Genomic DNA, 115,343 nt, shown 5'->3' on the forward strand with positions numbered 1-115,343 from the left:
GATACGATCGGCCCGGTTATAGACACTGAAGCTTGCACCATCGTCGGTGCTGCGCAGGACGCTACCGCCATTACCGACCAGCACCAGGCTGCCATCGTCCAGAAGCGTCGCGCTGGACAAGCCGAACTCCAACTGCCCGCGTTCGGCATGCAAGGGGATGGTTTGCCAGGTGTCACCAAAGTCGGTGGAGCGGAACAGGTTGCCGCGCAAGCCATAGGCCAGCAGCGTGCGTGCTTGCGCCGTACCGACCACACCGAACAACGAGCCTTGGTAGGGGCCTTCCACCCGGTTCCAGGTTTGCCCGGCGTCGGCTGAACGGAACATCACGCCCTGCTCTCCAACGATGAACAGCCCTGCATCCTTCACCGCCGCGATGCCATTGAGGTGCAGTTGATCTTCGTTATCCAGACGGTCGCTGACCTCTTGCCAGGCTGCGCCGCCATCAACGGTTTCAAGCAGAGCCCCATAAGCCCCCACGGCAAGGCCGTGCTGCGCGTCCTGGAACCACACATCCAGCAAGGGCGCTTCACGCTTGAGGTCTTCGAATTGCTTGCTCCAGGTCGCGCCGCCGTCACTGCTGGCGAGGATCTGCGCATCATGGCCTACCGCCCAGCCATGGCGGGCATCGGCAAAGTAAACCGCAGTGAGCATCTGCCGGGTGGGCACCCGTGCCTGGGTCCAGGTCTGCCCCTGGTCATCGGAGAAAAGGATGTGGCCACGGTCACCAACCGCTACCAGCCGGGAGCCGGCCTTGGTGACGTCAAGCAACAGGCTGTGAGCCGCCTTATCGGACTCAATGGCGTAGACCGTTGCCGAGGCTGCAGGCGCCTGCGCCTGCCCCGCCTCGATAGCATTGGCAAACATGCCCAGGGCCAACGCCAGAAGGCTGCTGCCAACCAACACGGTCGGCCCCCTGCGCCCTTGTCCTGCACCATACCCGGTGCGCGCCATGACGGGCTCACCCATAGATCTCTCCCCCGATTTAATTGTTATTTGGGTCAAATCCAGTTGCGGGCACAGCCAAAAACCCTGTTCCAGAGCCCCGCAATAGCTGAGAACCATCCTATCGGGGTTTAGAAAGGGCTGACAACGAACAAGACGTTATCTTTTGTTAAGCGCGGGAAAGGAGGCTGCGGGCGCGTGGCGCCTGCATCGTTGGCAAGCCAACGCCCACAGGGCCTTGTGTAGCCCTGTGGGCGCCAACTTGCCGGCGACGGCATCAGCGAAAGCAGACGCCGACAAGCGTGTGAAAAACCCGATCAAACCAGGCTTTTGCTGACCACTTCATAGACATCACTGGACAGCGCGCCGGAGGCAAGAATGCGCTCCAGCTCACTCTTCATCAGCGCCTGACGCGCAGCGTCGTACTTGCGCCAGCGAGTCAGCGGTGCCAGTTGCCGCGAGGCAATCTGCGGGTTGAGCGCATTGAGCTCAATCACCAGGTCCGCCAGGAAGCGGTAGCCGGAACCGTCTGCCGCATGGAAGTTGACCAGGTTCTGCCCGGCAAACGCACCAATAAGGGCGCGCACCTTGTTCGGATTCTTCATCGTGAAGGCCGGATGCTGCATCAGTGCTTTGACTCGCGCCAAACCGCCCGGCAAGGTGCTGGCCGCCTGGACGCTGAACCACTGGTCCATCACCAACGGATTGTCCTTGAAGTGGTCGGCGAATGTCTCCAGCGCCTTGGCCCGCTCGGCCTCGAACGACGAGTTGACCAACACGGCCAGCGCGGTCAAACGCTCCGTCATGTTGTCACACGCGTCGAACTGCTCCAGGGTCGCTTCCAGCACCTGTGGCTTGCCACTGAGCATCAGGTAGGACAACACGATGTTCTGCAGGCTGCGACGGGCAAAATGCTCGGCTTCGGCCACATACGCGGTCGTGCGCGACACCGCGCGATTGGCTTGGTAACGGGCCCACAGTGCGTCGAACAACTGCTCGGACAGTTGTTTGCGGGCGAATTCGCGGGCCGCATGGATAGCATCGACATCCGCCACTTCACTGATTTCAGTGAGGTAGGCCTCGCTGGGCAGCGAAAGCATTTCAGCGACCATCGCCTGATCCAGTTGATCATTGCTCAGGACGCTGCACAGTGCAGTTACCAGGCGCGGGTCGAGTACCAGCTTGGCGCCCTGTTTGTACTGTTCGATCAGCTCTTGCAGGACCTGCACCGACAACTGCTGGCCGGCTTCCCAACGGTTGAAGCCGTCGCTGTCATGCTGCATCAGGAACATCAATTGGTCGCGGTCATAGGGGAAGCTCAGCTTGACCGGTGCGCTGAAGCCACGCAGCAATGACGGCAGTGGCTTAGCCGCCACATCGACAAAGGTGAAGGTTTGTTCAGCCTCGGTCACTGACAGTACGCGGGTGGTGCCCTCGGCCGCCGCCTCACCGAGCAGACGCAGTGGCAAGTCATTGCCCTGGGCATCGAGCAGGCCCAGCTCTACAGGAATGACGAAGGGCTGCTTTTCCTGTTTGTCCGGGGTTTGTGGATAACTCTGCCGGAAGGTCAGGCTGTAGGTCTGCGCGGCGCTGTCATAGGCATCGCTGACCGCCAGGCGTGGCGTGCCAGCCTGGCTGTACCAGCGTTTGAACTGGCTCAGGTCGACGCCATTGGCGTCTTCCATGGCCTTGATGAAGTCGTCACAGGTGACCGCCTGGCCGTCATGACGCTCAAAGTAAAGGTCACTGCCCTTGCGGAAGCCTTCAGCACCCAACAGAGTACGCACCATGCGCACCACTTCCGAGCCCTTCTCATACACGGTCAGGGTGTAGAAGTTGGAAATTTCGATGAAGCTGTCCGGGCGCACGGCGTGGGCCATGGGGCCGGCATCTTCGGCAAACTGGTGGGTACGCAGGTAGGCCACGTCTTCGATACGTTTGACCGTACGCGAGTTCATGTCAGCCGAGAACTCGGCATCGCGGAACACCGTGAAGCCTTCCTTGAGCGACAACTGGAACCAGTCACGGCAGGTCACGCGGTTGCCCGACCAGTTGTGGAAGTATTCGTGGGCGACCACCGCCTCGACACGCTGGTGCGCAGCGTCGGTGGCGGTTTCGGCGCGGGCCAGTACGCAACTGGAGTTGAAGATGTTCAGGCCCTTGTTTTCCATGGCGCCCATGTTGAAGTCGTTGACCGCAACGATCATGAAGATGTCCAGGTCGTACTCACGCCCATAGACCTCTTCATCCCAGCGCATGGACTTCTTCAGGCTGGTCATGGCGTGCTGGCACTTGTCGATGTTTTCCGGCTCGACATAGATACGCAGGGTAACGTCACGCCCCGACTGGCGGGTGAACGTGTCTTCGACACACCACAGGTCGCCCGCCACCAGCGCAAACAGGTAGGCCGGTTTCATGAACGGGTCTTCCCAGGTCGCCCAATGCCGGCCGTCTTCGCCAGGCCCGGTGGCGATCGGGTTACCGTTGGACAGCAGCACCGGGTAGCGATGCTGCTCGGCACTCACCGTAGTGGTGAATTTGCTCATGACGTCCGGACGGTCGAGGTAATAGGTGATCTTGCGAAAGCCCTCGGCTTCGCACTGGGTGCAGAACATGCCGCTCGACTTGTACAGGCCTTCCAGCGCGGTGTTGCTTTCCGGATGGATCTTGACCGTGGTGTCGAGGGTGAAGCTGGCCGCCGTTGGCTGCAGGGTCAGGTGACTGTCGCTCAGCTCATACTCGGTAGCGCTCAGTTCGCGGTCGTCGAGCTGTACCGACAGCAGTTCCAGCTGCTGGCCATCCAGCACCAACGGTGGCAAGCCAGCGCCCCGCGCCGGGTTGCGGCGCATGACCAACTGCGCGTGGACCAATGTGTGGTCCTCGAACAACTCGAAGGTCAGGTGGGTCTCGTCGATCAGGTATTCGGGAGCCTGATAGTCCTTGAGGTAAATCACTTGCGGCTGTTCGGTACGCATGTGGCGATCCTTTTACTGATGCACGGCGAGTTGATAGGCCGTGTATTTGCGAATATTGATCACGCCGGTGTCGAAGATCAGGTACTGGCCCTTGATGCCCAGCAGCGTGCCTTCAGCCACGGGATTCTTGTCCAGGTTGAAGCTGACGATCTTGCTCGGATAGGCCTCGACCGGATAGCGAATGTCGACGGTTTGAGCATCTGACAACGGCTGAATGGCCTGCAGGCCAAAGCGTGCGTGCAGTGCCTGGAGGCCCTCGGCACACTGCTCGAACAGTTGATCGCGCACGGCGACCAGGTCCACCGCCTCGGCATCGCCCTTGAGCAACGCACGCCAGTTGGTGCGGTCCGGTACATGGGCGCGGAACAGGTCCTCGACCAACCCTGACTGTTGCCGCGTGGCCACACGCATGATCGGCAGCGCCTGGCTGGCCCCCTGATCGAGCCAGCGGGTGGGCAACTGGCTGGCTCGGGTGATGCCGACCTTGAGCCCGGACGAGTTGGCCAGGTAGACGATATGATCCGTCATGCAGAACTGTTCGCCCCAGGCCGGCTCGCGGCAGGTGCCCTGGTCATAGTGACACTTCTCCGGGGCCATGATGCAGACGTCGCACTGGGCCAGCTTGCTCATACAGGGGTAACAGTAACCCTGGCTGAAACTGGTCTTGGTCTTGCGCCCGCAATGGATGCAGTGAATTGCCCCCAGGTACTCGAGGCGCACGGTGGTTCCCAACAAGGGATTGACCGGTACTTCGCTGTCGCCAAGACGAAACGCGTACTGAACCAGGGGCGTCTCAAGACGCGCCGACATTTTGCTGATGGATCCGCGACCGAGCTCGATCAATGGAGCGCATCCGACTTGAACAGAATGTTCGGCACCGGTGCCGACTTCGACGCGCATTCCTGCGGGCCCATGTAGCCGGTGCGCTGCTCTTCCGGCAGGTTCTGCATTTCCCAGGCAATGACGGCCTGCAACGACAGTTCTTTCTGCTCGGCGGTGAGCTTGCGCCCGTCGGACCATTTACCGATTTCCACGGCGAGCTTCAGGCTCTCGTAGATTTCCGGGGTAATGTTTTCGATCATTTGCGAAAAAGTGGACATAGCGTCTCCCAAAATCAAGTCGTCAGTTTACGCCGGGCCAGCGCCCCGCCCAAGAGCCCGCTCAGACAACCGACCAATAACCCACCGACATGGGCGGCGTTGGCGATCTGGCCGAAGCCGAGCAAACTGACAAGGCCGGACAGGCACAGCAACAGCCAGATCAACATCATGACCAACACCCCCCGCGGCATGCGATAGAGCGGGTTGGGCGCGAGCCACTGGTACAACCAGATATACCCCAGCAGGCCGTAAAGCACCCCGGACAAACCGCCAAACAGGCTCGGCCCGCCGAACAGGTACTGCGCAGCGTTGGACACCACGCCAAACAACAGCGTCAGGCCGAGCATGACCCAAGCGCCCTGGCGCCACTCGATACGGCGGCCCAGCTCCCAAAACCACATACCGTTCATGGCCAGGTGCAATAGGCCGAAATGCACCAGCATCGGTGTTGCCAGGCGCCACCATTGGCCAGCGGCCAGGCTCTCGGCCAGCGGCGTGAAGTACAGGTAGTCACCGTGTACGGTGAAATCGAGAAACGTCAGCCAGCTCAAGGTCGAGAGGTTGTCACCCAGGCCGGTCAAGCCCGCCACCATCAGGCACAGCAGCAAGATCGCCGTTGTCGCCTTGCTCGCGCGAAGCTGATCGACAAAGCCGGGCCGTGCCGGTTCACTGTTCGGTAGCGGCTCGGCGGCCAACTCAGCATTGCCTTCAGGGAAGCGCTGATACAACGCCAGCACCTCGCCCGCCAGCGGCTCGCTGACCCATAACACCTGCTCGCCGCCCTCCTCACTGACTCGGTGAGGCACCTGCAGGCGCCTCAGCAGGCCGATGAACCCGCTCAGGTCGATGCTCAACGGCAAGCGCAGCACCTCGACCACATTCACCACGCTCATGCATTGGCCTCCGGCCGCTCGACATCGACCCAGACGAACTTGTGCGGATCGAGCCGGGTTTCATTGTCCAGCCGATAGGCCACCAGTTTGCCGTACAGTACGGCGCTGTAGTCCAGGCAAGCCAGGTTGGGGCGAATCGGCGCGGGTTTGCCGCTGCGCCAGTAATGGCCGACGAACAGCATAGGCTCGTCCTCACCGTAACGCAGCAGGTTACTTTTCTGCGTATGGGTCAGTGGCGTGCTGGCAACCTGCTCGGGCAAGGCGTCGGGTTGGAAAACGATGTCGCCGTAGGTCTGCGGGTCTTCTTCCCAGAACTTGGTCCGGAAAAATGCTCGGGTCAGGCCGTCACCACCGGTCAGGGTCAAGCCGCCCGGCAAGCGCATGTCGGTACCCCGCAACAGGCGATTGCATACGACAGAAGCAAAGCTGTCGGACACCGCCGACGCCTGGACAAAACGCTCGTCGATACAACCGTTCGGACGCTCCTGGCGCAGCGGCTCGATCAGGTTGGCGTCCCAACAGGCGTGAACCAGGCGGAAACGCCCGGCATCGAGGAACAACGGCAGCTCATAGAACCAACCGAGGAAATCGTGCCAGTCACCAGGATGCTGGGCGAACTGGGTGAGTGTTGCGTCAATCAGGTGGGCATGACGTGGGGTGTGTTCACGCACATAGGTCTTGCCACTGCCCGGCAAGGCCGGCGTGCTCCAGCCCAGCGCGCTGAATTCGTGGTTGCCCATGATGCAACGGGCCTGACCGGCCTCGACCATGTCATGAACAAGGTGCAGCGCCTCGCGGATCCGTGGCCCACGGTCAATGATGTCGCCCAGAAACAGTGCCTGACGCTGCGAATGCCGCCAGACACCTCCCAGGCGTCTGTAGCCAAGGGTTTCCAGCAGGTGTTCAAGGGTTTGGGCGCACCCATGTACATCACCGATCAGATCGTAACTGCGCGCGGGATCGAGCATCAGTCGCCTCCACCGCCCAAACGGCTGCCCCAGCCGAGCTTGGTTCTGCACACCTCGTAGTAATTGTGGTCCAGCGGGTGAATCAAGCGCAGCTTTTGCGGCTTTTTGTTCACCGTGATGGTGTCGCCCGGGGCGCAGGTAAAGTGGTTCTGGCCGTCACAGGAAACCTGCGGGTAAATCTGCAGGTCCTTGGACACGACGATCTTCAGCTCGCTGTTGCCGTCGACCACGATCGGTCGCCCGGACAGCGTGTGCGGGTACATCGGCACAATGACGATAGCGTCGAGTTTGGGGTGCATGATCGGCCCGCCCGCCGACAGCGCATAGGCGGTCGAGCCGGTCGGGGTGGCCACGATCAGGCCGTCGGCCTTCTGGCTGCAGACAAACTGGCCATCGATGTAGATCTCGAACTCGATCATGCGTGTCGACTTACCCGGATGCAGCACCACGTCGTTCAGCGCATCGCCCTGGCCAATGGCCTCGCCATGCCGACGGACTTCGGCCTGAAGCAGGAAGCGGTTTTCCACCAGGTAATGGCCATCAAGCACTTCAGCGACCTTCACCTCCAGCTCATCGGGCCGGATATCGGTGAGAAAACCCAGGCTGCCGCGGTTGATCCCCAATACCGGAATGTTGTGACGGGCCAAGGCCCGGGCAGCACCCAGCAGACTGCCATCGCCACCGACCACGATGACCATGTCGCAGACTTCGCCAAGCAGCTTGCGCGACGAAGTTTGCAGGCCATGCCCTGGCAGCACTTCGGCGATGGTGTCCTCAAGGATGACGTGCAGATGCCGCGCCAACAGGAATTTTTTCAGTCGGCGAATGGTATCGAGTACCTGGGAACTGCCAAGGCGACCGATGATACCGATATTGCGAAATTGCTCCATGGGGCTCCTGCAAGGCTCTGCGGCGGGTGAAATGGCCAGTGGGCGAAAGACACCGATTATGGGCGAAAGCGCTGTGCAGCGGCAAACGCTGGCGTTTTTTCGCACTGCAGCGGGCATCAGGGCTATGCTCGCAGAATGAACCCATTTCCTGACCTGACCGACCTGCCCCGCCAACTGCGCCAAGCGCAAGTGCGTGATCTGGCCTGGGTCATCCTGGCCCCGCCCATGCTCAGCGCCACGCCTTGGCCTCAACGCCATCCGCTGCAGGGCAGTGACTGGGTACAACAACCGACGCACCTGAGCCAATGGCTGCAGCGCCTGGACCAGGACAGCAGCGCGCTGCTGCTCTGGCTGGCACAGGCCGCCAACCGCCGACTGGGCCTGTACTACGAACGCCTTTGGCAGTTTGCCCTGCATCACGCACCCGGGATCGAACTACTGGCTGCCAATCTGCCGATCCGTGACGGTGGGCACACGCTGGGCGAACTGGATATCCTCCTGCGTGACCGCGACGGGGTACATCACCTGGAGTTGGCGATCAAACTCTACCTGGGACCACAGGCAGGCGACGGCAGCGATCCGGCGCAGTGGCTTGGCCCCGGCTGTCATGACCGCCTTGATCTTAAACTGGCCCATCTGGCCCAGCACCAGCTTCCCATCTCGGCCCGTGCCGAAAGCCGCGAGGCCTTGGCGGCGCTGGACATCGCGCAGCTCAGCGCACACTTATGGCTGGGCGGTTACCTGCTCTACCCGTGGCCGGGTCATGCCGTATCGCCACGCGGGGCCCACCCCGAGCACCTCAAGGGGCGCTGGCTGCACCAACGCGACTGGCCGGCTTTCTTTGCGCAGAGCCCGACCGGCCGCTGGCAACACCTGCCGCGCCATGCCTGGCTGGCACCGGCGCGCTACCCGACTGAACAGACCTGGACGGCTGAGCACCTGCAGGCCTGGCTAAGCGCCCTCGATCCACTGGCCCCTGCGCAACTCATGGTAAGGCTGGTGGAAACCGGGCCCGGCGCTTGGGAGGAAGCCGAGCGCGTGTTTCTGGTGGCGGATACCTGGCCGAATCTGCCCGGCTGAGACACACCCTTGGCGCCGTCTAGACAACCGTCAAACGTAGTGCCAGCGCCATCAGGGTGAGTAGCAGCACCGGCACGGTGAGCACGATGCCGACCTTGAAGTAGTACCCCCAGCCAATGTGCACCCCTTTACGCTCCAGCACATGCAGCCAGAGCAGGGTCGCCAGGCTGCCGATCGGGGTAATTTTCGGCCCCAGGTCACTGCCAATCACGTTGGCATAGACCATCGCTTCCTTGACGACCCCAGTGGCCTGGCTGGCGTCGATGGACAAGGCGCCAATCAGTACGGTCGGCAAGTTGTTCATGATCGACGACAGGACGGCGCTGAGCAGCCCGGTGCCAAGTGCCGCCCCCCAGACACCGGAGCGGGCGAACGTGTCGAGCCACGTGGCCAGTTGCCCGGTCAACCCGGCATTACGCAAGCCATACACCACCAGGTACATGCCCAGCGAGAAGATCACGATATGCCAAGGGGCTTCCTTGAGGACCTTGCGTGTGGAAATGGTGTGGCCGCGGGCGGCGACCAGCAGCAAGACAGCCGCACACACCGCCGAGATCGCGCTGATGGGAATGCCGAGCGGCTCCAGGGCAAAACACCCCAGCAGCAAGATCAACAACACCAGCCAGCCGGCCACAAAGGTGGCCGGGTCTTGAATCGCATTGCGTGGCCGATCCAGTTGCAACGGATCGTAATCGCGCGGAATGTCACGTCGAAAGAACCACATCAGGATACCCAGGGTGGCCGCCACGCTGACCAGGTTCACCGGCAACATGACGGCGGCATAACGGTTGAAGCCGATGCCGAAGAAATCCGCAGAAACGATGTTCACCAGGTTAGACACGACCAATGGCAAGCTGGCGGTGTCGGCCACGAAGCCCGCAGCCATGACGAATGCCAGAGTTGCCGCTGGCGAGAAACGCAAGGCCAGTAACATGGCAACGACGATAGGTGTAAGGATCAGCGCTGCGCCGTCGTTGGCAAACAGTGCCGACACCAGCGCCCCCAGCAACACGATGTAAGCGAACAGCCGCCGCCCGCTGCCACGCCCCCAACGCGCCACATGCAGGGCCGCCCAGGCGAAGAACCCCGCTGCATCAAGGAGCAGGCTGATGATGATCAGCGCAATGAAGGTACCGGTAGCGTTCCAGATGATCTGCCAGACCACCGGAATATCGCTCCAGTGCACCACACCGCTGATCAGCGCCAACAACGCCCCGAACGTCGCGCTCCAGCCGACACCGAGGCCCTTGGGTTGCCAGATCACCAGGGTGATGGTCAGCAGGAAGATCAATGACGCCATCAGCATGAGACAACAGCCTTGCAGAAAGTAGAGGGGAAAAGACGGCGGATTTTAACGAGTGTTCGTTTGGTCACTAACGAAATTTTGCTGCTATTTCTCCTATGATCTCTGAAACAAACAATTACAGTTAATGCCCAGCGCCAAGCAAGAGCGCGAAATACGACCTGATAACGAGGAGCTCATATGACGCTAACCAACACCCGGGACCGCTACGGCAGTCTATCGATTGCCCTTCACTGGCTGATGCTGATACTGCTGGCAGCGGTGTACGCCTGTATCGAGCTACGGGGTATGTTCCCCAAGGACAGCGCCGAGCGCGCCCTGATGAAAGACCTGCACTTCATGCTCGGCCTGAGTGTCTTTGTGCTGGTCTGGCTGCGCCTGTTGCTGCGCGTCATCAGCCCGACACCCCGTATCGAACCTAACCCACCGGCCTGGCAGCGCGGCCTGGCCACACTGATGCATTGGGCGCTGTACGCGATAATGATCGGCTTGCCTGTGGCCGGCTGGCTGATTCTCAGCGCCAGCGACAAACCGATCCCCTTTTATGGCTTCAACCTGCCCGCCTTGATTGCGCCAGATCCAGACCTGGGCAAGCAGATCAAGGGCTGGCATGAGCTGATTGCCTCGCTGGGCTACTGGCTGATCGGCCTGCACGCCCTGGCTGGGCTGTATCACCACTATGTCAGCCGCGACAACACGCTGCGGCGCATGCTGCCAAAAGGCGACTAAACCAGCCCCCGACGGCCTTGCAGGCCACCGGTGTGCAGGAATATCAGCCGCGTGCCGGGCGCGAAGGCGCCCTGCTCCACCTGCTTGCGCAAGGCGAGCAGGGCTTTCCCCGTGTACAGCGGCTCCAGGGGAAGGCCCGACTGCACTTCGCTCGTCTCAATGAACGCCATCAGCTCTGCATCGACCTTGGCGAAACCTGCGCGGCTGGCGTCGTGCAGCACGTAACCTGCCCGGCCTGCCCCCAGCAGCCCATCGACCTGTGCGGCAACACCGTGGTCCCCGGGCACCGCCAAAGCACCCTGCACCCAGTGCGCGCCTGCTTCAGCCGCCACCAGACCGGCCAATGTGGTACCGGTCCCGACCGCTAACCACCAGCCATCGTAGTCAGGCCAACCCAGTGCCGAAAGCTGACATCGCGCCTGCTCTACAATCTGCGCGCACCCTTTGACCCCCAACGCACCACCGCCACCTTCCGGTACACAATGCCAGCCAGGATAGCGGGCGTGCCAAGGCGCCCAGAAGCCCGGTTCATGCCGCGCCCGATAGCCGCCATAACCCAGCCAGTGCAGCTCCATGCCGAAGGCGCGCAGGTCACGGACCGTCGGTGTGTCCTGCGGATGACCGCGCAGCAACCCGACAGTAGCGAAACCAAAGCGCAGGCCTGCCGCCGCGAGTGCATGAAGGTGATTGGAATGCGCGCCACCGAGGCTGATGACGCCAGGAGCCCCTGCCGCACGGGCCTCACGCAGGTGCTCCAGCAGTTTGAACCACTTGTTGCCGCTGATCAGCGGGTCGATGAGGTCAAGGCGCAGCACAGCCGCTTCAACACCGGCACGGCTCAACCAGGGCAGTGACAGCGGCTGGAGTGGGGCCAAGGGAAGTGAATCGAACATTCCGACAACAAACTCGGTACAGGGCGGGAAGCGCAGTCTAGCGCACCCCGCCGTACCTGCCGCATCAGAGTTCGGCAGCCAGCCGTGAGCCCTGATTGATTGCGCGCTTGGCATCCAGCTCGGCCGCAACATCGGCACCACCGATCAGGTGCACCGACTGACCGGCGGCGTGCAAGCCATCGTACAGCTCACGCAGCGGATCCTGGCCGGCACAGATAACCACGTTATCGACTGGCAGAACCTGCGGCTCGCCCTCGCCAATACGGATATGCAGCCCTTCATCGTCGATGCTCAGGTATTCGACACTGTTGAGCATCTGCACCTGCTTGTTTTTCAAACCCGTGCGATGAATCCAGCCGGTGGTCTTGCCCAGACCATCACCCACCTTGGATTTCTTGCGCTGCAACAGAAACACCTGACGGGCCGGCGCATGCGGTTGCGGATGTATCCCGGCAACGCCACCACGGGCCTGCAAGGTGGTATCAATGCCCCACTCTTTCCAGAAAGCCTCACGGTCCTGACTGGTCGCTACCCCCTGGTGAACCAGGTACTCGGACACATCAAAGCCGATCCCACCGGCACCGATGACCGCCACGCGCTGGCCTACCGGCTTGCGCGCCAGCAAGACGTCCAGATAGCTCAACACCTTAGGGTGCCCGATACCGGGAATAGCCGGCAGACGCGGTGCGATACCGGTAGCGAGAATGACCTCATCGTAGCCGCCCTTGAGCAGTTGCTCGACACTCATGCGCTGCTCAAGGCAAACCTCGACACCGGTGGTCTGCAGCTTGCGCTTGAAGTAGCGCAGGGTCTCATAGAACTCTTCCTTGCCCGGCACACGCTTGGCCACATTGAACTGGCCGCCAATTTCACTGGCCGAGTCGAACAGGGTGACCTGATGCCCCCGCTCTGCAGCCACCGTGGCAGCCGCCAGGCCCGCCGGACCTGCACCGACCACCGCAATTTTCTTCAACAGGCGGGTCGGCAGGTAGTTGAGCTCTGTTTCATGGCAGGCACGCGGGTTGACCAGGCAACTGGTCAGCTTGCCGCCAAAGGTGTGATCCAGGCAGGCCTGGTTGCAGCCAATGCAGGTGTTGATTTCGTCAGCACGACCGGCCGCGGCCTTGTTGACGAACTCCGGGTCCGCCAGGAACGGACGCGCCATGGAGACCATGTCGGCATCGCCCTCAGCGAGGATCTGCTCAGCGATTTCCGGGGTATTGATACGGTTGGTGGTGATCAGCGGAATCTTCACCGAACCGCGCAACTTGGCGGTGACCTTGCTGAAGGCGGCACGCGGCACCTTGGTGGCAATGGTCGGAATACGCGCTTCGTGCCAACCGATACCGGTGTTGATCAGCGTGGCGCCGGCCTGCTCGATGGCTTTGGCCAACTGCACGATTTCGTCCCAATCGCTGCCCCCCTCGATCAGGTCGAGCATCGACAGGCGGAAGATGATGATGAAGTTCGGCCCAACCGCCTCACGCACCCGACGAACGATCTCCACCGCCAGGCGCATGCGGTTCTCGTAACTGCCACCCCAGCGGTCAGTACGATGGTTGGTATGGGCGGCGAGGAACTGGTTAATGAAATAACCTTCCGAGCCCATGATCTCGACGCCATCGTAGTCGGCGCTCTGTGCCAGCGTCGCACAGGTTACGAAGTCCCGGATCTGTTTCTCGATCCCCTCCTCGTCCAGCTCCTTGGGCTTGAACGGGTTGATCGGTGCCTGAATGGCACTGGGTGCGACCTGCTTGGGGCTGTAGGCATAACGCCCGGCATGAAGGATCTGCAGGCAGATCTTGCCACCGGCTTCATGCACCGCCTGAGTCACGATACGGTGCTTCTGGGCTTCCTCCGGCGTGCTCAGCTTGGCCGCACCGGCATACACGCCCCCTTCTTCGTTTGGGCCAATACCGCCGGTCACCATCAGCCCCACCCCACCCCGGGCGCGCTCGGCAAAATAGGCCGCCATGCGCTCAAAACCACCCGGTCTTTCTTCAAGGCCGGTGTGCATCGAGCCCATCAGGGTGCGGTTGCGCAACGTGGTGAACCCCAGGTCCAGCGGAGCCAACAGATGCGGGTATTGGGCAGCGGCCATAACGTACTCCACAACAAGCGTTAATCACGGAATGCAGGCCTCTCACCCGAAGGTGGAACCCGTCAGTTATCTGAGGTCGACATTAAAGAGCTGTTACCCGTCGCTCAATGACCGAAAGTGACAACTTATTGATCCAACCGCGCAGCACGACTACCCTAACGGCTTAAATCCTCAGTCGGCCTTGCCCGCCTCATGCAAAAACTCCTGCTCGGGGCTCTCGCCCTGGTTGTCATCACCATGCTTTGCGGCTACGGGCTATGGACAGAACAACGTCCCGCCGGCCATTACCTGTCCGACCTGCGTGTCGAGCTGACACTGAACCAGGGCATCCCCGCGAACCAGGGCAACCTGCTCGGTATCGAGCCTGAGCTGTTCCCCGGTGACTACCAAAGCCTGCAACGCTTGCACCTGAAGCTGGCGGCTTACTTGCAGCACGCACGTGAGCAGGGCCTGATCAGCCGTAAAACCGTTGTCATCCTGCCCGAACACATCGGCACCTGGCTTTGGGCGCTTGGCGAAAAGAGCGAGATGTACAAGGTCACCCACCTTGATCAGGCCCGGCAGTGGCTGGAGCTGAGCAACCCATTGCGCTATGGGCTGGCGATGCTTGGCGCCACAGGGGATGACCGCCGCGCTGACGCACACTTGCGCATGAAGGCGGCCCAGATGGCGAGCGACTACCAGCAACTGTTCGGCGGCCTGGCACGCGAGTTCGACATCACCCTCGTAGCAGGTTCCATTGTACTGCCCGAGCCGTATGTAGACGGCGGCACTCTGCGGGTGGGCTCAGGTGCCCTGTACAACAGCAGCCTGGTGTTCGCCAATGACGGCTCAATACTGGGCCAACCAGTACGCCAAAAACACCCGGACAACGGCGTACGCCGCTTCATTCATGCCGGCGCACAACCCTTGCAAGTACTCGAGACGCCAGCAGGACGCCTGGGCGTGCTGGTGGGCAGTGACAGCTGGTACCCGGACAACTACCGCCAGCTTGAGCAACAGGCGGTGCAGGTGATCGCCAACCCGGCCTTCATCGGCGTCAAGCATGGCTGGCGCGCGCCCTGGCGTGGCAACCGCCATCAGCCGCTGGCGACACAACTGCCACTCAAACCCGGTGAAGTGAGCGAGGGCGAAGCCTGGCAGCGCCTGATACTTGCTAACAAAGGCCGCGAACAAGCGAGCATGAGCGTGTTCCTGCAGGGGCGCTTCTGGGAAGTCAGCGCCGACGGCGAGGGTTTTGCCAGCCGTAACGGCCAAAACTTTAGTGTCAGCGCCAAACCTGGCGCGCGCCTGCTCAACCTCTGGCTGTAAGACGATGCCTCGTCCACGGGTACGCCTGGGAGATCTTTCGGTAGGGTTCGTACAGAGCCTGGAGGAAACCGTCCGCTACCTAGGCCACGACCCCGCGCCTCTGCTTGCGCACTATGGCCTGGAGCCGGCGCGCCTGGCCGAGCCAGGTGCCCGGCTGTCGATACCGCGCTACATGCACCTGGGCCATGCCGCCATCACCCTCACAGGCAACCCGGCCCTGGGCCTGCATATGGGCCGCCTGAGCCGCCTGAGCCAGACAGGCCTTGCCGGGGTGACCGCAGCCCAGGCGCCCACCGTAGGCGAAGCCGCCCGCACCCTGCTGCGCTTTGAGCCCCTGTATGCCGCCAACTACCGCGGTCAGTCGACGTTTCATGAAGACCCGCAAGGTGCCTGGCTGCGCTTCTACTCGATCAGCCCATACAACGCCTACAACCGCTTCGTGGTCGACTCACTCCTGGCGGGCTGGCTGGCGCAACTGTCGAGCGTGGCGGGCATGCCGCTACACGCCGAACGTATCGATATCGAATTCGAGGCCCCAGCTTATGCCGAGCAGTATCAGGGGTTGTGCCTGACGCCGGTTCATTTTGCTGCCGAGACCAACCAGCTACGCCTGAGCCGTAACCAGTTGGAGTTGCGCAACAGCACACACTGCCCCAGCACCTGGCAGCACCTGTTGCAGTTGTGCGAACTTGAACTGGAACAGCGCACGCGCATTCGCAGCCTCAGCGAGCGCATCGTGCAACTGCTGGGGCCGCTGCTCAGCGGTGGGCATGAGCCGGACCTGGAAGAAATCGCCAACCGTCTGCAGCTTCCGACCTGGACGCTACGACGCAAACTGGCTGAGGAAGGCACGCAGTTCCGAACGATTCTGAACGACACGCGGCGCGACCTGGCGATGGCCTACATCCGCGATACGGAGCTGGCCTTTGGCGAGATCGCCTACCTGTTGGGATTTGCTTCGGCAGAGGCCTTCCAGCGTGCATTCAAGCGTTGGAGCGGGGTTACCCCTGGCGACTTCCGTCGCAGTCAGCGGCGCACCACCTAGAGCTCTGTAGCGTCATCTGCAGGCTCTGGCAGATCGAGTTCGTAGGCGTTGTAGTCGAGAAGCTCTTCTTGATAGTCGTCCATTGTCTGCTCCGTTTTTCTCATTCATCTCATTGATTCGTCATTCACCTTAAAGTTGCGCAGTGACGAAAAAATGACAAGACCGCTGTTTGAAATAAACGTAGCAGACGCCGGACGATTTATCCGCGCCGCCTACTGAACCGGTTGCTCCGCACTCACCGTAGGGTTGACCGCAGGTGTCGGCTCACTGAGTGCAGGCGCGAGCGGAGCGGCAGGCACCTCCTGAACCGTGATTGGCGCGGCCTCAACCGGAGGGGCAACAGGCTTCGAAGCTGCACCGTCATCGACTACCGGCGTGGCAGATGGCGCGGCGGGCGGCGCAGCGGGTGCAGGCGCCAAGGGAGCAGGTTCAGGCACGCTGGCTGCAGCTGGCGGAGTCGGGGCCGGCGCCGGGTTGCTTTCCGGCACACCCAGTTCAACGGCTGGCGCAGCCGCAGGCGCCGGCTCTGGTGCGTGCTCTGGCGCCTTCTCTGGCTCAGTCGCCTTCTTCTGTGGCTTCTTCTGTTCTTTGGGCAAGAAGCTCTCAACCAGCGCGAAGTAGCGCTCATAGAACTTGGCCGAGGTTACGGTCTCGCTGGCCACCTTGACCATCGAGTCGTCGGTAGAGCCAATCGGCATCGACACCGAACCCAGCACACCGACACCAAGACTGGCCGAGGTATTGGATTTTTTCAGCGCATAGCGGTCTTGCAGGGCGTTGGCGAACATGGTTGAGCGCTTGGCGCTGCTGTTGTCAGCCGCACAGACCACGTTGAAGCTGATCTGCATATGAGTGTCGCCAGTCTGCTGGAAACTCTTGTTACCCGTGACCTGACCAGCACTGCTGGTAGTGATGATGTAGCCCTGACTGAGCAAGGCACGCCGCGCAGCTTCGCACGAACCGGCTTCGCTCACCGGAAAGCTGCGCGAGAAGGTGCCCGAATCGTCGAAATTCTCGTGTTCGTAAATGGCGGCTTTTTTCGAGGAGCAGCCGGAAACACCCGCCAGCACTAGGGCCAGCCCGAGCGCACCGAAGACGGTTGACTTTGACATTGCAAATCCTGGGGAGAACGTTCGGCGCCTATTGTGCTACACATCGGCGCATCACTGAAGTGTCGAGGCAAGATTGGGCGGTAAATTGCCCGGAAGCCCCTTTCGAGATTGAAGCAGTGACCCAAACAAAAAAAGCGACCCTAAGGTCGCTTTCTCTGTTGCTTCGAGGAGTTCAAGGGCCTCGAAGCGGATATGGCGCAGCGGACGGGACTCGAACCCGCGACCCCCGGCGTGACAGGCCGGTATTCTAACCGACTGAACTACCGCTGCGTATCGCACAGACTTTCGTCCGTTTGAAACTGGGATCTGGCCTGAAGGTTTCGGTACCTTCCGACCTCAAACCGGCTGTTAAACCGATCTGGAGAAAAGTGGCGCAGCGGACGGGACTCGAACCCGCGACCCCCGGCGTGACAGGCCGGTATTCTAACCGACTGAACTACCGCTGCGCATATGGACTTGCGTCCTGTTCCTCTCAATTAGGTGCCTTCTTTCAAAAGCGCCTGGGTCAGGAACATCTCAGGAAGTGGTGGGTGATGACGGGATCGAACCGCCGACCCTCTGCTTGTAAGGCAGATGCTCTCCCGGCTGAGCTAATCACCCGTGTGCTTCGCTGAGGTGGCGAAATTTACGCAGGTATCGAACCTAAGTCAATACCCCTGTTGAAGTTTTTTTAAAAAACCGCAAAAAAGTTGCTTCACCCTTAGGCGACAAGCTGCCCGCAAAAGCAGAAACCGCCGTGTACCTCATGAAGCGCCCAGCGTAAAACCTGTTACCGGTAAATCATCTTCTTGGTCATGCCACCGTCGACCACGAACTCCTGCCCCGTAACAAAGCCGGAATTCTTCGACAACAGCCAGGCCACCATAGCCGCCACATCCTCTACCGTCCCTACCCTGCCCGCCGGGTGCTGAGCATGGTCGGATTCAGTCAGCGGTTCGGCGCGGCGCTGGGAGGGGTCACGGGCATCGATCCAGCCCGGGCTGACGGCATTGACCCGGATCTCCGGGCCAAGGCTCACCGCCAGGGCGTGGGTCAAGGCCAGCAAACCGCCCTTGCTCGCGGCATAGGCTTCGGTATCAGGCTCGGACTGCGCCGCCCGGGTCGAAGCCAGGTTCACGATAGCGCCACAATGCGCACGCAGGTAAGGCGCACAATGCTTGGCCAGCAGCATCGGCCCACCCAGGTTGACCGCCAGCACACGGTTCCAGTGCGCAAGACTGAGGCTTTCCAGGGTCGTGTTGTGAGGGTCGGCAATGGCGGCATTGCACACCAGGGCATCAAGCCGGCCGAACTGGCCCAGCACCTCGGCCACACCGACGGCGACCTGGGCCTCATCGGCGACATCCATGGCAACGAACCAGGCATTGTCACCCAGCACTTTGGCGGCCATGGAGCCACGCGCACGGTCAAGGTCGGTCAGCACCACCTGCCAGCCTTCACAGATCAGCCAGGCAGCAATGCCAAGGCCAATCCCCCGTGCCGCACCGGTGACCAGTGCGACACGACCGTTATGGCTGCTTTCGGGGGTTGACCAGTCGATCACAGCGCCGCCAACCCGCGGGCCAGATCGGCCTTGAGGTCAGCCACATCTTCCAGGCCGACCGCAACACGGATCAGACTGTCGCGGATACCCGCCGCCTCACGCTCCTGCGGCGACAGACGGCCGTGCGAGGTGGTGCCCGGGTGCGTGATGGTGGTCTTGCTGTCGCCCAGGTTCGCGGTGATCGAAATCAAGCGGGTGGCATCGATGAAGCGCCAGGCTCCTTCCTTGCCGCCCTTGACCTCAAAGCTCACCACCGCACCGAAGCCCTTCATCTGACGCTCGGCCAGTTCATGCTGCGGATGGCTCTTGAGCCCGGCATAGTGAACCTTCTCGATGCCATCCTGCTGCTCCAGCCATTCGGCCAGTGCCTGTGCGTTGGCACAATGGGCACGCATCCGCAGGTTGAGGGTTTCCAGGCCCTTGAGGAAGATCCAGGCATTGAAGGGGCTCAGCGACGGGCCTGCCGTACGCAGAAAACCCACCACTTCCTTCATCTGCTCGGCGCGACCTGCAACCACACCGCCCATGCAACGACCCTGGCCGTCGATGAACTTGGTCGCCGAGTGCACGACAATGTCGGCGCCCAGCTTCAGCGGCTGCTGCAAGGCCGGCGTGCTGAAGCAGTTGTCGACCACCAGTTGCGCGCCCTTGGCATGGGCCACACTGGCCAACGCGGCGATATCCACCAACTCGGCCAGCGGGTTAGACGGCGACTCGACGAACAGCAGCTTGGTATTGGCCTTGATCGCCGATTCCCAGGCAGCCAGATCCGTCAACGGCACATAGTCAACCTGCACACCGAAGCGCTTGAAGTACTTCTCGAACAGGCTGATGGTCGAACCGAACACACTCTGCGACACCAGCACATGATCGCCAGCGCTGCACAGGGCCATCACCGTCGAGAGAATGGCCGACATACCCGTCGACGTCGCAACCGCCTGCTCGGCGCCTTCAAGGGCGGCGATGCGCTCCTCGAAAGCCCGAACGGTCGGGTTGGTGTAGCGCGAATAGACGTTGCCCGGCACATCACCCGCGAACCGCGCGGCGGCATCAGCCGCCGTACGGAACACATAGCTGGAGGTGAAGAACAGCGGATCGCTGTGTTCACCTTCCGGCGTGCGATGCTGACCGGCACGTACGGCCAGGGTATCGAACGCAACCCCTTCAAGGTCGCTGTCGAGGCGCCCGGCATCCCATTCCTGTGTCATGCCGCTGCTCCCACTCAGTTGTTGTAGAGGTCGATGATCGCACTGACCGCTTGATTCTTGACCTTGGAGGCGTCGTTACGCGCCTGCTCGATCTTCTCGAGGTAGGCTTCGTCGATATCGCCGGTCACGTACTGGCCATCGAACACCGCGCAGTCGAAATTCTCGATCTTGATCTTGCCGCCGCCCACTGCGTCGATCAGGTCCGACAGGTCCTGGTAGACCAGCCAGTCGGCGCCGATCAGGTCAGCGACGTCCTGAGTGGTGCGGTTGTGTGCGATCAGCTCATGAGCGCTCGGCATGTCGATGCCGTAGACGTTAGGGTAACGTACCGCTGGCGCCGCCGAGCAGAAGTAGACATTCTTCGCACCCGCTTCACGGGCCATCTGAATGATCTGCTTGCAGGTGGTGCCGCGCACGATCGAGTCATCGACCAGCATGACGTTCTTGCCACGGAACTCGAGCTCGATGGCGTTGAGCTTCTGCCGAACCGACTTCTTGCGCGCGGCCTGGCCAGGCATGATGAAGGTACGACCGATGTAGCGGTTCTTGACGAAACCTTCGCGGAACTTGACGCCCAGGTGGTTGGCCAGCTCCAGCGCAGCGGTACGGCTGGTGTCGGGAATCGGGATGACCACATCGATGTCGTGATTCGGGCGCTCGCGCTGGATCTTCTCGGCGAGCTTCTCACCCATGCGCAGGCGAGCCTTGTAGACCGAAACGCCGTCGATGATCGAGTCAGGACGCGCCAGGTAAACGTGCTCGAAAATGCACGGCGAGTATTTCGGATTGGTCGCGCACTGACGGGTGTGCAACTGGCCATCTTCGGTGATGTATACCGCTTCGCCCGGCGCCAGGTCACGAATCAGGGTGAAACCCAGTACGTCCAGCGAAACGCTTTCGGAGGCGATCATGTACTCGACGCCTTCGTCGGTATGACGCTGACCGAAGACGATCGGACGGATGGCGTTCGGGTCACGGAAGCCGACAATCCCGTAACCGGTGATCATGGCCACTACGGCGTAGCCACCACGGCAGCGATTGTGAACGTCGGTGACGGCAGCGAAGACGTCTTCTTCAGTCGGCTGCAACTTGCCACGCACCGCCAACTCATGGGCGAAGACGTTCAGCAGCACTTCCGAATCGGAACTGGTGTTGACATGACGCAGATCGGATTCGTAGATTTCCTTGGCCAACTGTTCGACGTTGGTCAGGTTACCGTTGTGCGCCAGCGTAATGCCGTAAGGCGAGTTGACATAGAACGGCTGAGCCTCGGCCGAGGTCGAGCTGCCCGCAGTCGGGTAGCGCACATGACCAATACCCATATGCCCCACCAGGCGCTGCATGTGGCGCTGCTGGAACACATCACGCACCAGGCCATTGTCCTTGCGCAGAAATAACCGGCCATCATGGCTGGTCACAATACCGGCAGCGTCCTGGCCGCGGTGCTGGAGGACGGTTAGCGCGTCATACAGCGCCTGATTGACGTTCGACTTACCGACGATACCGACGATGCCACACATGCGACGCAACCCCTACTTAATGAAACTGGACTGAACAGCACTCAAGGCGTCTTGGGCCCCAGGAGCTGCTCCTTGAACGGGAGATCAACCGGTGCGCTGATCCCGCTGGCGAGCCACTGGCTGGTAAACCCCAGAATAAGGTTTTTCGACCAGTCAGCGACCAATAGAAATTGTGGCAAAAGCCGGGACTCCTGCCACCACGGATCCTGTTGTACCGGCCCCAGGCTCAGCAGCCCGACCGCCACGACAACCAGCAAGCCACCCCGCGCGGCGCCGAAGGCCATGCCGAGGAAACGATCGGTCCCGGACAACCCGGTGACACGAATCAGCTCGCCGATAATAAAGTTGATCATTGCCCCCACCAGCAAGGTGGCGACGAAAAGAATGGCGCAGCCGGCGATGACGCGGGCCGACGGCGTCTGGATATAGCTTTCCAGGTATTGCGATACACCGCCGCCAAACATCCAGGCCACAGCCCCGGCGATGATCCAGGTAAGCAGCGACAAGGCTTCTTTGACAAAGCCGCGCTTCAAACTGATCAGCGAGGAAATGGCGATAATCGCGATGATCGCCCAGTCGACCCAGGTAAATGCCACGGTGCTGCCTGCAAACGGATAAGGCGGCGCATTTTACCAGAGCGATGCGCTATCGGTAAGCGGTGATTTGCCGTCCGGTAACGACCGGACGGCAAGGCTTAGCTGCGTTCTGGCTGAAAACGAACGACAAAGCCCTTGAGCTTGTGCTGACGCCCCAGCAGATCACGCAAGCGCTCAGCCTCGGCACGTTCGATCAACGGCCCGACAAACACCCGATTCATGCCGTCAGAGGAACGAATATAGGCGTTGTAGCCCTGGCTACGAAGGGTTTTCTGCAAGGTATCGGCACTGGCACGGTTGGACAGGCTGGCCAACTGCACCGACCAGCTGACCGGCAGGCCGTTGACATCGACCTTGCTCGGCGCAACCGGCTTGGCCGCTGCAACAGCCGCAACCGGAGCAGTCGTCGGCGCGGGCTTACTCACCGGCGCTGCCGCTGGCGCGACCGGCTTGGCCGCCGCAGGCACCGGCACAGGCGTGGTGGCCGGCGCGGGAGCGGGCGCTGGAACAGGCGTTGCTACCTGTGCGACCGGCGTACTCGGGGCCGATAACGCAGGCACTTGCTGTACCACAACCGGCTCCTCAGGCAACGGCTGCGGCTCGGGCACCTGCACCGGCTCAACCTGAACCTGCGGCAAATTCGGCATGCCAGGCGCTTCCGGCGCCTCGACCCGCACCTGACGCAACTCATCCTCACGCGAGAACAACATGGGCAGGAAGATCACCGCCAGCGCAACCAACACCAATGCGCCGACCATACGTTGCTTGACGACCTTATCCAGCGACGCCATCTACCTCGTCCTCCTTGGCCTGCCGAGCGAGCCACTCAAGGGCTTCACCGACACAGAAAAATGATCCGAACAGCAGGATTTCATCATCTGCCGTTGCGTGCGCACACTGCCCTTCAAGGGCCGCTGCGACACTTGGATAAGACTGCACGTTCGCACCAAGATTCTCTAGCGCTACCTGCAACTCGACAGCCGGTCGGCTACGGGCGCTCTGCAGCGGCGCCACCGCCCAGCCCTGAACCTGCTTGCACAACGGTTCGATAACGCCCGCCAGGTCTTTGTCACTGAGCAGGCCAAACACCGCCAGGCGCCTGCCTTCAGGCGCTCGCGCTGCCAGTCGCTGCGCCAGGTATTGCGCTGCATGAGGGTTGTGCCCCACGTCCAGCAGAATACTCAGACGCTTGCCCTGCCAGGTGAACTGCCGACGGTCCAGGCGACCCACGATCCGGGTCGCATTCAAGGCAGTGACAATCTGCCCGGCATTCCAGGGCAAATCCAGCAACAGGTATGTCTGCAAGGCCAGCGCCGCGTTTTCCATCGGCAGGTCAAGCAACGGCAAGTCCTGCAACTCGACTACATTGCCGCGTGCATCAACGCCGCGCCAATGCCAATACTGGTCAGTACTGGACAGATCGAAGTCACGACCACGCAGGAAAAACGGACAGGCCAACTCACGCGCCTTGTCGAGCAAGGGCTGTGGCGGATTGAGATCACCACACAAGGCCGGCTTGCCCTGGCGGAAGATCCCGGCCTTTTCAAAGGCGACCGATTCGCGGGTATCGCCCAGCCAGTCAGCATGGTCGACACCAATACTGGTGACAACAGCAAGGTCGGCATCGACCAGATTGACAGCATCCAGCCGACCGCCCAACCCGACTTCCAGCACAACGGCATCCAACGCCGACTGCCGGAACAGCCAGAACGCCGCCAGGGTACCCATCTCGAAGTAGGTCAGGGAAATGTCGCCACGGGCGGCCTCGACCGCCACGAACGCCTCGCACAACTGCGCATCGCTGGCCTCGACACCGTCGATCTGCACGCGCTCGTTGTAACGCAGCAGGTGCGGCGAGCTGTAGACACCCACCTTGAGCCCCTGCGCCTGCAACAGTGCCGCCACGAAGGCGCAGGTCGAACCCTTGCCGTTGGTGCCGGTCACGGTGATTACCCGTGGCGCCGGCTTGCCCAACCCGAGCCGCGCCGCAACCTGTTGCGAGCGCTCCAGGCCCATGTCGATGGCCGACGGATGCAACTGCTCCAGGTAGGCAAGCCAGTCGCCAAGGGTACGCGAGGTCATACCGTGGCAGGCGCCGGCGGAACAACCACAGGCTCGGCAACCGCAGCAACGATCTTCGGCGTCGGCAGCCCCATCATCTGGGCCAGCAGCGTGCCCAGACGTGCACGCAACTCCTGACGCGGAATGATCATGTCGATGGCGCCGTGCTCAAGGAGGAACTCGCTGCGCTGGAAGCCTTCTGGCAGCTTCTCACGTACGGTTTGCTCGATGACACGCGGGCCGGCGAAGCCGATCAGCGCCTTGGGCTCACCAACGATCACATCCCCCAGCATTGCCAGGCTGGCAGAGACGCCGCCATACACCGGGTCGGTCAGCACCGAAATGAACGGAATGCCTTCTTCACGCAGACGCGCCAGCACGGCCGAGGTCTTGGCCATCTGCATCAGCGAGATCAGCGCTTCCTGCATGCGCGCACCACCGGAAGCCGAGAAGCAGACCATTGGGCAACGGTTTTCCAGGGCATAGTTGGCTGCACGAACAAAACGCTCACCGACGATGGCACCCATCGAGCCACCCATGAAGGAGAACTCGAAAGCACTGACCACAATCGGCATGCCAAACAGGGTGCCGCTCATGGAGATCAGCGCGTCTTTTTCGCCAGTCTGCTTCTGCGCACCGCTCAGGCGGTCCTTGTACTTCTTGCCATCACGGAACTTCAGACGGTCCACCGGCTCCAGGTCGGCACCCAGCTCGGCACGGCCTTCGGCGTCGAGGAAAATGTCCAGGCGCGCCCGCGCACCGATACGCATGTGGTGATTACACTTCGGGCAGACATCCAGGGTCTTTTCCAGCTCCGGACGATAAAGTACCGCTTCGCAGGATGGGCACTTGTGCCACAGCCCTTCAGGCACGGAACTTTTCTTCACCTCGGAACGCATGATCGAAGGGATCAGTTTGTCTACCAACCAGTTGCTCATGCTTTCTTTCTCCAGTAGCGGCGACCGCAGACAGCGCACTGTCGGGTCACGCGTATGCCCTTGAGCCAATTCGTGTTTATAAGAAGGTGGCGCGGACCCGCGAGGTCTCGCGTCGATCCCGCACCCCATTCACTCTTTACAGGCGATGCCACAGGCACCACCCGGTAATTTCGACCGGCCTTGCGGCACAGCCAGGCAGCATCAGGCTGCGATAGCTATGGACGATGGCCCGCCGCCAACCGTCACATCCGCGTATCACGCCTGACGCACCGCACGTAAAAACGCTTCGATACGGGCCGGGTCCTTGATCCCCTTGGCCTGCTCGACCCCGCCACTGACATCCACCGCATAAGGCCGAACCTGGGCAATGGCCGATGCCACGTTGTCTGCCGTCAGGCCGCCGGCCAGGATCACCGGCTTGCTCAATTTCGCCGGCACCAGCGACCAGTCGAAAGACTCACCCGTGCCACCCGGTACGCCCGCCACGTAGGTATCAAGCAGAACCCCGCTGGCGTTGTGATACCGGCGGCAACTGGCTTCCAGGTCGTCCCCCGGGCGCACCCGCAGTGCCTTGATCCAGGGGCGATTGAATCCCTCGCACTGCTCAGGCGTTTCATCGCCATGAAACTGCAACAGGTCCAGCGGTACGGCGTCGAGAATTTCGTTGAGTTCACAGCGGCTGGCGTTGACGAACAAGCCCACCGTGGTAACAAACGGCGGCAACGCGGCAATGATCGCCCGCGCCTGATGCACATCAACCGCCCGCGGACTCTTCGCGTAAAAGACCAGCCCAATGGCGTCAGCGCCCGCCTCGGCCGCTGCCAGCGCATCTTCTACACGGGTAATCCCGCAGATTTTGCTGCGAACTGCTGACATACTCGGTAAAACCTCAGCTGAACCGGAAAGCACCGGATGTTAGCAAATGAGTTGCCGGTCGTCAGCCGCCAATGCTTCGAAGCCGGTCAGGAAGTGCGGACCGATAAAACGCTCAGGCAAGGCGAACTCTTCGGGGTACTCGACCTGTACCAGGTACAACCCGTAAGGATGGGCCGTAACGCCCGCACTACGGCGGTCACGACTTTCCAGCACGTCTCGCGCCCAGGCCACCGGGCGTTCGCCCGCGCCAATGGTCATCAGCACGCCTGCAATATTCCGAACCATATGGTGCAGGAAGGCACTGGCGCGAATATCCAGCACAATCATCTTGCCGTGACGGGTCACGCGCAGATGATGGATTTCCTTGATCGGCGACTTGGCTTGACACTGCCCCGCACGAAACGCGCTGAAGTCATGCGTCCCGACCAGGTACGCAGCCGCCTCGGCCATACGCTGAACATCCAGCGGACGATGGTTCCAGGTCACTTCCTGCCCCAGGTGGGCCGGACGGATCTGATCGTTGTAGATCACATAGCGATAGCGCCGGGCCGTGGCCTTGAAGCGCGCATGAAAATGCGCCGGCATCTCCTGCGACCAGGCAACACTGATGTCATGGGGCAAGTTGATGTTGGCGCCCATGACCCAGGCCTTGCTACTGCGCACGACCTGAGTGTCGAAGTGCACAACCTGGCCGCAACCATGTACGCCGGCATCGGTACGTCCTGCACAGACCAGGGAAACCGGTGAGTCCGCCACCTTCGACAGTGCTTCCTCAAGCGTCTGCTGCACGCTCAATACGCCGCTTCGCTGACGCTGCCAGCCGTGATAGCGCGAGCCTTTGTACTCGACGCCCAGGGCAATTCTGAAAAAGCCTTCGGCCGCTGCTTCGGCGGCCGCGTTATCAATGATGTCCAAGGGGATACAACCTGTCGATTTACGCAATGGCGGGGAGTATAACGACAACGGCAGCCACCAGGGCTGCCGTTGGACTTGCAGGAAAAGACTCAGGCCAGTCGCGAACGCATTTCGCTGGCTTCGCGGCGCTGCTCCTGATCACCCTCCTTGACCACTTCATCAAGAATATCGCGAGCACCTTCATTGTCGCCCATGTCGATATACGCCCGAGCCAGATCCAGCTTGGTCGCTACCTCATCGGTGCCAGCCAGGTAGTCGAACTCGGGTTCGTCATTCAGACTGGCGGCATCTTCAGCGGTAAACCGCGGCGCGACCGGCGGCAGCTCGAAACCCTGCGACAGCTTGTCGAGCTCGGCATTGACGTCCTCCAGCTCGGACGCAAAGCTGGCGGAAGCCGCATCCGAATCACCCGACACGCTCAGGTCGAAATCATCAGGGAAGTCCAGATCTCCCAGGCCTGAAAGCTCTGGCAGGTCGGCCTCAAGCCCTAGCGACTCATCAAATGCCGCAAGTTCAGCCTCGATATCCCGGGGCGCCTGGGCAACCGAAGGCGATGGTTCATCACCCACATCAAGATCGAAATCAGCCAGATCATCCAGCGGCTCGGGCTCGGGCTCGGGCTCGGGTTCAGCTTCGACAACCACTTCAGGCACTGCTGCAGGCTCAGGCTCAGGCTGCGGCGTTGGTTCAGGTACCTGCGGTGCGGCCAGCTGCTCCTGCAGCACCGAATCAAAGCTCAGATCATCTTCAGTGTGCGCAGCTACCTGCTCGGTCAACTCGGGCACAACAGCCTCTTCGACAACCGTGGCATCCGCCAGGTCCAACCCCTCCAGATCATCCAGGCTCAGATCAAAGGCGTCATCCAAGGCATCTTCAGGTACCTGTGGCGCAACCTCGGCCGGCGACTCATCCTGGAGCAGTTCCTTGACATACTGTGCGTCCAGTTCTGCAGCAAGGGCAGCCGCACCACCTGCAAGGGCGACCATCGCCGGGAAGCGGCTCTTCAGCGCTTCAACATCGGCGTGATTCTGCCCCGTGGCGATCAGTTGACGCTCATGACCGGTAAAGGCATCGCGGTCACCTTGGCGCGCGTAGACTTCCATCAACTTCAAACGCAGATCGCTGCGCTGCGGCGCTTGTTCAACCGCTGGCTCAAGCAACTCGGCAGCATGGTTCAAACGACCACGCGCGATACTCAAGTCAACCTCAGCCAACAGGGGGTCTACTGGCTCAGCCACAATTTCGGGCTCAGCGACCAACTCTGGCTCATCCTCAACCACTGGAGCAGCCTTCTCCACTGGCTTCGGCTCAACGGCTTTCGGCGCAGGCTCTACCGGCGCCTGTTCAGCGGCCGTGGCCGCCGCTGCGGATGCAGCCACCACGGCAGGAGCCAGCTTGACGCTCGGCGCCGACACTTCCAGCCCCTCGAAGCTGCTTTCCGGCAGGTCCAGGTCAGGCCCCAACTCGGACTCTTCAGCCAGTGCACGCGCCATGCGCAGGTGCTTTTCCGCCTCCTGCTGAGCCTTGCGCTTACGCGCCAACAACAGCAAAAGCAGCAGCAACACCAGCAGCGCCGAACCTGCGATCAATGCCAGCAGCAGCGGATTGCCCAACAGATCATCCAGCGAAGTCTTGGCTGCCTGCGACTCTACCGATACCGGCGCGGTATCGGTCGCAGCGGGCGCAGGCGTGACGACAGGGTTGGTCGCCGCCGGCTGCAATTGTGCAGCAATCACCGGCTGCTCCGGCGCCGCATTCGCTACAGGCTCTGGAGCAGCTGCGGCCTGAGCCTCAAGCCGGGCCAATTGATCATTTTTCAGCTGAATAAGGCGCTGAAGCTTGTCCAGTTGGCTTTGCAGGTCCGCCATGCGCTCTTTCAGCTCGGCGTTATCGCGGCGGCTGGTGTCGAGGGTTTCCTGAGTGGTTGCCAGCTTGTCAGCCAGCGCCTTGTTGCCCGAAGCACCCTTGGCGCCAGGCGTCACCAGACGCAGGTTGTCCTGCTTGACGATACGGGCGGGTGCAGCCTGAGCCTTGACGCGGTGCGTGGCGTCCAGTTGACGCGCGCGCGGGCCCAGACGGCGCCCTTCACGCCAAGCCGCATACTGCTCGGCCACTTCCTTCACGGCCTGCGGCTGGGGTGTGCTCTGAATCTGCTGGGCGTCGGGCAGGCGCAACACCTGGCCCGTCTTGAGCTGATTGATGTTGCCATTGATGAACGCATCCGGGTTCAGGGCCTGGATAGCCAGCATGGTCTGCTGCACCGAACCACCCTGACGCGCCTTGGCAGCAATTTCCCACAAGGTGTCGCGGCGAACCGTGGTGTAGCGTGCCGGCGCGGTCACCGCAGGGGTCACTGCAGCCGCCTGCGCCGACTGAGGCGAGAACTTCGCCTGATCGATCAGTACGCTGTAGTCACGCAACAAGCGCCCGTTGGGCCACATGACCTGAACAAGGAACTTGACCATCGGTGCCGGCAGCGGCTGACTGGACGTCACCCGCAGCACACTTTTGCCGGCCGGATTGATCACCGGCGTGAACGTCAGGTCATTGAGGTAGCCCAGGCGCTCCACACCGGCCTTGGCGAACTCTTCGTTCGGTGCCAGGCTCGGCGCGATTTCGGCAGCGGTCAGGTCACGCACATCGAGCAATTCGATTTCGGCATACAGCGGTTGGTTCTGCGCCGACTTGAGGGTCAGCTCGCCCAAGCTAAGGGCATGCGCCATACCGGACGACAGCGCCGACGCGGCAGCTATTGCTAACACCAGTTTGCGAATTCGAAGCATGACCTCATCCTTTGTGTGAGCCTTCCCCGGCAACCGAGAAGAAGTGAAAAACTGCCCTTGGGCATCGACCGGCATTGAGCTGCGAGCCATGTTTGCAACCTGCCCCGCAAGCGCCCAAGGGCCGCTCACTTCCAGCAATCCAGAATCTTTATGCAAAGTGTTGCCAAGTATCTTTTACGCAAGGTCTTTTATCAACAATTCCGCCAGTTGCACTGCGTTCAAGGCCGCGCCTTTGCGCACATTGTCCGTCGTCAGCCACAGGTTGAGTTGCTCGGCTTCGTCGATACCACCACGCACCCGCCCTACATAGACCACATCCTGCCCCACCGCGTCACCGACCGGCGTTGGATAGTCACCGGCATCGACCAGCTCCACGCCTTCTGCCGACTCCAATGCAGCATTGACCGCCGCCAGATCAACCGCCGTACGACTGTGCAACGACACACTGTAGCTATCGCCAAAAAACACCGGGACTTGAACGCACGTCACGGAAATCTTGAGCAAAGGCAAATCCAGCAGCTCACGCAGCTCGGCCACCAGACGACGCTCCAGCACACCGTGCCCCGCATCATCACTGGCACCGACCTGAGCCAGTAGATTGAAGGCCATCTGCCGATCGAAGAAGCGTGGCTCCAGTGGACGCGCATTGAGCAGCTCAGCCGTCTGGCGAGCCAGCTCGTTGACCGCCTCACGCCCCTGGGCCGAAACTGCCAGGCACGCGGTCAGTTGCACACGTTCCAGCTCCAGCAAGCCCTTGAGCGGTGCCAATGCCACCGCCAGCGCCACCGCGGCGGCACTCGGGCTACGCAGTTGCTTGGGCGAGGCCAGGCCGGCAATCAGGGCGGCATTGGCTTCTGGCACGACGGCAGGCGCCTGCTCGGCCGACAAGGCGCCAGACAGGTCGATCACCGCACACCCGGCGGCCTGTGCTCGCGGCGCAAAACTCAGGGTGACGGCCGGGCTGGCGGCAAAGAACGCCAACTGGACCTGACTGAAATCAAACGCATCCACCTCGCGCACGCGCAGGTTCTTGCCACGGTAGGCCACCGAGCTGCCGGCCGACTCGATGCTCGCCAACAGGTGCAACGTACCCAGCGGAAAATCGCGTTCCTCAAGAATCTGCACAAGGGTTTCGCCGACCGTTCCGGTGGCGCCGATCACGGCAATATTGATGGGTTGGCTCATGAAAAATCCTCTGCGGGTACGGCGGGAGCGGCACTTTACTTGGATTCTGCCCCAAGGGACACCTCAAGCGGGCAGGAAACAACCTCGACCAGCGCGACTGAAAACAAAAAACCCGCGCTGTCAGACAGCGCGGGTTTCGGTGCCAGCTACAGAAGCGATCAACGCTCCAGCAGGATCCGCAGCATGCGGCGCAGCGGCTCGGCAGCCCCCCACAGCAGTTGGTCACCCACAGTGAACGCGCCCAGGTACTGGGAGCCCATGTTCAGTTTGCGCAGACGACCCACCGGGATATTCAAGGTGCCGGTAACGTTGGTCGGGCTCAACTCACGCATGCTGATTTCACGCTGGTTAGGCACCAGCTTCACCCACGGGTTGTGCTGGCTGATCATGCCTTCGATATCGGCGATCGGCACATCCTTGTTCAGCTTGATGGTCAGTGCCTGGCTATGGCAGCGCATGGCGCCGATGCGCACGCAGATACCATCGACCGGGATCGGGCTCTTGAAGCGACCCAGGATCTTGTTGGTCTCGGCCTGTGCTTTCCATTCTTCACGGCTCTGGCCGTTTGGCAGTTCCTTGTCGATCCAGGGGATCAGGCTGCCAGCCAGCGGCACACCGAAGTTCTCGGTCGGGTAAGCATCGCTGCGCATGGCCTCGGCAACCTTGCGGTCGATGTCGAGAATGGCACTGGCCGGGTTGGCCAGGTCGTCGGCAACGGCAGCATGGGTAGCGCCCATCTGACGGATCAGCTCGCGCATGTTCTGTGCACCGGCACCGGACGCGGCCTGGTAGGTCATGGCGCTCATCCACTCGACCAGACCAGCCTCAAACAGCCCGCCCAGGCCCATCAGCATCAGGCTGACGGTGCAGTTGCCACCGATGTAGTTCTTGGTACCGGCATCCAGTTGCTGGTCGATCACCTTGCGGTTGACCGGATCCAGCACGATGACCGCGTCGTCCTGCATGCGCAGGCTGGAAGCGGCATCGATCCAGTAACCCTGCCAGCCGGCTTCACGCAGCTTTGGGAACACCTCGTTGGTGTAGTCGCCACCCTGACAGGTCAGGATGACGTCGAGGGTCTTGAGCTCTTCAATACTGTAAGCATCCTTGAGAGGGGCAATTTCCTTGCCCACTGCCGGACCTTGTCCACCCACATTGGAGGTGGTGAAGAACACCGGCTCGATAAGATCGAAATCCTGCTCTTCCAGCATCCGCTGCATGAGCACGGAACCGACCATACCGCGCCAACCGATCAGACCTACACGTTTCATCGCAACTACACCTTTGCTAAAAAGTGGGCCGCTGCCTTAAAGGGAAAAAATCGGCAGCGGGCCAGAGAGATTACAGATTCCGCAGCGCTGCGACTACTGCGTCGCCCATTTCCTGCGTACCCACCTTATTGCAACCTGCCGACCAGATGTCGCCCGTACGCAGGCCTTGATCCAGCACCAGGCTCACCGCCTTTTCAATGGCATCGGCCGCTGCGGTCTGATTGAAACTGTAACGCAGCATCATCGAGACCGACAGGATGGTCGCCAGAGGGTTGGCAATACCCTGCCCGGCGATGTCCGGTGCCGAGCCGTGGCAAGGCTCATACATACCCTTGTTGTTGGCATCCAGCGATGCTGAAGGCAGCATGCCGATAGAGCCGGTGAGCATGGAAGCTTCATCCGACAGGATATCGCCAAACATGTTGTCGGTGACGATCACGTCGAACTGCTTGGGCGCACGAACCAGTTGCATGGCCGCGTTGTCGACGTACATGTGGCTGAGCTCGACGTCCGGGTAATCCTTGGCCACCTGCTCGACCACTTCACGCCACAGTTGGCTGGAAGCCAGCACGTTGGCCTTGTCGACCGAGCAGAGCTTCTTGCCACGCACACGCGCCATGTCAAAGCCGACACGGGCGATACGACGCACTTCACTCTCGCTGTATGGCAGGGTGTCATAGGCCTGACGCTCGCCACCTTCCAGCTCACGGGTGCCACGCGGGGCGCCGAAATAGATACCACCGGTCAGCTCGCGAACGATGAGGATGTCCAGGCCAGCGACGATTTCAGGCTTCAGCGACGAGGCATCCGCCAGCTGCGGATAGAGGATCGCCGGGCGCAGGTTACCAAACAGACCGAGCTGCGAACGGATTTTCAGCAGGCCACGCTCAGGGCGAATGTCACGCTCGATCTTGTCCCATTTCGGCCCACCGACAGCGCCCAGCAGCACGGCGTCAGCCTTGCGCGCACGCTCCAGGGTTTCGTCGGCCAGCGGCACGCCATGCTTGTCGATGGCCGCGCCACCGATCACATCGTGCTCAAGGCTGAAGCCCAGTTGGAACTTGTCGTTGGCAAGCTCCAGCACCTTGACCGCTTCGGCCATGATTTCCGGACCAATACCGTCACCAGGGAGAATCAGAATCTGCTTGCTCATGCTTTCCTCTATTCAATTCAAGCGGTGTGCCGACACAGGCCCACCCAAAAAACTAGCGCTCGGCCCACAGTACCAGCACGTCGGTGCTGAAGGAGCCATCAGCTTCAATCTGGTAATACTGCCGCACTTCCTCGCCCATTGCCTGCTGCAATTGGCGTATGGCCGCACGCATCGGCTCAGGGGTACGCATGCGTTCCACCCACGAGGTGTACTCAAGACGTAAACGCTGACGGGTGTGGCTGCGCGTGAACAAGCCCGCTTCACTGACCTGCTGCAGCCACTCGGCGGCCGAGTAATCACGCACGTGACTGGTGTCACGCAACACTTCCACGGTTTGCAGGTAGGTGTCGAGCAACGGGCTGCCAGGCGACATGACATCAATGAACGCCACAACCCCGCCCGGTTTCAACACACGACGCACCTCACGCAACGCCAGGCCCAGATCGCTCCAGTGGTGCGCCGAATAGCGGCTGAACACGAAATCGAACGAGGCATCGGCAAACGGCAGGCGTTCGGCCGCACCGCGCTCGGTAACGATATTGCCCAGGCCACGTTCAGTGGCCGCGGCCGCCACCACATCGAGCATCTGCTGCGACAGGTCGTAGGCGACGACCTCAGCCACCAACGGCGCGACGTGAAAACTCACATGCCCGGCGCCGCAGCCCAGGTCCAGTACCCGCGCACTGCCCTGGTCGCGCAACGCGCCCTGCAACAGCGCAAATTCGGTGCCTTGGGCATGCACGGCGCTACTCAGGTAGGCGGCGGCCTGTTCGCCGAACTGGCGCTGGACGACTTCGGTGTGAACGGTGCTGCGGGTCATCGGCAGATCTCCTGGGCCCTATCGCCGGCAGCGCCAGCGATAGCCTCGACAAACTCAATACAGCAATCAGGCGTCACGAAACAGCCAGGGCTGGCTGGCGCGATGCTTGGCTTCAAACGTCGCAATGGCATCACGGTCCTGCAGGGTCAGGCCGATATCGTCCAGGCCATTGAGCAGGCAATGCTTGCGGAACGCGTCGATCTCGAAGCTCAACACCTTGCCATCGGGACGGGTGACGGTCTGCGACTGCAAGTCGACCGTCAACTGATAACCTGGCGCCGCTTCAACCTGCTTGAACAGCGCATCGACTTCCTCATCGCTGAGGATGATCGGCAGCAAGCCGTTCTTGAAGCTGTTGTTGAAGAAGATGTCGGCATAGCTCGGCGCAATAATGGTACGGAAACCATATTCCTCAAGCGCCCACGGCGCGTGCTCACGGCTGGAACCGCAACCGAAGTTTTCCCGCGCCAGCAGCACACTGGCACCCTGATAGCGCTCATGGTTGAGCACGAAATCCGGGTTTACCGGGCGCTTGCTGTTGTCCTGGTAAGGCTGACCGACATCCAGGTAACGCCACTCGTCGAACAGATTCGGGCCGAAACCGGTGCGCTTGATCGACTTCAGGAACTGCTTGGGAATGATCTGGTCGGTGTCGACGTTGGCACGGTCCAACGGGACGACAAGGCCGGTATGCTGGGTAAAGGCTTTCATGCTGCGCTCCCTTGAATCAACTCGCGTACATCGACAAAACGACCGGTAACGGCGGCGGCCGCGGCCATTGCCGGGCTGACCAGATGGGTACGTCCGCCAGCACCCTGACGGCCCTCGAAGTTACGGTTGGAGGTCGACGCACAGTGTTCGCCCGACTCCAGACGGTCCGGGTTCATCGCCAAACACATCGAGCACCCTGGCTCACGCCATTCAAAACCGGCTTCAAGGAAGATCTTGTCCAGACCTTCCTGCTCGGCCTGGGCTTTCACCAGGCCCGAGCCGGGTACCACGATCGCCTGCTTGATGGTCGAGGCAACCTTGCGGCCCTTGGCAATTTCAGCGGCGGCACGCAAGTCTTCGATCCGCGAGTTGGTGCAGGAACCGATAAATACGCGATCAAGCTGGATGTCGGTGATCGCCTGGTTGGCCTGCAAGCCCATGTACTTCAGGGCCCGCTCGATGGAACCGCGCTTGACCAGATCGGCCTCGGCAGCCGGGTCCGGTACGCGCTGATCGACAGCAAGGACCATTTCCGGCGAGGTGCCCCAGCTGACTTGCGGCTTGATCTGCGCTGCGTCCAGCTCGACGACGGTGTCGAACACGGCATCAGCATCGGAGACCAGGTCTTTCCACGCTTCGACCGCGAGCGCCCACTGCTCGCCTTTCGGCGCATACGGGCGGCCCTTCACATACTCGACCGTCTTCTCATCTGTAGCGACCAGACCGACACGGGCACCGGCTTCAATGGCCATGTTGCAGATGGTCATGCGCCCTTCGACAGACAGGTCACGAATCGCGCTACCGGCGAACTCGATGGCATGGCCGTTACCGCCAGCGGTACCGATCTTGCCGATCACGGCCAGCACGATGTCCTTGGCAGTCACACCGAACGGCAATTGGCCTTCGACGCGCACCAGCATGTTCTTCATCTTCTTGGCGACCAGGCACTGGGTAGCCAGTACGTGCTCGACCTCGGAGGTGCCAATACCATGGGCCAAGGCACCGAAAGCACCGTGGGTGGAGGTGTGCGAATCGCCGCAAACCACGGTCATGCCTGGCAGGGTCGCGCCCTGCTCCGGGCCGATCACGTGAACAATGCCCTGACGCACATCATTCATCTTGAACTCGACGATGCCATACTCGTCGCAGTTTTCATCGAGGGTCTGCACCTGCAGGCGCGACACCTGGTCGACGATGGCCTCAATGCCGCCCTTGCGCTCAGGCGTGGTCGGCACGTTATGGTCAGGCGTGGCAATGTTGGCATCGATGCGCCAGGGTTTGCGATTGGCCAGACGCAGGCCTTCGAAGGCTTGCGGCGACGTCACTTCGTGAATGATGTGACGATCGATGTAGATCAGCGCCGACCCATCGTCGCGCTGCTTGACCAAATGCGAATCCCAGAGCTTGTCGTAGAGCGTTTTGCCGGCCATCAGACTGTTCCTCATCAGCGTCTTTCTATGCCAATAACCACTTGGCTTGTACGGACGATGCTATGAGGTTAGATTGAATAACTCAAATTCATAATTTTTATACTTTGGATAACCAAAAGGAATCCGAGTAGTGGACCTGGCCAACCTCAATGCTTTTATTGCCATCGCCGAAACCGGGAGCTTTTCCGCTGCCGGCGAACGCCTGCACCTGACCCAGCCGGCCGTCAGCAAACGCATTGCCGGGCTTGAGCAACAATTGGACGTACGGCTGTTCGACCGCCTGGGTCGCGAAGTGAACCTGACCGAGGCCGGGCGTGCGCTGCTGCCGCGGGCCTACCAGATCCTCAACGTGCTGGACGACACCCGCCGTGCCTTGACCAACCTGACCGGCGAAGTCAGCGGCCGCCTGACTCTGGCCACCAGCCATCACATCGGCCTGCACCGTTTGCCGCCATTGCTGCGAGCCTTTACCCGAGCCTACCCGTCCGTCGCACTGGATATTCAGTTCCTCGACTCGGAAGTGGCCTATGAAGAAATTCTTCATGGCCGCGCCGAAATCGCCGTCATCACCCTGGCGCCCGAGCCTCACGCCCTGGTTCGCGCCGTGCCGGTCTGGGACGACCCGCTGGACTTCGTCGCCGCCCCCGAACACCCGCTGGCACGCAAGGGCGCGGTAAGCCTGGCCGATATCGCACACCACCCAGCGGTTTTCCCCGGCGGCAACACCTTCACCCACCATATCGTTCAGCGCCTGTTTGAAGCGCAGGGTCTTCCCCCCAACATCGCCATGAGCACCAACTACCTGGAAACCATCAAGATGATGGTGTCCATCGGGCTGGCGTGGAGTGTGCTGCCACGTACTATGCTCGATGATCAGGTCGCATCCATCGCGTTGCCAGGCATACAACTGTCGCGACAACTAGGCTACATTCTGCACACTGAGCGAACGTTATCGAATGCCGCCAAAGCCTTCATGGCTTTGCTCGACAGCCACGCAGTATGACCTTGAGCCCAGGCTGAACGCTTACAGAAGGCTCTGATCCAAAGGATGTGTTACTCGCCAAAGGTCTGGTATCGATGCCCAAATCAGCAAACCGGTTTCCGCGCCTGCCCCGTATACACGCCGCCGACCCTCAGGAATCCGAGCAAACCTGGGAAAGCGCCACGCAATTGCTGGCTGCTCTAAACGGCGCGCACCTGGGCGCCTGGTTCTGGGATGTGGAAAGCGGACGCCTGAGCTGGTCACGCGGAACACAGGCACTGTTCGGTTTTGACCCGCAGCAGCCACTGCCCAACGACCTCGACTATCTCGAGCTGTTGCCCGTGGAAGACCGCGCCCGCACCCTGCAGACCTTTTATGCGGTAATGGCCGGCGAGCCACAGGACCAAGCCTTGCGCCATCGCATCCGCTGGCCGGACGGTAGCGTTCACTGGCTGGAGATCAATGGCAGCCTGACCCATGACAAACAGGGCAAGCCACAGATGATCGGGGTCATACGCGAGATTACTCGCCAGCGCGAGCGGGAAGCGGCGCTGATCAACTCCGAGAAGCGCTTCGCCACCCTGTTCCACCTCAGCCCCAACGTGATCCTGCTGACCCGACGCATCGATGGTCAGATCTATGAAGCCAATCAGCATTTTGAGAAAACCCTGGACTGGCCCTGCCACCAGGTGATCGGCAAGACCACACTGGAGCTGGGCCTGTGGGTCAATCCGCAGCAACGCCATCAGGTCCTGGAAGCCACCCGCAACACCAGCGACCCCATCACCCTGGAAGTGCAGTTTCGTGCAGGCAGCGGACAAATCCATGACGGCATACTGAGCACCCAGGGCATCGAGATGGAGGGCGTCGCCTACCTGCTCAGCACCTTTGTCGACACCACTGAACGCAAACGTGCCGAACAGGCACTCAAGGACAGCCAGGAGCGCCTGGACCTGGCGCTGGATTCCGCGCAACTGGGTACCTGGGACTGGCACATTCCCAGCGGCATGCTCTATGGATCAGCCCGCGCCGCACAGCTGCATGGCCTTGAGCCCGTTCCATTCCATGAGTCTTTCGAAGCCTTCTTCGAAGGCGTGCCCGAACAAGAACGCAGCAGCATGCGCCAGGCCTATCGCAGCCTGCGCGAAGGCCCTGCCGGCAATTACCAGATCACCTACCGTATCCAGCTGGAAAACGGTACGTCGCGCTACATCGAGAGCCGCGCGCGCCTCTACCGCGACGAACAGGGTAATCCTCTGCGCATGGCCGGCACCCTGCTGGACATTACCGAACAGGTCGAACGCGAACAGCGCCTGACCAGCTCGGAAGAAAAATTCGCCAGCCTGTTCCAGGCCAGCCCAGACCCGATTTGCGTAACCCGCCAGGACAGCGGTCAATTCATCGAGATCAACCCGGCCTTTACCCAGACCTTTGGCTGGCAAGCCAAACAAGTACTCGGACGCACCGCTGAACAGATAGGCCTGTGGGCCGAGTCGAACGAACGGGCCAAGCGTATTGAACAGGTTATTCGCGATCAGGCCCTGAACAATGTCGCCGTGCTGGTCAACCACAAGGATGGCCACCCCCTGACCTGCGTAATCTCCAGCCGCCTGATCAAGGTCGACAATGAGCCGTGCAGCGTTACCACCCTGCGTGACATTACCCAGCAACAACGCGCCGAAGCCGCGCTGAAAGCCAGCGAAGAGAAATTCGCCAAAGCCTTCCACTCAAGCCCCGACGCGATCACCATCACCGAACGCGAGAGCGGCCGCTACCTGGAGGTGAACGACGGTTTCTGCCGTTTGACCGGTTACAAAACCGCCGAAGTCATTGGCCGCACATCCCTGGAGATCGGTGTCTGGGCTGACGACAAACAGCGGGCAGCACTGCTTGCCGAACTGCTGGAAAAGGGCCGGGTCCACCATCGGGAAATGCTTGGGCGCAACAAGCGCGGTGAAGTGCTCACCCTGGAAGTGTCGGTAGAACCCATCACGCTCAATGAAACCGAGTGCCTGCTGCTGACCGCACGCGATGTCAGCCAACTGAAAAACGCCCAGGCGCAGATTCGCCACCTGGCTTATCACGACCCGCTGACCAATTTGCCAAACCGTGCCTTATTGATGGACCGCCTGAGCCAACAGATCGCCTTGCTCAAACGTCACAACCTGCGCGGCGCCCTGCTGTTCCTCGACTTGGACCACTTCAAGCACATCAACGACTCGCTGGGCCATCCGGTGGGCGATACCGTGCTGAAAATCATCACCGCTCGCCTGGAGGCCAGCGTGCGCCTGGAAGACACCGTGGCGCGGCTCGGCGGGGACGAATTTGTTGTACTGATCAGCGGCCTGGAAGGTAGCCGTGAAGAGGTCGAAGACAAGGTTCGCAGCCTGGCCGACACCCTGCGAGCACTGCTGGCGGAACCGATGTCACTGGACGGACAACGCCTGCAAGTAACCCCGAGCATTGGCGTGGCACTGATTCCCGACCATGGCTCGACCCCGGCCGACCTGCTCAAGCGCGCCGACATCGCCCTCTACCGCGCCAAGGACTCGGGCCGCAACACCACTCAACTGTTCCACAACACCATGCAAAAGGCCGCAAGCGAGCGCCTGCGCATGGAGAATGACCTGCGCCTTGCACTGGCACGGGGTGAACTGGCACTGCACTTCCAACCGCAGGTCGACGCCCGCGATAACCGCATCATCGGCGCCGAGGTCTTGCTGCGCTGGCATCACCCGCAACTGGGCCAGCAACCACCCAGCCAGTTTATCCAGGTGCTGGAAGAAAGCGGCCTGATCCTTGAAGTCGGCAGCTGGATTCTCGACGAAGCCTGCGATGCCTGCGCGCGCATGCTGCAAGACGGCCTGATCGATGCCGATGAGTTCAGCCTGTGTGTCAACATCAGCCCACGGCAGTTCCGCCAGAACGACTTCGTCGAGCGGATACGCCGCAGCCTGGATGACTATGGCCTGCCCTACCGGATGCTCAAGCTGGAGATTACCGAAGGCATCGTGATCCAGAACCTGGAAGACACCATCAACAAAATGCGCGAACTCAAGACGTTTGGCGTCAGCTTCGCCATGGACGACTTCGGTACCGGCTACTCGTCACTGACCTACCTCAAGCGACTGCCGGTGGATGCACTGAAAATCGACCAATCGTTCGTTCGCGATGCCCCGGTAGACCCCAACGACGCCGAGATCGTCCGCGCCATCGTCGCCATGGCCCGCAGCCTGGACCTGGCGGTGATTGCCGAAGGGGTGGAGTTGTCCGAGCAACTGGAATTTCTTGAACAACTGGGTTGCCACCTCTACCAGGGTTACCTGCACAGCCGCCCACTGCCGCTGAACGAGTTTCGCGAACTGCTGCTGGAAGCACCCGAGGATCGCTGAAGCCTCTGGGGGATGCAGGCTTGCCTGCGATGGCGTCGGTGGGGTCTCAGCGAGTGCGCGGCGCCTGCATCGCGGGCAAGCCCGGCTCCTACAGCTTGCGCGGGGCCTGTTGGAGCTGGCTTGCCTGCGATGGCGTCGGTGGGGTCTCAGCGAGTGCGCGGCGCCTGCATCGCGGGCAAGCCCGGCTCCTACAGGTTGCGCGGGGCCTGTTGGAGCTGGCTTGCCTGCGATGACGTCGGCGGGGTCTCAGCGAGTACGCGGCGCCTGCATCGCGGGCGAGCCCGGCTCCTACAGCTGGCGCGGGCCCTGTTGGAGCTGGCTGGCCTGCGATGGCGTCGGTGGGGTCTCAGCGAGTTCGCGGCGCCTGCATCGCGGGCAAGCCCGGCTCCTACAGGCTGGCGCGGGCCCTGTTGGAGCTGGCTGGCCTGCGATGGCGTCGGTGCGGTGTCTGTGAGTTCGCGGTGTCTGTATCGCGGGCAAGCCCGGCTCCTACAGCTTGCGCGGGCTCTGTTGGAGATTCTATGTTTGGGGGGAACCCCCAAACATAGAGTTTGGTTGGTACTCACTTTGGTTTTTCATCAAGGCAAACACCACTCTGGCCAGTTTGCGAGCCAGAATCACCAAGGCCTGGGTACCCTTGAGGCCTCGGTCCAGGTAACGCTGATAGAACGGTCTCCAGGTTGGCGAGCGGCTGGCAGCCATTGCGCTGTTGTGAAATAAGCGCCGGAACTCCGAATCGCCCCGTTTGGACAAGTAGCGTTTCTGATCTTTCTTGCCTGATTGTCTCACTCGCGGATCCATGCCCAGGAAGGCAATGAAGCCATCGCTATCGGAAAACTCTCCGCGCATGAAGGCTGTTACCGCAGCTGTGGCAGTCAGGACGCCTATGCCTTCAACGGCTTGGCAGCGTTTTACCTGAGCGTCCATACCCGCTTCGCTAACGATGTTTTTCAGCGTCTTCTGAATGCCTTTTTCAATCTGCTCTACACAGCGCAGGTATTCATCCAGCGCCTCTTCGAGCAAGGGTTCGTCCCTCCAACTTTGCTTGATTGCCACCCGATGTCGAACGAGCTCAGCCCGGCGTCGCAGCAAGCTTTTGAGCTGCGTGTAAGCCTTGGGGGGCGGACTCCAGATTCTGAGTTTGTCGGACTCTTTGCCCAAATAACGCGCCAGCAAGACCGCGTCCAAAGCATCTGTTTTTGCCCGGACACCTATCCCATCGCGGTATTTATTGAGGCGGCTGCCATCAATGACATAAACGTCGTGACCCAGTTCATGAGCCATTTCCGTCGTGTCGAGGTGATAGGTGTTGGTCGCTTCAATCGCCAGTGCACAGTTGTCTGGCAATAACTTAAGCCAGTTTCTCAGTGCTGATCGTTCATTGGCGACGACCAAAATGCTCTCTTCGTCGCACCGATAGACAACGATCTCGTCCTTCGCGACATCCACACCAACGACCACCTGCGAATCAAGGATTGTCATCGCTCACCCTCCGAGCTAGGGTTTAGAAACTTGTCGGGGTTCACCGTTGCGCTGGCTTGTTGCTATCGTCGGTCCGAGCCGATGCATTCCTTATCGGCGCATTAGGTGAAGGGGTGGGACGATGTCTCCAACAGTCTGTACTGGTCAGAGTCAGAAGCGAGGCTTTAGTCCCACCCACCCCTTCAAGTCTAAACATACAAGCAGGCTGGCCTGCGATGGCGTCGGTGGGGTGTCCGTTAGTTCACGGTGTCTGTATCGCGGACAAGCCCGGCTCCTACAGGTACGCGGGCCCTGTTGGAGCTGGCTTGCCTGCGATGGCGTCGGTGGGGTCTCAGCGAGTACGCGGCGCCTGCATCGCGGGCAAGACCCGCTCCTACAGGCTTGCGCGGGCTCTGTTGGAGCTGGCTTGCCTGCGATGGCGTCGGTGGGGTCTCAGCGAGTGCGCGGCGCCTGCATCGCGGGCAAGCCCGGCTCCTACAGGCTGACGCAGGCTCTGTTGGAGCTGGCTTGCCTGCGATGGCGTCGGTGGGATGTCAGTGAGTTCGCGGTGGCTGCATCGCGGGCAAGCCCGGCTCCTACAGGTTGCGCGGGCTCTGTTGGAGCTGGCTTGCCTGCGATGGCGTCGGTGCGGTGTCCGTGAGTTCGCGGCGTCTGTATCGCGGGCAAGCCCGGCTCCTACAGGCTGGCGCGGGCCCTGTTGGAGCTGGCTGGCCTGCGATGGCGTCGGTGCGGTGTCTGTGAGTGCGCGGCGTCTGTATCGCGGGCAAGACCCGCTCCTACAGCTTGCGCGGGCTCTGTTGGAGCTGGCTTGCCTGCGATGGCGTCGGCGCGGTGTCCGTTAGTTCGCGGCGTCTGCATCGCGGGCAAGACCCGCTCCTACAGCTTGCGCGGGCTCAGTCGGTGGGGTGTCTGCGGGGGTGAGCGCCAGCATGTCTGGGGCTTAAAAAACGAACCCCCGCTAAAAGCGGGGGTTCGTGTGCAGCGTGAGGGCACCCAGAGGCGCCCCTTTCATCGCCATGCGCACTCAGTTGAGTGCAGGCTGGTTCCCATTGATCGGGATACGCTTGGCCTTGGCCTCTTCCGGAACAATGCGCAGCAGGTCGATGCTGAGCAGGCCGTTGGCCAGGGCTGCGGCCTTGACCTCAATATGGTCGGCCAGCCGGAACGACAGTTTGAAAGCCCGCTGGGCAATGCCCTGATGCAGGTAGGTCACGCTTTCGGCGTTGCTGTCGCGCTTGCCGCCAACAACGGTCAAGACGCCTTTCTCCACTTGCAGGTCCAGGTCCTGCTCTTGGAAGCCAGCAGCGGCAACGACGATTCGATAGTGGTCATCGCCATGCTTTTCCACGTTGTAAGGTGGGTAGCTGCTACCCGCTTCATTACGTGCCGCCGATTCGAACAGGTCATTAAAACGGTCGAAACCAACGGAATGGCGGAACAGTGGAGCCAAAGAAAAAGCAGTCGTCATGGTACATCTCCTGATAATCAGCGAGGGATTCAACGCGACCCGAATTCGGCATCGCGTACTCCCTAGATGTGGACCCGACAAACGATTTCAAGCGCCCTCTGAAAAATTTTTCAGGCTGCCTCAGTGAACGGCATACCGATCAATTGCCCGACGCGATCACAGTCGGTTTCCCGGCGCAGTTCGGTGAACAGCGCGGTCGCTTCGGGGTAGGTACGGGTCAGCATCGCCACCCACTGTTTCAGGCGCCCAGGTGCCGCACGTGGCGTCAGCTCGGCCCTGGCCTGGCGCCAGAAGTCCTGGAGCAACGGCATCAGCGCCTGCCAGTCCAGCGGCACAAATTCGACCCCATCGCGCTCGGCGGCGATCTGCCGCGCCAGGTCTGGCCGGGATACCAGGCCACGACCCAGCATGATGTCCTCGACACCACTGATTTCACGGCAACGTCGCCAGTCTTCCAGGGTCCAGACCTCACCATTGGCAAACACCGGCACCTTGACCACGTCCTGCACCCGCGCCACCCACTCCCAATGGGCAGGCGGCTTGTAGCCATCCACCTTGGTTCGCGCATGCACCACCAGGTGCGCCGAGCCGCCTTCGGCCAGCGCCGTGGCGCAGTCAAGCGCACCGTCCGGGCTGTCAAAACCCAGGCGCATCTTCGAGGTCACCGGAATATGCGCCGGTACTGCCCGCCGCACCTCGCGAACAATGGCGTGCAGCAGCTCAGGCTCCTTGAGCAATACCGCGCCGCCACGCGACTTGTTCACTGTCTTGGCCGGACAACCAAAGTTCAGGTCAATCACCGGCGCGCCAAGCTCACAGGCCAACGCGGCGTTCTCGGCCAGGCACACCGGATCGGAACCCAGCAATTGCACGCGCAGCGGTACGCCGGCTGCGGTTTGCGCGCCCAAGGCCAACTCAGGCGCCATCTTGTGGAAATGCGCAGCCGGCAACAAACGGTCGCAGACCCGAATGAACTCAGTGACACACCAGTCGATGCCGCCAACCCGGGTCAGGACGTCGCGCAGAATGTTGTCGACCAGCCCCTCCATGGGGGCCAGGGCAATTTGCATAGGTTGTGTCTCGAGCGAAGAAGGCGCGCAGTCTAGCAAAAAGCCAGGTCTATCGGGCCCCGGCCATCAGCGCCTGACCATACCCCTCAAGAAACTCTGCGGGCATGCGCTTAGGCTTGCCTGTGGACAACTCGATGCAGACAAAGGTGGTCTGCGCCCGTAGCAAGGTGGCGCCATCGCTGGGACGCACCAACTGAAAACGACGTGTCATTTTCAGGCGCTGATCCCAATCGACAATCCAGGTCGCCAACTGCAACTCATCGTCCTGATACGCACTGGCCAGGTAATCGATTTCATGCCGAACCACAGCCATCGCCCGGTCAAGTCGCCGATACTCGACCAGATCCAGGCCCAGGCGCTGCGAATGGCGCCAAGCGCAACGCTCCAGCCAGGTCACATAGACCGCGTTATTGGCATGACCAAGGCCATCGATGTCTTCTGCGCCAACACGCAGGTCGATGACGAATGGCGTTTCAAGATCCCAACTCATGCCCGCTCCAGGTGCTAGGTAGACCGAAAAAGTGTAACGGATGCTCAGGCCGATTGGCGCGCCGCCAAGGTAATGCGCTCAAGCAATGCCAATACCGCCTCGATGAACAGAGGTGCGGACAACACCCGTTGATGCCCACCCTCAGGCAACAGCAACAAGCGACTGTCAAACCAGGCGTCATGAATGACCTGTGCTTCACTGGGCGAAATCCGCTCGTCGTTCTGCGCATGCACGATCAACCCGGGCAGCTCGAGCTGATAACCGTTAACGTCAAGCCGTGACACCTGCACACCGACATCCCGCTCAACCTGCCGAATGAACGCGGCTCGCGCCCGCGACGGCATGCCCAGATGCTGGGCAAAACCACGCAGCACCTCAAGCAGACGCGCCGGGGCTGCCACACTCACCGCGGCGTCAGCGCGCAAGCCCAACTGCAATGCCAGCAGCACGCTGGCACCGCCCATCGAGTGCCCGATCACCGCACGCAACGGTGGCAGTTCGGCGGCAGCTTCCAACAAAGCGCGGGCGAACAGCACCACATGCGCCTGCTGCCCTGGGGAATGGCCATGGGCCGGCCCATCCAGCGCCACCACCGTATACCCGGCCGCCACCAGCGCCTGGATCAAATGCGCGAACTGAGTGGGCCTGCCTTCCCAGCCGTGCATCAACAGTACCGCTGGCCCCTGCCCCCAACGCAGCGCTGAAAGCCCGAACCGCAGGGTTATCCGCTCGGCACTGGCCAGCAACGGCAACTCCCAGGCCTTGGGCGGCAGGTTGCGCGGGCTCATGAAAGCCTGACGCATCGTGCTCGCCACACGCTCAGGCATTAGCCGGCCAAGGGTACCGTTCACACCACGAATCCAGCTCAAACGGCTCATCGCTTTGCTCCTGTTACACGATCAGATCACCGCCGACTTGGCGGCACGCAGGACACGGTCAGACAGCTCATCGGTACCAAGCGCACGCGCCAATGCCAGCCCGCCCACCATCAAGGCCAGATCAGCCAGGACCTTGTCGGCGTCCTCAGGACGATCGGCCAGTTGAACCATCATCAGCTCGATGTGCTCGGCCAGGACCTGACGGAAGCTGTCGGGCAAGCGCGTCATTTCGCTCAAGGAAGTGGGTAGAGGGCATGCATGCTCGGTCGCATCTCGGTGCTTACGCGACAGGTAGAATGCCGCCACCAGGGCCCGACGGCCCTCACCATCAAGTGCCGGATCGACCTGTGCCAGCAAGGATCGACGCTCGCCCAACAACTGGCGAAAGGCCTCGAGCATCAACGAATCCTTGCTTTCGAAATGAGCATAAAAACCACCGACGGTAAGCCCAGCCGCCCCCATCACCTGGTTGACGCTAGGCTCTACCGGACCGTGCTGAATCAACGCACTGCAAGCGGCGTCGAGAATCCGATCGCGGGTCTTGGCCTTCTTGTCGTTCATGGCACACCTCAAAATATTATGATCGAAATATTATCTACATAATATTTTTTGGCAAGCAAAAAAGCCCGCCGCTCATCGCGCCAGGCTTAAAACTTTTTTCGGAACAAAAACAAAAGGCTCATTCAATAATCGAATGAGCCTTGAAATCCCGCAAAGCGGGTAAATTGGCGTCCCCTAGGGGACTCGAACCCCTGTTACCGCCGTGAAAGGGCGGTGTCCTAGGCCACTAGACGAAGGGGACATGTAACCTTCGTGCAGATCCGTTTTCACGAATCCTGGCAAAATTGGTGGAGCTAAGCGGGATCGAACCGCTGACCTCCTGCATGCCATGCAGGCGCTCTCCCAGCTGAGCTATAGCCCCAGATTTTTCGCCTCGCGGCGCAGCGACCTCTTACGACATCGCTTGTGTAAAACTGGCGTCCCCTAGGGGACTCGAACCCCTGTTACCGCCGTGAAAGGGCGGTGTCCTAGGCCACTAGACGAAGGGGACGCAACCCTTCTACCAATCGATCAGACTTCATCCTGATCGTATTCGCAGTTAAACAACAACTGCGAACCTGGAAATTGGTGGAGCTAAGCGGGATCGAACCGCTGACCTCCTGCATGCCATGCAGGCGCTCTCCCAGCTGAGCTATAGCCCCACAAGTCGCTTTGAACTGAATCGCTTGGCTGGGTGCTTCGCGCTTCGTTTCGTTCATCGCTGTGGACGGGGCGCATATTAAGATCGGATCAAAGACCTGTCAAATAAATTTTCAACAAAATCCAAAGTTTTTTTCCGAGATAACAAACACTTACCGCCCTCACCGGGAAAACACCCGGTAATTCAGGGGTGTACGCCCCCCGTGAGGCCGGGGTTGCCGGCGCCACAGGGGCGTTATGCAAGGCAGCACGCTTACGCGATGGACGCGAACAGCTTCTCCCACTCCTTGTTTTCTTTCTTCGACACACCACCCAGCAGGTCCAGCGCCTGGCGCAAGCGGTAGCGGGTCAGGTCCGGGCCAAGGATTTCCATGGCGTCGAGCACCGAGACCGAACTGGCCTGACCGGTAATCGCGGCAAACATCAGCGGCATGGCATCGCGCAGCTTAAGCGACAACGCCTCGACCACGGACTGAATGCAGCCGGTGATGCGATCCTTTTCCCACTGACGCAGGCTTTCCAGTTTCCACAGGATCAACTGCATCAGTTGACGAACCTGATCAGCGGACAGTTTCTTGTGCTCGAACAGCGTCGCATCGAGCTTCAGGCCACCTTCAAAGAAGAACCCGCCCAGTGGCGCGATCTGGCTGAAGGTTTCCACCCTGCCCTGCACGTGCGGTGCGATCTTCATCATGTAATCGCTGTTGAAGGCCCACTGCTGAACGCGAGCAGCAAACTCCTCGACCGGCAGATCGCGCAACCACTGACCGTTGAGCCAGGACAGTTTCTCGATATCGAAGATCGGCCCACCCAGGGAAACCCGCGACAGATCGAAATGCTCGACCATCTCGGCCAGGGAGAACTTCTCACGCTCGTCCGGCATCGACCAGCCCATGCGCCCCAGATAGTTGAGCATGGCCTCGGGCATGAAGCCCATACGCTCGTAGAACGTCACCGAAGTCGGGTTCTTGCGCTTGGACAGCTTGCTCTTGTCCGGGTTACGCAGCAGCGGCATGTAGCACAGCACCGGCTGCTCCCAGCCGAAGTACTCGTAGAGCTTGATCAGCTTCGGTGCCGAGGGCAGCCATTCTTCACCGCGCAAGACGTGGGTGATGCCCATCAGGTGGTCATCGACGACGTTGGCCAGGAAGTAGGTCGGCAGGCCATCGGTCTTCATCAAGACCTGCATGTCCATACGGTCCCACGGGATTTCAACGTCGCCACGGAGCATATCCGGCACCACGCAGACACCTTCGGTCGGTACCTTCATGCGGATAACGTGAGGCTCGCCCGCGGCCAGACGGCGCTGTACTTCCTCAGGCGAGAGCAGCAAGGCGCGACCGTCATAACGCGGCGTCTCGCCACGCGCGATCTGCTCGGCACGCATCTGGTCCAGTTCTTCGGCGGTACAGAAGCACGGGAAGGCGTGCCCCATGTCGACCAGCTGTTGAGCGTACTGCTTGTAGATATCGCCACGCTCACTCTGCCGGTAAGGGCCGTGCGGGCCACCGACGTCCGGCCCCTCGCTCCACTCGATACCGAGCCAGCGCAGGGCGTCGAAGATCTGCTGCTCGGACTCACGGGTCGATCGCAGTTGGTCGGTATCTTCGATACGCAGGATGAACTCACCGCCGTGCTGCTTGGCAAAGCAGTAGTTGAACAGGGCGATGTAAGCGGTGCCGACATGGGGATCGCCAGTCGGCGATGGCGCGATTCGCGTGCGAACGGTGGTCATTGAGAGTCTCGAACAAGAGATGAAACAAAGGCTGGATGTTAACAGGGAGCAGGCACTCGGCTCCAGCAATGGGCGCGATCGTCACTTGTGCCAGCGGATCCAAACGCTGTTAAATCTGCTTACATTTTTAGAACGATCGTACCCATGCCTGCCCAACTCAAACGTCGCCTGCTGATTTTCTTCACGCTGGCCCTGCTTGTCGCCCTCGCCTTCCTGGCGCATTGGTACTTCAAGGGACGCTTCTACGAAACCACCGACAACGCCTATGTTCAAGGTGAAATCACGCGTATTTCCAGCCAACTTGGCGCACGTATCGACGAGGTACTGGTCGAGGACAACCAACGCGTGGAGAAAGGCCAGGTACTGGTTCGCCTGGAACGTGACGACTTCGACCTGGCGGTGGAACACGCTCGCGCCAACCTCGCGACACGAGAGGCCGAGCGCTTGCAAGCCGAAAGCCGCCTGACCCAACAAGCCAGCCTGATCGCCGCAGGGCAAGCACAGGTTGCCGCCAACGAAGCCACGCTCGGGCGCACCCAATTGGACCTCAATCGGGCAGAAGCACTGCGTAAACCCGGTTTTGTCTCGGAGGAGCGCGTGACTACGCTGTCAGCGGAAAGCCATGTCGCACGTTCCCAGGTGAGCAAGGCCCAGGCTGACCTGCAGGGCCAGCGCCAACAGGTCAACGCCCTCAGTGCCGAGATCAAACGCCTCGACGCACAGATCGCCAGTGCCCGCGCCGAGCTGGCCCAGGCCGAACTGAACCTGACGCGCAGCGAAATCCATGCGCCGATCAGCGGCTTTATCGGGCAACGTGCCGCGCGCAATGGCCAATATGTGCAGGCCGGCGCCTACCTGCTGTCGATCGTTCCAGACCAGGACATCTGGGTTCAGGCCAACTTCAAGGAAACCCAGATCGGCAAGATGCAACCCGGCCAGCGCGCCGAACTGCGCTTCGACAGCTACCCGGATACGCCGATCGAGGCCCGGATCGACAGTCTGTTCGCAGCCTCTGGCGCCCAGTTCAGCCTGCTGCCACCGGACAACGCCACCGGCAACTTCACCAAGGTGGTTCAGCGCATTCCAGTGAAACTGACCTTCGCCCCAGACAACGCACTGCACGGCAAGATTCGGCCGGGCATGTCTGTCACTGCCACAGTCGACCTGCGCAGCACCGGCAACCCTGACAATGGCCGGTGACGCCTTGATCCGCCCCATCGGCGAACCCAGCCGACGGGACTGGATTGCCGTCATGAGCGCGATGCTTGGCGCGTTCATGGCGGTGCTGGACATCCAGATCACCAACGCCTCGCTCCAGGATATCCAGGGGGCGCTGTCAGCGACCCTGGAAGAAGGCTCCTGGATTTCCACCTCGTATCTGGTCGCGGAAATCATCATGATTCCGCTCACCGCGTGGCTGGTACAACTGCTTTCGGCTCGACGCCTGGCGACCTGGGTATCGCTGGGCTTTCTGGGGTCATCCTTGCTGTGTTCGATGGCCTGGAACCTGGAAAGCATGATCATCTTTCGTGCAATGCAGGGCTTCACCGGCGGCGCACTTATCCCGCTGGCCTTCAGCCTCACCCTGATCAAGCTACCGGAACACCACCGCGCCAAGGGCATGGCCATGTTTGCCATGACCGCCACCTTCGCGCCCTCCATCGGCCCGACACTGGGCGGCTGGCTGACCGAAAACTGGGGCTGGGAATACATCTTCTATATCAACATCCCGCCCGGGTTGCTGATGATTGCCGGCATGCTCTATGGCCTGGAGAAAAAGGCGTCGCACTGGGAGCTGCTGAAAAGCACCGACTACGCAGGCATCGTCAGCCTCGGTATAGGCCTGGGCTGCCTGCAGGTCTTCCTGGAGGAAGGTCACCGCAAAGACTGGCTCGAATCGAGCCTGATCGTCAGCCTGCTCAGCATCGCCACCTTCAGCCTGATTAGCTTTGTCATTCTGCAGTTTTCCAAACCCAACCCGCTGATCAACCTGCGCATCCTTGGCAACCGTAATTTTGGCCTGTGCAGTATTGCCAGCCTCGGCATGGGCTTTGGCTTGTATGGCTCGGTCTACCTGCTGCCGCTGTACCTGGCGCAAATTCAGCACTACAACGCCCTGCAGATCGGTGAAGTCATCATGTGGATGGGCATACCCCAGCTGTTTCTGATTCCGCTGGTTCCACAATTGATGAAAGTGATTTCGCCAAAAATCCTCTGTACCCTGGGCTTTGCCCTGTTCGGCATCGCCAGCTTCAGCTCCGGGGTACTGAACCCGGACTTTGCCGGCAGTCAGTTCAACCAGATCCAGATCATCCGCGCCCTCGGCCAACCGATGATCATGGTGACCATTTCGCTGATTGCTACCGCTTACATCCTGCCCCAGGACGCGGGCTCGGCATCGAGCCTGTTCAATATCCTGCGCAACCTTGGGGGTGCCATCGGCATTGCCCTGCTGGCAACCTTGCTGGACGCCCGCACCAAGGTCTACTTCGACTATTTGCGCGAATCACTGGTGCCCAGCAATCCGCAGGTTGCCGAACGCCTGGGGTTGCTCGCGGAGAAGCTGGGCAGTGAAACCGCAGCATTGGGCAAGCTCAGCGAGATCACCCATCAGCAGGCGCAAATCATGGCCTACAACGATGCGTTCCACTGGGTTGGGCTCGGGTTGGCAATCAGCATGCTGGCGGTCCTGCTGACACGTAAACTGCCAGCAGGACTCAAGGCCGGGGAAGCACACTGACCTGTGCGGTCAGACCGTCAACAAGCGCTCACGCAAGGCCGCGATCTCGTCCCGCAATTGGGCCGCGGCCTCGAATTCCAGGTCTCGGGCCAACTGGTACATTTTCTCTTCCAGCTGCTTGATGCGCTTGGTGATCTCGGCCGGTGAACGCAGTTCAGCTTCGTAACGCGCACTGTCTTCTGCCGCCTTGGCCATGCCTTTGCGTTTCTTGCTGCGCGAACCGGGGACAGTGGCCCCTTCCATGATATCGGTGATGTCCTTGACCACGCCCTTGGGCACGATGCCATTGGCCAGGTTAAAGGCCACCTGCTTCTCCCGACGGCGCTCGGTTTCATCGATGGCGCGCTGCATCGAACCGGTCATACGGTCGGCATAGAGAATCGCCCGGCCATTGAGGTTCCGCGCAGCCCGGCCAATGGTCTGAATCAGCGAGCGCTCCGAACGCAGGAAACCTTCCTTGTCGGCATCGAGAATGGCCACCAGCGACACTTCCGGCATATCCAGGCCTTCGCGCAACAGGTTGATGCCTACCAGCACATCGAAGGTTCCAAGGCGCAGGTCGCGGATAATCTCGACCCGCTCGACCGTGTCGATGTCCGAGTGCAGGTAACGCACCCGAACATCATGATCAGCAAGGTAGTCGGTCAGGTCTTCAGCCATGCGCTTGGTCAGGGTGGTCACCAGCACGCGCTCCTCGACCGCGACACGCTTGCGGATCTCCGAAAGCAGATCGTCCACCTGCGTGGTTGCCGGACGTATCTCGACCTGCGGATCGACCAGCCCTGTCGGCCGCACCACCTGCTCGACCACCCGCCCCGCATGCTCGGCCTCGTAAGGCCCCGGGGTTGCCGAGACAAAAATGGTCTGGGGGCTGACGCTCTCCCATTCATCGAAACGCATCGGTCGGTTATCCAGCGCCGACGGCAAGCGAAAACCGTACTCGACCAGGGTTTCCTTGCGCGAACGGTCGCCTTTGTACATCGCACCAACCTGAGGAACACTGACGTGGGATTCGTCGATGACCAGCAAGGCGTCATCGGGCAGGTAGTCGTACAAGGTCGGCGGCGGCGCACCGGCAGGACGTCCCGAGAGGTAGCGCGAGTAGTTTTCGATACCGTTGCAGTAGCCCAGCTCGAGGATCATCTCCAGGTCGAAACGGGTACGCTGCTCAAGACGCTGCGCCTCGACCAGCTTGTTCGCCTTGTGCAGGTACTCCAGACGCTCCTTGAGCTCCTCCTTGATGCCCTCCACTGCCTCCAGCAGGGTTTCACGCGGAGTGACGTAGTGACTCTTCGGGTAAAAGGTGAAGCGCGGCAGCTTGCGAATCACTTCGCCGGTCAAGGGATCAAACGCGGCAATGTTCTCCACTTCGTCATCGAACAACTCGATGCGGATGGCCTCCAGGTCCGATTCGGCCGGAAACACATCGATCACATCGCCACGCACGCGAAAGGTGGCACGGGCAAAATCCATTTCATTGCGGGTGTACTGCAGGTCGGCCAGACGACGCAGCAAGGCACGCTGGTCGAGCTTGTCGCCACGGTCCACATGCAGCACCATTTTCAGGTAGGTCTCCGGGCTGCCCAGACCGTAGATGCAGGACACGGTGGTCACGATGATCGCGTCGCGTCGCTCCAGCAACGCCTTGGTCGCCGACAGGCGCATCTGCTCGATATGGTCGTTGATCGACGCATCTTTCTCGATGAAGGTGTCAGACGACGGTACATAGGCCTCAGGCTGGTAGTAGTCGTAGTACGAAACGAAGTACTCCACGGCGTTGTTCGGGAAAAACGCCTTGAATTCGCCGTACAACTGCGCCGCAAGGGTCTTGTTCGGCGCCAGTACCAATGTTGGCCGCTGAACCTGGGCGATGACGTTGGCAATGCTGAACGTCTTGCCAGAGCCGGTCACACCGAGCAGGGTCTGATGTGCAAGCCCGGCCTCGATACCTTCGACCATCAGGCGGATGGCTTCTGGCTGATCACCAGCTGGCTGGAAACGGGTGACGAGTTGAAACTCGGACATGACAAACCCCTGAAATGTACGGATACAGGCAACTGTATTTATAGACAGTATTTATACCGAATGAAGGGCACCTGACGCCAGTTTCAACCTGACATGCGGTGCTTTTCCTGCATTCAACCCGGTAAATCGACTAACGGTAAAAAAATAATCGGCCAAACAGCAGGAAAAGCTGCGTCAGGCTGTCGCCGTGACCGATGGGTATCACTATACTGACTCCCCGTTTATGCACCGCTCTAGTGCATCCGACTGGAGCGTGCGACCTCTTTCACCCTCCATTCAGAGCCAAGGTAATAATGAGCCTGTTTTCCGCTGTCGAGCTGGCACCACGCGATCCCATTCTGGGCCTCAACGAAGCATTCAACGCCGATACCCGCACCAACAAGGTCAACTTGGGTGTAGGGGTCTACTGCAACGAAGAGGGGCGCATTCCACTGCTGCGCGCGGTCATCGAAGCCGAAACCCAACGCGCAGCCCTGCACGCCTCCCGCGGCTACCTGCCAATCGACGGCATTGTTGCCTACGATCAGGCGGTACAGAAGCTGCTGTTCGGTGCCGAGTCGCCACTGCTGGCCGCTGGCCGCGTGATCACCACCCAGGCCGTCGGTGGTACCGGCGCACTGAAGATTGGTGCCGACTTCCTCAAGCAACTGTCGCCAAACGCTGTGGTCGCCATCAGTGACCCAAGCTGGGAAAACCACCGCGCGCTGTTTGAAGCCGCTGGTTTCCCGGTACAGAACTACCGTTACTACGATGCCGCCACCAATGACGTAAACCGCGCCGGCATGCTGGAAGACCTGAACGCCCTGCCGTCGGGTTCCATCATCGTCCTGCACGCTTGCTGCCACAACCCGACTGGCGTCGACCTGAGCCCAGAAGACTGGAAAAACGTCCTGGAGGTCATCAAGGCCAAAGGTCACGTGCCATTCCTCGACATGGCCTACCAGGGCTTTGGCGACGGCATCACCGAAGACGCCGCTGCTGTGCGCCTGTTCGCTGAGTCGGGCCTGAGCTTCTTCGTTTCCAGCTCGTTCTCCAAGTCGTTCTCGCTGTACGGTGAGCGCGTTGGCGCACTGTCCATCGTGACCGAGTCGAAGGAAGAAAGCGCACGGGTACTGTCGCAGGTCAAACGCGTTATTCGCACCAACTACTCCAACCCACCGACTCACGGTGCGAGCATCGTCGCCGCCGTGCTCAACAGCCCGGAACTGCGTGCCATGTGGGAAGCCGAGCTGGGTGAAATGCGCCAGCGCATCCACGGCATGCGCAAGCAGATGGTCGAACTGCTGGCCGAGTACGGCGCCAAGCGCGACTTCAGCTTCGTCGGTCGCCAGCGCGGGATGTTCTCCTACTCTGGCCTGACAGTTGAACAGGTTGCCCGCCTGAAGAGCGAATTCGGTATCTATGCCCTGGATACCGGCCGCATTTGCGTCGCCACGCTGAACCAGAGCAACATTCACGTGGTGACCAAGGCAATCGTCGAGGTGCTGTAAGCTGTTTTTTGCCAAGGGGAAGTTAGCAAAAGCTTGACTTCCCCTTAGCAATCAGTAAGATATGCCACAGATTCCGCGATAGCTCAGTCGGTAGAGCAAATGACTGTTAATCATTGGGTCCCTGGTTCGAGTCCAGGTCGCGGAGCCAAACATATGAAAAACCTCCAGTTGCGCAAGCACTGGAGGTTTTTTCGTTTCAGCACACTGACAATCCATGTGCTGAACGACCGCGCTATCAGGCTCGACCGATCGGGAAGAAACGCCCCCCACTCCACACACCCAGCCAGTCTTCCTCATCAATCCGCCGATGCACCGCCAGCTCCACCAACTGGTAGAACACATTGCGGTGGATAAGCGCTTCAAGGTTGCTGCGCATGTGTACGTAGGGCGAAGGCTCCTGCGTTAGCGGGTCAATTTCAAAACGCAATGGGTGCTCAGCACCGGCATCAACCTGTTCGTCAACGTTGCTGGTAAAGCGCAGCAGTTGCTGCTCGCCACTCCCCTGCACCTCCAGGCTGATAGCAACGAAAGGCGCATCGTCAACCTTGATACCTACCTTCTCTACCGGCGTAATCAGGAAGTAGTCATCGCCATCTCGACGGATGATGGTCGAGAACAACCGAACCATCGGCTTGCGACCGATCGGGGTACCCATGTAGTACCAGGTGCCATCACGGGCGATACGCATGTCGATATCGCCACAGAAGTCCGGATTCCACAGATGCACCGGTGGCAGCCCCTTTTCTGTTTTGGGGATCTGCGCCAATAAATCGTTAGCCTTGCCGGTACCGTCCATCATCCCTTCCTCAAAGACTCATGCCCAACAGGCTGCGAGCGTAGTCTTCCAGCGGCTGGGCAAGCAAATCTTCCGGTTTATTGTCGTGGAACGTCAGCAAACCGCCACGACTCTTGATCCGAGCCGTATCGATCAAGTAGCGGGTATTGGTTTCGATCAACATCAACTGAATCACACCGGTGTCGATCCCCAGGCGATCGACCGCCTGCTGGTCATACCATTCGTCGCCATTGCCAATACGGTCATCAGCCTTGGCAAAGCGTGCATACAGCAGGTAATGCGCACCCACTGACCGCGCCTCATTCAACGCGTCTTCCAGCCCCAACGGCCCCTGAGCACGACGCACCATCGGGAAGTACTCAATGAAACCCTTGAACGCCTCTTCAGCCACAACGTTAGGGCGCGGGTAAGCGCCGCCAGGCGGTACGAACGCCCCCTGACCGATATAGATAAACGAGTCGGGTTGCAGCCGCAATGACATCGAGCGCCGAGTCTCACTGTGATCGAGCAAGCCGGCATCGCTCAAATGGTAACGGGCACCCTCGCCCATATCGCTGACATTCATGCAGCCGCTCAGCGCCGTCAGCGCCAGCAGCACAACCAGGCTACGCATCTTTCCTCCAATGGCCGGCGACGGAAAACCGGCGAATAGTCGGCAGATGCAGATTTTGCGCCAGCTCCAGAAGGACCAGGTTAACCGCCGATGATTTTCATCACCGTTGCACCACCGGAGAAGGCCACCGGCTGCTTGTCAGCCAATGCCTTGACCAGCAAGCCCTGCAACGCGGGAAGTGCCTGGTGGCGCGGCTTGTCCAGAAGATCACCGACATAGTGACGATTGCTGGAAGAGAGGCAGCCATGCAACCAGCCTGTAGACGACAACCGCAAACGCGAGCAGGTACGACAAAACGGCACGCTTTCATTGGCAATCACACCAAAGAAGCCCTGATCGGGAATGCAGTAGCGCAAGGCGGTCGCATCGACCGGCGCATCGGCCTGCAAGTACTCGTAGCGCTCACCAATTACCTGCAGCAACTGCTGCAGGCCAACAAACTGCTGCAAGAAAGCATTGCTGTCGCGCGCCAGATGCCCCATGCGCATCAACTCGATGAAGCGAAGCTCATAGCCGTGCTCCAGGCAGTAATCCAGCAGCGGTAGCACCTGATCAAGGTTCTGCCCGTTCAGCGGCACCATATTGACCTTGATCTTCATTCCAGCGGCACTGGCTTGACGCATGCCGTCGAGCACAGTGGCCAGGTCACCGCCACGCGCAATGCTGCGAAAGGCTTCGGCATTCAGGGTATCGAGGGAGACGTTAAGCCGAGCAATTCCGGCCTCTATCAGCAACGGCAGCTTGCGCGCCAGCAATTGGCCGTTGGTGGTCAGGCTGATTTCATCCAGGCCGAAACCGGCAACGGCCTTGAGAAAGGCTTCAAGTTTCGGGCTGACCAGCGGTTCCCCGCCCGTGATGCGCAGGCGCTCGATACCGGCTGCCTCGATCAGGTAGGCAACACCACGCGCCATTGCCTCAGCCGACAGCTCATCCTGAGCCGCGACCAGCCGCTTGCCGTCCGGCACACAGTAGGTGCAGGCGTAGTTGCAGGCGGCAGTAAGGCTGACACGCAAATTGCGAAAGCGTCTGCCTTGATGATCGACGATCATGATGACTCCGGCACGAATGAAGTTGGCTTGCAAAACCTGACTCAAAAATCAGGTATTTGCAAGCCTCATCCTCGAGTATATTCCCGAGTGACTCACGCCAGTAGCACTAAAGCTCTGCCGAGCGGCTCAGTTACCGGAGGCTTCGGGGTCACGCTTGCGCTTGTTGCCCATGCGCACACCGATATCCATCAGGAACTGGAAAAAACCTTCCTGATCTTCCAGCACATTGCTCCAGAACGGCGAGTGATAGAGCGCTACGGCACCATGCACCAACGCCCAGGCGGCACAGTAATGGAAGTATGGCGGGACATCCTCAAGCTTGCCTTCACTGATGCGCCCTTTGATCAACAGGGTCAGACGGTCGAAGTTGGATGCGCGGATCTTGTGTAGCTCCTCGACCATCTCCGGCACCTGATTGCCCTTGACCACCTTTTCTTCCAGGCGGTCGAACAACCGGTAGCGCTGCGGATCACGCATCCGGAATTCGAAATAGGCACGCGACAGGGCTTCCTTATCGCGGTCGACGTCGGCAGAGTGCAGCAATTGGTTCAAATCGCGCTCATAGTCGAGCATCAGGCGCAGGTAGATCTCCGCCTTGGACTTGAAGTGCTTGTAGATCGTGCCTTTGCCGATACCGACAGCATCAGCGATCATCTCGACGGTGACACTGTCTTCACCCTGTTCGAGAAACAGCTTGAGCGCGGTGTCGAGAATCTCTTGCTCACGGCGACGAAACTCACGGACCTTACGAGGTTCTTTCTGCATAAGAAGGACTGGATCAAAATCGAAGCCAGGTATTATGCCTAACTTGCGCCAAAATGCACGGATCATCCAACCATGTCTATGTTTCATGATGAGTTCCCACACGCTGACGGCCTCCGCTATCTGAACCATGCCGCCGTCGCCCCTTGGCCAAAACGCGCGAGCGAGGCGGTCTCACGCTTCGCCAACGAGAACGTTTTGATCGGCGCCCGCGACTATCCAGACTGGATGGCCATGGAGCAGAGACTTCGCGAACGGCTGAAACGCCTGACGAACGCACCGTCGACGGATGATATCGCGCTGGTCAAAAACACCTCGGAAGCACTGTCGTTCGTCGCCTTCGGCCTCGACTGGCAGGCTGGCGATCAAATCGTCATCAGCGATGAGGAGTTCCCTTCCAATCGGGTGGTCTGGGAGGCGCTGGCCAACCAAGGCGTGAAGGTTCGACAAGTCAGTCTCAAAGGCCACGACCCGGAAGGCGACCTGCTGGAGGCCTGTGATGCGCGCACGCGGCTACTGGCAATCAGTGCCGTGCAGTTCGCCAGCGGGCTTCGCCTGGACCTTACGCGCCTGGGGCGCGGCTGCCGCGAGCGCAACGTGCTGTTCTGCATCGATGCCATTCAGCAACTGGGCGCCCTGCCCTTTGATGTCCAGGCCTATGACTGCGACTTTGCCATGGCTGACGGCCACAAGTGGATGCTCGGCCCGGAGGGGCTCGGGGTGTTCTACTGCCGCGCCGAAATTCGGCCACAGCTGGAGCTCAGCGAGTATGGCTGGCATATGCTTGAGCACATGGGTGACTACAACCGCACCACCTGGGAGCCGGCGCGCAGCGCACGGCGCTTTGAATGTGGCAGCCCGAACATGCTCGGTGCTGTGGCCCTGGAGGCCAGCCTGTCGTTGCTGGAAGAAGTGGGCATGGAGCGCGTGGCCAGCGCCATCGAAGAACGCGTGCAATGGCTGAGCAATGGGCTTGCCGCCATCCCCGGCGTGCGCCTGCACAGCCCACTGGAGCCCTCCCGCCGCGCCGGGATTGTTTCGTTCAGCATCGATGGCCAGGAACATGCGCAGGTGTACCAGTCACTCAAAGCCGAACAGGTCGTCTGCATACCGCGAGGACCGGGTATACGCTTTTCCCCACATTTTTACACAGATAAGCGCGTGATCGACGAAACACTGGCCTTGGTACGCCGGCTTGCAGAGCAATGAGTGCTCAACAACCCCACGCGTATTCCAAATTTGTTTAAAAATCGACCAACCTGCAGTGGAATAGCGCCAATCCTGACCAATACTTGAACTGTTAGCGCGGCATACCCCCCCCAAGTGTCGCGCTGATAAAGGTGCGAAAGGATTGAGTACCTTTGTTTTACTCCTAATGGTCTTAACCCGGATTCACCCCCCAGAACCCGGGTTTTTTTTGCCTGCGATTCAGTGCTTGGCGACACGCGCCAATGGAAACAGGCGCTTGAAGTTAGCTGTAGTCTGCTCGGCAAGCCGCTCGTAGGTTTCCCCACGCAGCATGGCAACGAACTCCGCCACTTCCCGCACATACTGCGGCAGGTTTGGCTTGCCGCGGTATGGAATCGGCGCAAGGTACGGCGAGTCGGTTTCCACCAGCAGGCGATCGACCGGCACCTGGCGTGCGACATCGCGCAAGGCATCCGCATTACGGAAGGTGACGATGCCGGAAAGGGAAATGTAGAAACCCAGGTCCAACGCAGCCTTGGCCATGTCCCAGTCCTCGGTAAAGCAATGCAGCACGCCAGCCTGCGGCAATGCAGCTTCACGCAGCAGTGCCAGGGTATCGGCGCGCGCCGCACGGGTATGCACGATCACCGGCTTGCCGGTGATACGCGCGGCATCCAGGTGCAGGCGAAAAGAGTCCTGCTGCAGCTCGGCAGCTTCAGGCTCGTAGTGATAATCCAGGCCGGTCTCACCGATCGCCACGACATGGGGGTGATTCAGCTCCTGCAGCAACCAGTCCAGGGCCGGCTCGGCACCGGGTGCCAGGTCTAGTGGGTGAACCCCTACCGAACAGTCGACATCACCGTAGCGCTCAGTGACTGCCTTCACCGCTGCAGCATTCTCCGCACTGACGCCAATGCACAGAAAGTGCCCAACCCCCCTCGCCCTGGCAGCATCCAGGGCAGCATCCAGAGAGCCCTGGCAGGCGGTAAGGTCGAGACGGTCGAGGTGGCAATGGGAATCTACAAGCATGAGGTCTTTACACAGAAGTAATTGAAAAATCGGCGCTCAGCGCTGAGCCGTAAGCATCGCCCATGAGGCCAGCAAGGACTCGAGCAGCAACACGCGGTTAAGGTTGGCTTTGGCCAGCACCTTCTGGCGCTGGGCAAGAATCCAGTCCTGAATTTCCAGCACCTTGCTCTGGCTGCTTTTTTGCGCAAGGTACTGCACCACCTTGCGCATGTCAGCGAGGCCAAGCCCCTCCTCATCCTGAGTCAACTGGTAGCGCAGGACCAGGTTGGACCAGTCGCAAAACCAGTCGAACAGCAACAACAGCGGCACCGCGCTCCAGGCCTCGGCAAGCTGGCTGGGCGACGACTGTTGCTTGAGCAACTTCTTCACCCCGTCGACCACCAGCGCACGCTGCTCGCGCACGCCCTGTGCCTGCAAGCTGACAGCCGCAAGCGGCGAGCCCGCAGCCAAGGTCAACAACTCCAGGCGCTCTTGCTCGTCACTGTCGGGCAACGCCTTGCCGAGCCAGGCCAGGCTCTGCTCGAAACCCGGCAATGGGCAAGCTTGCTGCAGGCAGCGGCTCTTGATGGTCGGCAGCAGCCGGCTGGGCTGGTGGCTCACCAACAACAACACGGTATCGCCGGACGGCTCCTCAAGGCTCTTGAGCAGGGCGTTGGCCGCATTGATGTTCATCGCTTCTACCGGCTCGATCAGCACCACCTTGCGACCACCCAACTGGGCAGTCTGGACGATGAACGACACCAGGTCACGCACCTGATCGACCTTGATCGGCTTGTCGGTATCTTCCGGCTCCAGGACATAGTTGTCCGGATGGCTGCCAGCCGCCAGCAACAGGCATGACTTGCACTCACCGCAGGCCTGCAGCCCCTTGGGACGCTGGCACAACAGCAAGGCCATCAGGCGCTCGGCCAACGCCCGCTTGCCGATGCCCTGAGGACCGTGCAGCAGGTAGGCATGAGCATGCTGCGTACGCCCTGCCAACTGTTGCCACAGCGCGTCCTGCCAAGGGTAGGCCTCAGCCACGGCAACGCTCCAGGATTTCAGGCAGCAAGGCATCAATGGCACGCTGCACCTGCTCCAGCGGCAAGGCGGCATCGATCAGGCGATAACGCGCAGGCGTGGCCTCGGCACGCGCCAGATAAGCCTGACGCACAGCCTCGAAAAACGCCTGCCCCTCCTGCTCGAAGCGGTCGAGACGGCCACGCGCGGCAGCGCGCGCCAGGCCAACCTCCACCGGCAGATCGAACACCAGGGTCAGGTCAGGGCGCAACTCACCCTGAACGAACTGCTCAAGCGTGGCAATGCGCTCTAGCGACAAGCCGCGACCGCCACCCTGATAAGCGTAGGTCGCATCCGTGAAGCGATCACAAAGCACGACGGTGCCCCGTGCCAATGCCGGGCGGATCACTTCGGCCAGGTGCTGGGCACGCGCAGCGAAGACCAACAACAGCTCGGTATCGGGGTGCATCAGCTCTTCACTGGGCGCCAGCAACAGCTCGCGAATACGCTCCGCCAGCGGCGTGCCACCCGGCTCCCGGGTCAGCAGCACGTCCACGCCCTGGCTGCGCAGGTGCTCGGCCAGGTACTCGCGGTTGGTGCTCTTGCCCGCACCTTCAGGGCCTTCCAGGGTAATAAACAAGCCGCTCACAGGCAGTCCTTAATTTTGATCAGTACGGGAGGACTCATCGACCGCTGTCGAAGACTCGCTCGGTTCGACGACCATGTCATCGGGTGTCGACTGTTGGGCTTGCGGTGCCGGGCTCGAGCGATAATCGGCGCGACGCTTGAGCTGATACTCACGCACCGCCGAATTGTGCGCGTCCAGGTCATCGGAGAAGACATGACTGCCATCGCCACGCGCCACGAAGTACAGGCTGCTGCCAGGCAATGGGTTCAACGCCGCATGAATCGCCTCACGCCCCACCATGGCAATTGGCGTCGGCGGCAAGCCCGCATTCACATAGGTGTTGTAAGGGGTCGGCTCGCGCAGGTCAGCACGGGTGATCTTGCCGTTGTAGCGCTCGCCCATGCCATAAATCACCGTTGGGTCCGTCTGCAGCAACATGCCGATTTGCATGCGTCGCACAAATACACCCGCGATCTGGGCACGCTCCTGAGGAACGCCGGTTTCCTTTTCCACCAGCGAAGCCATGATCAGCGCCTGATAAGGATCGCGATAAGGGGTTTCAGGGGCACGGGCATTCCACTCCTGAGCCAGCACCTCTTCCAGGCGCGCATACGCTTGCTGGAGGAACTCGACATCGGTCATGCCGCGCACAAAGCGGTAGGTATCCGGGAAAAAGCGCCCCTCCGGAAACACACCAGCGTGCCCGAGCTTTTCCATGACCTCGCTGTCGCTCAGACCGTTAAGCGTCTGTTCGATTTTTTCGTGCTTGGCCAAAGCGGCGCGCACCTGACGGAAGTTCCAGCCTTCAACCAGCGTCAGGTTGTACTGCACCACCTCACCGCGACGCCACAGCTCGAAAAGCTCGCGCACGCTCATGCCTGGGCTGAGACGATACTCGCCTGTGTGCAGCGGCACACCGACCATATTGAAACGCCAGTACAGGCGTAACCAGAAAGCATCCTTGAGCAAGCCATCCGTTTGCATACGGTAGAACATGCGATTGGGCGTCGTACCGGTCGGCACATCGAGCAACTGCTCCTGGGACACATGCAGCGGCTGCTGAAGGGCCGAGTTCAACTTCCAGGCGGAGTACCCCAACAGCAGGCCACCCAGGATCAGGCCGATCTCCAGCAGTACCAAGAATTTACGTCTCACAAATCAGGCATCCAGTAACGTACGGGCAATGGCCTGCAGTTTACGGGTGACCGGGCCCGACGACCAGTTCATCGATCCACACGAGCACACCGGCCAGATACCGTAAACACTGTTACAGAGAAAGACCTCATCGGCTCGCGCAAGATCCTCAAGGGCCAGGTCGCCGACACGAACGTCGATCCCGAGGCGCGCAGCCTCGACCATCAGCGCCGCACGCATGACCCCGGCAACCCCGCAACGGCTGAGGTCGGCAGTCAACAACACGCCATCCCTGACCAGAAACAGATTGCTGTAGACCCCTTCGACCACGCGGCCGGTGATGTCACGCATCAACCCTTCGGCATAGTCGGGATCCTGCCACTCGGAACGGGCCAATACCTGCTCAAGACGATTGAGGTGCTTGAGCCCCGCCAACAGCGGCTGTTCCGCCAGGCGGGTACGGCATTCGAACAGCTTCACACCATGCTCGGCATTGCCAGCGGGGTAAGCCGCTGGCGGATTGCCCTGCAAGATACGCCGCGGCGGCACGCCAGCGGCGGGCGCATAGCCACGCTGACTGTCACCCCGGGTCAGAATGAGCTTGAGCACGCCCTCGCCCAGCAGGCTGGCGTAACGGCTCAACTCATCGCGAATCAGTGCCAGATCGGCGTCAATCGCAAGGCGCTGGCAACCCAGCGCCAAGCGTTCGAGGTGATACTCGAACAATGATGGCCTGCCGGCCTTGACCGCGATGGTCTCAAACAGACCATCGCCGTAGGCCAACCCTCGACTTTGCAGTGCCAGGGTATCGGCCGGCTGACCATCGACCCAGCTTTGCATCAACCAGCGAACCGGCGGAACACCAGCGAGCCGTTGGTACCGCCAAAACCGAAGGAGTTGGACAACACCACATCGATCGACATTTCACGCGCCTGATGCGGCACGAAGTCCAGGTCACACCCCTCGTCCGGCTCATCGAGGTTGATGGTCGGTGGAGCCACCTGGCCGTTGATCGACAGCACGCTGAAGATCGCCTCCACAGCCCCGGCAGCGCCCAGCAGGTGACCGGTCATGGACTTGGTGGAACTGACCGCCAGCTTGTACGCATGCTCACCAAACACCGACTTGATCGCCGATGCTTCCGCCAGGTCACCCGCCGAAGTCGACGTGCCATGGGCGTTGATGTAGCTGACTTCGCTCGGGTCGAGGCGAGCATCACGCAGGGCATTGGCCATGCAGCGTGCAGCACCGGCACCGGTTTCCGGTGGCGAGGTCATGTGATACGCGTCGCCGCTCATACCGAAACCTACCAGCTCGGCATAAATGGTCGCACCACGGGCCTTGGCGTGCTCCAGCTCTTCAAGCACCAGCGCACCGGCGCCGTCGGCCAGAACAAAGCCATCACGGCCCTTGTCCCATGGACGACTGGCACGGGTCGGCTCGTCGTTGCGGGTCGACAGCGCACGAGAAGCGCCAAAGCCCCCCATACCCAAGCCACACGCAGCCATTTCAGCACCACCGGCAATCATCACATCGGCTTCGCCAAAGGCGATATTGCGTGCGGCCATGCCAATGCAATGCGTACCGGTCGTGCATGCCGTGGCAATGGCGTAGTTAGGCCCCTGTACGCCCAGGTGGATCGACAGGAAGCCGGAAATCATGTTGATGATCGAGCCTGGCACGAAGAACGGCGAAATACGCCGAGGCCCCTGCTCATGCAAGGTGCGGCTGGTTTCTTCGATATTGGTCAGGCCACCGATGCCCGAACCCATGGCCACGCCGATACGCTCACGGTTGGCATCGGTCACTTCCAGGCCAGCATTACGCACTGCCTGAAAACCGGCCGCCAGGCCGTACTGGATAAAAAGGTCGAGTTTGCGAGCTTCCTTGACCGACAGGTACTGCTCAACCTCGAAGCCCTTTACCGAGCCGCCAAAACGGGTGGAGTAAGCAGAAAGGTCTGTATGTTCGATCAGACCAATGCCACTGCGGCCAGCCAGAATGCCCTGCCAACTGCTCGGCACGTCCGTACCCAGTGGCGACAGCATACCCATACCGGTGACCACGACGCGTCTACGCGACACAGCACTCTCCTTTTTCTAAGGTCTACATCTCTCGCAAAGAAAAAACCGCACGCCAGTGAAGGCAGTGCGGTTTTTCCATGACAAGAAGCGACGACTACAACGTCTTAAGCCTGGTGGCTGGTGACGTAGTCGATAGCTGCTTGAACAGTAGTGATCTTCTCGGCTTCTTCGTCAGGGATTTCGGTCTCGAATTCCTCTTCCAGAGCCATCACCAGCTCAACGGTGTCAAGGGAATCGGCACCCAGATCTTCGACGAAGGAAGCAGTGTTCACTACTTCTTCTTCTTTAACGCCCAGTTGCTCGGCGACGATTTTCTTGACGCGTTCTTCGATGGTGCTCATACCTTGTTTTCACTCCTAATGGACATATGTCAGGCAGCTGGCCGGGGTGTAAGTGTATAGAAAGAGTTTGGCTTTTCAAGCGCCAAGCGCTTCTCGAACGTCACACCCAACCGCTGACTAGAATTTGGTTGCAGCTTTATAACGGATTTTACACGCCACGTATGACATTTTTTTGAAGCAATCCGTCACATTTGCCTTACATGTACATCCCGCCGTTGACCGGAATGGTTGCACCGGTGACATAACCTGCACCCTCGGACGCCAGGAAAGCCACGACTTTGGCGATTTCCTCGGCTTGTCCCAGACGCCCCAGAGGAATCTGGGTCTGCAGGGCTTCGCGCTGCGCTTCTGGCAGCTCGCGCGTCATGTCAGTGTCGATGAAACCAGGCGCCACCGAGTTGACGGTGATCGCACGGGAGCCCACTTCACGCGCCAGCGCACGGCTGAAGCCTTCCAGGCCAGCTTTGGCAGCTGCATAGTTGACCTGACCGACGTTACCCATGGCACCGACTACCGAACCGATGCTGATGATACGACCCCAGCGCGCCTTGGTCATGCCGCGCAGCACGCCCTTGGACAGACGGTACAGGCTGTTGAGGTTGGTATCGATAACATCGAACCACTCATCATCCTTCATCCGCAGCATCAGGTTGTCGCGGGTGATACCGGCGTTGTTGACCAGGATCGTCGGCGCACCGAACTGCTCCTGAATCGCGGCCAGGGTAGCGGTAACCGACTCATCACTGGTGACGTTCAGCTCAAGGCCGGTACCCGCGATACCGTGCTCCTTGAGGGTCGCAGCGATGCGCTCGGCACCAGCAGCCGAGGTGGCCGTACCGATGACCGTAGCGCCCAGGCGACCCAACTCCAGGGCGATGGCCTGGCCAATGCCACGGCTGGCACCAGTCACCAGTGCAACTTTACCTTGCAGGCTCATGCAAGCTTCTCCTAATTTCAGGCCAGCGCCGCACGGGTGGCGGCGACAGCGTCTGGGGTATTGAGGTTATAGGTGGTCACACCATCGGCGCAGCGCTTGTTCAAACCGGCCAGGACCTTGCCTGGGCCGCACTCGACCAGCGAGGTAGCGCCTTGTGCTGCGAGGTACTGAACGCATTCAACCCAGCGCACTGGCTTGAACAACTGCTCCAGCAAGTCGCGCTTGAGCGTGTCCAGGTCAGCAGAGACCGTCGCGTTGACGTTCTGCACGACCGGAATCTGCGGCGCCTGCCAATCGATGGCAGCAACCGATTCAGCGAACCGTTCAGCAGCCGGGCGCATCAGTTCACAGTGCGACGGCACGCTGACCGGCAATGGCAAGGCACGCTTGGCGCCACGCGCCTTGCACCCTTCGATTGCGCGCTCGACAGCGGCCTTCGAACCGGCGATGACGACCTGGCCAGGCGAGTTGAAGTTGACCGCGCTGACGACGTCACCCTGTGCCGCTTCAGCGCACACAGCGATGACATCCGCATCATCCAGGCCCAAGACCGCAGCCATGGCGCCCTGCCCGGCCGGTACGGCCTCCTGCATCAGCTGACCGCGACGCTCGACCAGTTTCACGGCATCGCCGAGGGACAGGCTACCCGCAGCCACCAGGGCGCTGTATTCGCCCAGGCTGTGACCGGCGACGAACGCAGGGCGAGCACCACCTTCCGCCAACCACAGGCGCCACAGGGCGATCGAAGCGGTCAGGATAGCCGGCTGAGTTTTGTCAGTTTGATTGAGTTGCTCTTCCGGGCCCTGCTGGGTCAGTGCCCAGAGATCATAACCCAGAGCCTCGGAGGCCTCGCGGAAGGTATCGATGACCAGTGGGTACTGGGCGCCCAGCTCGGCCAGCATGCCGAGGGACTGCGAACCTTGACCCGGAAAGACGAATGCGAGGGATGCAGACATTGAACAAGCCCCTAATGATCTTGTCGTCGAAAATTGAGCGAACAGTCGCAGGACTGATCGCAAGAAACTGAAAATTGGATGGTAACGAGAACCAAGCGGTCACATTTAACCACTTCCTTGCCGATATGCCTAAAGCAACAGATCCTCAAGACGCCCATGCAAGCGCTGCGGCAGATCTTCCTGGATTTCGATCAGTGCACGCTGAATAGCACTCTGAAACCCCTGAACGCCCGCAGAACCATGGCTTTTGATGACAATACCCTGCAACCCCAGAAAGCTCGCACCATTGTGTCGCGCTGGCGCAAGATCGGCCTGCAAGCGCTTGAGCAATGGCATGGCCATGGCACCTGCCACGCGAGCAAACACCCCCTCACGGAACAGCGCCTGAATACGCGCACCGATCATGGTTGCCAGGCCTTCACTGGATTTGAGCAGGATATTGCCGACAAAACCGTCGCAGACCACGACATCAGCCTCACCACGGTACAAGCCATCACCCTCGACGAAGCCGATGTAGTTCAAGCCCTTGGCATTCTGCAACAGACTGGCAGCCAGCTTGACCTGCTGATTACCCTTGATGTCTTCAGTGCCTATGTTGAGCAGCGCCACGCGCGGACGATAGACACCCAGCGCCTGAGCCGCCACCGAACCCATCACTGCAAACTGATAGAGGTGCTCGGCACTGCAATCGACATTGGCCCCCAAATCAAGCAACTGACAGTAGCCAGCCTGCGTAGGAATGGCTGCCACCATCGCCGGGCGATCAACACCTGGCAGCGTTTTCAGCACATAACGCGACAGCGCCATCAGCGCACCGGTATTGCCAGCACTCACGCAGGCCTGAACCTTGCCATCACGCAATAATTCAAGGGCGACGCGCATGGACGAATCCGGCTTGCCACGCAACGCCTGCGAAGGCCGCTCATCCATGCCGATCACTTCACTGGCCGCAACAATCTGCAGACGCGAGCGATCCGCTGCCGACTGGCCAGCGATCAAATCTTCAAGGAGGGAGGGTTGACCAACGAGGGCCAGGTGCAGCGAGGGGGTAGCCGAAAGGCAAGCAATGCTCGCCTGAACAATGCTGCGGGGACCGAAGTCCCCGCCCATTGCGTCGATCGCGATGATCTGAGCGGACAAGGATTACTCGTCAGCGCCCTTGTCGATCACTTTACGACCACGGTATACGCCTTCTGGCGATACGTGGTGGCGCAGGTGAACTTCACCGGTGGTTTTTTCTACGGACAGAGCGCTGGCCTCGAGGGCGTCGTGCGAACGGCGCATGTCACGGGCAGAGCGGGATTTTTTGTTCTGCTGAACAGCCATAATTGATTAACTCCTAAACGTTTGGGTCACGCTTTAACTGCGCCAATACACTGAACGGGTTGGACCGCGTTACCTCGTCCTCGCTCGGCTCGGGCTCATCGGCGCCCGCCGGCTGCTGGCATTCTTCCGGATGATGAGCAGGCACAATGGGCAAGGCGAGCAAAAGCTCCTCCTCGATCAATGCCTGCAGATCCAATGGATCTTCGCCCAGTTCCAGCACGTCATAACCTTTCGGTAACGACTGGGTATTCGAACCCTCCTTCACCACAGCGTAAGTACATTCGCTATGGATCGGCAGGGTAACCAGCTCAAGACAACGCTGGCAAACCATTTTGACTTCGACGTTGAGGTCAGTGTGTATAACCACTGTCTTCTGTTCGTCTCGCTCAAAATCGAATTTCGCCTGCACCATACCGACATTGTCGGAAAGCGGGTCGCAGAGTCTCTCCAAATCGGCCAGCAGCACTTTCCCTTCAAGGGAAACGCCACGATCTGCCAATTTGCGCGGGTCAACGTGAGGTGGAATCGGGTCATTCAACATAGGCGCAGCATTCTAGGGATGCCCCCCGCCCCTGTCAAAGGAAATTAGGCCCCATGGCTCATGTTAGAATTGGCGAACCCGCTCAGGAGTTCATCATGCTGCCTTTATTACTGGCTTCAAGCTCACCCTACCGGCGCGAATTGCTGGCGCGCCTGCAACTCCCCTTCAACTGGGCCGCCCCGGACATTGACGAGCGACGCCTGGATGAAGAGCCCGCCGTAGAGCTGGTGAAGCGCCTGGCACTGGAAAAAGCCGAAGCGCTGGCCACCACCCACGCCAACCACCTGATCATCGGTTCCGACCAGGTCGCGGTACTGGGCGAGCAGATTCTCGGCAAGCCGCACACTTTCGACAAGGCCTGCGAACAGTTGCTGGCAGCCAGCGGCAATCATGTCACCTTCCTCACCGGGCTTGCCCTGCTCAACAGCAGCACTGGCCACGCCCAGGTTGACTGCGTGCCTTTCACGGTCAACATGCGCGAACTGGACCTGCCACGCATCGAGCGCTACCTGCGCACCGAACAACCCTATGACTGCGCTGGCAGCTTCAAGGCCGAAGGCCTGGGCGTCAGCCTGTTTCAAAGCACCCACGGCGTCGACGCAACCAGCCTGGTGGGCCTGCCGCTGATTCGCCTGGTGGACATGCTGCTCAAGGAAGGCGTCACCATTCCTTGAGGCGCAAAAAAGCCGACCCTCAGGTCGGCTTCTGCCTAAACACGCAACACCGTGGCACGATCAGCGCAGCGTCGGCCCCTGAAAACCCATCCACATTGCCAAATGCTCGGCAACACTGGCCCCCAGGCGCTTGGAGAAGCGATCAAACGGCGACTCTTCAATCGTAAAGTCCACCAGGTTTTTCTCCCCAATCACATCGCGTGCGACATAACTGGCACTGCCAAGGCCGTCCACCAACCCCAACTTCACCGCCTGCTCGCCCGACCAGATCAGGCCGCTGAATAACTCTGGATGCTCTTTATCCTTGAGTCGCTCACCACGCCCCTGCTTGACGCTGGCAATGAACTGCCGATGAGTGGTCTCCAGCACACCCTGCCAGAACCTGGTTTCTTCAGGCTTCTGCGGCTGGAACGGATCCAGGAATGCCTTGTGCTCGCCGGCCGTGTAGGTACGGCGCTCAACACCGAGCTTTTCCATGGTTCCGACAAAGCCATAACCCGCAGCAGTCACACCAATCGACCCTACCAGGCTGGCCTTGTCGGCATAAATCTGATCAGCCGCACTGGCGATGTAATAAGCACCAGACGCCCCCAGGTCACTGATGACGGCGTACACCTTGATCGCCGGGTACTGCGCACGCAGACGAAGAATCTCGTCATAAATGTACCCAGACTGCACCGGGCTGCCGCCCGGGCTGTTAATGCGCAGGATCACACCCTTGGTCTTGGGATCTTCAAACGCCGCACGCAAGCTACCGACTATGTTGTCGGCACTGGCAGGCTCCTGATCAGCGATCATGCCACGCACTTCGATCAGCGCGGTATGACTGGAGCCACGAGCCGCCGCCTTCTCGACATCCATCAACGGCGTGAACAGCATCAGGGCGCCAAACAGATAAGCGAAGGTCAACAGCTTGAAAAAGATGCCCCAGCGCCTGGCGCGCCGCTGCTCCTGCACGCCAGCCAGCAGCGTTTTTTCAAGCAGCTGCCAGCTTTTCTGCTCTTCATTCTTTTCAGCGCTGGGCGCTTTCCATTCATCAGCCATGCTCACCTACCCTGGGATACCGTCACAGCCGACCGGCGCGCCAGCAAGGCCCAGCCAATCCTGCAACTGAGAAAAATGATCGATGGACAGCCGAGGCTCATAGGCGCTCAATACCTCCAGCGACATCGCACCATGACCGACCGCAACCGAATGCACACCTGCATTGCGCGCCATCAACAAGTCAAACGCCGAATCCCCGACCATCAGCGCACGCGCAGGCGCGACACCACAATGCGCGAGAATCTCTTCCAACATCAAGGGATGAGGCTTGCCCCGGGTCTCGTCAGCGGCACGGGTGATATCGAAGAAATGCTCCCAGCCATTGGCCTGGAGCACCCGATCAAGGCCGCGACGCGCCTTTCCGGTCGCAACCGCCAGCCGATAGCCATCCGCGCGAAACGCCTCAAGCGCCTCGACAACCCCGTCGTACAACGGCGAGGGCTGCTCATCCAGCGCCATGTAAACGTCAGCATAGTGCTGCCGGAACGCCGCCACCGCCGACGCATCAAGCTGCGGATACAGCGTGCTGATCGCCTCAGGCAAGGCCAGACCGATAATCCCCTTGACCGCCTCGACTTCGCTGCGCGGGTGGCCGCCACGATCTGCCGCCAGGTGCATCGCCTCGACAATACGCCCGATCGAGTCGGCCAGCGTGCCGTCCCAATCGAAGATCAGCAGGTCGTACTCACGACGCACTCAGACGCTCCACAGTCTTGGACCACATGTCATCCACAGGCGCCTCAAGCTTTAGCACGCCGCCATCAGGCATCGGCACATTCAAGGCATAGGCGTGCAGGAACAAGCGCTTGCCGCCCAGCTCACGAATCTCGCGAGTGAAGTCTTCATCGCCATACTTGCTGTCGCCAGCAATGCAGTGCCCGGCATGCAAGGCATGCACCCGGATCTGGTGAGTACGCCCCGTCACCGGACGCGCCTCGACCATCGTGGCGAACTCACCGAAACGGCGCAGGACACGGAACAGCGTCAACGCCTCCTTGCCTTCAGGGTTCACCTCGACCATGCGTTCACCGGAGCGCAGATTGCTCTTGAGCAACGGCGCGCTGACCTGCTTCTTGGCCGTCGCCCAATGACCGCGCACCAGCGCCATGTAGCGCTTGTCTACGCCGTCACCGCGCAAGGCCGCGTGCAGGTGGCGCAGCATGCTGCGCTTCTTGGCGATCATCAGCAGGCCAGAGGTATCCCGATCGAGGCGGTGGACCAGCTCCAGCTCCTTGGCATCGGGGCGCAACTGACGGAAGGCTTCAATGACACCGAAGCTCAGGCCACTACCACCATGCACGGCGATCCCGGCAGGCTTGTTCAGCACGATCAGTGCCTTGTCTTCGTAGACAATGGCCGCTTCCAGGCGCTGCAGCAAACCCTGGGCAACCGGTGCCGGCTCGTCGCGCTCGGGCAGACGAACGGGCGGCACGCGCACCACATCGCCCGCCTGCAACTTGTACTCAGGCTTGATCCGCCCCTTGTTAACCCGCACTTCGCCTTTACGCAAAATGCGGTAAATCAAGGTCTTGGGAACGCCCTTGAGTGCAGTGATAAGAAAATTGTCGATACGTTGGCCGGCAAGTTCCGGCGCGACCTCAATCAGCTGAACGCCGGGGGTCGGAGGGGTATTGGTCGTCATTTGCGCATCATAACAATTTTTTATGGATTTGAAGCACTTAATGATTGCTGCTATAGTCGCGAACGCCGCCAAAAGCGGCTGGCCAGCGGACCAATGGCTTTGAGCCGGCCCTGACCTACGCAATTCTTGAGGACGCGAGGCCGTCCGACGGGGTGTTTGCCAGTTTACAAAATGCCTGGAATAGCCACCAGCGCAGACGAGAGAAGACCGATAAAAAACAAAAAGAGCGGTGCATTACCCTCCCTTCACGTTTTTTTCGATGCCACTCCGTCAGTGCAATCGCTTCCGCGCAGTTATGGCGAACGCTTCGGAAATACAAGCCTTAGCCATAAATGCGCGGGCTCCCGTACGGAGCCGGCGATAAATGCAACCCGTTGCGGATTCAGCGCGCGGCAGCACCCGAATTATCAGGGATACGTGTAGGGTGGAGATGCACAACCGTCGGACCGTGTAGTAATGCGTCCGGTCGACAGGCCTCTACGGGCCCACTCGTCCAGACCCGTTCTTGATCAAGATGCCCCCGTGGCGTCCATGGCCGAAGGCTGATTCCTCCTCCTGACTGAGTGCATTTGACACCACAGCTAGCAGGACGCGTCGTCGCGACTTCGGCAGCACTGGATTCCAGTCAGGCCGAATCTCGCTAGACACGGGAGTGGCCCGCCACCCCTGACGCACCCTGACACCGACCGTGAGAAGTCGTGTGTGCCGAACGCCGTTTCCGGCAGCCCGGAAACCGACGGTACTACATGAAAAGAATGCTGATTAACGCAACTCAACCCGAAGAGTTGCGTGTTGCTCTGGTGGACGGCCAACGTCTCTACGACCTGGATATCGAGTCCGGCGCTCGCGAGCAGAAGAAAGCCAACATCTATAAAGGCCGGATTACCCGGATCGAACCCAGCCTCGAAGCCGCATTTGTCGACTTCGGTTCTGAGCGCCATGGCTTCCTGCCACTGAAAGAAATTTCCCGCGAATACTTCAAGAAGGCCCCAGAAGGCCGCGTCAACATCAAGGAAGTATTGAGCGAAGGCCAGGAAGTCATCGTCCAGGTCGAGAAAGAAGAGCGTGGCAACAAGGGCGCCGCCCTGACCACCTTCATCAGCCTGGCTGGCCGCTACCTGGTACTGATGCCGAACAACCCGCGTGCCGGTGGCATCTCGCGCCGCATCGAAGGCGAAGAGCGCAACGAACTGCGCGAAGCCCTCAATGGCCTGGTCGCCCCTGCCGACATGGGCCTGATCGTTCGCACTGCCGGCCTGGGCCGCAGCAGCGAAGAGATGCAATGGGACCTGGACTACCTGCTGCAGCTCTGGACTGCAATCAAGGAAGCCTCCCTGGATCGCGCTGCTCCTTTCCTGATCTACCAGGAAAGCAATGTCATCATTCGTGCTATTCGCGACTACCTGCGCCAGGACATCGGCGAAGTACTGATCGACAGCATCGACGCCCAGGAAGAAGCCCTGACCTTCATCCGTCAGGTGATGCCGCAGTACGCCAGCAAGATCAAGCTCTACGAAGACAGCGTCCCGCTGTTCAATCGTTTCCAGATCGAAAGCCAGATCGAAACCGCCTTCCAGCGCGTGGTCGAACTGCCATCGGGCGGCTCGATCGTGATCGATCCAACCGAAGCCCTGGTCTCCATCGACATCAACTCGGCGCGCGCCACCAAAGGCAGCGACATCGAGGAGACTGCGCTGCAGACCAACCTGGAAGCAGCCGAAGAAATCGCCCGCCAACTGCGCCTGCGCGACATTGGTGGCCTGATCGTAATCGACTTCATCGACATGACGCCGGCGAAAAACCAGCGCGCCGTCGAAGAGAAGGTACGTGAATGCCTGGAAGCCGACCGCGCACGCGTTCAGGTTGGCCGCATCTCGCGTTTCGGTCTGCTGGAAATGTCCCGCCAACGCCTGCGCCCATCTCTGGGCGAGAGCAGCGGCATCGTCTGCCCACGCTGCAGCGGCACCGGCATCATCCGTGACGTCGAATCCCTGTCGCTGGCCATCCTGCGCCTGATCGAAGAAGAAGCCCTGAAGGACCGCACTGCTGAAGTGCGCGCCCAAGTGCCGATTCCGGTCGCAGCGTTCCTGCTCAACGAAAAACGCAACTCGATCACCAAAATCGAACTGCGTACCCGTGCACGCATCGTGATCCTGCCAAATGATCACCTTGAAACCCCGCACTTCGAAGTCCAGCGCTTGCGCGATGACAATCCAGAAGCGCTGAGCGGCCAGTCCAGCTACGAAATCGCCGCCACCGAGACCGAAGAAGTCCAGCCAGTTGCCGCGACTCGCACCCTGGTTCGCCAGGAAGCCGCGGTCAAGACTGCACCGGCCCGCGCCAATGCACCGGTACCTGCCGCACCAGAACAGCCTGCCGCCCCTGTGCACGCTGCGCCGGAGCCAAGCCTGTTCAAAGGCCTGGTCAAGTCGCTGGTGAGCCTGTTCGCCAGCAAGGAAGCGCCTGCCGCTGCACCGGTTGTCACCGAGAAGCCAGCCGCCGAACGCCCACAGCGCAACGAAGAGCGCCGTAGCGGTCGTCAGCAGAGCCGCAGCCGCAACGGTCGTCGCGACGAAGAGCGCAAGCCACGTGAAGAACGCGCCGAGCGTGCCCCACGCGAAGAGCGTCAGCCGCGCGAAGCCCGTGAAGAAACCCCGGCCCGCGAAGAACGCGCACCACGCCCGCCGCGCGAAGAGCGCCAACCACGCCCACCGCGTGAAGAGCGTCGCCGTGACGAACGCGTTCGTGAACTGCGCGAACCCCTGGATGCCACTGCACCGGCTACTGCCGCCGCACCGGCCGTACGCGAAGAGCGTCCTGAGCGCGCCCCTCGTGAAGAACGCGTAGCCCGCGAAGAACGCGCTCCACGCGAAGAGCGTGCACCGCGTGAAGAACGCGCGCCACGTGAAGAGCGTGCACCACGCGAAGAACGTGCACCACGCGAAGAGCGCCAACCGCGCCCACCACGTGAAGAGCGTCAGCCACGTCCTGCCGAGGTTGCTGCCGAAGCGACCGAAGAGCAACTGCCAAACGAAGAGCTGCTGCAAGAAGAAGCCGAAGGCGCCGATGGCGAGCGCCCACGTCGCCGCTCTCGCGGTCAGCGTCGCCGTAGCAACCGTCGTGAACGTCAACGTGATGCCAATGGCAACGTCGTTGAAGGCAGCGAAGAAGCGGCTGAAGAGTCGAGTGCCGAACAGGCAGCGGGCGTTGTCGTTGCTGCAGGCGCAGCCATCAGCGCTGAAGCCGAAGCACAGGCCAACCAGCAAGCTGAAAACGCTACCGCTGCTGTCGAAGCACCTGTAGCCGCTACCGAGGTCGTCGCAGAGGCTGCACCTGCAGTTGAAGCCGCACCGGTAGAAGCCGCACCTGCGGTAGTTGAAGCTGCAGTAGTTGAAGCTGCCGTGGTCGACATTGCCCCTGCCGCCGAACAGCCTGCGGTACCTGTCGAAGCCATTGAACCTGGCGCGGCTCCGGTGGTGGAAGTCACCCCTACCCCAGCTGAAGTTGTAGTCGAGACCCCGACCGCTGCCAAGGAAGCCGAGCCTGCAGTCGAAGCCCCTGCTCCGGTTGTGGTTGAAGCACCCGCTGCCGAGCCGGTAGTCGCCGCCGAAGCACCTGCCCTGCCGCAACCAAGCAGTGGCCGCGCACCAAACGACCCACGCGAAGTGCGTCGTCGCAAGCGCGAAGCTGAAGCTGCTGCAGCCGCGGCAGCCGCTAAAGCTGCAGAGGCACCTGCTGCCGCCGTCGAGGCACCAGTAGAAGCCCCCGCACAAGCTGAGCAACCGTCAACCGAAGCTGTCGTAACGGCAGAAGAAGTGACCGAGCAAAGCCCAAAAGCACTGGAAACCACAGAAGAGCCTAAACCGCTCGCCTGATTCCCACGGCTGAAAAAAAGCCCCGCCAGCTAACGCTGGCGGGGCTTTTTTTATTGGCTGAAACTCAACCCGGACTCACCGCGATACCGCATACGGCGGCTGCGCCACACTCAGTACAGATTAGGCTCCATCTCCAGTTCGACGCCAAAACGCTCAAGGATATCGACCTGGATCTTCTGTGCCAGCCGATGAAGCTGTGCGCCACTGGCCTGGCCGTAATTGACCAGCACCAATGCCTGAAGTCGGTGAACACCAGCATCGCCATCACGATAGCCTTTCCAGCCGGCCAGTTCGATCAACCAGCCCGCCGCCAACTTCACCCGACCATCTGCCTGAGGGTATGCCACAAGCCCTGGATGAGCCTGACGAATATGCTCAGCCAGGGCAGCAGACACCACCGGGTTCTTGAAGAAACTTCCCGCATTGCCCAATTCAGCAGGGTCCGGCAGTTTTTCCCGGCGAATGCTGCAAATCGCATCGCTGACATTCTGCGCCGTTGGCTGTTCGATACCCTGCTCGCTCAAGCGCTGACGCACTGGCCCATAGTCCAGGTGCAAGTGCATGACCCGGCTCAGGGCGAAGCGCACACGCAGGATCAACCAACGCCCGGGATTACGCTTGAACAGGCTGTCACGGTAGGCAAATGCACAGTCTTCAAGGGCAAACTCATGCAGTTCACCGGTCTGACGATCCAACGCAGTCAGCCCGACAAATACATCCTTGATCTCTACGCCGTAAGCACCGATGTTCTGCATCGGCGCAGCACCGACCGTACCCGGAATAAGGCTGAGGTTTTCAAGCCCCGACAGCCCCTGCGCCAGGGTCCACTGGACAAACGCATGCCACGGCTCACCAGCCTCGGCCTCCACGATGACCCGCTGCCCGTCATCGGCGAGAATCCGCACCCCCTTGCTGGCCATGCGCAGTACCAACGCGTCGATATTGGCCGTGAGCAACAGGTTGCTGCCGCCTCCAATCACCAGCACCGGCCACTGCTGCGCAGCCGCATGGGCCAATACCTCACGCACCTCCGCATCGGTGTGCGCTTCGGCAAAATGCGCTGCACGCACATCAATACCGAAGGTGTTGTAAGGCTTGAGCGAAACACCTGATAGCACCTGTACGCTCATAAACGCCCCTTCAACTCGATAACCAGCCCCCGACAGGCGCTCTCGATCAGGTCGAGCACCTGCTCAAAGCCCTGCTCGCCACCATAGTAAGGGTCTGGCACTTCATCGACAGCCCCCTCGAAGCGCCGCAGAAACAGGTCCAGCTCTGCCTTGGCCTGCGCCGGACGCATCGCCTGCAAGTGCCCCAGATTACTGTTATCCATCGCCAGGATCAGGTCGTAACGCTCGAAATCGGCAACACTGACCTGCTGCGCACGCTGCCGGGACAGATCATAGCCACGCAACTGAGCCGCACGCCGGGTACGGCTGTCTGGAGGCTTGCCGACATGCCAGTCACCGGTTCCGGCCGATGCCACCTCGATCACCTCAGCCAGGCCCGCCTCCTTCAACTGATGGCGCAAAACACCCTCAGCGGTCGGCGAGCGGCAGATGTTGCCCAGGCAGACAAAAAGAACCCGCATCAAGCCTCCAGCAAGCGCCGCACGCGCTCGAGATCTTCAGGGGTATCAACCCCTACCGGCGGGGCCTCCAGGGCATCGGCCACATGGATACGCACACCGTTCCAGAGCGCCCGCAACTGCTCAAGCGACTCGGTTTTCTCCAACCAGCACGGTCCCCAGCCGACGAAATCCTGCAGGAAACCGGCACGGTAGGCATACATGCCAATGTGTCGGCGATACGGCACACCCGGCGGAAGCTGATCGCAGCTCTGCGCAAAGGCATCACGGGCAAATGGCAACGGGGCACGACTGAAGGTCAGGGCCAGACCGTTGCAATCACTGACCACCTTGACCGCGTTCGGATTGAACAAGGCCTCGACCTCGGTAATCAGTTCGGCCAGGGTAGCGATACCGGCCTCCGGGTGAGCGGCCAGGTTAGCCGCCACCTGATCGATGATCACGGGCGGAATCAGGGGCTCGTCGCCCTGCACGTTGACCACGATCGCATCGGCAGACAGGCCCAACTGAGTCGCCACTTCGGCCAGACGGTCGGTACCCGAATCATGATCCTCACGGGTCATCAGCACTTCAGCGCCAAAGGCCTCACAGGCCTTGAAGATCTCGGCATCATCGGTGGCCACGACCACCCGTGCCGCGCTGCTCTTGCGCGCCTGCTCCCAGACATGCTGGATCATCGGCTTGCCGGCAATCAGCAGCAGCGGTTTGCCCGGCAGCCGGGTGGAACGCAAACGGGCCGGAATCACAACCGTGAACGCTTGACTCATTTTTCCAGGCGCTCTTCGTCGGTCAGGGTGCGCGCTTCGCTCTCCAGCATGACCGGGATACCGTCGCGAATCGGGTAGGCAAGACCAGCGCCCTTGCTGATCAGCTCGGTCTTGTCAGCGCTGAGCTTGAGCGGGCCCTTGGTGATCGGGCAAGCAAGGATATCGAGCAATTTGGTGTCCATGGAAATTCCTCAGGCCTGTGGCCGGAAAAAGAAAAGGTTCAGGGTTGCCGATGCCCGGGCAGCAAACGCGCCAGTTGGCCGTCGAACCAGCGGGCGAAGGCCGGCGAAGGCACCGCATCTACAGCAAGGTACCACCAGTCGGCAGCGGCGAAGGCACGGCATTTCACCGCATCCTTTTCGGTCATCACCAGCGGCAAGGACGGCGTAAAGTTCAAGGCCTCGGCGCTATAGACCGCATGATCGGCAAAGGGATGTGGCTCTGATCGCCAGTTTAGCCCCTGCAAGGTATTGAAGAAACGCTGCGGATTGCCGATCCCGGCCACCGCATGCACGGCCTGGCCAGGCGGAAAATGCTCGACGCCACGACGCTCGCCACTGCGAACATTGACCAGCGCGGTCGGCTCAAGCCCAAAGGCATAGCCTTCGTCACTGTCGGCCGCAGCACCATTGAACAGTACCGCATCGACCTCATGCAGGCGCTCGACCGGCTCACGCAGTGGGCCCGCCGGCAGGCAGCGACGATTGCCCAAGCCGCGTGCCGCATCGATCAGCACCAGTTCCAGATCGCGGGCCAGCCGATAATGCTGCAAACCGTCATCACTGAGGATGAGGTCCAGTGGCTCGGCAGCCAACAACGCCTGGACCGCGCGCGACCGGTCGGGATCGATCATCAGCGGCACACCGCTACGCTGGACGATCAACAACGGTTCATCGCCCGCCTGAGCAGCAGACTGGTCGGCACGCACGCGCCAGGGGAGCTGCGGCGGTGTGGCGCCATAGCCGCGGCTCACCACACCGACACGCAGCCCCTGGCGGCGGCAGTGTTCGATCAGCCAAAGAATCAGGGGGGTCTTGCCGGTACCGCCGACGGTGATATTACCCACTACCACCACCGGTACCGGGGCACGGTAACTGCTGCTCTCACCGGCCAGAAAACGCTGGCGCTTGCGCAACACCACGCGCCGGTAGAGGGCTTCCAGCGGCCGCAACAAGGCAAGGGCCGGATGCCCGGCATACCAGGCCTTGAGCAATCGATCGGCAAAGGCCATCAAGGATTCCCCGGCGCCGCCTCGACCGTGGTCATGCGCAACTGGCTGAAGCCCAGCTTGCCCGCCGCATCCATCGCGGTGACCACCGCCTGATGCGGCGTCTTGCCATCAGCGCTGATCGACAACGGCAGGCGGGTGTCCCCACCCGACTCTTTTTGCAAGGCATCGATCAGCGTCGCCAGATCACTCTTGGGCAACAGGTTATTGTTCAGCGAGTACACGCCCTCAGCACTGATGGTGATTTCCAGCTGCTTGAGCTCCGACTCCGGGGCCGGCGTACCACTGACCGCCTCCGGCAACTCGACGCGCAACTGGGTTTCACGCGTGAAGGTGGTGGTGACCACAAAGAACAGCAGGAGGATGAACACCACATCGATGAGTGAGGCCAGGTTGATGTCCACGGTCTCCCGTGGCTTGCGCCGGAATTTCACGCCCTGCCCTCGGCCAGATCAACATCACGGTCGCCCTGAACCACTTCGACCAGCTTGATTGCTTCTTGCTCCATACCCACCACCAGCTCGTCGATACGTCGCTGCAGGAAGCGGTGGAAAAAGACCGCAGGGATACCCACCATCAGGCCGGCCGCCGTGGTGATCAACGCCTTGGAAATACCGCCCGCCAGCACCGAGGCGTTGGCCGACATGCCCGTGCCCATGAACGAGCTGAAGATATCGATCATGCCCAACACCGTTCCCAGCAAGCCGAGCAGTGGCGCCATTGCGGCAATGGTGCCCAGTGCATTGATGTAGCGCTCCAGCTCGTGAATGACCCGGGCAGCGGCTTCTTCAATGCACTCTTTCATAATTTCGCGACCGTGCCGCGAGTTCGCCAGGCCCGCGGCGAGGATCTCGCCCAGTGGCGAATCGGCGCGCAAGGCCTTGAGCTTTTCGCTATTGAGTTGCTTGTCCTGAATCCAGCGCCAGACCTGACCCAGCAGGTGTGGCGGGGTGACGCGGCTGGCGCGCAGGGTCCACAGGCGCTCGGCGACGATCGCCATGGCGGCGATGGAACTCAGAATGATCGGCAGCATCATCCAACCGCCAGACTTGACCAATTCCCACACAGTAACGACCCCCTCGAAAAAGTCCGCCACTTTACCATAGGGCTCCCACCGCCCGCAGGTCGTCATGTCGGCTAACGCCAGAAGCGCCGCTGGCTGCGTATCCCTTCAGGCTCGGCAAATCGTCCCAAGCGCAGCGACAGCGCACCTTCCACTGCGCTGTCGTACGGCGTGATACCCAACATCGCAAAACGCGCCATCACCTCGGGATGAGGATGGCCGAAGGCGTTGTAACGCCCGCGCGAAATCAAGACCCCTTTGGGTGCCAACGCCTCAAGAAAAGCCAGGCTGGAGGCGCTGCGGCTACCATGATGGGGCGCCTGCAGCCAGTCGACGTGGGGCGCTGTCGCGGCCTGGAGCCAGGCGCGCTCACCGTCCGCATCGATGTCCCCGGTGAGCAGCAAACGCTCACCCGACGCCTCGACCCACAACACGCATGAGCCTTGATTGCTGTCGGCGGCATCGTGCCATTGCCATACAGAAAAGCGTACGCCATCCCACTCCCAGTGTTCACCGGCAACACAGGGCTGCGCCTGCAAGGCCTGGGGCAACCTCTGCACCTCACCGGCCAGCACCCGCGCAACCGGCAAACCACGCTTCACCGCCAGCGCGCCTCCGGCGTGGTCGGCATCGGCATGACTGAGCAACATCAGGTCGAGCGTACTCACCCCCAGCTTAAGGAGCGTAGGCAGTACGATGCGCTCCCCCAGATCGACCTCCCCCATGGCCGGCCCCGCGTCATACAACAGGGGTGTGGTGACGGGTACGCAGAATGAAGGCCTGCCCCTGCCCTACATCCAGTTGCCAGACGTCCAACTGCCCCTCTGGCACCTCATCACGCGGGGCAAACACCGCCAGCATGACAGCCGGCCAACCCAATACCCGCATCGGCAGCCCTTTGGGCAACAACACCAGGAACACCCCAAGGCAAACCAGCAGCCATGCCCATAACGGCAAGGCAGCCGGCACCCAGGCCGGCTGCCAGTCGGCGACCTGCCCGAGCACACCAAACAGCACATCGAGCAAACCACCTGCCAGCCACAGCAGGCTTGTACCGAGAACCGGCACACCCAGCAGTAACGTCCCTGCCAGGGCGACGGGCAACACCAGCACACTGATCCAGGGCACCGCCAGCAGATTGGCCAGCGGCGCACTGAGGCTCACGGGCAACCCAAGCACCAGCAAGAATGGCAGCAACCCCAAGGCGATCATCCATTGCGCCCGGGTCCATGCCTGCCAGACACGCCAGGCACCCAGCCGCCCGCTAAAGGTGAAGATCAGGATCGCGACAGCACCAAAGGACAACCAGAACCCCGGCTGCAGGCTGGCCAGCGGTTCAATCAGCAATACCGCATTGAGCGCCAGCAGCCACGGCAGCGTTACCCCCAGATGACGAAAACGCAGACGCCAGAGCAACACCACCGCCAACATGATGCAGGCTCGACGCACTGGCACCTGAAACCCGGCGAGCAGGCCGTACCCCAGCGCAGCGGCAAGCGCCAGCAAGCAGGCCGCGGGCAACCAGGGCAGCGCACGCGGCCAGAGCCCGAAACGCGCCAGCCCCGCCACCACCGCATAGACCAACCCGGCCAGCAACCCAATGTGCTGCCCTGAGATCACCAACAGGTGTACCGTGCCGGTGGCCTGCAGCGCCTGCCAGTCAGCGCGTGCCAGGCCACTGCCATCGCCTAACACCAGGGCAGCCAGTACCCCTTCGCGCCCTTGGGCATCGACCGCCATTAGCCGTTGTCGAATCGCGTCGCGCCAGGCCATGCTCGCGGGCGCCAGGCGCTCACCGTCCTTGACACTGCCGGTCGCGCCGATACGACGCGCCAGCAGGGTCATTTCCTGATCAGCCGCATGAGGGTTGAGCAGGCCCGCCGGACGCTTGAGGCTGACGGCAAGGCGCCAGCGCTCTCCGCTGTTAACAGGCGGCCCGCCATACCAGCTCAGACGCAAGCGCTGAGGCAGCTGGGCGCGGCGTGAGGTGACCTCGGCAAGTTCAAAGCGCACCGACTGCGCCGTGTGTTCAGGCAAGCCAACCACTCGCCCCTCCACCCACAGCGTGCGGCCGTCCAGTTCTGACGACAGGCGATCATCCAGCGCGCCTTGCGCCGATACACAGGCCCAGCAAAAACCCAGCAGGAAACACCCCAAGGGGTAGGCCCGCGACGGCAGACAGCACAGCCCAAGCAGTATCAGCGCAACCCACACCCCGACCGAAGGCAGTGCAGGAAGCCAACGCAGGCATAACAGCCCGAGTGCAAGCGCAATCATCCCTGTGCGCATGATCTGAAGCTCCTGAAAAAGAATCACCCCAGAGGCTTAGATCAGCGACGGCATATGCTTGCTTATTAATTGTCACAAAGTCTGAATTGGAGGCTTTTAGAATCCGTGCATACTGGCGGATCAAGAACGCCGAGAACCCACATGCCGCGTCGACTTTTCAAACGCTACATGCCCGATCCGACCAGCATTCGGGAACACAAATCCTTACGCTTTCTCGGGCGACTGCTGCACGACCCCAACCTCTGGCACCTGAATCGCCATTCAGTGGCACGCGCCATGGCCGTCGGCCTGTTCGCCGCATTCATACCGATCCCGATGCAAATGTTGCTGGCCGCCAGCCTGGCGATACTGGCGCGGGGCAACATGCCGATTTCCGTCAGCCTGGTCTGGCTGACCAACCCGATTACCATGCCGCCGGTGTTCTTCTGCACCTATCAGATGGGCGCCTGGCTGATGCAGATCCCTCCCCGCACCCTGCCCGACGAGCTGACCTGGGAATGGATCACCGATCAGCTCTCGACACTGTGGCAACCCTTCCTGCTGGGCTCAGTGGTCTGCGGCCTGCTGCTGGGTGGGCTGGCCTACTGCCTGACCATGCTCTATTGGCGCTGGTGGGTGGGCAGGCAGTGGCGCCAGCGCAAGGAAAAATCAGCTACGCATTCCTCGACCACTGACCAGTAGCCGCACGCAGCCGACGTACAGCACGGCGGTCGCGACCAGCATGAAGCTGATGGCCACGCCAATGCGAATATCGGACACGCCCAGGATGCCGTAGCGGAACGAGTTGACCATGTGCAGCACGGGGTTGGCCAACGATACCGTCTGCCAGAACGGCGGCAACAGATTGATCGAGTAGAAAACGCCACCCAGGTAGGTCAACGGGGTCAGCACGAATGTCGGGATAATCGAGATATCGTCGAAATTACGTGCAAACACTGCGTTGATGAAGCCCAACAGCGAGAAGATCGTTGCCGTCAGCAACACCACCAACACCGTTACGCCCAGATGGTGCACCTGCAGTTGAGTAAAGAACAGTGACAACAGGGTCACGATGACCCCTACCGCCAACCCGCGCAACACGCCACCCAGGGTGTAGCCAATAAGGATGGTGTGTGGCGACACTGGCGAGACCATCAGTTCCTCGATGGAGCGCTGGAACTTGCTGCCAAAGAAACTGGAAACTACGTTGCCATAGGAGTTGGTGATCACCGACATCATGATCAGGCCCGGCACGATGTATTCCATATAGGTGAAGCCACCCATATCACCGATCTGCCGACCGATCAGGTTACCGAAGATCACGAAATACAAGACCATGGTGATCGCCGGCGGCAGCAGGGTCTGCGGCCAGATCCGGGTAAAACGGCGCACTTCGCGGTAGACGATAGTGTTGAGGGCGACCAGATTGCCGCGCAGCTCCGAACTCATACCGCCACCTTCGCCAGATTTTTCTCCACCAGGGACACAAACAGCTCCTCAAGACGGTTGGTTTTGTTACGCAGGCTTTGCACCTCGATGCTCTGCAGGGCCAACTGGCCGAACAGCGCGGTGATGCCCGCGGCCTTGTCCACCTGGACTTCCAGGGTGTGCGGGCTGATCAGTCGGCACGGGTAGCCGGCCAACTGCGGGGCCTGTGGCAACTCCTGCTTAAGGTCGAGCAGGAAGGTCTCCACATGCAAGGAACCCAGCAGTTTGCGCATGCTGGTGTTTTCGACAATGGTGCCGTGATCAATGATGCCGATGTTGCGGCACAGTTGCTCGGCCTCTTCGAGGTAATGCGTCGTCAGGATGATGGTGATGCCCTGCTCATTCAGCTCAGTCAGGAAACTCCACATCGAACGCCGCAACTCGATGTCCACACCAGCGGTTGGCTCATCGAGGATCAGCAAGCGCGGCTCATGAACCAGCGCCCGGGCAATCATCAGGCGGCGCTTCATGCCACCGGACAACGAACGCGATGGCACATCGCGCTTGTCCCACAGCCCCAGTTGGGTCAAATACTGCTCGGCACGGGCCTTGGCCACCTTCGACGGAATGCCGTAGTAACCCGCCTGGGTCACGACGATGTCGAACGTCTTCTCGAACTGGTTGAAGTTGAACTCCTGGGGCACCACGCCAAGGCAGCGCTTGAGCGCGGCCGGTTCGCGGTCCAGGTCATGGCCAAAGACCTTCACGGTACCGCTGGTCTTGTTCACCAGGGTCGAGAGGATGCCGATGGTGGTGGATTTACCGGCGCCATTGGGGCCGAGCAAGGCAAAAAAGTCACCTTCGGCGACATCCAGGTCAATGCCCTTGAGGGCCTGGAAGCCGTTGCCGTAGGTCTTGGTTAGCTGCCTTATGGACAGAGCAGAACTCATAACGGGTCTATGCACCAGTGTGGAAGGGTTTAAGAACAACAGGCTGAGTGGCCATGGTGAGGGGCGCGGCCACACAAGTACAGTCACGTGTATCGATAATAACTATCAGAATAAGCGCTGCAATCAGGTCAGCGCCGTCATCACGGCAACCTGATAGGCCGGGCGCTCTTTCAGCCGTTCATACCAGGCACGCAGGTGACGCATCTCTGGACGCTCAATAGGCATCTCGAACCAGGCATATGCGAAACAGCCCAGCGGCACATCGCCAACGCCGAGTGCATCACCGCTGAGGTAAGGTTGCCGCGCCAGCGCCTGATCGGCAATTGACAAGACCTGGGCGCAGGTCTTGTGCGCTGCGTTGATGGCGACCCAATCACGCTGTTCTGCCGGTGTCCGCAGCATGCCCCAAAACAATGGGCGAAACGGCGTAGCCAAGGAGGACGTTACCCAGTCCATCCATTTTTCCGCCTCGGCCCGCTGCCGAACATCGCTCGGGTACCAGCTCGAATCCGGCGCATGACGTGCCGCCAGATAGCGCACGATGGTGTTGGACTCCCACAGCACCAGGCCGTCCTCTTCGATCAGTGGCACCAGCCCATTCGGATTCTTCGCCAGGTATTCCGGCTCTTGCACCACCCCGAAAGCACCGCCAGCGTCAATCGACTGGTAGTCCAGGCCCAGCTCTTCTGCACACCACAGTACCTTCCTGACATTGGTCGAGTTCTTTCGGCCCCAAATCTTGAGCATGACAAATCCTTAAGCCATTTGTGGTGCCCTCAGTCTAACCCAGTCGATTGCTCAGGTAATCGTTCGACACACTCACTACTGAACACCTGCCCAGCGCCACGGTCAGTGATCTGAGGCGGCCGTTTGGGCGATGCCGTCTACGCTGTCAGGGACGACCCATTGCCCTGACGTTTCACGGAGGAAGACCTATGTTGCTGTTGTGGTTCGTGGTTCTCGTAGTCGGCTCAGCCTACTTGATGCATCGCCGCATCGCTGTACTGCCGATTCTGGGCATCGTTGCTGCCTACTTACTGGCAATGGGCCTGTTCAGCAGCGCCCCCACGTGGTTGATGACCCTGCTCTGGTTGATGCTGATCATAAAGTCATGCATTTTTGTGCTGCCAGAATTGCGCCGAAAATGGTTCAGCGCACCCTTGTTTGCCTGGTTCCGGCGCACGCTCCCACCCCTGTCACAAACCGAGCGCGACGCAATCGATGCCGGTACGGTGTGGTGGGATGGCGAGCTGTTCAGCGGTCGCCCGAACTGGAACACCCTGCTGGCGTACCCAAAAGCACAATTGAGCGAAGAGGAACAGGCCTTCATTGACGGCCCGACCGAACAGCTCTGCGCCATGGTCAGCGACTGGCAGATCAGCCAGGACCTCGACCTGCCCCCTGAGGCCTGGGCCTTTATCAAGGAACAGGGCTTCTTTGCCCTGATCATTCCCAAAGCATATGGCGGCAAGGGGTTCTCGGCCTATGCCCACTCACAGGTCGCCATGAAACTGGCGACCCGCAGCGGCGATCTGGCCTCCACCGTGATGGTTCCCAACTCGCTGGGCCCTGCCGAGCTGCTACTGCACTATGGCACCGAAGCACAACGCAACCATTACCTGCCTCGCCTGGCACGCGGCGATGAAATCCCCTGCTTTGCCCTGACAGGGCCACTGGCCGGCTCCGATGCCGGGTCGATGCCCGACACCGGCATCGTCTGCAAGGGCCAATGGCAAGGCCAGGAAGTACTCGGCCTGCGCCTGAACTGGGAAAAGCGCTACATCACCCTTGGCCCGGTAGCCACCCTGCTGGGCCTGGCCTTCAAAGCCTACGACCCTGAACACCTGCTGGGCGACATAGACGATCTCGGCATCAGCCTGGCGCTGATTCCTACCGACACGCCCGGTGTCGAGATCGGCAAACGTCATCTACCACTCGGTGCCGCCTTCATGAACGGCCCCAACAGCGGCAAGGATGTGTTCATACCGCTGGATTACCTCATCGGCGGCCAAGCCATGTTGGGCAAAGGCTGGATGATGCTGATGAACTGCCTCTCGGTGGGCCGCTCCATCTCACTGCCAGCTGTGGGTACAGGCGCTGCCAAGTACACCAGCCTGGTGACCGGCCAATACGCGCGAATTCGTGAGCAGTTCAACGTGCCGCTGGCCGCCTTCGAAGGCATCCAGGAGTCCCTTGCACGCATCGCCGGCAACGCCTGGTTGATGGACAGCGCTCGCATACTGACGGCCAAGGCGGTCGATCTCGGGGAAAAACCGTCGGTCCTCTCTGCCATTCTCAAGTACCACCTGACCGAGCGCGGCCGCGAATGCATCCAGCACGCCATGGACGTTCATGGCGGCAAGGGCATCATCATGGGGCCGAACAATTACCTGGGGCGCAATTGGCAAGGTGCGCCAATCTTCATCACCGTCGAAGGCGCCAATATCCTTTCGCGCAACCTGATGATCTTTGGCCAGGGGGCAATCCGCTGCCACCCCTTTGTACTCAAGGAAATGGCCTTGGCCGGGCGCGAGGACCACGATCAGGCACTCAAGAAGTTCGACGCCCTTGTGCTGCGCCACATCAGTTTTGCCATGGGCAATGCCGCCAGCACCCTGATACTCGGCCTTGGCCTGGGGCATTTCGAGAAAGCGCCGGGCGACGCCCTCAGCCAAGGCTATTTCCGCGCCCTGAATCGCCAGGCTGCCGCCTTTGCCTTGCTGGCAGACCTGTGCATGATGCTGCTGGGAGGCAGTTTGAAACGGCGCGAACGACTTTCGGCTCGCCTGGGTGATGTGCTCAGCCACCTGTACCTGAGCTCGGCAGCACTGAAGCACTATTACGACCAGGCGTCACCCGATCACTTGCAACCGTTGCTGCGCTGGGCCATGGAAGAAAACCTCGGCCAGTCTGAAAAAGCCCTGGACCGCCTGCTCGACAACTTCCCCAATCGCTTTCTCGGCTGCGCGCTACGGCTGCTGGTGTTTCCGTTTGGGCGCCGCCATACCGGCCCAAGCGATGAACTGGACGCTGAAGTCGCGGCGCTGATCGGTCGAGCGCAAGGCGACCCGGCACTGGAGGCGCTGCTGTCTGGCTGCTACCGGCCAGAGAACGCCGAAGACCCGGTTGGCGCCCTGCACCATGCCAGCCAACAACTCGCCGCCAGTGAACCATTGCAGCACACCCTGCACCAGGCCCTGAAAAGCGGTCAGGTAGTGCCCGCCCCCGGGCAGTCCCCCATTGACGCAGCCTTGCAGGCTGGTGTGCTTCAGGCCAGCGAAGCACTCACCCTGCACGCTGCAGAACGGGCGCGACGCCGGGTCATTGACGTGGACGCCTTCGACAAGGATGCACTGCTACCGGTCGCCGGCAAGGTGCGCTAAAGGCAATCGAACCGGGACATCGGGCGCCGGGAGCCGTATACTCCCGCGCCCGTTTTGCTCAAGAGGATCGCCAGCATGGCCAACGCGCATCTGGATTACCATCTCAACCTGCTCAACCACCTGCGCACCATTCTGGTTGCACTGGGCGAGGCCGAACAGGTACCGGAAGAGAGCCATGCCCTGTTCCTCGAACGCTTCGACGAACTGCTGACGCAACTTCCACAAGACCCACTGGAAAGCCAATACCTGGGCCAGGACCTGATGTGCCAGGTCATTCAGCGTTACCCACAGATTGCCCACCTGGTGCCACGCGACCTGCTGTGGTTCTTCGGTGGCGATTGCCTGCATTTCATGCCAGACGATGAGCTGGACCTGTATCAGGCACTGGAAGAGCGCCGCTACGAAGCGGAGCAGAATGACGAGCCGTTCGACTGGAACCAGGAAAAACAGCTGCTGAGCATGTCGAACGACGACAGCAAGCACTAAGACAACGCCAGGGTGAAGGCAGGGCTCTTCAAGGGCGCTGCCTGAACACCGCTAAAGGCCACTGACACAACGACCAGCGCAGCAAAGCCAGAGCAGCAAACCGCACAGGCCTGATCCAGGGGCGGTAAATACCGTGCATGGGCTTTTCAAAGGCAAAAAAAAACGCCGTTCAATCGAACGGCGTTTTCTTTGAATTGGAGCGGGAAACGAGACTCGAACTCGCGACCCCGACCTTGGCAAGGTCGTGCTCTACCAACTGAGCTATTCCCGCAAAATGGCGTCCCCTAGGGGACTCGAACCCCTGTTACCGCCGTGAAAGGGCGGTGTCCTAGGCCACTAGACGAAGGGGACGCTGCCCAAAACATGCAACGCATGTTTCAGTGGCCAGATCAGAATCTTAGACCCTAACCTGGATTTTCTTACCAGCCCTGCCCTTGAGCAAGACCGTTAAAACTGGAGCGGGAAACGAGACTCGAACTCGCGACCCCGACCTTGGCAAGGTCGTGCTCTACCAACTGAGCTATTCCCGCATTGGCGTCCCCTAGGGGACTCGAACCCCTGTTACCGCCGTGAAAGGGCGGTGTCCTAGGCCACTAGACGAAGGGGACACACTACAACTTTTCACTCCCTGCCGCGCTTCGCTGTGTGCTTTACGCTGCAAGTGGCGCGCATTCTAGGGGTGCTTTGAAGAGTCGTCAACCCCCAGATACAAATTTATTTAAATCAATGACTTCCCCCTGCTTTCCAGCCCGCTCAAGGCTCGGCAGGATCAGCCGACACAGGGGAAGGCACTGCGCCTTTACTGATGAGCGACGACCCTCGAACAGGTCTATCCGGTTAAAAGCTAAGCCACTACACTCAAACGGTAAATAACCCTGCATGAGGCGTTAACGGTGACACCACTTCTGATCACCCTGCTTATAGTGGCCGGGATCGCACTATTGATCGTGATCGGCTACCTGAACAATGTAGTCGAGAACAACAAGCTGGAGCGGGCCCGACTGAAAGTCGAGCTGGCCGAACGCCTGCGCCGTTGTGGCGAAATCACAGAAACCTTTCCTGGCCAGTTGATGACCCCGGCCTTGAAGCTGCTGCTGACTCGCCTGGAGCTCAACCTGAACCTGCGCCAACTGGCGCTGGACAAGCACAACAGTGAGATCAAGGCGCGCATCGCCGAACTGGAAGGATTGATTGCCAAAGGTGAGGCCTTGCCGGTAAACAACCCGCCAGGGCCGATCCAGACCGAAGCCCGCGCCAAGGATGTGCGCTTTCTGCTTGAAGGCTTGCACAATCAAGTGACCCGTGCAGCCCAGGAAGGTTTCCTGCCGACCAACGAAGCCAAGTACTGGGTCAAGGAAGTCCGTCATATTCTGGTGCTGCTGCATATCGAGTTCTTCAACAACCTGGGCCAACAGGCCTTGCAGCAGAACCAACCGGGCCATGCCCGCCTGGCCTTCGAGCGCGGCGTGCAATACCTGCGAAAGCAGCCGGAACCTGCTGTCTATCAGGAGCAGCTCGCTTATATGGAGAAGCTGCTGGCGCGCGCCAATGCACAGGTGCTGAGTACGCTTGAACCTGCCGAAGACGAGGTCAACGAACTCACCGAGGGCTTGAAGTCCGACACCACTGAAGACTGGAAGAAGAAAGTCATCTACGACTGAAACAGGAAACACCCCCTGCAACGGTATCAGGAGGTGTCAGTGAGAACACAACGCCTGCAATGCTGGCAAGCCCCGCTTCCATACCGTGCACAACACCCTGGAAGCAGACTTGCCCGTGAGCAGCGTGCTGCCTACATCACCAGGGAGCAGTCCGTTGAGCGCAGGAATATCTCGGCAAGGCGTTCCAGCCCGGCCTGATCCTCAACCGTAAACCGCGCAAGCTTCGGGCTGTCCAGGTCCAGCACCCCAATCAAGCACCCGTCCTTGACCAGCGGGATCACCAGTTCGCTGTTCGAGGCGCTGTCGCAGGCAATGTGCCCAGGAAACGCATGCACATCTTCAACCCGCTGGGTCTGCCGAGTAGCGGCAGCAGCACCGCACACCCCACGGCCAAACGGAATCCGCACACAGGCAACCTGCCCCTGAAACGGCCCCAACACCAACTCTTCGTTACGATTAAGGTAGAAGCCCGCCCAGTTCAGGTCATCGACCTGGCTATAGAGAAAGGCCGAGAACTGAGCAGCGTTGGCAATAAAGTCGCGCTCGTCAGCCAGCAAGGCTTCCAGTTGCGCAGCCAGCAGACCATAGCCAGACAAGCCAGCACCGGTTGCATTCAAATCAATCATTTTTCTGCTCCAGCAATTTAAGTCCTACCCAGTAACGGGCGAACTGATAAGCACAACGGCCATTACGATTGCCACGCCCCGTGGCCCAGCGAATCGCAGCCTTTTCCAGTGTTTCATCGCGCACCCAGACCAGGTCCGCGGCTTGCGCCAGTTGACTGATCCAGTGCTCGACCACATCCAGAAAGTGTTCCTGAGTGAAGGGATAGAACGACAGCCACAGGCCAAAGCGGTCAGACAGGGCGATCTTGTCCTCCACCGCCTCGTTGGGGTGAAGCTCGCCGTCGATCATTTTCCAGTTTTCATTGTCGCTCTGCTTCTCTGGCACGAGGTGCCGACGGTTGGACGTGGCGTACAACAGCACATTGTCCGGCGCCTGCTCCAACGAACCATCCAGCACACTTTTGAGCACGCGATAGTCGCCCTCCCCCGCCTCGAACGAGAGGTCGTCACAGAACAACACAAAGCGCTGAGGCAGTTTGTGCAACTGCTCAACCACCCGCGGCAAATCAGCCAAGTGGTCACGCTCGATTTCGATCAACCGCAAACCTGCCGTCGCATACTCCGCCAGCAACGCACGCACCAACGACGATTTACCCGTACCACGCGACCCCCACAGCAGCGCATGATTGGCCGGCATGCCATCGAGAAACTGACGGGTATTGCGCCTTAACTGCTCACGCTGCTGATCGATGCCGATCAGGTCGGACAAGCGCATGTCCAGGCTCACGTCCAGCGGCAGCAGGAAGCCACTGCGCCCTTCACGCTGCCAACGGGCAGCCAGGCAATGCCCCCAGTCAATGGCCGGGCGTGGCGCAGGCAAAAGAGGTTCCAACCGCGCCAATACAGCTTCAGCGCGCTCAAGAAAAGCATTCACACGAGAGTCCACATCAATTCCTCAAGACAGATTCAGGCAAATGGGCAAGCGGAATATGCAACAGGACGTGCCAGGAGCCGGGGCTGATCGGCTATGCTTGCGCAGCGCACGGAATGTGAAACTGGCTCGGAACCCATGGATATCAAGTTCACCAACCGCCTGTCCTATAAGCAAGCCAGGCTGACAGTCCTGGCAGGCTTTGTCCTGGGTACCTTGCTCAGTCTTCTCCAGATCGGCATCGATTATGCCAGTGAAGACGCCTCCATCAACCGCGAGATGCGTGCACTCCTGGAAATCAGTCACAACCCGGCCTCCCGAATTGCCTACAACATCGACTCGGAGCTCGCCCAGGAACTGGCTCAGGGCCTGCTGCAGTCTCCCGCGATCATCCAGGTACGCCTGATCGACAACAACGACACCGTATTGGCTGATGTCCAGCGCCCACGCCTGGAAAGCCGCTACCGGGTGCTCAGCGATTTTCTGTTCGGCGAACATCGTGAATTCCAGGAACGCCTGCAGCTCAGCCACATGCCGGATGAGTACCTCGGCACCCTGTCTCTGGAAGTCGATACCTTCGCCTTCGGCAGCCGCTTCCTGAAACGTGCAGAAGTCACCCTGCTCAGCGGCTTTGTACGCAGCCTGGTGCTGACGTGCATTCTGCTGACCCTGTTTTACTTCATGCTGACCAAACCGCTGGTTAGGGTAATCCGTGCGCTGAGCAACAGTGACTCACGCAACCCCAACCAAAACAAGCTCTCCTTCCCGCCAGGCCATGAACAGGATGAGATTGGGGTATTGGTAAAAGTCGCCAACCAGCAATTCGTCAGTATGGCGACCGAGATCCAACAACGGCGCAATGCCGAAAATCGCCTGACTGACTACCTGAGCGAACTGGAAAACATCGTCTCGGCACGCACCAATGAACTGCGGGCCAGCAACGCAAGCCTCAGCCGTTCCAATGAAGAACTCGAAGTCGCCCGACGCCGCGCCCTGGACATGGCGCAGGCTCGAGCAGCCTTCCTGGCCAACATGAGCCACGAAATCCGCACACCGCTGAACGGTTTGCTGGGCATGATCGCACTTTCACTGGACAGCCCACTGAATGCCGAACAGCGCCAGCAACTGTCGATTGCCCACGACTCGGGCAAAGTACTGGTGGAACTGCTCAACGATATTCTGGACCTCTCCAAGTTCGATGCCGGACAGCTGGAGCTGGAACGAATCCCGTTCGACCTCGGCACACTGGTGGAGGACACCGCCAGCCTGCTTTCGCAGAATGCCGCCCCCAGCGTCGAGCTCACCTGCCTGATCGATCCGAAATTTCCAGCCCTGGTGCTTGGCGACCCGACTCGGGTCAGGCAGATCGTCAGCAACCTGCTGTCCAACGCCCTGAAATTCACCCGCTTTGGGCGCGTGGACGTACGCCTGCGCAGCGAATCTGGCGGCGTACGCCTGGATGTCTGCGATACGGGCATTGGTATTCCCTACGATGCACAAGTCAGGATATTTCAACCCTTCACCCAGGCCGGGGCTGGCATCACACGCCAGTATGGTGGCACCGGCCTGGGCCTGACCCTGACCAATAATCTCTGCGAGGCCATGCAAGGCCGTCTCAGCATCAGTTCCGAAGCAGGTTTTGGCAGCCAGTTCAGTGCCGAGTTACCGTTGCCAGCCCACACGCTGGCAATCGCACCGGCACCGTTACAAGGACGGATTGCTGCCATCAGCACTGCAGACAGCGGCCTGGATGAACTGCTGGCGACACTGCTGCCTGCCTGGGGCCTTGATTATCGGCGGCACGACAACCTCGACACGCTGCCCGAACAGCAACCTGATCTGCTGATCACCGACAACCTGAGCGGGCTGTTCGACCTGCGCCCCACCGTCAAAGCACCGATCCTGCTGATCACGGCATACGGTAACTTCCTGTCCAGCGAACACGCCGCACAACTGGCGCCCTTGCAACAACAAGCACGCCCCCTCACCCGCAGCGCCCTGTACCAGTCATTGCAACGCGCCCTGCACGGCTCAGACAGCCCCACCTCGCCGCCCCAGCAGGGCAGCCTGAACAGCGAGCGTCGAGCACACATCCTGCTGGTCGAGGACAACCCGGTTAACCAACTGGTCGCGAAAGGCATGCTGGCCAAGCTCGGCTGTGACGTCAGTGTCGCCAAGCAAGGCGTGGAGGCTCTGGAACAGCTTGAGCGAAACGACTTCGACCTGGTGCTGATGGACTGCAACATGCCGGTGATGGATGGCTACGAGGCCAGCCGGAGGATCCGCCAGAGCGGACGCTGGCCAACGCTGCCGATTATCGCCCTGACCGCCAACGCCATGCCCGAGGAACGTGAGCGCTGCCGCGCGGCGGGCATGAACGACTACCTGGCCAAACCGTTTCGCCGCGAGGAGCTGCTCACCCTGATCAATCAGTGGGTGCCCCTGTAACACGCCGCATACTGCCGACAGTGCTCACTTGAGCAGCGACTCGATCTGCTCCACCAAGGCCTCCGGCTTGGTACTGGGCGCAAAACGACTGACTCGGCCCGTTGCCGGATCGAAGAGGAACTTGGTGAAGTTCCACTTGATCGCCTGAGACCCCAGCAACCCCGGGGCTCGCTTTTTCAGCTCAACGAACAAGGGATGAGCCGCAGGCCCGTTGACATCGACCTTGGCAAACAGCGGAAAGCTGACGCCGAAGTTCAACTCACAGAAACCTGCAATGGCCCGTTCATCACCCGGCTCCTGCTTACCGAACTGATTGCAGGGAAATGCCAGCACCACCAGGCCTCGCTCACGGTAACGCTGCCAGAGCTGCTCAAGGCCCTTGTACTGCCCGGTGAACCCGCATTCGCTGGCGGTATTGACCAGCAACACCGCCTTGGCCGGGAAGTCCACCAGGGTTTTCTGCTCGCCCTTGATCGTGGTGCAAGGGATGCTCAACAGTGCGTCAGCCATGACCGACTCTCCTTGAATAGTCTACAGGTCAGGTTCGAGGAACCAGGTCCAGGCACACCGAATTGATGCAATAACGCAGGCCTGTCGGCGGCGGGCCATCGGGAAAGACATGCCCAAGGTGAGCATCGCAGACCGCGCACGTCACCTCGGTACGGATCATGCCGTGCGAGGTATCACGGATTTCGATCATGGCGCTGTCGGCAATCGGCTCGTAAAAGCTGGGCCAGCCGCAGCCCGAATCGAATTTTGCCCGAGAGTCGAACAACGGCGCACTGCAGCAGATGCAATGGTAGACGCCATCAGTCCTGGTTGCGTTGTACTTGCCACTGAACGGCCGCTCGGTGCCCTTCAGACGACAGACCTGGTACTGCTCCGGGTCAAGCATTGCACGCCATTCGTCGAGGGTTTTGTCGATCTTGTCCATGGGGAAACCTCTGTAACGGAAAAAGCCCGCGTCGTGTCTTTTCGGCAACGCGGGTGGCACGTATTATTGCGCCTCATCAGACGCCAGTCTGGCACCCGCGTTACACGCATTTCAAACGTTTTCACAGCGCAATGCGCGGCGATCTTTTCTAATCGGGATCACATCATGCAGGTCAGCAAATCGAACAAGCTCGCCAATGTCTGCTATGACATTCGCGGCCCGGTGCTCAAGCACGCCAAACGCCTGGAAGAGGAAGGCCACCGCATCCTCAAGCTGAACATCGGCAACCCGGCGCCCTTTGGTTTCGAGGCACCGGAGGAAATTCTCCAGGATGTGATCCGCAACCTGCCGACTGCACAAGGCTATAGCGACTCCAAAGGCCTGTTCAGTGCGCGCAAGGCCGTAATGCAGTACTACCAGCAGAAACAGGTAGAAGGTGTCGGTATCGAAGACATCTACCTGGGCAACGGCGTGTCCGAACTGATCGTGATGTCGATGCAGGCACTGCTCAACAACGGTGACGAAGTCCTGATCCCGGCACCGGACTACCCACTGTGGACCGCAGCAGTCAGCCTGGCGGGTGGCAAACCGGTTCACTACCTGTGCGACGAGCAGGCCGACTGGTTCCCAGACCTGGACGATATCAAGGCCAAGATCACGCCAAACACCAAGGCCATGGTGATCATCAACCCGAACAACCCGACCGGCGCGGTGTATTCCCGCGAACTGCTGCTGGGCATGCTCGAGCTGGCGCGTCAGCACAACCTGGTGGTGTTCTCCGACGAAATCTACGACAAGATTCTCTATGACGAAGCCGTGCACATCAGCACCGCCTCGTTGGCACCCGACCTGCTCTGCCTGACCTTCAACGGCCTGTCCAAGTCCTACCGGGTTGCGGGCTTCCGTTCCGGCTGGCTGGCCATCTCCGGGCCCAAGCTGCATGCCCAGAGCTACATCGAAGGCATCGACATGCTGGCCAACATGCGCCTGTGTGCCAACGTACCGAGCCAGCACGCCATCCAGACCGCACTGGGCGGCTACCAGAGCATCAACGACCTGGTACTGCCGCAGGGACGCCTGCTCGAGCAACGCAATCGCACTTGGGAACTGCTCAACGACATCCCCGGCGTCAGCTGCGTGAAACCGATGGGTGCGCTCTATGCGTTCCCGAAAATCGATCCGAAAGTCTGCCCGATCTTCAACGACGAGAAGTTTGTTCTCGACCTGCTGCTCTCCGAGAAGCTGCTGATCGTCCAGGGCACCGCGTTCAACTGGCCATGGCCGGACCACTTCCGTGTCGTGACACTGCCACGTGTGGATGACCTGGAACAGGCAATCGGTCGTATCGGCAATTTCCTCAAGACGTACAAGCAGTAACGCACCGCAAAACCAGCCTGCGCCGCCCCTGGCGCAGGTCTCACACCTAATAAGGTTTTTTCCTACAGCCATTACAGCGTTGGCGCGCGAAAAAATCCGGTGCCTGCCACGCGGGTAAGTACACAGTTTGAAATAGTCCCCCGGTTGAATCAGCGGGGCGGGCACCTTATATACCCGCATACGCTACATTTTTATCCGTCAGGAGAACGTAACAACCATGATGCGCATCTTGCTGTTTGTGGCCACCAACCTCGCGGTTGTGCTGATTGCCAGCATTACCCTGAGTCTGTTTGGCTTCAACGGGTTCATGGCAGCCAACGGGGTTGACCTCAACCTCAATCAACTGCTGATTTTCTGTGCTGTGTTCGGCTTCGCCGGCTCGCTGTTCTCGCTGTTCATCTCCAAGTGGATGGCGAAGATGAGCACCGGCACGCAGATCATCAGCCAGCCGCGCACGCGTCACGAGCAATGGCTGCTCCAGACTGTTGAAGAGCTCTCCCGCGAAGCCGGTATCAAGATGCCGGAAGTGGGTATTTTCCCTGCCTACGAGGCCAACGCCTTCGCGACCGGCTGGAACCGCAATGACGCCCTGGTAGCAGTCAGCCAAGGCCTGCTGGAACGCTTCTCACCCGACGAAGTACGCGCAGTGCTGGCCCACGAGATCGGCCACGTTGCCAACGGTGACATGGTTACCCTCGCGCTCATCCAGGGCGTGGTCAACACCTTCGTGATGTTCTTTGCCCGCATCATCGGTAACTTTGTCGACAAGGTAATCTTCAAGAACGAAGAAGGCCAAGGTATTGCCTACTACGTTGCGACCATCGTCGCCGAACTGGTACTGGGCATTCTCGCCAGCATGATCGTCATGTGGTTCTCGCGCAAACGCGAATACCGCGCTGACGAAGCCGGTGCCCGCCTCGCCGGCACCAACGCCATGATTGGCGCCCTGCAGCGCCTGCGTTCGGAACAGGGCGTACCGGTGCACATGCCTGACACCCTGAATGCCTTCGGCATCAATGGCGGCCTCAAGCATGGCCTGGCGGGTCTGCTGATGAGCCACCCTCCGCTGGAAGACCGTATCGACGCCCTGCGCCGCCACGGCTGACCGTTACGCAATAGACAAAAGGGCGACTCCGGTCGCCCTTTTTTTGTGTGCAGAACACTGAACTTTCTGTTGGAGCAGGCTTGCCTGCGATGGCGTGCTTGCGGTCAGCGCTCGAGCCGATACACATGCTCCAACAAGCCCGCGCTTCCCGCTGCCTGGAACTTTGGGCTCTCCGCGAGAATGTCTCGTGTCTCTCCAAGGGTAACCCGCCACCCTGCGTACAGGGCACGGACTTCTGCCTCAAGTACGGCAAAGGGCGGCCCGTCGATCGTTGATTGATCGTAGTCCAGTGTGATCAACAGCCCCTTGGCGTGTGCCGCCAGCAACGCTTGCAGGTGGCTGGCATAGCGCTGGCGCATCGGTGCGGGCAAGGCAATCAGGGCTGCACGGTCATACAGGGCCGAGCAATCGCCAACATCTTCGGCGGTCAGGGCAAAGATATCGCCACACCAGAGCTCAAGCCCCTCGCACTGGTAGACCTTGAAAGCGCCACGTCGAGACACCTGCGGATGCAACTGATGCTCGCTGAAAAACGCCTCTACCGCGCGCTCGGACAACTCAATACCCTGCACCCGCAACCCTTGCCCGGCCAACCAGAACAGATCAAGACTCTTGCCACACAAGGGCACCAGCACCTTGTCGCCTGCCATCAAGCCGAGGCTGGGCCAGTGTCGCTGCAGGTAAGGATTGACCTGATCCAGGTGAAAACCGATCTGATTACGCGCCCAGCGGTCATGCCAAAATTCCGGCTGCATGAATGGCTCCAAAATTTCGATCAAATGATACGAAAACTTATATTAGATTTAGATAAATGAACTGACAGAAGATAACCCCATCTTAACCTCAGGACCTCTTCCATGCTGCCCAGTCTGTTTATTTCCCACGGTTCGCCCATGCTCGCCCTGGAACCCGGCGAGAGCGGCCCTGCCCTCGCACGACTGGCAGAAGCACTGCCTCGACCCAAAGCCATCATCGTGGTCTCTGCGCACTGGGAGAGCCAGGCGTTGTGCGTGAGCAGCCACCCAAGCCCGAAAACCTGGCATGACTTTGGCGGCTTTCCACCGGCACTCTTTGCCGTTCAGTACCCCGCCCCCGGCGCACCAGCACTGGCAGCCCAGATTGTCGAGCAGCTCAAGAGCGCCGGCCTGACGGCTTCGCTCGACCCACAGCGCCCATTCGACCATGGCGCCTGGGTACCGCTGTCACTGATGTATCCACAGGCCGACATTCCGGTCGTAGAAGTGTCCCTGCCCAGCCACCTGGGCCCACAGTTACAGGAACGGGTTGGTAATGCCCTGGCTGCGCTGCGCCAGGAAAACATCCTGCTGATTGGCTCCGGCAGCATCACCCACAATCTGCGCGAGCTATCCTGGCACGCAGGCCCGGACAGCGTAGAACCCTGGGCACTGGCATTCCGCGACTGGATGGTGGAAAAGCTCGAAGCCGGTGACGATGCCGCGCTGCTGGACTATCGCCGCCAGGCACCGTTTGCGGTGCGCAACCATCCCAGCGATGAACACTTGCTGCCGCTGTACTTCGCTCGCGGCGCAGGCGAGCATTTCAGCATTGTTCACCAAGGCTTCACCCTGGGTGCATTGGGAATGGACATTTACCGCTTCGACTGAGCCATTCACCCAGCCGACAGGCAAAAAAAATCCCCGAACCAGTCGGGGATTTTTTATGACACGCGGATCAATCTTCGCGGTAGCGACGCAGCTTCAGCTGCTTGCCGGCAACGCGAGTGTCCTTGAGCTTGGTCAGCAGACGCTCAAGACCGTCTTCTGGCAGCTCAACCAGGCTGAAGCTGTCACGCACCTGGATGCGACCGATTGCTTCACGTGCCAGGCCACCCTCGTTGAGGATAGCGCCGAGCAGGTTCTTGGCAGCGATACCATCACGCGCACCCAGCGCGGTACGGCAACGAGCACGACCTTCGCCCAGCGGCATTGGCGCACGACGCTCACGATCACTGCGCTCTGGACGATCACCTGCAGTACGCTCACGCGGAGTGTAGGTCGGCACCAGTGGCTGCTCACGCTCAACCGCTTCCAGGGTCAGCGCCTGACCGTTGGTTGCTTTGCGCAGCAGGGCAGCAGCCAGGGCACGTGGGCTGCAACCGATGTCGGCGGTCAGGCGGTCCAGCAGGTCGCCATGAGTCGACTCAGCGTCGGCAACCAGCGGCGCCAGGCTGTTGGTCAGCTTCTTGATACGCGCATCCAGAACAGCCTGGCCGTTCGGCAGGCGAACTTCGGCAACTTTCTGGCCCGTTACACGCTCGATAACCTGCAGCATGCGACGCTCACGCGGGGTGACCAGCAGCAGTGCACGGCCTTCACGACCTGCACGGCCAGTACGGCCAATACGGTGAACGTAAGACTCAGGATCGTACGGCATGTCAACGTTGAACACGTGAGTGATGCGCGGTACGTCCAGACCACGGGCAGCAACGTCGGTCGCGACGACGATGTCCAGACGGCCATCCTTGAGCGAGTCGATGACGCGCTCACGCTGGTTCTGGGCGATGTCGCCGTTCAGTGCTGCAGCCTTGTAGCCTTTGGCTTCCAGGGCGCTGGCCAGGTCCAGGGTCGCTTGCTTGGTACGTACGAAGGCGATCAGCGCATCGAACTCTTCAACTTCCAGCAAACGCAGGACAGCGGCTACTTTCTGGTCCGCGTGGACCATCAGGTGAGCCTGCTCGATGGCCGTTACGGTCTGGGTCTTGCTCTGGATCTTGACGTGCTTCGGATCGCGCAGGTGGCGCTCGGCGATGGCACGGATAGAAGCAGGCAAGGTCGCCGAGAACAGTACGGTCTGACGGCTTTCCGGCATGGCCTTGAAGATGACTTCCAGGTCGTCCATGAAGCCCAGCTTGAGCATTTCGTCGGCTTCGTCGAGCACCAGGTGATTGACGGTCGCCAGGACTTTCTCATCACGACGCAGGTGGTCGCAGAGACGGCCCGGGGTAGCAACGACGATTTGCGCGCCGTTACGGATTGCTTTCAATTGTGGGCCCATTGGGGCACCACCGTACACGGCCACCACGGTTACGCCCGGCATTTGCTTGGCGTAGGTTTCAAAGGCGGTGGCTACTTGCAGCGCCAACTCACGGGTTGGCGCCAGGATCAGGGCTTGCGGCTCGCGCTTGCTCGGGTCGATGCGATTCAGGATTGGCAGTGCGAAGGCAGCGGTTTTACCGGTACCTGTCTGCGCCTGGCCGATCATGTCATGACCGGCGAGAATAATCGGGATCGATTGTTGCTGAATGGCGGATGGCTCTTCGTAGCCGGTAGCCAATACAGCAGCAACAATGCTCGGATGAAGGTCGAGAGCGGCGAAGCCGCCGGTTTCCTGGGTCATGGGTCTGCCTCTAAGTGCATCCGCAAAGACCCATGCTCCAAAGCTGCGCATGCCTTGTAAGACCCACGGGTCACCCTGGCAGCTTTGTCGGCGGGGATTTGCGAAAACGATTGAAGAAAAAGGAACGTCAAGGAGAGTCCGCTGTGCGGACGCGCAGCCGAAGCTGGCTTCGGGAAATTGCACTACCTAAGACGAGGTCTAGTAAAAGACCGGCGCGTACTATACCTGAAATAGCGCTTCACGTGAGAGTTTTTTATCGAAAGATGACAGCATAGAGCGGCGCCCCGGATTACGCGCATATCGCCCCGGGGCATGGGCTGAATCGATTATTTCAGCAGCCGCCTCAACTCGCCGGGCGGATCGCTCCGATCAACGGTTGCAACGAGTAGCCCAGACGTGGTGCCAATGCATCGGCCCGAGCGACAAGGCCAGGCATGTCCAGCGTCTGCTCGAGGTCTGCCGGAACCAGCAGAATGACGTTACCCTCCTTCACCGGCAGCTCCCAGTAGTGCCGATGATACAGCCCGCGCAACAACGCAGCCCCCAGCGGCTTGCCGTCATCCGCCGCCCACTGGTTGATCACCAGCCAACCGCCGGGATTGAGGCGTTTCTGACAGTTCTCCAAAAAGCGCCAGGCCAGATGCCCCACGCTCGGCCCGTGATCGGTATACAGGTCGACGAAAATCAGGTCGGCGGTTTCGGCGGTTTCCAGCAGCTCCACCGCATCGCCCACGCGGATATACAGGCGCGGGTCGTCGTCCAGCCCCAGGTACTCAATGGCCAGGCGCGGCACATCCGGGCGCAGCTCGATCACCTCGACATCGTCCAGCGGCAGGAACTTCAGGCAGGCCTGGGTCAAGGTGCCGGCACCAAGCCCGAGGAACAAGGCACTTTCCGGCTCGGCATGGCACAACGCGCCAATCAGCATGGCACGGGTGTAGTCGTACTCCAGCCAGCTTGGATCGGCCGTGAACACACAGCTCTGCTCTATGGCCTCACCGAACTCAAGGAAGCGGTAGTCCTCGACCTCCAGCACACTGATGGTGCCGTACTCGTCGTGAACCTGGGCCAGCAGCCGCTCTACCCGTTCCTCTGTCATCTCGTCTCCCGGCACCGATGCCTGCCCAAGCAAAACCGCCATTGTCCGCCAATGCAGGCAGTGCAACAAGGCACCTTCCAACTGTTACCATGGCCCCAGCCCTCTTTATAATCTGATAACAACCGAGTCTGCGATGAGCCAACCCTGGAGTCCTGACAGCTGGCGCGCCCTGCCGATCCAGCAACAACCGACCTACCCTGACGCGACGCACCTGCACAAGGTCGAACAGACGCTGGCCGGTTATCCACCGCTGGTGTTTGCCGGCGAAGCCCGTGAACTGCGCCGCCAGTTCGCGGAAGTCACCGAGGGCCGCGCCTTCCTGCTGCAAGGCGGCGACTGCGCCGAAAGCTTCGCGGAGTTCTCTGCGGCAAAAATTCGCGACACCTTCAAAGTGCTCCTGCAAATGGCCATTGTCATGACCTTTGCCGCCGGCTGCCCGGTGGTGAAAGTCGGCCGAATGGCCGGACAATTTGCCAAACCCCGTTCGGCGGGCGACGAAACCATCGCCGGTGTCACCCTCCCCGCTTATCGCGGCGACATCGTCAACGGCATTGGTTTCGATGAAAAAAGCCGCGTGCCGGATCCAGAGCGCCTGCTGCAGGCCTACCACCAGTCCACTGCCAGCCTGAACCTGCTGCGCGCCTTTGCCCAGGGCGGGTTTGCCGACCTGCATCAGGTGCACAAGTGGAACCTGGACTTCATCGCTAACTCGGCCCTGGCCGAGAAGTACAGCCAACTGGCCGACCGCATCGACGAAACCCTGGCCTTCATGCGCGCCTGTGGCCTGGACAGCGCACCGCAGCTGCGCGAAACCAGTTTCTTCACCGCCCATGAAGCGCTGCTGCTCAACTACGAAGAAGCCTTCGTGCGCCGCGACAGCCTGACCAACGACTGGTACGACTGCTCGGCGCACATGCTCTGGATTGGCGACCGCACCCGCCAGCTCGACGGCGCGCATGTCGAGTTCCTGCGCGGGGTGAACAACCCCATTGGGGTCAAGGTCGGCCCAAGCATGAACACCGAGGAATTGATTCGCCTGATCGACGTGCTCAACCCGGATAACGACCCGGGGCGCCTCAACCTGATTGTGCGCATGGGCGCGGAAAAAGTCGGCGACCACTTGCCGGCGCTGATTCGCAGCGTGGAACGTGAGGGGCGCAAGGTGCTCTGGAGTTCCGACCCCATGCACGGCAACACCATCAAGGCGAGCAGCGGCTACAAGACCCGAGACTTTGCGCAGATCCTCAGCGAGGTCAAACAGTTCTTCCAGGTTCACCAGGCCGAAGGCAGCCATGCCGGTGGTATCCACATCGAGATGACCGGGCAGAACGTCACCGAGTGTATCGGCGGCGCCCGTCCGATCACCGAAGATGCACTGTCGGACCGCTACCATACCCACTGCGACCCACGCATGAACGCCGACCAGTCACTGGAGCTGGCCTTCCTGATTGCCGAAACCCTCAAGCAGGTGCGTCGCTAGACCTGTACGCGCCGACACAAACGCCAAAGCCCAAGCCACGATCCTGACGCTCAAGGACCCTGGCTTGGGTAGCACACCGATGTGTCCGCCTCACACCTTGAAAGCCAGCATCACCGCACACAGCACCAGAAACCCGCAGAACAGCGAACGCAGCACCTTCTCCGGCAAGGCATGGGCCAGTTTTACCCCCCAACTGATGCTGAGCAGCCCGCCCAGCGCCAAGGGAACGCCCATGCTCCAATCCACGTGCTGATGCACGCCATATGTGACCAAGGTTACCGCCGTGCTGGGCGCCGCCAACGCCAGCGAAAGGCCTTGGGCGACCACTTGAGTCGTGCCGAACACGCTGGTCAGCACCGGCGTGGCAATCACCGCACCGCCCACACCGAACAGGCCACCCACAACACCGGCGCCACTGCCCAGCACGCCCAGCCACGGCCAGGGTTGGCGCAACTCGCTCGAGGGCGGCGTGCTGCGCATGAACATGCGCGCCAGGTTCCAGACCACCAGCGCGATCAGGAAACCGACAAAGCCCAGGCGCATCGCGCCAGCATCCAGGCCCACGGCCCAGATCGACCCCAGCCAGGCAAAGACAAAGCCCGCTGCGGCCAGCGGCAACGCATGCTGCAAGGCAATCCGGTTGCGCTGATGGTAGCGCCACAGGGCCAACAACACGTTAGGCACCACCATCACCAACGCAGTGCCCTGCGCCAACTGCTGATCGAGGCCAAACAGCAGGCCCAGCGCAGGAATCGCGATCAAACCGCCGCCGATGCCAAACAACCCACCCATCGTACCCAAGGCGGCGCCCAACGCGATGTACATCATCCACTCGATCATTCCGGCCCCTTGAAGGTCATCAATCGTCACATGCTACCCAGCCAGGGCTAGTAGGGAAACGCACAGCAACGCACAATGGCTATGCCAATTACGCAAAGGCGATACAGCCGATGAACCCTGATGCCCTCACCGAACAACTCAGCCTTTTCCTCGATGTTCTGGCGGCAGGCAGCTTTTCCGCGGCCTCCCGACGCCACCCGCTAACGCCGTCTGCTGTGGCCCGGCGCATCGACGCCCTGGAGGCCGCCGTAGGCAGCCGACTGTTCGTGCGCAGCACCCACGCGGTGCGTCCCACCCCAGCTGGCAACGCATTCGCCGAACGCGCCCGGCGTATCGTTGAAGAACTGCGCCTGGCGCGGGCCGAAGCCGTGTCATTGAGCAACGCGCCTGAAGGCCTGATTCGCATTGATGCGCCCGCCGCGTTCGGACGCCGCCATCTGGCGCCTGCAATCGCTGATTTCCTGGTGGCCTACCCAGGCCTGGATGTTCAACTGCGCCTGATCGACAGCTTCGTCGACCTGCATGGCGCGCATCTGGGCGAAGTCGATCTGGTGTTGCGCGCCGGACCACTGGCCGATACCCGCCTGGTAGCGACACCCTTGGCCTACATGGTGCGCATTGCCTGCGCCAGCCCGGCCTACCTGGAACAACGCGGTGTGCCGAGCAGCCCGCAGGAGCTGCCAGAACATGATGGCCTGGACTGGGACGGCCTGGCCCCGCCGTTCGCCTGGCGCTTTGCCATCGACGGGCAGATGCGCCTGCTACGGCCCTCACGCATGCGCATGAGCGCCAACAACGCAGAAACCCTGTTGTTCGGCGCACTGGCCGGGCTGGGCATCGCCCACCTGCCGACCTGGTTGATCAGCGAGTACCTGCTGCGCGGGGAGCTGCTGCCGCTGTTCTGCGACAACGGCCTGCCAGCAGCGGAAAGCAGCGGCATCTATGCCTTGCGCCTGGAGCACGAAACCAACTCCCGCAGCCGCTTGCTGCTTGAGTTCCTCAAGAGCCGCTTCAGCCCGGTACCGCCATGGGACCTGGCGTTGCGCAGTGAGCTGCGCTGGCAGTAAGCCCCCCCTTTCACGGCACTGCAGACACAAAAAAACCCGGCAAAGGCCGGGTTTTTCGTGGGCGCCAGGAAATTACTTCTTGGAACGGCCCTTGAAGCTGTTGTCGCGAGTGTCGATGTCGATGAACTCGTCGATCTGGATGAAGTCAGCAACCGAAATCTCGGTACCGTTCTTCAGTTTGGCTGGCTTCATGACCTTGCCCGAAGTGTCGCCACGTGCGGCGTTTTCGGTGTACACAACCTGACGGCTGATGGTGGTCGGCAGCTCAACGGAAACCAGACGGCCTTCGAAGAATACGGCTTCGCAGATGTCTTCCATGCCTTCTTCGATGTACGGCAGAACGGCCTCGATGTCTTCGGCGTTCAGTTCGTACATGGTGTAGTCGGAGGTGTCCATGAAGGTGTAGGAGTCACCGCTGATGAACGACAGGGTCGCTTCTTTGCGATCCAGGATCACGTCGTCCAGCTTGTCGTCTGCACCGTAAACGGTTTCAGTCTTGTAGCCGGTCAGCAGGTTTTTCAGCTTGGTCTTCATGATCGCGCTGTTACGGCCCGACTTGGTGAATTCCGCTTTCTGAACCAGCCACGGGTCGTTGTCGATCCGCAGTACGGTACCGGGTTTCAGCTCTTTACCAGTTTTCATTACGAGATATCCGAATTTGGATGGATTTACAAAAATCGAGGCCGCATATCATAGCCAATTTCGGTAAAACTGTACCAGCGTCGTGGCAAGGTCCGGCTGAGCGGCCTGCGTAGCGCACCAACGCCGGGCGTGCGCGTCCAGTTCCGGCCAGTGCGCAAGCAGCTGTTGCCAGGCCGGCCCCATATCACGATCCATGTTCCAGGCACGCCAGAGATCCACCAACGCGGCACTCGCCGCTGCCGACAGACCTTGGGTGTAGAGCTCAAGAAAGGCCTCGAGTTTTTCCCAGTGGGCGTACGCTTCCTGCACATAGATATGCCAGAGCAGGGGGCGCCCGGCCCACTGCGCACGGACAAACGAGTCCTCTCCGCGCACCGCATTGAAATCGCAGCACCACAACAACTGGTCGTACTCGTCCTGGCTGACAAACGGCAGGATCTGCACGGTCAGCGCACCACGGCGAGCGATGCTACCGGGCGCCAGCCCCGTCTCCCCCAGCCACGCCTGCACATCACCCAGAATGCGCCCCTCGGGCACCAGCAGATGGTTGGGCCGACTGTCGGTAGCCAGGGCCTCGAGCCAACTGGCCACCCCTGGGTTTTCGTAGGCAAACAATGAAATCAGCCGGGCATTGCCGTGTGGTTGCACGCCAATGCCCCGCAAAAACGCCTGCCGCGCCAGCGGATCCTGTTCAAACGCCTGACGCCGCGCCAACAGGCTCGCTTCACGTAGCAGCCCGCCCGTCCTGGCGGTAAAACCCGGAAAGAAAAAGACCTTGCGCAGCCCATTGGCCTGAGGCGACGGTAACCCATGACACCCCTCAACCCAATCCTCGGCACTGAGGTACTCAAGGTTCAACCACAGTACCGGCGTCGGGTGTTCCAGCATGGCCTGAACGTAGGCAGGCGGCAGCTGACAGCCAAAGGCTCCGATCACGACATCGGCCACCGGGGTCGGCTTCCAATCGACGGGCCACTGGCAGACCTGAACGCCTTGCTGCCACTGTTGCCCGGCAGCCGGATCAGCCTGTGGACAAATACGTACGAACGCCCCCAGATCATCCACCCACAGACGCACCGCCAGCCCCTGTTCCGCCACCAACTGCCGGGCCAGGCGCCAGGTGACGCCGATATCGCCATAGTTATCGACCACACGACAGAAGATGTCCCAGGAAGCATTCATGTGAGGCACCTCAGGTATCGGTCAGAAAAAAAGCGTGGATTGTCCGGATAAATCATCGCAGACAAAAGCACCGACACTGAAAAAACCCGGAACGGCATGCGACAATTGCATTTTCCTCGCCCTGGCCAGGAGGCTGCCATGCCCCTTCGCGCACGACGTCACGCCCTGAGCATTACCCTAAAACCGTTTCAATTGATCATCTGCATTGCCCTGGGCCTGTGGCTGGGGTTCGCCGCCATCGCGCTGACCGTCTGGCTGGCCCTGCATTTTGCGCCGCAAGCCACCGCGCCGCTGAGCCAGGCGGTTGAAACCCTGCGCCCAGCCCCGGTACAGGCGCCTCAACAACCTGCTGCGGCCGATAACCCGATGTTCGAGCGCTACAAGGAAATACTGCGCAAACAGGAAGTGCAGCAGGCCGAGGAGCAGATGGAAAGCAATCCACGTAACCTGTCCAACCCCAAGTGCCAGTTCTGGCTGCAACAGAACCGCACTGCACCAACCGATAAAAGCCGCGCCAACGTCCTGGAATTTTGCAACTGACATGAACAAGGCCGAACTGCTGCAACAGATCATCGAAAAACTGGGTATTGACCTGGAGGTCGCCCAGCGCGCGGCACAGACCGCTTATGAAACCGCGACCCACGAAGAGAACATCGCCGAGAACAAATACGACACCCTGGGCCTGGAAGCCTCATACCTGGCCACAGGCCAGGCACGCCGCACAGAAGAAATCCGCCAGGGACGAATTGCCTACCAACAGCTCCTGCTGCGCCCCTACGACCCGGAACGCGGCATTCAGGTCAGCAACCTGGTGACCCTGGAAGCGGAAAACGGCAATCAACGGCATCTGCTCATCGGCCCCGAGGCCGCCGGCCTCACGATCACCCAGGCGCAAACCCTGATTACCGTCATCACCCCCCGCTCGCCACTGGGCCAGAGCCTGATGGGCAAGCAGGAAGGCGACGCCGTCAGCCTGGTTCTGGCCGGGGTACGCCAGGACTATGAGGTGATTGCCGTTCAGTAATTATTTGCCCTGGCATCAAGACAGCGCTCCAGCACCTGCAGGAACGCCTTGGCGGCCGGCGACGGCGAATTCGACCAAATGGCGTAGACATGGCGCACAGGGGCATCACTGACCGGCAAGGCCACCACCCCCTTGAAACCACGGGCAATGGGTGCAGCCACCAACCCCAGGGCCAACCCGCGCTGAACAAACTTTTCCACCAACATCACACTACCGACCTCGAACTGCACCCGATGGCGCACCCCGGCGGCGGTGAAGGCCTCGTCAGTCTGGCGCCGAGCGCCTGTACCCGCTGGAAAGTCCACCAGCGGTTGGTCTTCCAGGTCGGCCAGACACACGCGTGACTGGCAGGCCAACGGATGCCCCGCAGGCAACAACGCCACCAGCTCTTCCCTGGCCAGCAACCGCGACGCCACCCCCTCAATCGGTTCCCCCGGCCAGACACCGATAAAGGCAACATCCAGGCGCCGCTCCCGCACCTCCGCCATCAACACCTCGCTCTTGTTGATCAGCCAGCGAATATCAACCTGCGGGTACTCATGATGGAAACCTGCCAACAGGTCGACCAGATCCAGCTCTGTCAGGGAGCTGATCTCACCTATGGACAAGCGCCCACGCACTTCGCCACAGGCAGCGGCAACATCATCACCAATCCGCCGGGCAGCCTCCAGCGCAGCCTGGCCGCTGACCACAAAGGCTTCGCCGGCGGGCGTCAGGCTCACCCGTCGCGAGCTTCGCTCAAACAGTCGCGCCCCCAAGGTCTCTTCAAGCCGGGCAATCTGGTGGCTCAATGCCGACTGCACGACATGGCAACGCTGCGCAGCCAGGGTGAAACTGCCGGTATCGGCAACAGCCAACGCGTACTCGATCTGCTTGAGGTTCATACATTCATCTGTTTTATAGATTGATCGAATGAAAACGATACATTGGCGTCATATTAAGGCGCTGTCGATACTAGGCACCAGCACGCACCAACCACCGATACAGGGAACGTCCGATGACCGCCGCCACGCCACCGCTGAGCCGCGCACTGATTCTGCTGATGGCCATTGCCACGGGCCTCGCCGTCGCCAGCAACTACTATGCACAACCACTGCTGCACAGCATTGCCCAGCAGTTCAACCTCAGCACCGCAAGCGCGGGCAGCATCGTCGTTACGGCCCAACTGAGCTACGGCGTCGGGCTGCTGCTGTTGGTGCCACTCGGTGACCTGTTCGAACAGCGACGCCTGATTGTCACCATGATGAGCATCAGCACCCTCGGCCTGCTGATCAGCGCCTTATCTGCGAGCCTGCCCTGGTTGCTGCTGGGCACCGCGTTGACCGGCCTGTTCTCGGTGGTGGCTCAGGTACTGGTACCCATGGCCGCCGGCCTGAGTGATCCGGGGCAACGCGGCCGGGTGGTGGGCACACTGATGAGCGGCTTGTTGCTGGGCATCCTGCTGGCGCGCACCGCAGCCGGTTTCATGGCAACCCTGGGGGACTGGCGCAGTATTTACCTGCTGGCAGCCGGGCTGATGACCCTGTGCACCCTTGCCCTGCTGCGCGCCCTGCCATCGCGCCATCAACCCGCAGGCATGCGCTATCCCGCCTTGATCGGCTCGGTGTTCCGCCTGTTCGCCGAAGAGCCGGTGTTGCGCCTGCGCTCACTGCTCGGCCTGCTGGCCTTCAGCCTGTTCGCGCTGTTCTGGACACCGCTGGCCTTCCTGCTGTCTGCCGAGCCTTATCACTACACCGACGCGGTCATCGGCCTGTTCGGCCTGGCCGGTGCCGCCGGCGCCCTGGCCGCCAACTGGGCCGGACGCCTTGCCGACCGAGGCAAGGGCTCAATGGGCACCCTGGTCGGCCTGCTGGCATTGCTGCTGGCCTGGTTGCCGCTGGCCTTCGCCCAATCGTCACTGGCTGCATTGCTGGTTGGCGTGCTGGTTCTGGATCTGGCAGTACAACTGGTACACGTGAGCAACCAGAATGCGGTGATTGCCCTGCGCCCGGAGGCACGTAACCGGCTGAACGCAGGCTATATCACCTGCTACTTCATCGGCGGCGCACTGGGTTCATTGCTCGGTACACAACTGTTCCAGGCTTATGGCTGGGACGGGATCGCGCTGGCCGGAACGATCATCGGTGGCCTGGCGCTACTGGTATGGCTACTGGCACAGTACAAACGCGCTCGCCTGATCAGTCCCGCCTGAAAATCAGACCACGACCCTCCGTCGCCTGGTGATTGACTTGTCATAGCGCAAAGGGCTGAGTAGGGCGTTGGTCAACAGCCCCTTTACTCACTGGGAAGCGCTATGACAAGACTCACGGTTCAAGCCGGCGATTTCTTGCAAGGTGAGGGCGAGTACCGCAATGGATCGCTCACACTCAAGACCTGCAAAAACCCCATGCCCGGAGAAAAAATCACCCTGTCACGCATCAGGGACATGAAAATCGCCAATCAGGAGTTTAATCGCAGCCTGAGCAGCGCCCTTGGCTGGGGCGTGGCCGGCGCACTGATGGCAGGCCCTCTTGGCTTGATCGCCGGCCTCTGGCTGGGCGGCAAGGAGGAAGAGGTGACCTTCGTGGCCACGCTCAAGGACGGGCGCAAACTGATGGCTGTCACCGACGGCAAGACCTGGTCAAAGCTTGACGGCCAGTGGCGTAAACACAAGCCATCGTCGCCGCCGTCAGAGCACTAGAGCCCTCCCCCCTTCTTACAACTCACTGAATTTTCGGTGAACTCAGGGGCGCCTTGTCCATGGCGCCCCTGCTAAGATAGCGGCCGTTTTTCGCCCCCGCAGCTGTCCGGCGCAATGCCGGTAGTTATCGCGTTCTAGCGCACTTAATGTTTCGCCGCACCGGGCCTCCAGCACTTGGGTAGCAGCCGAGCTATAACGGCGCACCCGCTGCAGGCCCTCAAGGAGCTTTTCGCATGACCCTGCACCGCCTGCCCCTCGGCCTGCTGAGCTTCAGCCTGGCCTTGAGCTCATCGCACACCATGGCCGAAAACGGCATCACACTGGCACCGTTGACAGTCTCTGAGCAACTGGACGAGGGCTACCAGGCCCACGAAGCGGCCGTCGGTGGCTTCCAGCCCGCCCCACTGCTCGATACGCCCGCCTCGGTGTCGGTGTTCACCGAGTCGCTGATTGCCGACCGCCAGGTGCGTCTGCTCAGCGAGGTGCTGCAAAGCGATGCCTCTGTCGGCGAAAACTATGCGCCAGTGGGCTACTACGAGAACTTCATGGTGCGCGGCTTCAGCCTGGATGCGGCCAGCAGCTACAAGATCAACGGCCAGACCATCGCCGGGGAACAGAACGTAGCACTGGAAAACAAACAGCAGGTGGAACTGCTCAAGGGGCTCTCAGGCTTGCAGAGCGGCGTATCCGCGCCGGGCGGAGTGATCAACTACGTCACCAAACGCCCTGAGGACGTTCGCTCACTAACCCTGTCAGGCGATGATCAGGGCGAGCGCTACATGGCCGCCGACCTGGGCGGCTGGTTCGGCAGCGAACGGCAATTCGGCCTGCGGGCCAACCTGGCCCATGAAGACATTCGCTCTTATGTCGAACACGCCGATGGGCAACGGGACTTCGCGTCGCTGGCGTTCGACTGGCAGCTCAACCCCGACGCCCTGTTGCAGTTGGACGTCGAGTATCAGCAGCGCGAGCAGCGTTCAGCGCCTGGCTATCAACTGCTGGGCGGCAACAGCCTGCCGCACAGTGTCGACCCCGAGGATCACCTGGCCTACCAACGCTGGGCCAAGCCCGTGACCATAGACTCGCTGAACCTGGGCGGGCGCTTCGAGTACCGCTTCAGCGATACCTGGACCGGCAGCCTCAGCGCCTCGCGCAGCAAGGTGGTGATCGACGACTACAGCTCGTTTGCCTTTGGGTGCTGGGCTGCCACCTGCAACAACCCTCCGCCAGGCAACTTCTTCAGCCCCAACGGCGACTACGATATCTACGACTACCGTAGCCCCGACGATACCCGACGCATCGACGAAGCCCAGGTCGCGCTCAATGGCCGTTTTACCGCTGCCAGCCTTGAGCATGACCTGACGGTCGGCAGCAGTGCGCAGCGGCGAACACTGGATCAGCGACCTACTGTTTCCAATCCGGTAGGCACTGGCAATATTGCTCAGGATCCTGCAACGATGCCCACAACCGAGGCGGATGTTGGCCAGAGCACCCGCCGCCTCGACAGCCGCCAGTACGGCCTGTTCATCAGTGACCGCATCAGCTTCAACGAACAGTGGCAGACCGTGCTGGGCGCACGCGAGGTACGCCTGGATGAGCACGCCTTTGATGAAGACGGCAATTCAACACGCACCACACAGCGCTACGAACTGCTGCCCAATGCCGCGTTGATCTACAAACCGCGCCAGGACATCTCGATCTACACCAGCTACAGCAAAGGGTTGTCGTCGGGCGGTACCGCACCACTTTTTTCCAGCAACGCATCAGAAACCCTGGCCCCCACCCTGTCACGCCAACTGGAAGTCGGCATCAAACGCGACTGGCAACGCCTGAGCCTCAGCGCAGCGCTGTTTCAGTTGCGCCAGGCGTATCAGTACATGCGCCCGGACGGCGCCGGGGCGTTCACCTATGTGCAACAGGGCCAACAGAAGAACACCGGCCTGGAACTGGGCGCGAGCGGCTGGGTAACGTCAAACCTGCAGATCAATGCCAGTGCTGCGGCGATTCGCGCCCGGGTCGAGGGAAGCGACACCCCCGATTACGAAGGCCACCAAGCCCTCAACGTACCGAACTTCCGCGCCGCCCTGCAGGCCGACTACAGCCTGCCCGGCCTACCCGGCCTGGCGCTGCTCGGCGGTGCCCGCTACAGCGCCAGCAAATACGCCAACCATGCCGGCAGCGTGGCCGTCGGCAGTTATGCCGTGTTTGATCTTGGCAGCCGCTACCGCACCCGCATCGGCGGATACGACACGGTACTGCGCCTGACAGTGGACAACCTGTTCGACCGCCGTTATTGGCGTGACGCAAGCGAATACCTGGGGGATGGCTACTTGTTCCCCGGCGCGCCACGCACAGCCAGGGTATCGGCGTCGGTCAGTTTCTAAGGTCGACGCAGCAGCGGTCGACAGCCGCCATCGCGCCCGTGAAGGGGGATGGCGGCCGCTGGCATTAAAACGACTCGCTGCCTTCGCGAATCTCGACACCCAGGACCTCGGAAACGGTCGCCATCACAGGCGCCGCGTCCGGGCGACTGATCCAGCCGCCATACGCATCACCCTCGGTGTCCCAGTTCCACAGCACCAGGCCTTGCGCGGCCAGTTCGGCGTGAGCGCGAAGCATCAATTCAGGCACCTCGACTTCGTCGAGAAACTCTTCGGCCAGCGGGTCGTCGACACCGAAGCTCAGCGTCACACCGCGGCTTTCGGCAAGTTCGCCCAGGCATTCGACGAAGGACTCCGTGTCACTCCAGTCGACGTAAAAACCGGTTTCCCAGTCGATGATGTCCTTGATGATCCACAACAGCCGGGATGGGTCGCCCTCAGCCTCTTCGGCGTCGTCGCCATCCAGCTCGGTTTCGCGCAACATTT

The 115,343-nt window shown here is 60.7% G+C and carries 102 protein-coding genes, 12 tRNA genes and 2 pseudogenes (2 of these 116 only partly in view); 28 read left to right on the plus strand and 88 right to left on the minus strand.

What is annotated here, in order from left to right; all coding sequences use genetic code 11:
- The 7 genes from AB7M23_RS22565 to AB7M23_RS22595 form a co-directional block, all read right to left on the minus strand.
- A protein-coding gene (locus AB7M23_RS22565; protein WP_454242079.1) for a WD40/YVTN/BNR-like repeat-containing protein crosses the window boundary here: on the minus strand, positions 1–966 show its 5' portion. 105 nt of this gene lie to the left of the window's left edge; 966 of the gene's 1,071 nt are visible here — the first part of the coding sequence; it begins with the start codon at positions 964–966; the stop codon falls past the left edge of the window.
- Positions 967–1,259: 293 nt separating this feature from the next.
- Entirely contained in the window at positions 1,260–3,917 is a 2,658-nt protein-coding gene (gene pepN / locus AB7M23_RS22570) for an aminopeptidase N (protein ID WP_454242080.1), read from the minus strand.
- Positions 3,918–3,929: 12 nt separating this feature from the next.
- Entirely contained in the window at positions 3,930–4,760 is an 831-nt protein-coding gene (locus AB7M23_RS22575) for a DUF2797 domain-containing protein (RefSeq protein ID WP_454242081.1), read from the minus strand.
- Positions 4,757–5,017, minus strand: a complete 261-nt coding sequence (locus tag AB7M23_RS22580; protein ID WP_065758578.1) for a YeaC family protein — start codon at positions 5,015–5,017, stop codon at positions 4,757–4,759. The genes AB7M23_RS22575 and AB7M23_RS22580 overlap by 4 nt, the downstream gene beginning before the upstream one ends.
- 14 nt (positions 5,018–5,031) lie before the next feature.
- A complete protein-coding gene (locus AB7M23_RS22585; protein WP_454242211.1) occupies positions 5,032–5,901 on the minus strand; it encodes a rhomboid family intramembrane serine protease in 870 nt (289 codons plus the stop codon).
- Positions 5,902–5,906: 5 nt separating this feature from the next.
- A complete protein-coding gene (locus AB7M23_RS22590) occupies positions 5,907–6,878 on the minus strand; it encodes a metallophosphoesterase (protein ID WP_065758577.1) in 972 nt (323 codons plus the stop codon).
- On the minus strand, positions 6,878–7,768 hold the full coding sequence (locus tag AB7M23_RS22595; protein WP_102053349.1) for an NAD(+) kinase: 891 nt from the start codon (positions 7,766–7,768) through the stop codon (positions 6,878–6,880). The genes AB7M23_RS22590 and AB7M23_RS22595 overlap by 1 nt, the downstream gene beginning before the upstream one ends.
- A gap of 135 nt (positions 7,769–7,903) precedes the next feature.
- Here AB7M23_RS22595 and AB7M23_RS22600 point away from each other — a divergent pair, with 135 nt between their 5' ends.
- Positions 7,904–8,848, plus strand: a complete 945-nt coding sequence (locus AB7M23_RS22600; RefSeq protein WP_454242082.1) for a DUF1853 family protein — start codon at positions 7,904–7,906, stop codon at positions 8,846–8,848.
- Between the two features lie 19 nt (positions 8,849–8,867).
- Here the strand turns inward: AB7M23_RS22600 and AB7M23_RS22605 are convergent, their stop codons facing one another.
- The gene (locus AB7M23_RS22605) at positions 8,868–10,154 is read right to left on the minus strand and encodes an arsenic transporter (RefSeq protein WP_454242083.1); all 1,287 of its coding nucleotides are present in this window, start codon (positions 10,152–10,154) and stop codon (positions 8,868–8,870) included.
- Positions 10,155–10,331: 177 nt separating this feature from the next.
- On the opposite strand from AB7M23_RS22605, the gene AB7M23_RS22610 reads away from it, so the two are divergent.
- Positions 10,332–10,880 carry a cytochrome b gene (locus tag AB7M23_RS22610; protein ID WP_454242084.1) on the plus strand — a complete coding sequence of 183 codons (549 nt, stop codon included), beginning with the start codon at positions 10,332–10,334 and terminating at the stop codon, positions 10,878–10,880.
- Here AB7M23_RS22610 and AB7M23_RS22615 read toward each other — a convergent pair.
- Positions 10,877–11,773 carry a 1-aminocyclopropane-1-carboxylate deaminase/D-cysteine desulfhydrase gene (locus tag AB7M23_RS22615; protein ID WP_454242085.1) on the minus strand — a complete coding sequence of 299 codons (897 nt, stop codon included), beginning with the start codon at positions 11,771–11,773 and terminating at the stop codon, positions 10,877–10,879. The two genes, AB7M23_RS22610 and AB7M23_RS22615, sit on opposite strands and share 4 nt — an antisense overlap.
- 64 nt (positions 11,774–11,837) lie before the next feature.
- On the minus strand, positions 11,838–13,874 hold the full coding sequence (locus tag AB7M23_RS22620; RefSeq protein WP_454242086.1) for an oxidoreductase: 2,037 nt from the start codon (positions 13,872–13,874) through the stop codon (positions 11,838–11,840).
- 192 nt (positions 13,875–14,066) lie between these two features.
- On the opposite strand from AB7M23_RS22620, the gene AB7M23_RS22625 reads away from it, so the two are divergent.
- Together AB7M23_RS22625 and AB7M23_RS22630 are read left to right on the plus strand one after the other, a co-directional pair.
- A complete protein-coding gene (locus tag AB7M23_RS22625) occupies positions 14,067–15,185 on the plus strand; it encodes a carbon-nitrogen hydrolase family protein (RefSeq protein ID WP_454242087.1) in 1,119 nt (372 codons plus the stop codon).
- A gap of 4 nt (positions 15,186–15,189) precedes the next feature.
- The gene (locus AB7M23_RS22630) at positions 15,190–16,230 is read left to right on the plus strand and encodes an AraC family transcriptional regulator (RefSeq protein WP_454242088.1); all 1,041 of its coding nucleotides are present in this window, start codon (positions 15,190–15,192) and stop codon (positions 16,228–16,230) included.
- Positions 16,231–16,442: 212 nt separating this feature from the next.
- Here the strand turns inward: AB7M23_RS22630 and AB7M23_RS22635 are convergent, their stop codons facing one another.
- From AB7M23_RS22635 to leuC, 20 genes are all read right to left on the minus strand, one after another.
- A complete protein-coding gene (locus tag AB7M23_RS22635) occupies positions 16,443–17,342 on the minus strand; it encodes a DUF2242 domain-containing protein (protein WP_454242089.1) in 900 nt (299 codons plus the stop codon).
- 193 nt (positions 17,343–17,535) lie between these two features.
- Positions 17,536–17,612 (minus strand) — tRNA-Asp (locus AB7M23_RS22640).
- Positions 17,613–17,711: 99 nt separating this feature from the next.
- Positions 17,712–17,788 (minus strand) — tRNA-Asp (locus AB7M23_RS22645).
- A 78-nt stretch (positions 17,789–17,866) separates the two neighbouring features.
- Positions 17,867–17,942, minus strand: a tRNA-Val gene (locus AB7M23_RS22650).
- 169 nt (positions 17,943–18,111) lie between these two features.
- Positions 18,112–18,885: an SDR family oxidoreductase gene (locus tag AB7M23_RS22655; RefSeq protein WP_409278741.1), complete on the minus strand. Its 774-nt coding sequence runs from the start codon at positions 18,883–18,885 to the stop codon at positions 18,112–18,114.
- A complete protein-coding gene (locus tag AB7M23_RS22660) occupies positions 18,882–20,093 on the minus strand; it encodes an O-succinylhomoserine sulfhydrylase (RefSeq protein ID WP_065758566.1) in 1,212 nt (403 codons plus the stop codon). Before AB7M23_RS22660 ends, AB7M23_RS22655 begins: the two co-directional genes overlap by 4 nt.
- Positions 20,094–20,107: 14 nt before the next feature.
- Positions 20,108–21,613 (minus strand): amidophosphoribosyltransferase, encoded by a 1,506-nt coding sequence (gene purF, locus AB7M23_RS22665; RefSeq protein ID WP_065758565.1) that lies wholly within the window; start codon positions 21,611–21,613, stop codon positions 20,108–20,110.
- Positions 21,614–21,654: 41 nt separating this feature from the next.
- Complete coding sequence (locus AB7M23_RS22670) at positions 21,655–22,209, minus strand: CvpA family protein (protein ID WP_102053356.1); 555 nt, start codon at positions 22,207–22,209, stop codon at positions 21,655–21,657.
- A gap of 98 nt (positions 22,210–22,307) precedes the next feature.
- Complete coding sequence (locus AB7M23_RS22675) at positions 22,308–23,000, minus strand: SPOR domain-containing protein (protein ID WP_102053357.1); 693 nt, start codon at positions 22,998–23,000, stop codon at positions 22,308–22,310.
- Positions 22,984–24,291, minus strand: coding sequence for a bifunctional tetrahydrofolate synthase/dihydrofolate synthase (gene folC / locus AB7M23_RS22680; RefSeq protein ID WP_454242090.1), 1,308 nt, complete (start codon positions 24,289–24,291; stop codon positions 22,984–22,986). Before folC ends, AB7M23_RS22675 begins: the two co-directional genes overlap by 17 nt.
- Entirely contained in the window at positions 24,288–25,208 is a 921-nt protein-coding gene (accD, locus tag AB7M23_RS22685) for an acetyl-CoA carboxylase, carboxyltransferase subunit beta (protein WP_065758561.1), read from the minus strand. The genes folC and accD overlap by 4 nt, the downstream gene beginning before the upstream one ends.
- Before the next feature lie 255 nt (positions 25,209–25,463).
- Positions 25,464–26,084, minus strand: a complete 621-nt coding sequence (locus tag AB7M23_RS22690) for a phosphoribosylanthranilate isomerase (RefSeq protein WP_065758560.1) — start codon at positions 26,082–26,084, stop codon at positions 25,464–25,466.
- Between the two features lie 39 nt (positions 26,085–26,123).
- Positions 26,124–27,005, minus strand: a complete 882-nt coding sequence (truA, locus tag AB7M23_RS22695; protein WP_454242212.1) for a tRNA pseudouridine(38-40) synthase TruA — start codon at positions 27,003–27,005, stop codon at positions 26,124–26,126.
- A gap of 83 nt (positions 27,006–27,088) precedes the next feature.
- On the minus strand, positions 27,089–29,782 hold the full coding sequence (locus AB7M23_RS22700) for a FimV/HubP family polar landmark protein (protein WP_454242091.1): 2,694 nt from the start codon (positions 29,780–29,782) through the stop codon (positions 27,089–27,091).
- 174 nt (positions 29,783–29,956) lie between these two features.
- Positions 29,957–30,967: an aspartate-semialdehyde dehydrogenase gene (locus AB7M23_RS22705; protein ID WP_099775442.1), complete on the minus strand. Its 1,011-nt coding sequence runs from the start codon at positions 30,965–30,967 to the stop codon at positions 29,957–29,959.
- 158 nt (positions 30,968–31,125) lie between these two features.
- Positions 31,126–32,238 carry an aspartate-semialdehyde dehydrogenase gene (asd, locus tag AB7M23_RS22710; RefSeq protein ID WP_099775443.1) on the minus strand — a complete coding sequence of 371 codons (1,113 nt, stop codon included), beginning with the start codon at positions 32,236–32,238 and terminating at the stop codon, positions 31,126–31,128.
- Between the two features lie 70 nt (positions 32,239–32,308).
- Positions 32,309–33,391, minus strand: a complete 1,083-nt coding sequence (gene leuB / locus AB7M23_RS22715; protein ID WP_065760968.1) for a 3-isopropylmalate dehydrogenase — start codon at positions 33,389–33,391, stop codon at positions 32,309–32,311.
- Positions 33,392–33,443: 52 nt separating this feature from the next.
- On the minus strand, positions 33,444–34,211 hold the full coding sequence (locus tag AB7M23_RS22720) for a class I SAM-dependent methyltransferase (RefSeq protein ID WP_454242092.1): 768 nt from the start codon (positions 34,209–34,211) through the stop codon (positions 33,444–33,446).
- A 66-nt stretch (positions 34,212–34,277) separates the two neighbouring features.
- On the minus strand, positions 34,278–34,922 hold the full coding sequence (gene leuD / locus AB7M23_RS22725; RefSeq protein WP_330523943.1) for a 3-isopropylmalate dehydratase small subunit: 645 nt from the start codon (positions 34,920–34,922) through the stop codon (positions 34,278–34,280).
- The gene (gene leuC / locus AB7M23_RS22730) at positions 34,919–36,352 is read right to left on the minus strand and encodes a 3-isopropylmalate dehydratase large subunit (protein ID WP_065760965.1); all 1,434 of its coding nucleotides are present in this window, start codon (positions 36,350–36,352) and stop codon (positions 34,919–34,921) included. Before leuC ends, leuD begins: the two co-directional genes overlap by 4 nt.
- 130 nt (positions 36,353–36,482) lie before the next feature.
- Here leuC and AB7M23_RS22735 point away from each other — a divergent pair, with 130 nt between their 5' ends.
- Positions 36,483–37,355 (plus strand): LysR family transcriptional regulator, encoded by an 873-nt coding sequence (locus AB7M23_RS22735; protein WP_454242093.1) that lies wholly within the window; start codon positions 36,483–36,485, stop codon positions 37,353–37,355.
- A 74-nt stretch (positions 37,356–37,429) separates the two neighbouring features.
- Positions 37,430–40,726: a PAS domain S-box protein gene (locus AB7M23_RS22740; RefSeq protein ID WP_454242094.1), complete on the plus strand. Its 3,297-nt coding sequence runs from the start codon at positions 37,430–37,432 to the stop codon at positions 40,724–40,726.
- Positions 40,727–41,245: 519 nt separating this feature from the next.
- Here AB7M23_RS22740 and AB7M23_RS22745 read toward each other — a convergent pair.
- From AB7M23_RS22745 to gltX, 11 genes are all read right to left on the minus strand, one after another.
- Positions 41,246–42,208 carry an IS110 family transposase gene (locus AB7M23_RS22745; RefSeq protein ID WP_102053915.1) on the minus strand — a complete coding sequence of 321 codons (963 nt, stop codon included), beginning with the start codon at positions 42,206–42,208 and terminating at the stop codon, positions 41,246–41,248.
- Positions 42,209–43,232: 1,024 nt separating this feature from the next.
- The gene (locus AB7M23_RS22750; protein ID WP_099775446.1) at positions 43,233–43,676 is read right to left on the minus strand and encodes an Hsp20 family protein; all 444 of its coding nucleotides are present in this window, start codon (positions 43,674–43,676) and stop codon (positions 43,233–43,235) included.
- A gap of 110 nt (positions 43,677–43,786) precedes the next feature.
- Positions 43,787–44,746: a tRNA dihydrouridine synthase gene (locus AB7M23_RS22755; protein ID WP_102053699.1), complete on the minus strand. Its 960-nt coding sequence runs from the start codon at positions 44,744–44,746 to the stop codon at positions 43,787–43,789.
- Positions 44,747–44,795: 49 nt separating this feature from the next.
- Positions 44,796–45,236 carry an acyl-CoA thioesterase gene (locus tag AB7M23_RS22760; RefSeq protein ID WP_065761957.1) on the minus strand — a complete coding sequence of 147 codons (441 nt, stop codon included), beginning with the start codon at positions 45,234–45,236 and terminating at the stop codon, positions 44,796–44,798.
- A 44-nt stretch (positions 45,237–45,280) separates the two neighbouring features.
- Positions 45,281–46,114, minus strand: coding sequence for an alpha/beta hydrolase (locus AB7M23_RS22765; RefSeq protein ID WP_454242095.1), 834 nt, complete (start codon positions 46,112–46,114; stop codon positions 45,281–45,283).
- A 21-nt stretch (positions 46,115–46,135) separates the two neighbouring features.
- Positions 46,136–46,675 carry a TetR/AcrR family transcriptional regulator gene (locus AB7M23_RS22770; protein WP_330523453.1) on the minus strand — a complete coding sequence of 180 codons (540 nt, stop codon included), beginning with the start codon at positions 46,673–46,675 and terminating at the stop codon, positions 46,136–46,138.
- 165 nt (positions 46,676–46,840) lie between these two features.
- A tRNA-Glu gene (locus AB7M23_RS22775) sits at positions 46,841–46,916 on the minus strand.
- Between the two features lie 44 nt (positions 46,917–46,960).
- A tRNA-Ala gene (locus AB7M23_RS22780) sits at positions 46,961–47,036 on the minus strand.
- Positions 47,037–47,089: 53 nt separating this feature from the next.
- Positions 47,090–47,165, minus strand: a tRNA-Glu gene (locus AB7M23_RS22785).
- A gap of 75 nt (positions 47,166–47,240) precedes the next feature.
- A tRNA-Ala gene (locus tag AB7M23_RS22790) sits at positions 47,241–47,316 on the minus strand.
- 251 nt (positions 47,317–47,567) lie between these two features.
- Complete coding sequence (gene gltX, locus AB7M23_RS22795; RefSeq protein WP_102053701.1) at positions 47,568–49,049, minus strand: glutamate--tRNA ligase; 1,482 nt, start codon at positions 49,047–49,049, stop codon at positions 47,568–47,570.
- A 144-nt stretch (positions 49,050–49,193) separates the two neighbouring features.
- On the opposite strand from gltX, the gene AB7M23_RS22800 reads away from it, so the two are divergent.
- The gene (locus tag AB7M23_RS22800) at positions 49,194–50,249 is read left to right on the plus strand and encodes an HlyD family secretion protein (protein ID WP_454242096.1); all 1,056 of its coding nucleotides are present in this window, start codon (positions 49,194–49,196) and stop codon (positions 50,247–50,249) included.
- On the plus strand, positions 50,239–51,789 hold the full coding sequence (locus tag AB7M23_RS22805; RefSeq protein ID WP_065761487.1) for an MDR family MFS transporter: 1,551 nt from the start codon (positions 50,239–50,241) through the stop codon (positions 51,787–51,789). The genes AB7M23_RS22800 and AB7M23_RS22805 overlap by 11 nt, the downstream gene beginning before the upstream one ends.
- A gap of 9 nt (positions 51,790–51,798) precedes the next feature.
- Here the strand turns inward: AB7M23_RS22805 and uvrB are convergent, their stop codons facing one another.
- A complete protein-coding gene (gene uvrB / locus AB7M23_RS22810; protein ID WP_099775452.1) occupies positions 51,799–53,814 on the minus strand; it encodes an excinuclease ABC subunit UvrB in 2,016 nt (671 codons plus the stop codon).
- A gap of 293 nt (positions 53,815–54,107) precedes the next feature.
- Between uvrB and AB7M23_RS22815 the strand changes: the two genes are divergently transcribed.
- Complete coding sequence (locus AB7M23_RS22815; RefSeq protein WP_065761485.1) at positions 54,108–55,304, plus strand: amino acid aminotransferase; 1,197 nt, start codon at positions 54,108–54,110, stop codon at positions 55,302–55,304.
- A gap of 72 nt (positions 55,305–55,376) precedes the next feature.
- A tRNA-Asn gene (locus AB7M23_RS22820) sits at positions 55,377–55,452 on the plus strand.
- Between the two features lie 87 nt (positions 55,453–55,539).
- Here AB7M23_RS22820 and AB7M23_RS22825 read toward each other — a convergent pair.
- The 4 genes from AB7M23_RS22825 to AB7M23_RS22840 form a co-directional block, all read right to left on the minus strand.
- The gene (locus tag AB7M23_RS22825) at positions 55,540–56,100 is read right to left on the minus strand and encodes a DUF1285 domain-containing protein (protein ID WP_330523455.1); all 561 of its coding nucleotides are present in this window, start codon (positions 56,098–56,100) and stop codon (positions 55,540–55,542) included.
- 10 nt (positions 56,101–56,110) lie between these two features.
- Entirely contained in the window at positions 56,111–56,713 is a 603-nt protein-coding gene (locus AB7M23_RS22830) for a DUF4823 domain-containing protein (protein WP_065761483.1), read from the minus strand.
- Between the two features lie 80 nt (positions 56,714–56,793).
- Complete coding sequence (locus AB7M23_RS22835) at positions 56,794–57,762, minus strand: GTP 3',8-cyclase MoaA (protein ID WP_330523456.1); 969 nt, start codon at positions 57,760–57,762, stop codon at positions 56,794–56,796.
- Positions 57,763–57,888: 126 nt separating this feature from the next.
- On the minus strand, positions 57,889–58,527 hold the full coding sequence (locus AB7M23_RS22840; RefSeq protein ID WP_065761482.1) for a TetR/AcrR family transcriptional regulator: 639 nt from the start codon (positions 58,525–58,527) through the stop codon (positions 57,889–57,891).
- Positions 58,528–58,599: 72 nt separating this feature from the next.
- Between AB7M23_RS22840 and AB7M23_RS22845 the strand changes: the two genes are divergently transcribed.
- A complete protein-coding gene (locus tag AB7M23_RS22845) occupies positions 58,600–59,733 on the plus strand; it encodes an aminotransferase class V-fold PLP-dependent enzyme (RefSeq protein ID WP_065761481.1) in 1,134 nt (377 codons plus the stop codon).
- 219 nt (positions 59,734–59,952) lie between these two features.
- Here the strand turns inward: AB7M23_RS22845 and AB7M23_RS22850 are convergent, their stop codons facing one another.
- The 12 genes from AB7M23_RS22850 to AB7M23_RS22905 all read right to left on the minus strand — a co-directional run bounded on the left by AB7M23_RS22850 (position 59,953) and on the right by AB7M23_RS22905 (position 69,687).
- Entirely contained in the window at positions 59,953–60,741 is a 789-nt protein-coding gene (locus AB7M23_RS22850) for a TatD family hydrolase (RefSeq protein WP_065761318.1), read from the minus strand.
- A gap of 36 nt (positions 60,742–60,777) precedes the next feature.
- Entirely contained in the window at positions 60,778–61,764 is a 987-nt protein-coding gene (locus tag AB7M23_RS22855; RefSeq protein ID WP_065761317.1) for a DNA polymerase III subunit delta', read from the minus strand.
- Entirely contained in the window at positions 61,757–62,389 is a 633-nt protein-coding gene (gene tmk, locus AB7M23_RS22860) for a dTMP kinase (protein WP_065761316.1), read from the minus strand. The genes AB7M23_RS22855 and tmk overlap by 8 nt, the downstream gene beginning before the upstream one ends.
- A 9-nt stretch (positions 62,390–62,398) precedes the next feature.
- Positions 62,399–63,523, minus strand: a complete 1,125-nt coding sequence (mltG, locus tag AB7M23_RS22865) for an endolytic transglycosylase MltG (protein ID WP_065761315.1) — start codon at positions 63,521–63,523, stop codon at positions 62,399–62,401.
- Between the two features lie 3 nt (positions 63,524–63,526).
- Positions 63,527–64,342 carry an aminodeoxychorismate lyase gene (gene pabC / locus AB7M23_RS22870; RefSeq protein WP_454242097.1) on the minus strand — a complete coding sequence of 272 codons (816 nt, stop codon included), beginning with the start codon at positions 64,340–64,342 and terminating at the stop codon, positions 63,527–63,529.
- Positions 64,342–65,586, minus strand: a complete 1,245-nt coding sequence (gene fabF / locus AB7M23_RS22875) for a beta-ketoacyl-ACP synthase II (protein WP_099775455.1) — start codon at positions 65,584–65,586, stop codon at positions 64,342–64,344. Before fabF ends, pabC begins: the two co-directional genes overlap by 1 nt.
- A gap of 104 nt (positions 65,587–65,690) precedes the next feature.
- The gene (gene acpP, locus AB7M23_RS22880) at positions 65,691–65,927 is read right to left on the minus strand and encodes an acyl carrier protein (protein WP_003175607.1); all 237 of its coding nucleotides are present in this window, start codon (positions 65,925–65,927) and stop codon (positions 65,691–65,693) included.
- A gap of 196 nt (positions 65,928–66,123) precedes the next feature.
- Positions 66,124–66,864: a 3-oxoacyl-ACP reductase FabG gene (gene fabG, locus AB7M23_RS22885; protein WP_065761312.1), complete on the minus strand. Its 741-nt coding sequence runs from the start codon at positions 66,862–66,864 to the stop codon at positions 66,124–66,126.
- 17 nt (positions 66,865–66,881) lie between these two features.
- Positions 66,882–67,820, minus strand: a complete 939-nt coding sequence (fabD, locus tag AB7M23_RS22890) for an ACP S-malonyltransferase (RefSeq protein ID WP_065761311.1) — start codon at positions 67,818–67,820, stop codon at positions 66,882–66,884.
- A gap of 129 nt (positions 67,821–67,949) precedes the next feature.
- The gene (gene plsX / locus AB7M23_RS22895) at positions 67,950–68,960 is read right to left on the minus strand and encodes a phosphate acyltransferase PlsX (protein ID WP_454242098.1); all 1,011 of its coding nucleotides are present in this window, start codon (positions 68,958–68,960) and stop codon (positions 67,950–67,952) included.
- A gap of 3 nt (positions 68,961–68,963) precedes the next feature.
- A complete protein-coding gene (rpmF, locus tag AB7M23_RS22900; protein WP_010447173.1) occupies positions 68,964–69,146 on the minus strand; it encodes a 50S ribosomal protein L32 in 183 nt (60 codons plus the stop codon).
- Between the two features lie 13 nt (positions 69,147–69,159).
- On the minus strand, positions 69,160–69,687 hold the full coding sequence (locus AB7M23_RS22905; RefSeq protein ID WP_065761310.1) for a YceD family protein: 528 nt from the start codon (positions 69,685–69,687) through the stop codon (positions 69,160–69,162).
- Positions 69,688–69,782: 95 nt separating this feature from the next.
- On the opposite strand from AB7M23_RS22905, the gene AB7M23_RS22910 reads away from it, so the two are divergent.
- Positions 69,783–70,361: a Maf family protein gene (locus tag AB7M23_RS22910; RefSeq protein ID WP_065761309.1), complete on the plus strand. Its 579-nt coding sequence runs from the start codon at positions 69,783–69,785 to the stop codon at positions 70,359–70,361.
- A 60-nt stretch (positions 70,362–70,421) separates the two neighbouring features.
- Here AB7M23_RS22910 and AB7M23_RS22915 read toward each other — a convergent pair whose 3' ends face one another.
- The 3 genes from AB7M23_RS22915 to rluC are packed head-to-tail and all read right to left on the minus strand — an operon-like array spanning position 70,422 to position 73,047.
- The gene (locus tag AB7M23_RS22915; RefSeq protein WP_102053577.1) at positions 70,422–71,405 is read right to left on the minus strand and encodes a S49 family peptidase; all 984 of its coding nucleotides are present in this window, start codon (positions 71,403–71,405) and stop codon (positions 70,422–70,424) included.
- A 6-nt stretch (positions 71,406–71,411) separates the two neighbouring features.
- On the minus strand, positions 71,412–72,101 hold the full coding sequence (locus AB7M23_RS22920) for an HAD-IA family hydrolase (protein ID WP_099775457.1): 690 nt from the start codon (positions 72,099–72,101) through the stop codon (positions 71,412–71,414).
- Positions 72,091–73,047, minus strand: coding sequence for a 23S rRNA pseudouridine(955/2504/2580) synthase RluC (gene rluC / locus AB7M23_RS22925; protein WP_065761306.1), 957 nt, complete (start codon positions 73,045–73,047; stop codon positions 72,091–72,093). Before rluC ends, AB7M23_RS22920 begins: the two co-directional genes overlap by 11 nt.
- A gap of 746 nt (positions 73,048–73,793) precedes the next feature.
- On the opposite strand from rluC, the gene rne reads away from it, so the two are divergent.
- Positions 73,794–76,922 (plus strand): ribonuclease E, encoded by a 3,129-nt coding sequence (rne, locus tag AB7M23_RS22930; protein ID WP_454242099.1) that lies wholly within the window; start codon positions 73,794–73,796, stop codon positions 76,920–76,922.
- Between the two features lie 110 nt (positions 76,923–77,032).
- On the opposite strand, the gene murB is transcribed toward rne, so the two are convergent.
- The 8 genes and pseudogenes from murB to AB7M23_RS22970 form a co-directional block, all read right to left on the minus strand.
- Positions 77,033–78,052 carry a UDP-N-acetylmuramate dehydrogenase gene (gene murB / locus AB7M23_RS22935; protein WP_099775459.1) on the minus strand — a complete coding sequence of 340 codons (1,020 nt, stop codon included), beginning with the start codon at positions 78,050–78,052 and terminating at the stop codon, positions 77,033–77,035.
- The gene (locus tag AB7M23_RS22940; RefSeq protein WP_454242100.1) at positions 78,049–78,513 is read right to left on the minus strand and encodes a low molecular weight protein-tyrosine-phosphatase; all 465 of its coding nucleotides are present in this window, start codon (positions 78,511–78,513) and stop codon (positions 78,049–78,051) included. Before AB7M23_RS22940 ends, murB begins: the two co-directional genes overlap by 4 nt.
- Positions 78,513–79,277, minus strand: coding sequence for a 3-deoxy-manno-octulosonate cytidylyltransferase (gene kdsB / locus AB7M23_RS22945; protein WP_454242101.1), 765 nt, complete (start codon positions 79,275–79,277; stop codon positions 78,513–78,515). The genes AB7M23_RS22940 and kdsB overlap by 1 nt, the downstream gene beginning before the upstream one ends.
- Positions 79,274–79,459, minus strand: a complete 186-nt coding sequence (locus AB7M23_RS22950) for a Trm112 family protein (RefSeq protein ID WP_065761464.1) — start codon at positions 79,457–79,459, stop codon at positions 79,274–79,276. The genes kdsB and AB7M23_RS22950 overlap by 4 nt, the downstream gene beginning before the upstream one ends.
- Before the next feature lie 38 nt (positions 79,460–79,497).
- The gene (lpxK, locus tag AB7M23_RS22955) at positions 79,498–80,508 is read right to left on the minus strand and encodes a tetraacyldisaccharide 4'-kinase (RefSeq protein ID WP_454242102.1); all 1,011 of its coding nucleotides are present in this window, start codon (positions 80,506–80,508) and stop codon (positions 79,498–79,500) included.
- Positions 80,508–80,939, minus strand: coding sequence for an ExbD/TolR family protein (locus AB7M23_RS22960; RefSeq protein WP_065761466.1), 432 nt, complete (start codon positions 80,937–80,939; stop codon positions 80,508–80,510). Before AB7M23_RS22960 ends, lpxK begins: the two co-directional genes overlap by 1 nt.
- The gene (locus tag AB7M23_RS22965) at positions 80,936–81,571 is read right to left on the minus strand and encodes a MotA/TolQ/ExbB proton channel family protein (protein WP_177442416.1); all 636 of its coding nucleotides are present in this window, start codon (positions 81,569–81,571) and stop codon (positions 80,936–80,938) included. The genes AB7M23_RS22960 and AB7M23_RS22965 overlap by 4 nt, the downstream gene beginning before the upstream one ends.
- Before the next feature lie 71 nt (positions 81,572–81,642).
- Positions 81,643–83,857 (minus strand): annotated as a pseudogene (locus AB7M23_RS22970) (DNA internalization-related competence protein ComEC/Rec2).
- A gap of 141 nt (positions 83,858–83,998) precedes the next feature.
- Between AB7M23_RS22970 and AB7M23_RS22975 the strand changes: the two are divergent.
- Positions 83,999–84,538, plus strand: coding sequence for a DUF2062 domain-containing protein (locus tag AB7M23_RS22975; RefSeq protein WP_065761468.1), 540 nt, complete (start codon positions 83,999–84,001; stop codon positions 84,536–84,538).
- Here the strand turns inward: AB7M23_RS22975 and AB7M23_RS22980 are convergent.
- The 3 genes from AB7M23_RS22980 to AB7M23_RS22990 form a co-directional block, all read right to left on the minus strand.
- Positions 84,506–85,285, minus strand: a complete 780-nt coding sequence (locus AB7M23_RS22980) for an ABC transporter permease (protein WP_099775464.1) — start codon at positions 85,283–85,285, stop codon at positions 84,506–84,508. The two genes, AB7M23_RS22975 and AB7M23_RS22980, sit on opposite strands and share 33 nt — an antisense overlap.
- Positions 85,282–86,214: an ABC transporter ATP-binding protein gene (locus tag AB7M23_RS22985; protein ID WP_454242103.1), complete on the minus strand. Its 933-nt coding sequence runs from the start codon at positions 86,212–86,214 to the stop codon at positions 85,282–85,284. The genes AB7M23_RS22980 and AB7M23_RS22985 overlap by 4 nt, the downstream gene beginning before the upstream one ends.
- Before the next feature lie 123 nt (positions 86,215–86,337).
- The gene (locus AB7M23_RS22990; protein ID WP_099775465.1) at positions 86,338–86,961 is read right to left on the minus strand and encodes a glutathione S-transferase family protein; all 624 of its coding nucleotides are present in this window, start codon (positions 86,959–86,961) and stop codon (positions 86,338–86,340) included.
- Between the two features lie 188 nt (positions 86,962–87,149).
- Between AB7M23_RS22990 and AB7M23_RS22995 the strand changes: the two genes are divergently transcribed.
- Both AB7M23_RS22995 and AB7M23_RS23000 read left to right on the plus strand, forming a co-directional pair.
- Positions 87,150–89,597, plus strand: coding sequence for an acyl-CoA dehydrogenase (locus AB7M23_RS22995; RefSeq protein WP_454242104.1), 2,448 nt, complete (start codon positions 87,150–87,152; stop codon positions 89,595–89,597).
- A gap of 75 nt (positions 89,598–89,672) precedes the next feature.
- Positions 89,673–90,083, plus strand: coding sequence for a PA2817 family protein (locus tag AB7M23_RS23000; protein ID WP_065761473.1), 411 nt, complete (start codon positions 89,673–89,675; stop codon positions 90,081–90,083).
- A 195-nt stretch (positions 90,084–90,278) separates the two neighbouring features.
- On the opposite strand, the gene AB7M23_RS23005 is transcribed toward AB7M23_RS23000, so the two are convergent.
- From AB7M23_RS23005 to AB7M23_RS23020, 4 genes are all read right to left on the minus strand, one after another.
- Positions 90,279–90,354, minus strand: a tRNA-Gly gene (locus AB7M23_RS23005).
- Positions 90,355–90,358: 4 nt separating this feature from the next.
- Positions 90,359–90,434, minus strand: a tRNA-Glu gene (locus AB7M23_RS23010).
- A gap of 103 nt (positions 90,435–90,537) precedes the next feature.
- Positions 90,538–90,613, minus strand: a tRNA-Gly gene (locus AB7M23_RS23015).
- Between the two features lie 2 nt (positions 90,614–90,615).
- Positions 90,616–90,691 (minus strand) — tRNA-Glu (locus tag AB7M23_RS23020).
- A gap of 285 nt (positions 90,692–90,976) precedes the next feature.
- Here AB7M23_RS23020 and AB7M23_RS23025 point away from each other — a divergent pair.
- Entirely contained in the window at positions 90,977–91,744 is a 768-nt protein-coding gene (locus AB7M23_RS23025; protein ID WP_065760462.1) for a hypothetical protein, read from the plus strand.
- Between the two features lie 131 nt (positions 91,745–91,875).
- Here AB7M23_RS23025 and AB7M23_RS23030 read toward each other — a convergent pair whose 3' ends face one another.
- Complete coding sequence (locus AB7M23_RS23030) at positions 91,876–92,370, minus strand: GAF domain-containing protein (RefSeq protein WP_065760463.1); 495 nt, start codon at positions 92,368–92,370, stop codon at positions 91,876–91,878.
- Positions 92,363–93,256 (minus strand): ATP-binding protein, encoded by an 894-nt coding sequence (locus AB7M23_RS23035; RefSeq protein ID WP_454242105.1) that lies wholly within the window; start codon positions 93,254–93,256, stop codon positions 92,363–92,365. The genes AB7M23_RS23030 and AB7M23_RS23035 overlap by 8 nt, the downstream gene beginning before the upstream one ends.
- 81 nt (positions 93,257–93,337) lie before the next feature.
- Between AB7M23_RS23035 and AB7M23_RS23040 the strand changes: the two genes are divergently transcribed.
- On the plus strand, positions 93,338–95,689 hold the full coding sequence (locus AB7M23_RS23040) for a response regulator (protein ID WP_454242106.1): 2,352 nt from the start codon (positions 93,338–93,340) through the stop codon (positions 95,687–95,689).
- Positions 95,690–95,713: 24 nt separating this feature from the next.
- Here the strand turns inward: AB7M23_RS23040 and AB7M23_RS23045 are convergent, their stop codons facing one another.
- Complete coding sequence (locus AB7M23_RS23045) at positions 95,714–96,199, minus strand: glutathione peroxidase (RefSeq protein ID WP_065760466.1); 486 nt, start codon at positions 96,197–96,199, stop codon at positions 95,714–95,716.
- A gap of 28 nt (positions 96,200–96,227) precedes the next feature.
- Positions 96,228–96,623 (minus strand): peptide-methionine (R)-S-oxide reductase MsrB, encoded by a 396-nt coding sequence (gene msrB, locus AB7M23_RS23050; protein ID WP_065760467.1) that lies wholly within the window; start codon positions 96,621–96,623, stop codon positions 96,228–96,230.
- Positions 96,624–96,788: 165 nt separating this feature from the next.
- On the opposite strand from msrB, the gene AB7M23_RS23055 reads away from it, so the two are divergent.
- Both AB7M23_RS23055 and htpX read left to right on the plus strand, forming a co-directional pair.
- The gene (locus tag AB7M23_RS23055; RefSeq protein WP_065760468.1) at positions 96,789–98,000 is read left to right on the plus strand and encodes a pyridoxal phosphate-dependent aminotransferase; all 1,212 of its coding nucleotides are present in this window, start codon (positions 96,789–96,791) and stop codon (positions 97,998–98,000) included.
- A gap of 217 nt (positions 98,001–98,217) precedes the next feature.
- Entirely contained in the window at positions 98,218–99,105 is an 888-nt protein-coding gene (gene htpX, locus AB7M23_RS23060; protein ID WP_065760469.1) for a protease HtpX, read from the plus strand.
- A gap of 104 nt (positions 99,106–99,209) precedes the next feature.
- Here the strand turns inward: htpX and AB7M23_RS23065 are convergent, their stop codons facing one another.
- The gene (locus AB7M23_RS23065) at positions 99,210–99,860 is read right to left on the minus strand and encodes a thiopurine S-methyltransferase (protein WP_454242107.1); all 651 of its coding nucleotides are present in this window, start codon (positions 99,858–99,860) and stop codon (positions 99,210–99,212) included.
- A 102-nt stretch (positions 99,861–99,962) separates the two neighbouring features.
- Between AB7M23_RS23065 and AB7M23_RS23070 the strand changes: the two genes are divergently transcribed.
- A complete protein-coding gene (locus AB7M23_RS23070; protein WP_065760471.1) occupies positions 99,963–100,730 on the plus strand; it encodes a DODA-type extradiol aromatic ring-opening family dioxygenase in 768 nt (255 codons plus the stop codon).
- Between the two features lie 67 nt (positions 100,731–100,797).
- Here AB7M23_RS23070 and AB7M23_RS23075 read toward each other — a convergent pair.
- Together AB7M23_RS23075 and AB7M23_RS23080 are read right to left on the minus strand one after the other, a co-directional pair.
- Positions 100,798–102,496 (minus strand): annotated as a pseudogene (locus AB7M23_RS23075) (DEAD/DEAH box helicase).
- 309 nt (positions 102,497–102,805) lie between these two features.
- Positions 102,806–103,561: a spermidine synthase gene (locus AB7M23_RS23080; RefSeq protein ID WP_065760473.1), complete on the minus strand. Its 756-nt coding sequence runs from the start codon at positions 103,559–103,561 to the stop codon at positions 102,806–102,808.
- Positions 103,562–103,694: 133 nt separating this feature from the next.
- On the opposite strand from AB7M23_RS23080, the gene AB7M23_RS23085 reads away from it, so the two are divergent.
- Complete coding sequence (locus tag AB7M23_RS23085) at positions 103,695–105,041, plus strand: class II 3-deoxy-7-phosphoheptulonate synthase (protein ID WP_454242108.1); 1,347 nt, start codon at positions 103,695–103,697, stop codon at positions 105,039–105,041.
- 90 nt (positions 105,042–105,131) lie between these two features.
- On the opposite strand, the gene AB7M23_RS23090 is transcribed toward AB7M23_RS23085, so the two are convergent.
- Positions 105,132–105,881 carry a sulfite exporter TauE/SafE family protein gene (locus AB7M23_RS23090; RefSeq protein ID WP_099775471.1) on the minus strand — a complete coding sequence of 250 codons (750 nt, stop codon included), beginning with the start codon at positions 105,879–105,881 and terminating at the stop codon, positions 105,132–105,134.
- Between the two features lie 110 nt (positions 105,882–105,991).
- Here AB7M23_RS23090 and AB7M23_RS23095 point away from each other — a divergent pair, with 110 nt between their 5' ends.
- Complete coding sequence (locus AB7M23_RS23095; protein WP_065760476.1) at positions 105,992–106,948, plus strand: LysR family transcriptional regulator; 957 nt, start codon at positions 105,992–105,994, stop codon at positions 106,946–106,948.
- 72 nt (positions 106,949–107,020) lie between these two features.
- On the opposite strand, the gene efp is transcribed toward AB7M23_RS23095, so the two are convergent.
- Both efp and earP read right to left on the minus strand, forming a co-directional pair.
- Positions 107,021–107,590, minus strand: a complete 570-nt coding sequence (gene efp / locus AB7M23_RS23100) for an elongation factor P (protein WP_065760477.1) — start codon at positions 107,588–107,590, stop codon at positions 107,021–107,023.
- A gap of 48 nt (positions 107,591–107,638) precedes the next feature.
- Positions 107,639–108,772: an elongation factor P maturation arginine rhamnosyltransferase EarP gene (gene earP, locus AB7M23_RS23105; protein ID WP_454242109.1), complete on the minus strand. Its 1,134-nt coding sequence runs from the start codon at positions 108,770–108,772 to the stop codon at positions 107,639–107,641.
- A 138-nt stretch (positions 108,773–108,910) separates the two neighbouring features.
- On the opposite strand from earP, the gene AB7M23_RS23110 reads away from it, so the two are divergent.
- Positions 108,911–109,312 (plus strand): hypothetical protein, encoded by a 402-nt coding sequence (locus tag AB7M23_RS23110; protein WP_099775473.1) that lies wholly within the window; start codon positions 108,911–108,913, stop codon positions 109,310–109,312.
- Position 109,313: 1 nt separating this feature from the next.
- The gene (locus AB7M23_RS23115; protein ID WP_454242110.1) at positions 109,314–109,796 is read left to right on the plus strand and encodes a GreA/GreB family elongation factor; all 483 of its coding nucleotides are present in this window, start codon (positions 109,314–109,316) and stop codon (positions 109,794–109,796) included.
- On the opposite strand, the gene AB7M23_RS23120 is transcribed toward AB7M23_RS23115, so the two are convergent.
- Positions 109,790–110,680 (minus strand): LysR family transcriptional regulator, encoded by an 891-nt coding sequence (locus AB7M23_RS23120; RefSeq protein ID WP_454242111.1) that lies wholly within the window; start codon positions 110,678–110,680, stop codon positions 109,790–109,792. The two genes, AB7M23_RS23115 and AB7M23_RS23120, sit on opposite strands and share 7 nt — an antisense overlap.
- Before the next feature lie 113 nt (positions 110,681–110,793).
- Between AB7M23_RS23120 and AB7M23_RS23125 the strand changes: the two genes are divergently transcribed.
- From AB7M23_RS23125 to AB7M23_RS23135, 3 genes are all read left to right on the plus strand, one after another.
- Positions 110,794–111,987 carry an MFS transporter gene (locus tag AB7M23_RS23125; protein WP_454242112.1) on the plus strand — a complete coding sequence of 398 codons (1,194 nt, stop codon included), beginning with the start codon at positions 110,794–110,796 and terminating at the stop codon, positions 111,985–111,987.
- Positions 111,988–112,089: 102 nt separating this feature from the next.
- Positions 112,090–112,476, plus strand: a complete 387-nt coding sequence (locus tag AB7M23_RS23130; protein WP_065761888.1) for a hypothetical protein — start codon at positions 112,090–112,092, stop codon at positions 112,474–112,476.
- Between the two features lie 233 nt (positions 112,477–112,709).
- A complete protein-coding gene (locus AB7M23_RS23135; protein WP_454242113.1) occupies positions 112,710–114,860 on the plus strand; it encodes a TonB-dependent siderophore receptor in 2,151 nt (716 codons plus the stop codon).
- 64 nt (positions 114,861–114,924) lie between these two features.
- On the opposite strand, the gene AB7M23_RS23140 is transcribed toward AB7M23_RS23135, so the two are convergent.
- Positions 114,925–115,343, minus strand: the 3' portion of a protein-coding gene (locus tag AB7M23_RS23140; protein WP_454242114.1) for a DUF6630 family protein. It continues 97 nt past the right edge of the window; the window shows 419 of its 516 coding nt (coding positions 98–516); its start codon lies off the right edge, out of view; its stop codon occupies positions 114,925–114,927.

This window comes from Pseudomonas sp. HLS-6 TE3448, assembly GCF_053629555.1.

Coding starts and splice junctions, on each gene's coding strand:
- AB7M23_RS23055 (WP_065760468.1), top strand. CDS start 96,789: ATGCAGGTCAGCAAATCGAACAAGCTCGCCAATGTCTGCTATGACATT.
- AB7M23_RS22600 (WP_454242082.1), top strand. CDS start 7,904: ATGAACCCATTTCCTGACCTGACCGACCTGCCCCGCCAACTGCGCCAA.
- AB7M23_RS22615 (WP_454242085.1), bottom strand. CDS start 11,773: ATGTTCGATTCACTTCCCTTGGCCCCACTCCAGCCGCTGTCACTGCCC.
- AB7M23_RS22975 (WP_065761468.1), top strand. CDS start 83,999: ATGCCGCGTCGACTTTTCAAACGCTACATGCCCGATCCGACCAGCATT.
- AB7M23_RS22905 (WP_065761310.1), bottom strand. CDS start 69,687: ATGTTGAATGACCCGATTCCACCTCACGTTGACCCGCGCAAATTGGCA.
- AB7M23_RS22630 (WP_454242088.1), top strand. CDS start 15,190: ATGCCTCGTCCACGGGTACGCCTGGGAGATCTTTCGGTAGGGTTCGTA.
- AB7M23_RS22660 (WP_065758566.1), bottom strand. CDS start 20,093: ATGACACAGGAATGGGATGCCGGGCGCCTCGACAGCGACCTTGAAGGG.
- AB7M23_RS22990 (WP_099775465.1), bottom strand. CDS start 86,961: ATGCTCAAGATTTGGGGCCGAAAGAACTCGACCAATGTCAGGAAGGTA.
- pabC (WP_454242097.1), bottom strand. CDS start 64,342: ATGCAAAGCTGGGTCGATGGTCAGCCGGCCGATACCCTGGCACTGCAA.
- AB7M23_RS22705 (WP_099775442.1), bottom strand. CDS start 30,967: ATGAGCCAACCCATCAATATTGCCGTGATCGGCGCCACCGGAACGGTC.
- murB (WP_099775459.1), bottom strand. CDS start 78,052: ATGAGCGTACAGGTGCTATCAGGTGTTTCGCTCAAGCCTTACAACACC.
- AB7M23_RS23065 (WP_454242107.1), bottom strand. CDS start 99,860: ATGCAGCCGGAATTTTGGCATGACCGCTGGGCGCGTAATCAGATCGGT.
- AB7M23_RS23115 (WP_454242110.1), top strand. CDS start 109,314: ATGAACAAGGCCGAACTGCTGCAACAGATCATCGAAAAACTGGGTATT.
- AB7M23_RS22720 (WP_454242092.1), bottom strand. CDS start 34,211: ATGACCCGCAGCACCGTTCACACCGAAGTCGTCCAGCGCCAGTTCGGC.
- AB7M23_RS22950 (WP_065761464.1), bottom strand. CDS start 79,459: ATGGACACCAAATTGCTCGATATCCTTGCTTGCCCGATCACCAAGGGC.
- AB7M23_RS22845 (WP_065761481.1), top strand. CDS start 58,600: ATGTCTATGTTTCATGATGAGTTCCCACACGCTGACGGCCTCCGCTAT.
- AB7M23_RS22620 (WP_454242086.1), bottom strand. CDS start 13,874: ATGGCCGCTGCCCAATACCCGCATCTGTTGGCTCCGCTGGACCTGGGG.
- AB7M23_RS23085 (WP_454242108.1), top strand. CDS start 103,695: ATGAGCCAACCCTGGAGTCCTGACAGCTGGCGCGCCCTGCCGATCCAG.
- AB7M23_RS22765 (WP_454242095.1), bottom strand. CDS start 46,114: ATGAGCCGTTTGAGCTGGATTCGTGGTGTGAACGGTACCCTTGGCCGG.
- AB7M23_RS22840 (WP_065761482.1), bottom strand. CDS start 58,527: ATGCAGAAAGAACCTCGTAAGGTCCGTGAGTTTCGTCGCCGTGAGCAA.
- AB7M23_RS22995 (WP_454242104.1), top strand. CDS start 87,150: ATGTTGCTGTTGTGGTTCGTGGTTCTCGTAGTCGGCTCAGCCTACTTG.
- AB7M23_RS22635 (WP_454242089.1), bottom strand. CDS start 17,342: ATGTCAAAGTCAACCGTCTTCGGTGCGCTCGGGCTGGCCCTAGTGCTG.
- asd (WP_099775443.1), bottom strand. CDS start 32,238: ATGAAACGTGTAGGTCTGATCGGTTGGCGCGGTATGGTCGGTTCCGTG.
- fabG (WP_065761312.1), bottom strand. CDS start 66,864: ATGAGCCTGCAAGGTAAAGTTGCACTGGTGACTGGTGCCAGCCGTGGC.
- rpmF (WP_010447173.1), bottom strand. CDS start 69,146: ATGGCTGTTCAGCAGAACAAAAAATCCCGCTCTGCCCGTGACATGCGC.
- AB7M23_RS23040 (WP_454242106.1), top strand. CDS start 93,338: ATGCTTGCGCAGCGCACGGAATGTGAAACTGGCTCGGAACCCATGGAT.
- leuC (WP_065760965.1), bottom strand. CDS start 36,352: ATGGCCGGCAAAACGCTCTACGACAAGCTCTGGGATTCGCATTTGGTC.
- AB7M23_RS22580 (WP_065758578.1), bottom strand. CDS start 5,017: ATGTCCACTTTTTCGCAAATGATCGAAAACATTACCCCGGAAATCTAC.
- htpX (WP_065760469.1), top strand. CDS start 98,218: ATGATGCGCATCTTGCTGTTTGTGGCCACCAACCTCGCGGTTGTGCTG.
- purF (WP_065758565.1), bottom strand. CDS start 21,613: ATGTGTGGCATCGTCGGTATCGTCGGTAAGTCGAACGTCAATCAGGCG.
- AB7M23_RS23120 (WP_454242111.1), bottom strand. CDS start 110,680: ATGAACCTCAAGCAGATCGAGTACGCGTTGGCTGTTGCCGATACCGGC.
- pepN (WP_454242080.1), bottom strand. CDS start 3,917: ATGCGTACCGAACAGCCGCAAGTGATTTACCTCAAGGACTATCAGGCT.
- rluC (WP_065761306.1), bottom strand. CDS start 73,047: ATGACGACCAATACCCCTCCGACCCCCGGCGTTCAGCTGATTGAGGTC.
- msrB (WP_065760467.1), bottom strand. CDS start 96,623: ATGGACAAGATCGACAAAACCCTCGACGAATGGCGTGCAATGCTTGAC.
- AB7M23_RS22830 (WP_065761483.1), bottom strand. CDS start 56,713: ATGCGTAGCCTGGTTGTGCTGCTGGCGCTGACGGCGCTGAGCGGCTGC.
- gltX (WP_102053701.1), bottom strand. CDS start 49,049: ATGACCACCGTTCGCACGCGAATCGCGCCATCGCCGACTGGCGATCCC.
- AB7M23_RS22675 (WP_102053357.1), bottom strand. CDS start 23,000: ATGGCGTCGCTGGATAAGGTCGTCAAGCAACGTATGGTCGGCGCATTG.
- AB7M23_RS22610 (WP_454242084.1), top strand. CDS start 10,332: ATGACGCTAACCAACACCCGGGACCGCTACGGCAGTCTATCGATTGCC.
- AB7M23_RS22605 (WP_454242083.1), bottom strand. CDS start 10,154: ATGCTGATGGCGTCATTGATCTTCCTGCTGACCATCACCCTGGTGATC.
- AB7M23_RS23030 (WP_065760463.1), bottom strand. CDS start 92,370: ATGATTGATTTGAATGCAACCGGTGCTGGCTTGTCTGGCTATGGTCTG.
- AB7M23_RS22940 (WP_454242100.1), bottom strand. CDS start 78,513: ATGCGGGTTCTTTTTGTCTGCCTGGGCAACATCTGCCGCTCGCCGACC.
- AB7M23_RS22740 (WP_454242094.1), top strand. CDS start 37,430: ATGCCCAAATCAGCAAACCGGTTTCCGCGCCTGCCCCGTATACACGCC.
- uvrB (WP_099775452.1), bottom strand. CDS start 53,814: ATGTCCGAGTTTCAACTCGTCACCCGTTTCCAGCCAGCTGGTGATCAG.
- AB7M23_RS22910 (WP_065761309.1), top strand. CDS start 69,783: ATGCTGCCTTTATTACTGGCTTCAAGCTCACCCTACCGGCGCGAATTG.
- AB7M23_RS22755 (WP_102053699.1), bottom strand. CDS start 44,746: ATGCAAATTGCCCTGGCCCCCATGGAGGGGCTGGTCGACAACATTCTG.
- AB7M23_RS23090 (WP_099775471.1), bottom strand. CDS start 105,881: ATGATCGAGTGGATGATGTACATCGCGTTGGGCGCCGCCTTGGGTACG.
- AB7M23_RS22815 (WP_065761485.1), top strand. CDS start 54,108: ATGAGCCTGTTTTCCGCTGTCGAGCTGGCACCACGCGATCCCATTCTG.
- lpxK (WP_454242102.1), bottom strand. CDS start 80,508: ATGGCCTTTGCCGATCGATTGCTCAAGGCCTGGTATGCCGGGCATCCG.
- accD (WP_065758561.1), bottom strand. CDS start 25,208: ATGAGCAACTGGTTGGTAGACAAACTGATCCCTTCGATCATGCGTTCC.
- AB7M23_RS22700 (WP_454242091.1), bottom strand. CDS start 29,782: ATGCTTCGAATTCGCAAACTGGTGTTAGCAATAGCTGCCGCGTCGGCG.
- acpP (WP_003175607.1), bottom strand. CDS start 65,927: ATGAGCACCATCGAAGAACGCGTCAAGAAAATCGTCGCCGAGCAACTG.
- AB7M23_RS23110 (WP_099775473.1), top strand. CDS start 108,911: ATGCCCCTTCGCGCACGACGTCACGCCCTGAGCATTACCCTAAAACCG.
- kdsB (WP_454242101.1), bottom strand. CDS start 79,277: ATGAGTCAAGCGTTCACGGTTGTGATTCCGGCCCGTTTGCGTTCCACC.
- leuB (WP_065760968.1), bottom strand. CDS start 33,391: ATGAGCAAGCAGATTCTGATTCTCCCTGGTGACGGTATTGGTCCGGAA.
- AB7M23_RS22690 (WP_065758560.1), bottom strand. CDS start 26,084: ATGTCAGCAGTTCGCAGCAAAATCTGCGGGATTACCCGTGTAGAAGAT.
- AB7M23_RS22745 (WP_102053915.1), bottom strand. CDS start 42,208: ATGACAATCCTTGATTCGCAGGTGGTCGTTGGTGTGGATGTCGCGAAG.
- fabD (WP_065761311.1), bottom strand. CDS start 67,820: ATGTCTGCATCCCTCGCATTCGTCTTTCCGGGTCAAGGTTCGCAGTCC.
- AB7M23_RS22825 (WP_330523455.1), bottom strand. CDS start 56,100: ATGGACGGTACCGGCAAGGCTAACGATTTATTGGCGCAGATCCCCAAA.
- AB7M23_RS22835 (WP_330523456.1), bottom strand. CDS start 57,762: ATGATCGTCGATCATCAAGGCAGACGCTTTCGCAATTTGCGTGTCAGC.
- AB7M23_RS23080 (WP_065760473.1), bottom strand. CDS start 103,561: ATGACAGAGGAACGGGTAGAGCGGCTGCTGGCCCAGGTTCACGACGAG.
- AB7M23_RS22915 (WP_102053577.1), bottom strand. CDS start 71,405: ATGGCTGATGAATGGAAAGCGCCCAGCGCTGAAAAGAATGAAGAGCAG.
- AB7M23_RS23070 (WP_065760471.1), top strand. CDS start 99,963: ATGCTGCCCAGTCTGTTTATTTCCCACGGTTCGCCCATGCTCGCCCTG.
- rne (WP_454242099.1), top strand. CDS start 73,794: ATGAAAAGAATGCTGATTAACGCAACTCAACCCGAAGAGTTGCGTGTT.
- AB7M23_RS23130 (WP_065761888.1), top strand. CDS start 112,090: ATGACAAGACTCACGGTTCAAGCCGGCGATTTCTTGCAAGGTGAGGGC.
- AB7M23_RS22595 (WP_102053349.1), bottom strand. CDS start 7,768: ATGGAGCAATTTCGCAATATCGGTATCATCGGTCGCCTTGGCAGTTCC.
- AB7M23_RS22770 (WP_330523453.1), bottom strand. CDS start 46,675: ATGAACGACAAGAAGGCCAAGACCCGCGATCGGATTCTCGACGCCGCT.
- folC (WP_454242090.1), bottom strand. CDS start 24,291: ATGACCTCGCGTACCCTTGGCGACTGGCTTGCCTACCTGGAGCAGTTG.
- AB7M23_RS23000 (WP_065761473.1), top strand. CDS start 89,673: ATGGCCAACGCGCATCTGGATTACCATCTCAACCTGCTCAACCACCTG.
- AB7M23_RS23045 (WP_065760466.1), bottom strand. CDS start 96,199: ATGGCTGACGCACTGTTGAGCATCCCTTGCACCACGATCAAGGGCGAG.
- leuD (WP_330523943.1), bottom strand. CDS start 34,922: ATGAAAGCCTTTACCCAGCATACCGGCCTTGTCGTCCCGTTGGACCGT.
- efp (WP_065760477.1), bottom strand. CDS start 107,590: ATGAAAACTGGTAAAGAGCTGAAACCCGGTACCGTACTGCGGATCGAC.
- AB7M23_RS22980 (WP_099775464.1), bottom strand. CDS start 85,285: ATGAGTTCGGAGCTGCGCGGCAATCTGGTCGCCCTCAACACTATCGTC.
- AB7M23_RS23095 (WP_065760476.1), top strand. CDS start 105,992: ATGAACCCTGATGCCCTCACCGAACAACTCAGCCTTTTCCTCGATGTT.
- AB7M23_RS22985 (WP_454242103.1), bottom strand. CDS start 86,214: ATGAGTTCTGCTCTGTCCATAAGGCAGCTAACCAAGACCTACGGCAAC.
- AB7M23_RS23135 (WP_454242113.1), top strand. CDS start 112,710: ATGACCCTGCACCGCCTGCCCCTCGGCCTGCTGAGCTTCAGCCTGGCC.
- AB7M23_RS22760 (WP_065761957.1), bottom strand. CDS start 45,236: ATGAGTTGGGATCTTGAAACGCCATTCGTCATCGACCTGCGTGTTGGC.
- AB7M23_RS22750 (WP_099775446.1), bottom strand. CDS start 43,676: ATGACGACTGCTTTTTCTTTGGCTCCACTGTTCCGCCATTCCGTTGGT.
- AB7M23_RS22805 (WP_065761487.1), top strand. CDS start 50,239: ATGGCCGGTGACGCCTTGATCCGCCCCATCGGCGAACCCAGCCGACGG.
- earP (WP_454242109.1), bottom strand. CDS start 108,772: ATGAATGCTTCCTGGGACATCTTCTGTCGTGTGGTCGATAACTATGGC.
- AB7M23_RS23125 (WP_454242112.1), top strand. CDS start 110,794: ATGACCGCCGCCACGCCACCGCTGAGCCGCGCACTGATTCTGCTGATG.
- AB7M23_RS22590 (WP_065758577.1), bottom strand. CDS start 6,878: ATGCTCGATCCCGCGCGCAGTTACGATCTGATCGGTGATGTACATGGG.
- AB7M23_RS22800 (WP_454242096.1), top strand. CDS start 49,194: ATGCCTGCCCAACTCAAACGTCGCCTGCTGATTTTCTTCACGCTGGCC.
- AB7M23_RS22850 (WP_065761318.1), bottom strand. CDS start 60,741: ATGCTTGTAGATTCCCATTGCCACCTCGACCGTCTCGACCTTACCGCC.
- AB7M23_RS22625 (WP_454242087.1), top strand. CDS start 14,067: ATGCAAAAACTCCTGCTCGGGGCTCTCGCCCTGGTTGTCATCACCATG.